Genomic DNA, 111,128 nt, shown 5'->3' on the forward strand with positions numbered 1-111,128 from the left:
TGGGCTTGCCATCGGGGAAATTCTGGGCGTGGGCCGTGCCGAGGGTGGCAGCGGCGGCGACGGCGATGGCCGCCAGGGCGAGGATCTTCTTCATGCGGTCTCCGGGGAGTGTTCAACCAACCGTAACAAATCGAGACGCGAGTTTATCGGCTGGCCAAAGCCCTACGAATAGCAATTGCCCCTAGCACGTCGTCCTACAGCGCCCTTTGCGCGGCATCTGCTCAGAAAGTCACGCCCAGCAGATCGTCCAGCTCACGGTAGTCCGGCAGGCGCGTGTCGATGGCCTTGCCCTCGCGAACGACCGTGCGGTCGAACTGGTGGCGGGACAGCATCTCCGAATAGCTGCGCGCCTTGAGAACGATGAAATCGGCGCCGGCGCCCGGGCGCAGCACGCCGCGGTCGATGCCCATGATGGCCGCGGGTGTCTCGGTGGCGGCGCGGATCCAGTCCGAGTGCGGATGGTCCAGGTGCAGGATCTTCACCGCCTGGGTGTAGGTGTCCAGCATGTCGTGGTCGCCATAGGCGTAGAAGGGGTCGCGGCAGTTGTCGCCGGCCACCGCCACGCGCAGGCCGCGCGCCTTCATCTCATGCAGCACCGTCACGCCGCGCCAGCGCGGGGTGCGGCCTTCCTGGCTGCGGTCCTGCAGGTACATGTTGACGGTGGGCAGGCTCACGATGTCGATGCCGGCCTCCTTGCAGGCGCCGAGCGCCTCCTCGATGTACTCGTCGGTCTGCAGCGCCAGGGCGGTGACGTGCCCGCACAGGATGCGGCCCTTGAACCGGCTCGCGAGGGCACCGCGCGCCACGTGGATCAGCGAGCGGGCGCGCGGGTCGGTGGATTCGTCCACGTGCAGGTCCAGGTCCAGGCCGCGCTCGGTGGCCAGTTGGAAGATGCGCGACAGCGCCTCCTCGATCATCGGCGGCGTCGGCTCCGCCGGAAAGCGCTGCGACTTGGTCACGCAGCCCAGCCGGCCGCCGCTGTCGGCCACGATGTCGGCCAGCTGACGGCCCTCGTCCGTGAGGAAGACGTCCACCGGCGCGATGGAGGAAGCCTGCAGCTCGACGCGCCCGGCCCAGCGCTCGCGCATCTCGCGGAACACCGGGAAGGAGATCGCGGCCTGCGGCGCCAGCGAATCCAGGTGCGTGCGGATCGCGACCACGCCCTTGGCGTAGGCGGTCTTCAGGCCGAACTCCATGCGGCGGCGCACGTCCTCGGCATGCCAGTGGGCGCTGCGGTCGCGCGCCGTGGCCATCGAGGCGCCCGCGCCGTCCCCGGTCGGGTTGGCCTGGCGTGGCCAGATGTGGCCCTTGTCCAGGTGCGTGTGCAGGTCGACCATGCCGGGCAGCACCATCGAGGCGTCCATGTCGGGGCCCAGTTCGATGGGCAGCGTGCCGCCGGGCACGATGGCCTCGATGCGGCCGCGGTCGACGAGCAGGTCGATGGCCACCACGCCGTCCCTGCCGGGCGGCAGAGGGGTGCCGGCCTGCACCAGGCAGTCGGGCGCGCGCAGGTTGCGAAGGGCGTAGCGATCGTGTTCGGGGGGCTGGAAGAAGGCGTGGGTCATTCGTGGATCCGTGGTCTGGCTGCGGGCACGGCTCGATGCCCTTGGAGGCTTGTCGACGCAAGGAGCATGCCGCGCCGCAGCATGGGCGCGGGCCGGGCCGGGGCGTCCCGGGCTTGCGATGGCCGGGCGGCGGGAGGATAGTGGCGCCATCGAGAGCCCGCCAGACGGGCAAAAGGAGACGCCCATGCCAAGCCGATCGAGCGGCCTCGCGGCCGAAACGGAGAAGGTGCGTACCTTGGCGCTGGTCGGCCCGTCCGCGGGCGGCAAGACCACGCTGGCCGAGGCGCTGCTGCAGGCGGCGGGCGCCATCGGCGCCGCGGGCAGCGTGGAGCGCGGCAGCACCGTGAGCGACCACGACCCCATCGAGAAGCGCATGCAGCATTCGCTCAGCGCCTCGGTCATGCACATGGTGCACGACGGCACCCGCATCCATTTCATCGACACGCCCGGCAGCGCCGACTTCCTCGGCCACAGCCTCCCCGCGCTGGAAGCGGTGGAGACCGCGGCGGTGGTCATCAACGCCTCCACCGGCATCGAGCCGATGGCCGTCCGCATGATGGAGTACGCGGCGCAGCGACAGCTGGACCGGCTCATCATCGTCAACAAGATCGATGCGCAGGGCGTGCAGCTCGCGCGGCTCATGGACGAGATCAAGGCCACCTTCGGGCGCGAGTGCCTGCCGCTGAACCTGCCGGCGGAGGGCGGCGCGAAGGTGGTCGACTGCTTCTTCAACCGCGAGGGCGAGTCGGACCTGGGCGCCGTCGATGCGGCGCACCGCGCGCTGGTGGAGCAGGTGGTGGAGGTGGATGCCGCCTTCGTCGACCGCTACCTCAACGAGGGAGACGTGGATGCGTCCGAGTTGCATGCGCCGGTGGAGCAGGCGCTGCGCGAGGCGCACCTCATCCCCGTGTGCTTCGTCTCCGCGCGCACCGGCGCCGGCATCGCCGAACTGCTGGACATCATCGTCAAGCTGCTGCCCGACCCGACCGAGGCCAACCCGCCCCAGTTCCTGCGCGGCGAGGGCGAGAGCGCGCGTGAGCTGGCGGTGTCGCCCGACCCCGGCAAGCATGCGCTGGCCCATGTGTTCAAGGTGACGGTGGACCCCTACGTGGGCAAGCTGGGCGTGTTCCGCGTTCACCAGGGCACGCTGGCGCGCGATGGCCAGCTGTGCATCGGCAGCAGCCGCAAGCCCTTCAAGGTGGGCAACCTCTTCCTGCTGCAGGGCAAGGAGCACGTGCCGGTGGCGCGCGCGCTGCCGGGCGACATCGCCGCGGTGGCCAAGGTCGACGAGGTGCACTTCGATGCCGTGCTGCACGACGCGGGCGAGGACGAGCAGGTTCACCTGGCGCCGCTGAAGTTCCCGGTGCCGGTGCATGGCCTGGCCATCGAGCCCAAGCGCCACGGCGACGAGCAGCGCATGTGGGAGATCCTGGGCAAGCTGGTCGACGAGGACCCGTGCCTGCGCCTGGAGCATGCGGCGGTGACCAACGAGACCATCGTCTACGGCCTGGGCGACCTGCATTTGCGCGTGCTGCTGGAGCGGCTGCGAGAGGTCTACAAGTTCGAAGTCAACACCCGGCCGCCGCGCATCGCCTACCGCGAGACGGTGACGGCACCGGCCGAGGGCCACCACCGGCACAAGAAGCAGACCGGCGGCGCCGGCCAGTTCGGCGAGGTGTTCCTGCGCATCGAGCCGCTGGCGCGCGGCTCCGGCTTCGAGTTCGTGGACGAGGTGCGCGGCGGCGCCATCCCCAACAATTTCATTCCCGCGGTGGAGAAGGGCGTGCGCGACGTGCTGGCGCACGGCGCCATCGCCGGCTACCCGGTGGTGGACGTGCGCGTGGTGGTGTACGACGGCAAGCACCACAGCGTGGACAGCAAGGACATCGCCTTCGCCACGGCCGGCCGCAAGGCCTTCGTCGCAGCCATCCAGGCGGCGCGGCCCATCGTACTGGAGCCGGTGGTGCGCATCGACATCGAGGCGCCCGAGCAGTCCATCGGCGACATCACCGGCGACCTGTCGAGCCGGCGCGGCATGGTCAGCGGCACCGCCGGCGGCGTCGCGGGCACGGGCGTGATCCGCGGGCAGGCGCCGCTGTCGGAGCTGTCGGGCTACCAGTCCAGGCTCAACGCGATGACCAGCGGGCAGGGCCGCTACACCATGGAGCTGTCGCATTACGAGGCGGTGCCGCCGACGGTGCAGCAGACCCTGGTGGGGCAGCACAAGCAGCGCGACGACGACTGAGCATGCCGGTGTGGCCGCCGGCAGGGCCGCTCAGCGCGCCTTCGTCGGCGCCTTCCTGGTCGAAGCCTTCTTCGTCGGGGCCTTCTTCGTGGCTGCCTTCTTCGCCACGGCCTTCTTCGCAGCCGACTCCCTTGCCGTGGTCTTCCTGGCGGCCTTCTTCTGCGGCGCGGGCGTCCGCAGCACCGCCTCCCACGCCAGCCGTGCCCAGCGGGCGGCTTCCCCGCGGTCCTCGTAGATCTCGGGCGGGGCCTCGAGGTAGGAGGTGGGCATCATCCTGCCCTGGCGCATGTACTCGAAGGGCGCGAGCCGCTTCGCGTCGAACTCCGCGCGGTTGTCCTCATCGGTCTTGAGGTAGAGCCGCCCCTGCGTGACCAGTGCGAACATCCGGCCATCGTGGTAGATGCCCCAGCCGCCGAACATGCGTCTGGCAATCACGTGGCCGAAGCGCTCGAACACTTCCGGCAGTTCCTCCACCAGGCCGCGGCTGGGGTCGGGGCGCAGGTTGCCCGCCCGGCCGCTCACCGCTTGGTCGCCCGGGTCATGAGGTAGTGCTGGCGCACCAGGTTGTCCTCGAAGTAGCGGGCGAGGAAGCCGTCGAGCTCGGCCCGGAAGGCCGCCAGCTTCTGCGGCTCGGACTGCAGCGCGGCCACCAGCTTCACCACCGGGCCCAGCGTTTCCTCGATGCCCTTGCGGTAGTGCTGCGGGCTGAGTGTCGGGTAGACCATGACGTCGCGCTCGAACTGGATGTCGGTCACCGCATCGCCCAGGCGCTGTCGCACCACGTTCGGGTCGCCCCACTGCGGCGGCGGCGCGGCGCCGGGTGGTGGCGGCACGTGCTTGCCGACCAGCGCGAACATCTGGCCCACGAAGTGTTCCGGCGGCCAGGTCGAGAAGGCGATGGTGCCGCCCGGCTTGAGCACGCGCAGCATCTGCGCGACGGCCACCTCGGGCCTCGGCGCGAACATGTGGCCGAACTGGCTGGTCACCACGTCGAAGGCGGCGTCCTCGTAGGGCAGGGCCTCGATGTCGCCTTCGCGGAAATCGATGTCCACCTGCGCCAGCTCGGCGTGCTTCCTGCCGTGCGCGATGAGCACCGGCGAGAGGTCCAGCGCGCTCACCGTCGCGCCCGCGCGCGCGGCCGTGATCGCCGCGACGCCGGTGCCGCAGCCCACGTCGAGCACGCGCTGGCCCGGCCGCACGCGCGCGTGCCGGATCAGCCGCGCAGCCGGCATGGTGGTGACCGCCTCCAGCGGTGCGAACAGGGCCCAGCCTTCGCGCTGGGCGGACTTGAGCTGGACAAAGGGATCGTCGGACATGGCCTGCCCTCCTTGCGCTGCACGGACGTGTAGACGGCGATTCAAGGCCGCGCCGGGCCGGCTGTCAAGGCTCGCTGCCTTCCTTGAGCGGGAAACCGGCCTCGCGCCAGGCCTTCATGCCGCCGTCCAGCGCCACCGCATGCGCAAAGCCCAGCTCGCGCAGCGTGGCGGCCGCCAGCGTGGAGATGTAGCCCAGCTCGCAGCAGGCCAGGATGCGGCGCGTGGGGTCGGGCAGGTCGGAATTCACGCGCAGCTCCAGCTGGCCGCGCGGCAGCAGGCGCGCGCCCGGCACGTGGCCTTTCTCGTAGGCGTCGCGCTCGCGCACGTCGAGCACGATCAGGTCGTCCTCCTGCGCTTCCACCCGCGACTTCAGCTCGGCCAGCGACATGAAAGGCACCGTGGCGGTGGCCCGCGCCAGCAGCGAGGCCACCGTCCTGCCGCCGCTCATGTTGGTTCGAAGCGCCTCGGTGATGTGCGTGGGCATCGTGAGGTTGAGGTGGTTCATCATCTCGACGAACTCGGCGCGCTCGCGCTTCTGCAGCCGCGGGTTGCTGGCCAGTTCCTCGCCGATGGTGGAGTGGCTGCGGCCCTTGTAGTCGTGCGCGGGGTAAACCTTGAGGGCCGGGTCCAGCTTGAGCAGCTTGTTGAACAGGCTGTCGTGGAGCTGTTCCGGATCGCCGCTGGGCAGGTCGGTGCGGCCGGTGCCGCCGATGAGCAGGGTGTCGCCGGTGAACACCCGGTCTTCCACCTGCAGGCACATCGAGTCGCCCGTGTGGCCCGGCGTGTGCAGCGCCGCCAGGCGCAGCTTGCCCAGCACCAGCATCTCGCCGTCGGCCAGGCGCATGTCCACGAAGGGCGCGGGGCTCCTGCGGTGCATGATCACCGGCACCTGGAGCTGGCGTGCCAGCTCCTTGGTGGCGGAGAAATGATCGGCATGCGTGTGCGTGTCGATCAGGTAGCGGATGCGCACGCCGTTCTTGCCGGCGAGCGCGAGGTAGTGGTCGATCTGGCTCAGCGCCGGGTCGATGAGCGCGGCCACGCAGGTCTCTGCGCAGCCCACGAGGTAGGACTGGCAGCCGCCGGTCGCGATCTGTTCGAAGACCATGGTGGCCACCCTGCCGTTCACGTCAGCCCGGCTGCTTCACCACGCGCAGGTAGGGCTTGGGCGCCTTCCAGCCTTCTGGGAAGAGCTTCTTCGCATCCTCGTCCGACACCGAGCCGGCGATGATCACGTCGTCGCCCTGCTTCCAGTTCGCCGGCGTGGCCACCTTGTGCTTGGCGGTGAGCTGCATGGAGTCGAGCACGCGAAGGATCTCGTCGAAGTTGCGGCCGGTGGTCATCGGGTAGGTCAGCATCAGCTTGATCTTCTTGTCCGGGCCGACGACGAAGACCGAACGCACCGTGGCATTGGTGGCGGCGGTGCGGCCGTCGGAAGAGCCGGGTTCCTCGGCGGGCAGCATGTTGTAGAGCTTGGCCACGGCCAGGTCGGTGTCCCCGATCATCGGGTACTTCGGCAGGTGGCCCTGCGTTTCCTCGATGTCCTTGGCCCACTTCTCGTGCGCGTCCACCGGGTCGACCGACAGGCCGATCAGCTTCGCGTTGCGCTTGGTGAACTCGTGCTCGATACCTGCCATGTAACCCAGCTCGGTGGTGCACACCGGCGTGAAGTCCTTGGGGTGCGAGAACAGGACCGCCCACTTGTCGCCGATCCAGTCGTGGAACTTGATCGGGCCCTGGGTGGTGTTGGCCGTGAAATCGGGTGCGGTGTCGTTGATGCGCAGAGACATGGCGCTGGCTCCTGAATTGCCGTTATTTGCTTAGAACCTGCAGTGATGTTTCCCTTGGGATTTTCATGCTGCAGGGCCAATGCGAAGTACACCATTTTCCTGATGCATGTGACAAGTGCAGGGCTTGCGCTTGCATATGCGAGGCCGGCCGCGAGCGCTGTGCCGCAGCGCGATCGCGAGGGGGACCCGAGCGCGACTCAGTCGTCCCTGCCCTTGCCGCGTCCGGTGAGGAAGTCGAGCGTCGCCTGCCAGGTGGTGGGCGAATTCAGGATGCCCAGGTGCGAGGACTGCAGGATGGGGTCGTAGGCACCCTGGCCGGTGAGCACGATCTCGCGCGCGCCGCGCAGGCTCGCGCTCCTCGAGAAATCGGTCGGCTTGCCGAAGGAGTCCACCGCGGGCACGGGCGCCACCACGCCGTCCTGCACCGGGAAGTAGACGAAGCTTGCATCGCCGTTACGGATCACCAGCGTGCGCGGCACCTCGTCCTCGTCGCGGCCCTTGCGGCCGTTGAGCAGGCGCAGGAAGGGCGTGTCGGGCGAACCCAGCTCCAGGCACACCTCGCTGGTGGGCGTGAAGCCGCCGGCGGCCGGTGCCTGCCAGTAATTGGCTGCGCCCGGCGAGCAGTTGATGATGCCGTGGTTGGGTCCGTCGATGGCGACGAAGCGGCGCACCACATCCGATGCCTCGTCCTGCCGCATCCACTCGCGCGCCAGGGTCACGCCCAGGCTGTGGCCGACGATGTCCACGCGCTTGGCGCCGGTGAAATTTAGCACGGAGCGGATGAAGCGCCGCAGGTCAGGCACGTTGGCCGCGTTGGTGTGGGCGATGCTCGAACGCCGCGTCTGGTCCGCGCCCAGGTCGCACTGGTCGCCCTGGTAGCCCACGCCCCACAGCTCGCTGGGGCTGTAGCCGTTGTCGGCGAGGAACTGCGCGAGGGCCTGCACGCGGCCATACGGGTTGCAGGCGGTGGGGAAGGGCGTGTCGTTGTTGCCGTGGATGAAGATGACCGGCGTGCGGGTCACCGGGCCGGCCGCGCCGAAGCCGATCAGCGGCCGCGCGAGCGAGGTGTCCTCGATCGATGGAAAGCCGGGCGGCAGCGTGTTGCCCACCTGGCCGGCGGCCTGCGCGCCGGTGCTGAGGGCAGAGGCGGCCACCAGGGCAGCGAGAGCGGCGGCGTTGCGGATCCGGGGCGAGATCATCGGCGACTCCTTCTTTCGGGCGCCGCGATGATGCCGATACATGCCGAGGCTGACAAGGAGGAGACGGGGGTTGCGCAGCCTTGCCTGGCCGGTCGCCACGCCCGCGACGCGTCGGCTTCTGCACGAAAAGGTGCAGAGATCACGGCACCGATGTGTCTTTTCACACCCGGAGCCACCCCTTGCGCCGCTAGCATTTCCTGCATGGATCACAGGCCCATGTTCGACGCGGAAGTGCTTCGGCTCTTCGAGTGGCTCAAGCACTTCGAAGCCGGGGTTCCCCTGCTGGATGGCGGGGGGCAACGCTATGCCTGCGGCCTGATGGAGACGCGCGTTCGCTACTCGTGGTTCAAGGCATCGACCGCCGGCCTGCCCTCGCTGTGCCTGTCCGAGCTGGATCTCGCGCAGCCGCAGCGCGGCTTCGAATTCCTGGCGCAGGTGGCGAGGCACTTCGCCGGCGTCTCCCATGATCTCCAGGCCCAGGTGCTCTACGTGGAGCAGCCCAAGGGCGCGGTGCTGTGCAACTGGCTCGCCGACAACGGCTTCAGCCTGTGCGCGGCGCCCGGAGAAGAGCGCCAGTCCTGGTACCTGCGGTGGCCCCGGGCACCGGAGCGGCGCCACTGGTCGGTGGACGTTGCGGGCTCCGCAATGCCCTCGGTTCGCGACGTGCTGATGGGCCAGCATCACCGCAGCCGTCGCGCATCGCCCGCAGGCACGACGCGCTGAATCGCGCGCCCCGGGCGGGCTGCTTCTAAGCCAGCGGCAGGCTCACCCGCACGCGCAGCCCTCCGCCCTCGTGCGGCAACAGATCCAGCCGGCCGCCATGGCCGCGCGCGATGCGGTCGACGATCGCCAGGCCCAGCCCAGATCCCGAAACCCCCGAGCGCGATTCGCCGCCCGCGCGCCTGAAGGGCTGCTTGAGAACTTCCACCTGGTCGGGCGCCACGCCCTGGCCGCGGTCGGTCACCTCGATCCACACCATGGCCTGCTCCCTGTCCTGGCCGGTGCGCAGGCCCACCGGAGGTTTGCCGTGGCGGAAGGCGTTCTCCACCAGGTTGTCCAGCACGCGGCGCAGCGCTTGGGCGCGCACCTTCACCGGCGGCAAGGAGGGCGCCGTCTCCAGCGCCAGCGTGCGGCCGTGGTCGATGTTGGCCGCCTGCACCTGCGCCGCCAGCGCGTTCAGGTCCATCGGCACGCGCGGCTCGTCGGTCTCGCCGCGGGCGAAGTCGACGAATTGCTGCACGATCGCATCCAGCTCCTCGATGCTGCGGGCCATGCTGGCCGTGAGTTCCGGCTCGCTGCTGCCGCCCAGGATCTCCACGCCCAGGCGCAGCTTGGTCAGCGGCGTGCGCAGGTCGTGCGAGATGCCGGCCAGCAGCAGCGCGCGCTCGCGCTCGGTCCGGTCCAGGCTGGCCACCAGCTGGTTGAAGCTGTGGCTGACGGTGGCGATCTCGGTGGGTCCGTCCTCTGGCAGCGGCGCCGGCGGCTGGCCGGCGGCCAGCGTGCGGGCCGCGCCCACCACCCGGACCAGCGGTCGGTTCAATCGCCACTGGAACCACAGCGCGCCGGCAATGGCCAGCAGCACCACGCACAGGGTCATCATCAGCCAGGTGCCGGCGAAGTCGCGCTCGGGCAGCACGCCCGGCAGCAGCACCGTCTGCTCGCCGCCGGCCAGCTTTTTCATGCGCAGCGCCAGGCTGCCGCCGTCCTCGTGGCGCCAGCTGACTTCCACGTCCTGGCCTGCGAGGCGCTGCGACACCGCGTCGACGAAGCCGCGCTGGAAGGCGGTGAGCTCGGTTTGCATCAGCACCGGCGCCGCCGCGGGCGCCTGGCCGGCGCGCTGGCGAGCCTGTTCGTTGAAGGCCTGCACGTAGGCCTGCTGCTGTGCCGGCGGCAGGGCCTCGAGCCCGTGGTGGATGGAGGCGATGCTGCGCGCCACGCTCTCGGCCAGCTGCGCCAGGCGCGGGCGCACCACCAGGTGCTCCAGCAGCAGCGCACTGCCCAGCTGGCTGAGCACGATGAGCAGCACGATCAGGAGCGCGTTGCGCCCGAACAGGCTGCGCGGGAGCCAGCTCATTCCGGTTCGGGCACGAAGACGTAGCCCACGCCCCACACGGTGCGGATGTGCCGGGGCTGCGAGGGGTCGGCCTCGATCAACTTGCGCAGGCGCATCACCTGCACGTCGATGCTGCGGTCGGTGGCCTCGTGGTCGCGCCCGTGCGCCAGCTCGATCAGGCGGTCGCGGCCCAGCGGGCGGTTGGGGTGCTGGGCAAAGGCGGTCAGCAGGCTGAATTCGCCGGTCGTCACCGACAGTTCGGCGCCGGCCTTGCTCAGCGTGCGCCGGCCCAGGTCGAGCACGAAGTCGGCGAAGCGGATCTCGCCGTCGCCCGGCAGCGGGCCGGTGTGGGCGCCCAGCATGCGCTGGCGCCGCACCAAGGCCTGGATGCGCGCGAGCAGCTCGCGCGGGTTGAAGGGCTTGGGCAGGTAGTCGTCGGCGCCCATCTCCAGGCCGATGATGCGGTCCAGCGGGTCGCCGCGGGCGGTGAGCATCAGGATGGGGATGGTCTCGCCCTGCGCGCGCAGGCGCCGGCAGGCGGCCAGGCCGTCCTCGCCCGGCATCATCACGTCCAGCACCAGCACGTCGAAGCGCTCGCGCGAGAGCAGCTTGTCCAGCGGCGCCGCACTCTCGACCGTGCGCACGGCGTAGCCCTGGTCGCCCAGGTAGCGCTGCAGCAGCGCCCGGATGTCGGCTTCGTCATCCGCAATCAGGATCCTGGCCAGCGGCTCGGTCATGGCGGGCAATGGTAGCGGCGCCCCGGCGCCAGCGGGGATTCCGGAACCTATGACAAACGATGACAGGCGCCCTGGGGCGCTGTCATGGATCGTCATGAACGGCCGGTTTCCCGCAACGGTTGGCTCACACCTGGGGAAGACAGTAGAGGCACTTCTTCAACAGACCTGTCCCAACCCCCAAGGAGCCTTCCATGACCCGCCTGAACACCACCGTCCGCAACGCCGTCCGCGCCACCCTCGCCGCCGTCCTGGTGGCCGGCGCCGCCCTCTCGGCCAACGCCCAGCCCATGGGTGGCAACCACATCGAGGAAGCGCTGACCGTGATGCACCAGCGCTTCGACAGCGCCGATTCCAACCACGACGGCCGCATCTCCCGCGAGGACGCCCGTGACCGCATGCCCTTCGTCTACCGCAACTTCGACGCCATCGACACCGCCCGCAAGGGCTACGTGACCATGGCCCAGATCGAGGCCTATGCCGCCCGCCAGGGCATGGCCCGCCGCGGTGGCGGCATGCGTTGAGCCCCTGACCGCCCGAACGACCACCACGAAATCCAGAAAAGGAGATCACCATGTTCGCTGATGCCATGCAAAGCGCCTTCGGCCAGGACTACCTGGAATGGCTGGGCTTGCTCGCGCTGATCGTCTTCAGCGCCGCCACCGCCGAGGGCCTGATCAAGACCTGCCTGCGCCGCGACAGCTACGACTGGCGCGCCTACTTCGCCTCGATGGCCGACATGGTGGGCCGCAAGCTGGTCGGCCTGCTGGGCCTGTCGCTGGCCACCCCGGTGTTCGCGCTGGCCTATGCGCATCGGCTCACCACCATCGAGCTGTCCGCGCCGCTTGCCTTCCTGGTGCTCTTCGTGGGCCTGGAGTTCTGCTACTACTGGTACCACCGGGTGTCGCACAAGTCGCGCTGGTTCTGGGCCACACACGCGGTGCACCACTCGCCCAACGAGCTGACCCTGGCCACCGCGCTGCGCCTGGGCTGGACCGGCAAGCTGACGGGTGCCACGCTGTTCTACACGCCGCTGGTGTGGCTCGGTTTTTCGCCCACCGCCGTGCTGGCCGCGCTGAGCGCCAACCTGCTCTACCAGTTCTGGCTGCATGCGCCCTACATCCCCAGGCTCGGGCCGCTCGAATGGATCCTGAACACGCCCACCCACCACAAGGTGCACCATGCGTCGAACGAGGAGTACCTGGACTGCAACTACGGCGGCGTGCTGATCATCTTCGACCGCATGTTCGGCACCTTCGTGGACCTGCGTGACGACATCGAGATCCGCTATGGCCTGACCACGCCGCTGGTGACGAACAACCCGGTGCTGATCTCGGTGCACGAATGGATCAACCTGGGCCGCGACGTGAAGGCCGCCGGCAGCTTGAAGGAGCGCCTGGAGATCGTCTTCGGCCCGCCCGGGGGCAAGCCCAAGCCGGTGGCGGTGGCCGCGGCGGGCCGACCGGTGGCTGCAGTTGCTGCAGAGATCGGAGGGCCGGCGCACTGAGGTCGCTTCGACGAACCTCGAACCAGGCCCCGGGCATTGCACGACGCGTGCATGCCCGGGGCCTTCGGCGTTGTCGCTCGGCATGCCACGGCGACAATGGGCACAGCTTCACCGTGGATGCACCAATGAACGACGACTTCGAGGAACGGATCCGCTCGGGCCAGGCGCTGAGCGAATCGATGGGCAACTTCCATGTCACCGGCTGGGACCCCGAGCGCAAGACGGTGGACGCCGCTTTCACCATCCGGCGCGAGTACTGCCACACCAACGGCACCATTGCCCAGGGCGGCTTCATCACGGCCTGGCTGGACGCGGCCATGGCCCATGCCGTGATGCACGACACCGGCCACAAGCAGACCGTCTTCAGCCTGGAGATCAAGGTCAGCTTCTACGAGAAGGTGGGCCCCGGCGAAGGCCGGGCGGTGGCCAGGGTCGTGCGGCGCGGCAAGCGCGTCGCCTTCATGCAGGCCACGCTCTACAACCCTGAGGGCAAGCTGGCGGCCGAGGCTTCGTCCACCGGCGTGCTGGCCGAGCTTTAGCAAAAGAGGGCGCCTGTCGATGCGGCTGGATGAAGGCGTTGCAAGACTGCTCTGGCGCGCGCTGGCGCTGGTCTTTCTCGCGCTGGGCGTGATCGGCGCATTTCTTCCGGTGCTGCCGACGGTGCCTTTCCTGATCGCCGCCGCGTGGGCAGGCGGACGTGGCTGGCCGGCGCTGGAGCGCTGGCTGCTGGACCACCCGCGCTACGGACCGTACATCAGGAACTGGCGGCAGTCGGGCGCCGTCCCGCGCCGCGCCAAGTGGGCCGCGACCGTGATGATGGCGATCAGTGCGCTGCTGCTGATGCTGGGCACGCAGGCGCCGATGGGCGTGAAGGTGGGCGTGCCGCTGGTGATGGGCGCGACCGCGGTCTGGCTGTGGCGCAGGCCCGAGCCTTGATGGCGGCTAGTCGTGGTGGCCGGCCGGCTGGGGCAGGGCGTCCATCGCCATGCCGAACACGCGCAGTGGCCGGCCGAGGCTGGTTCGCCACTGGCATTGCACCACCTGCGCTTCCTCCAGCACCTCCAGCACGCGGTACACGCCGCTGAGCTTGATCGGATTGCCGCGCCCCGCCAGGGTCTGGTGGATCTCGCTGACCGGCAGGGCCTGGCCTTTCATCTCGTGAAGCACCTGCAGCACCGCGGTGTGCGCCGCGCCGATGCGCCGGCCGCTGTCAGGGCCCAGCCGCATGCGGAGCATCTGCGCCAGCTCGTTGGCCGTCGGGTCGCTGGAGGAGGAGTCCGTCATGTGTTCGTTTCGCGGCCCGGCTCGCCGGATGGCGGAGCGGAAATCGGCAGCAGTAGGACTTGAGAATACTACTGACACGAACACCTGGGCACCGGGAAAGACACGGCATCGTTCCGCGAGCGAGGCGGCGCCCGCTCGCGATTCGTCGATTCGGTTGGCCAGCGCCCGCCAAGCAGGCAGGATCAGCCTACCGGCCGGGCGTCTCGGCCTTGGAGCTGCGGATGCCGGCGATCTGGCCGCGCACGACCTTCCAGAAGTTCTTGCCGTCGTCCAGCAGCCGCCAGGCATTGGAGCGGTGGGCCAGCACGCCCACTTCCGGGAGCGCTTCGCGCAGGTTCTTCAGGCCCAGCAGCTTGGTGTACTTGCGCACCGTCGCCGGGCTGTGGATCAGGAAGAGCACGCGCCAGCCGTAGTGCCGGCCGATGAGCAGCATGCCGATGGCGCTCTCCAGATCATTCAGCTCCCCCTGGAAGCCGTCGATGGCGCGGTCCACCACCGTCATGATCTGATCATCGGACATTGCCACGGGCGAGTTTCCTGAGCCACAAAGAAGGTGGCAATGTTAACGCTGCGCAAACGCGCAAACGCGCCAGCGGGCGACGGCGCTCAGGCCTTGCCTCCACCGGCGTCGTCCGCCTTCTTGCATCCGCTGAGCATGGCCGCCACCAGGTTCTCGCGATGCCGCCAGCTGGTGAAGGCCACGCCGGCCAGGTGCAGGGCGGCCAGTGCCACCACGGTCCATGCCGAGGCGCGGTGTGCGATCTCCACCCAGGCCATGCCCCAGAAGTGGTCGGTGGTGTAGAGGATGCCGGTGATGCACACGAAGGCCACGCACACGAGCAGCGCCACCACCATCCATCCGCCCAGCGGGTTGTGGCCCAGGTAGCGGCGCTCGCGGCCCCGCAGGAGGTCGCACGTGTAGCCCAGCACCGTGCGGGCACCCGCGACGAAGCCACTGAAGCGCGCATAACGGCTGCCGACGAAGCCCCAGGCGCCGCGCGAAGCGACGATGGCCAGCGCCGCCCAGCCGAAGGCGATGTGCAGCGACAGCCGCGCCTCGCCGGCCCACCAGCACAGGGCGATCGAGGCGACCAGCGACCAGTGCAGCGCACGCTGCAGCAGGTCCCACACCTTCACCCGGACCGTTGCGGTACCGCGCTCGAACGTCATTCCGGCTGCTTGACCTCGCCGATCTTCTCGAAGGTCTTGGGGTTGAAGAAAGCCTCGGTGCGCTTGCCGCCGGCGTCGAAGCCGTAGACCTCGTAGCAGCCATTGAAGTTCTTGACCTGGCGGACCTTCCAGCCTTCGGCGACGAGCTTCTTCTGCAGTTCCATCTGCGGCTTCATCTCTTCCTTGGGAACGGGCTCGCAGCGCACGGCGTCGTGGTCCACGTACTGCGCGGACGCCGGCGCGGCCGCGGCCAGCAAGAGGGCGGCCAGGGGTGCCAGGGGGAGGATGGATCGTTGAATCATGTGAGTGCCTCTCTTTGTCGAAGAGGAAGCGCTGCGCCGGCGGCTCAGACGTCGAGCCACATGCGCAGCAGGTTGTGGTAGGTGCTGGTGAGGCCGATCACGCCCGGATCGGTCTCGCCGAATTGGCTGCGCAGGTGGCGCAGGTGGTTGTCCATGTCGAAGAGCAGGCGGCGCTGCTCGTCGCTGCGGACCATGCTCTGGATCCAGAAGTAGCTGGCCAGGCGCGCGCCTCGCGTGACCGGCTCCACGCGGTGCACGCTGGTGCCCGGGTACAGCACCAGGTCGCCGGCGGCGAACTTGATGCGGTGCTCGCCGTAGGTGTCCTCGATCACCAGCTCGCCGCCGTCGTATTCGGAAGGCTCGCTGAGAAAGAGGGTGCACGACACGTCGGTGCGCACGCGGCCGGCGCCGTTGCGCAGGTAGCGCACGGCACTGTCCACGTGGTTCCCGAAGGCGTTGGCTGCACCGCCGTAGCGGTTGAACAGCGGTGGCGAGATCTGCTTGGGCAGCGCTGCCGAGAAGAAGGTCTGGTGACGCTCCAGCCCGCGCAGCAGCAGTTGCTGCGCGGCCCGGGTCTCGTCGCAGTCCTCGCGAAGCTGCTCGTTGTTCTTGGCCTGGGCCGACTGCGAGCCGGCGGTGAGCCGGCCGTCTTCCCACGGCGCCTTGGCCAGGATGGCGCGGGCCTGGGCCACCTCCTGCGGCGTCAGCACGCCTTGAACATGCAGCAGCATCGCGAACTCCTTCTGTCTTGCCGATTCAACGAATCAGAAGCGTACCCCGACGGTCGCCATGTACGTGCGCTGCTGGCCCGCGATCACGAAGCCCGGGTACAGCTGGTCGCCGTAGAGCTTGTTGGTGAAGTTGCTCACGTTCAACTGCGCGAACACGTCCGGGGTGAACTTGTATTCGAGCATCGCGTCGCCCACCACGTAGCCAGGCACGTAGGCCGTGGTCGAGGCCGCACCCGTGGTGCCCTGCAGCGGACGGTTCTCCGAGGCGCCGCGGATGCCGCCGGCCACGCGCAGCTTCTGCGTGGCCTGGTAGCTCACCCACAGTGCGCCGCTGTTCTTGGGCACCAGGCCCACGGGCGAGCCGACGATGTTGGCGTTCACGCTGCCGGCCTTGTCGATCTTCGCATCGGGGATGTAGGCGTACGACAGGTACACCTCCCACTGCGGCGTCAGGCGCCCCACCACCTCGAGCTCCAGGCCCTGCGAGTGGCGCTTGCCCGACAGCAGGTAGGCGTCGCCGGCGAAGTCGGAGTCGGTGGTGCGCTCGTTGTACTTCTCGGTGCGGAAGATCGCCGCACGGGTGGACAGCTTGCCGTCCAGCCAGTCGAGCTTGCCGCCCACTTCGATGTTGCGGCTCTTCTCCGGCGGCGTGTTGGCGTTCTGCGGCGTCACGTACTGGTAGGTGTCGGCCGCGGTGTTGAACGAGGTGCCGTACGAGAAGTAGTAGGACTGCGCGGCCGTGGGCTGGTAGAGCACGCCGGCGCGGTAGCTGGGCGGCTGCTCCGACAGCTTGGAGCTCACCGTCGCGCTGGGGTTGGTCGTGTTGGTGTTGGCATAGCTGATCTGCGAGAAGTCGCCGCGCATGCTGTCCCAGCGCAGGCCGCCCAGCAGCTTCCAGTGCTCGGCGACCTGCACCAGGTCCTGCACGTAGGCGCCGAAGTTGCTGGCGGAGTATTCCTGCGTCTTGCGGTAGGTCGGGCTGACGGCCAGGTTGGGCAGGCCGTTCGGGTTGGCCACCGTGGTGGTGCCCTTGTAGAAGTTGGTCCCCACCGTGCCCCACGCGCCGAAGCGGTCGGCCGATTCGCGCGAGGCGTCGACGCCCGCCAGGATCTCGTGCTTGTAGCCACCCCAGTTGAAGGTGTTGCTGTAGTCGCTCTGCAGGTAGGTGCCCTTGTAGTGGTCCTTGCGCGGCGCGAGGCCGATGCCGTAGACATAGGTGCTGGGCGCCAGGTTGGAAGCGTTCACCGCTCCCGCCGCCGCGCACGAGGCCGCGCCCGTGGCGCTGAACGAGGGAAAGCGGTTGCAGAAGGCCGCCGTGGTGCCCCATTGCGAGCGGTCGAAGGTGCCGCTGCGCGCCTGCGTCTTGATTTGGCCGCCGTCGTCGAAGGTGTGGAGCCACGAGCCGTTGACGTAGGCCGCCTCGCCCTTGAGGTAGTCGCTGGGGCTGCCGTAGTAGGCGCCGGGCTGCAGCGCCGGGATGGTGCTTTGCGCGATGCCGTTGTTGAAGGTGCCGTTGGCCAGGTAGCGCGTGCCGGCCATGGGCACGTTGTCCACGTTCAGGTAGAAGGCACCGACGCTGAATTCGTCGCGCGAGCCGATGCCCCAGCTGTATTGCGGCGCGATGCCGTACTTGTCGATCTTGGCGCCGTCGTTGTCGGCCTTGTTCCACATGGCGTTCAGGCGGAAGGCGGAGTCTTCGCCCAGGCGCTTGTTCATGTCGGCCGTGGCGCGGTAGAAGCCGTCGCTGCCCACGGTGCCCACCAGGTCGTTCTGGTCGGCCAGCAGGGGCTTCTTGGTCACCTGGTTGATCACGCCGCCGGTGGAGCCGCGGCCGAAGAGCATGGAGGCCGAGCCGCGCAGCACCTCGATGCGGTCCAGGTTGAAGGTGTCGCGGTCGTACTGCGAGGGGTCGCGCATGCCGTCGATCAGCAGGTCGCCCACCGTGGCCACGGGGAAGCCGCGCAGGCGGATGTCCTGGTCGGTGCCGTTCTCTGTCGCCGCGAAGGTGATGCCGGCCGAATAGTGCAGCGCCTCCTTCAGGGTGTTGAGCTTGGCGTCATCCATCAGCTTCTCGGTGATGACGTTGATCGAGTTGGGCACGTCGCGGATGTCCTGGTTGCCCTTGGCGACGCCGGTCTTGGTCGTCTGCAGCTGGTCCCTGCCCTGGATGTCGGCCTCGCCCGTCACCGTGATCGGGCTGAGCGTTCCGCTGGCCTGCGGCGCCGCGGCCGGCTGCGCGGGCGACTGGGCCCAGCTGCTGACCGAGGCGGCCAGCATCAGCGCCCCCAGCGGGAAGGCGCCGGCCTCGCTGGCAATGCAGGGACGTGGAGAAGACAGGCGCGCAGCATGCTGCACCGCCTTGCGACGAGTAGGTCTAGCCAAGATGGCCTCCAGTGAGGGCTGCCCGAGGGGCAGCGATGTGAAGGCTGGCTATCCCGAAGAACGGAGTTGGCTCGCCGAAATGAGAATAATTCCGAAGTATATCGACTGGTTACAAAAGTAGAGCTTCACATCCCCACCCTCTGGGGCCTGATTTCAGGAGCGGGCACTGGATATCCGCTCGGCGGGACGTAGACTGTGGCGTCCTACCAACTGACAAAGACAATGTCACACCAAGCTGCATCTGGCACTGTCCCGCCACGAAGCCCGCCTTCATCAAGGTCGGCGCAGCGCTCCCTTGCGGATGGGCGCCATCGCCAGTCCCCGCCGACGAACGAGGCCTTGATCGAGCGGATCCAGCGAGGCCTGGGCCCGGCGGTGTCGCGGCGCGTCGGCCCGCAGCACGCGGCGGTGCTGGCCACCATGCTCGAGATGGGCAACCCGGCGCCGGAGGTGCGAGACATCTACCGCGCCATGCTCGAATCCGGCCGGGACATGGTCATGGCCCGCCTGTATCGCGTGCTGCGCGTGCTGGAAGAGGCCGAGGTGGTCCGGCGCGACTGGAATGCCTACGGCGGCCGGGTGCGCGGCGCCTACCGCGTGCAGGGCCGCGATGGCGAGCCGGGCGACGACGCTGCCGCCTGCGCGCAATGCGGCGGCGCCCATGCAGCGGACGCGCCGCACTTCCAGCGCGGCGGCCGCCCCGGCGGCGTGGCCATCACCTTGGCCGACAAGTCATGAGGACGCGGCGCACAGGGTAAGCTTTGCCCTGGCGCTGCCCCTGTCTCCCAACCGCAGCCGCGGCGCCACCCGGCCCTGCCTTGCAGGGCTTTCCTTTGCGTGATCCAACATGTTCGAGGCCTTTGTCGTCATCGCCCGCGAGGCGGGCGAGTTGCTCCTGATCCTGCTGGCCCTGTCGCATGCCGCCCGCCGCGGTGGCCGGCCGGCGCTCATGCGGTGGGCGGGCGCGGGCGTGCTGGCCGGATTCGCGGGCGCCTGGGCCATCGTGGCCGCCCTGCCGCCCTCGGGCATGAACGAGTGGCTGGACATCGCCCTGACCTTCGGCTTCGGTCTGTCGCTGGCGCTGGTGTCCTGCGGCACCATGGCTTCGCTGGCGGGCGTGGGCGAGCGCGCGACCGAGTTGCTGGACACCTGGGCGGCGCACCCCGCCGCGGGTGTCGCCGTGTTCGCGTTCGGCGCCTTCAGTGCGCTGCGCGAGGCGCTGGAGGCGTTGATCCTCATCCGCTTCATCTCCGCGCAGGAGCCTGCGCACGACGTGGCCCTGGGCATCGTGCTCGGCCTGGTCGCCTGCGGCCTGCTGGCACTGGCGTGGCGCGCGTTGGCCGCCCATCGAGGCACGCGCTGGACCTTCCGGCTCTCCGCCGTGATCCTCTTCGTGCTGGGCGCGCAGATGGTGATCGAGGCCGTGGTCGAAACCCTGGTGCGCGGCGTGGGCGGCCAGATGCTCGTGCGCCTGGGCTATGCGATGCTGCCCTACCTGGAAAACGGCGAGCGCTACTGGATGCTGTGCGCCGGGCTGGCGCTCATTCCGCTGGCCCTGTGGACGCGGGTATGGTGGCGCCGCGCCGGCACCTGATCGCAGAAGGAAACACGAACATGACCGCAGAGTACGCCAACGAAGACCTGACGCGCGCGCAGGTCGATGCCGACAAGGGCACCACGGTGCTGGAGTTCGGCGCCACCTGGTGCCCCATCTGCCAGGGGGCGCAGCCACTCATCGACCAGGCCCTGCAGGGCCGCCCGTGGAAGCACCTGCAGATCGACGACGGGCCGGGGCGACCTCTGGGCCGCTCTTTCCAGGTCAAGCTCTGGCCCACGCTGGTGTTCCTGCATGACGGCAAGGTGCTCGCGCGCGTGGTGCGGCCCCAGACGGCGCAGGACCTGGCGGACGCTTTGGCCAAGACCGAGGAATCGGCGGCGGGTTAGCCGACCGCCCTCGGTTCAGGCGAACGCGATCGCGCAGCCGGCTTTCTGCAGTTCGTCCAGGCCGGGCTGCCGGCGCGCGCCGCCGTCGGTAACCACGGTATCGATGGCCGCCAGGCTCGCGTAGGCGATGCGGCTGCGCTGGCCGATCTTGCTGTGGTCGGCCAGGATCACGCAGCGCCGGGCGCTGGCCACCATGGCACGCGCCACCTCCGCCTCGCTGCGCTCGAAGCTGCTGGCGCCATGCGAGGCGCAGATGCCCACTGGCGAGAGCAATGCCACGTCGGCGCTGTAGCGCTGGATCTCGGCAATCGTCAGATCGCCGGAGGTGGCCGGCGCCTCGGTGAGCAGCCGTCCCCCCAGCAGGATCACTTCGTTGGCCTTGCGAAAGTGCTCGTCCCTGTTGAGTGTGCGCGCCACGTCCAGGCCGTTGGTGATCACGGTGAGGCCGGCGAGGGCGCTCAATTCCTCGGCCAGTTGCGCGGTGGTGGTGCCGGCATCGATCAGCAGCGTCTGCCCGGGCGAGAGCAGGCGCACGGCCGCGCGCGCGATGGCTTTCTTCTCCCTGGCGCGGCTGGCCTGGCGAACCGCCAGCGGCGCCTCGCCGCCGATGTCCAGGGCCACGCCGCCACCGTGCACGCGGCGCAGCGCGCCCTCGGTTTCCAGCTCCTGCAGGTCGCGCCGGATGGTCTCGCGCGAGACGAGCAGGTCGCGCACCAGGCGCTCGGTGCTCACTTCGCCATGGGCCGTCAGCAGGGCCTTGATGCGATGGAAGCGAGCTTCTTGAAGCATGGGTCGTCCGGGTGGGAAACGAAGCGGGGCGCACGCGGCGCCCCGGGTTCAGGAAGCGGGGCGCCGCGGATCGTAGCAGCGCCCCGGTGCCTCAGAGATCGCCCAGGCCCATGGCCGGGTCGCTCACCGAGTGCGCGCCCGTTTCCACGCGGCCGGCGAAGCGGCGGTAGTAGGACGGATCGGCACTGCTGGTGACGGCGAAGTCGTACCAGCGGCCGCTGCCCTTCAGGTCCCAGTGCTGCTCGGCCGAGCTGCCCGCCGCCACGGTTGCGGTCCACGGGCCGTCCTCGCGGTAGGCCTTGGCGCGGATGACGAAGTTGCCGTTGCCGGAGCCGCCGTTGAGCATCTTCAGGAAGACGTTGCCGTTGGCCACGTCATAGCACACGCGCACCTCCGGGTTCGGCGCGCCGCCCGCGCGCAGGCGGTTGAGGTCGCCGCGGAAGTGGCGGTGGTAGCCGTTGGGGCCCAGCACCCACAGGTCGTACAGGCCGGCGTTGTCGGTCATGGCGGCCCAGCTGTCTTCCAGCAGGCGGTCGGGCTGCACCATGTAGCGGCGCGGCGGGCGGTCCAGGTGCAGCTTGTCGTAGACGTGGAACACGGCGGCCTGCTTGCCGGTGTTGGAGAAGATCAGGCGCACCGTGCCCGCAGTGGCGTCGGCGCGCGCACTGGTGTGCAGCTCGTAGGGCAGGGCGCGCGAGGGCCGCGTGCCGATCGACTGCACCGGCAGTTGCGGGTTGGTCGGGGGCACGATCTGCGCCAGCGCCTGCTGGGCGGCGCGCAGCTGGTCGGCCGCGGTCTTGCTGGTGCGCCCGCCCAGCGTGGGCAGCGCCTCGCTGTTGGGCGTGGCGAAGTTGAAGGCGCTGGTCAGGTCGCCGCACACCGCGCGGCGGTAGGGGCTGATGTTGGACTCCACCACGCCGAAGCGCTGCTCCAGGAAGCGCAGCACCGAGGTGTGGTCGAAGACCTGAGAGTTGACCCAGCCGCCGCGGCTCCAGGGCGAGATCACGTACATGGGCACGCGAACGCCGGGGCCGTAGACCTTGCCGTCGGCCACCGGCTGGCCGGTGGAGGCGGCTGCGTGGGTGTAGCGCTCGAAGGCCACGTCGGCTTCCGGCAGCGTGGTCTTGCCGGCCACCGCCGGGTTGCCGCTGCCGTCGGTGTAGGTCGAGGGCGCGCAAGGCGAGGGCACGTGGTCGAAGTAGCCGTCGTTCTCGTCGAAGTTCACGATCAGCACCGTCTTGCTCCACACCTCCGGCACGGCGGTGAGCGCATCCAGCACTTCCTGGATGTACCAGCCGCCCTGCACCGGGCTCGACGGGCCGGGGTGCTCCGAGTACGTGGAGGGCGCAACGATCCACGACACCTGCGGCAGCTTGCCGGCGAGGATGTCCTGAGGCCGGAGACACCTTGGTCGAATCGTGGGAGACGGGCTTGCCCGAGACCTCGTTGGCCAGGCGGTACTGCTTGAAGCCGGCCAGCGGGTTGTCGGTGTAGTTCTCCGGCATGTTCTGGTAGACGATCCAGCTCACCTTGGCTTCTTCCAGCCGCTCCGGATAGGTCTTCCACTCGTAGCCCTGGGTGGAGGCGCCGATAGCGTCCCACACGTTCACCACCGAGGCCACGTTCGCGCCGGTGGGGCCGTTGGTGCCGGTCCAGTGGAACATGCGGTTGGAGTTGGTGCCCGTGTGCATCGCGCAGTGGTAGGCGTCGCAGATGGTGAAGGCATTGGCCAGCGCGAACTGGTAGGGCAGCTCCGCTTCCTTGAAATGGCCCATCGACGCGTTGGTCTTGTAGCGCGGCCATTCGCACATGCGGCCGGCGTCCCAGGCGTTCTGCCCGTCGCCCCACGAATGCGGCGTGCCGCTCACGCGCTGCGCGTTGCCCTTGCTGCTGTCCAGGTGGTAGGGCAGCACCGGCTTGCCGTTGGCATCGGACTGCTGCCACACCGACAGGCCCTTGGGTAGCGGGATGGTGAAGCGGTCGCCGAAGCCGCGCACGCCCATCAGCGTGCCGAAGTAATGGTCGAAGGAGCGGTTCTCCTGCATCAGGATCACCACGTGCTCGACGTCCTGGATGGTGCCGGTCTTGTTGTTGGCCGGGATGGCCAACGCGCGGCGGATGCTGGGCGGGAAGGCGGCCAGCGTGGCCGCGGCGACACCGGCGTTGGCCGATGCGCGGAGGAACTTGCGACGGGAGTTCATGCGTTCTTGTGTGGGTGTTGTGGGTTCGGATGAATCAGGGCGCGCAGCGCAACTGGGGCGGCGTGCCGGCGTTGTCGGTGGGCGGCGTCGTGCCGCCGTCGCCGCCGTTGCCGGTGGCCGGTGGGGTGCTGCCGCCAGGCGTGGAGGACGAGGAGCCGCCGCCGCAGGCCGCGAGCGCGAGGCAGGTGGCGGCCAGCACGAGGCCGAGCCGCAGGGAAGGAAGGAGTTGCTTCATGGTGGTGTGGGTGTGGTGCTGCTTCTTTGCGGGAATGCAGGATGCGAACTCCCCCGCCCGCCGCGGCCATGGGGCCGCGCGGTTCGAAGTCGTCGTACTCCTGCGGGAGTTGGGGGGTCAGTGCGCCAGCGTGGACAGCGGCTGGCCCGACTTGAAGAGGGTCGCGATCTCGTCGGCCGTGAGGGCGCGCTTCCAGATGGCGAAGTCGTCGAAGTCCATCGCGCCGCGCGGCGAGGCGGCATTGCGCTGGTAGTACAGGCCCGTGCCGTCCTCGTTCAGCCCGATGCCGTTGCCCAGGCCGCCCAGCTTGGCCACCAGTGCCGAGGTGATGGCGGTGCTGCCGGCCTGCGTGCCCAGCGCCGGATCGATCACGTAGCCGGACATCTTGAGGCTGGCCTTGTCGATGACCACTGCCACGTAGGCCCACTGGCCGGCGCTCAGCTTGTAGCCGTTGCTGTCGGCCCGCGCGCTGCCGGTGCCGACGTTGAAGCGGATCTCGCAGCTGCCGAACAGGCCGATGGCCAGGCCGGCCGCGCTGCCGCTGTCGTAGTTCTTGTTGGCGACCACCGAGGCGCCGTTGCTCACGCCCTGGCTGCAGGTGGCGTCGGTGCGCATCCAGAAGCCGATGGTGTAGGCCGTGACCGAGGCGTCGGTGGCCACGTCGCTGGCCTGCAGCAGGCGGTAGCCGGCCAGGCCGCTGGCGTTCTTCACGTTGGCGTCCACGCGCAGGGCCTTGGCCTTGTAGGCGGGCTTGAAGGGGTCGTCGGACACCAGCGATCCGCCGTCGGCGTCGGCGGCCCAGGACGCCATGGTCGATGCCGCCATCGCGTCGGTGGGCGCGAGGGCACCGAAGGGGTAGTACAGCGCCAGGCCCTGGGCCAGCGTGGGCGCCAGCACCACCGGCTTCACGTAGTTGATGGATGCGTCCAGGCCGGTCGCAGAGTCGCCGGCCACCACCGTGTAGCGATAGCGGTGGACGCCGTCCGCCGGTGCCACGATGGCATCGTTGTAGCCCGTGCTGCCGGCGGCCAGCGTGGCCACCAGCGTGCCGTCGCGCAGCACCTGCACCGGCACGTCGGTGTTGCCGGCCAGCGTCCAGGACAGCACCAGGCTGGCCTTGTCCGAGCCCGTGGCGGCGCGCAACTGGCGCACTGCAGTCGTGGCTTGCAGCGCGATGCCGTCGAAGCCGCGCTGCGCGGCCGCGGGCAGCAGGCCCAGGTGCGCGAGCGCGGTGGGCGCCAGGTCGGCCGCGGAGGCGCCCTGCATCAGCGTGGCCAGGTCGGCGGGCGCGACCGTGCCCACGCCGGGCAGCAAGGCCAGTGACTTGTTGCTGGCGATGACGACGGTCTTGTCCTGCAGCGACTGCGCGCCGGTGGCACTGCCGAAGGCATCGAGGCCGTGGTCGCTGGCGAGCAGCACCAGCCAGTCTTCCTTCGGGTCCTGCGCCTGGCGGCGCGCGATGGTGTCGAGCAGGCGCTGCACGCCGGCAGCGGTGCTGCCGACGCTGGCGCGGTAGGCGCTGCTGCCCAGCCCATCGAGGGCCGCCTGCGCGGGCGCCGCGTACTCGGCCACCAGCAGGTCGCTGCCGGCGGCGATGAGGCGGGCGGCATGCGTGGTCACGCAGTTGTCGTCGGCCGCGCAGTCGACGAAGTCGTCGATGCCCGCCGCCACCGGCGCGTCATTGCCCAGGCTTGCCGCTGTGAGGCTGCTGGCCACCACGCTGGTGCGGTACGCATAGGGCTGCGTGCGCTGCCGGGCCTGGGCCAGCAGCGTGGGCGTGCGCGCGATGTCGATGTGCTGGCCGCCGCCGTCGTACTTCACGCCGTGGCGCGCCCAGGTGCCGGTGAGCAGCGTGGCCCACGCCGGGCCGGTGGTGGTGGGCTGCTCGCTGGGCGTGCCGCCGACGCCGCCGGTCCAGGCCGGCGCCGCCTTCAGGCTGGCCAGCGCGCCGCCGGCGTGGAGGCCCTGCAGCGCTGCGTAGGTGAGGCCGTCGACCTGGATCATCAGCACCTTCGGCCCGCTGTGGCCTGCGTTGACCGGGTCGCTCGAAGGCCCATCGGAGCCGCCGCCGCTTGCGAGCGGCGGCGTACTGGTGGAAGAGGGGCTGGTGCTGTCGCCGCCCCCGCCGCATGCGGCCAGGGACGACAACACGACGATGCTTGCGATCGCCGCTTTCAGCCGGTGCGGCTGCACGCGCAGGTGAATCCAGGGTGAGTGATGTGGCATGGCATTTCCGGAGGGGATGCCGCGGCGGGCCGCGGCGCGATGTTGTCGATGCGTTGCCGGGACCCGCCATGCGCGAGGAAAGGCAACAAATGACTCAAAAGCACAATATGCCAAGCAGAAATGTCAGGTCCGTGAATGAGCGAGCGCGCGCCGACCTCGCATCCGCCGGTGCGGTCCGAAGAGATGGGCGGTCCGGCGGGCGCCGGCTTCAGTCCGCCGGCCGCTTGATGACGAAGCCGCGCTCCACGTCGCCATCGAAGCCGAGCTTCTCGTAGACCCGATGGGCCTGAGGTCGCAACGCGCCCGAGAGCAGGACCACCTTGCAGCAACCCAGTTGCCATGCCTGCTCGAGCGCGAAGCGAAGGCAGGCCTCGGCCAAGCCGCGGCGCCGCAGGTCCGCAGCCGTGACCACATGTTCGATGAAGCCGATGGGACGGCCGCCGCTGGCGAGGTTGGCGATCAGCGCCAGCATGCAGGTTGCGCCGATCCGCCCTTCGGACTCGCCTACGACAACCAATGACTGCGCGCCGTCGCTGATGCGGGCCCAGAGCCGGGCGGCATTCTCGCGCGCGAGCGGCGGGTCGTGCGGCCGCAGTTCGCGGTACAGCGCGAGGACGGCGTCCATGTCCGCCTCGCCGGCCTTGCGAGTGATCATCAGCGTGTCTCCGGGCGATGCCGGCCCGCCCGTGCGAATGCGGGCAGCGCCGATCGGCCAGTGGCGACTTTATCGATCCTGCCGTGAAGGCGCGCTTTTCCTGCGCGACGGAATCCAGTAGGCGAGCGTGCCCGCCGCCACCAGCGCAATCAGCCCCGTGGTGGCGATGCCCGCGGCCAGCGAAAGGCTCGCCGCGAGAAAGGACAGCAGCGCCGGCCCGCCGGAGGAGCCGATATCCGACAGCAGTCGCCACACGCCCAGGAAGTGCGCGCGCCCGTGCCGCGGCGAATGGTCGGCGCCCAGCGTCATGATCATTCCGGAGCCGATGCCGTTGCCGAAGCCGATGGCCAGCGCGGCGATCAGCAGGGTGGCGAAGCCCGTGCTCAGCGGCAGCAGCAGCAGCGCCACGCCCATGATGATCATCGAGGGCACCGCCACCCAGCGCCTGCCGTTGCGGTCCATGACCTTGCCCGCGGGGTAGAACACCAGCATGTCGATGCCGCCGGCCAGGCCGTAGATCAGCGAGGCCACCGCCGGTGCCAGGGCCAGGTGCTCGGCCCACAACGGGATGACGGCCTGGCGCGAGGCGCGCACCGCGCTGACCAGCAGCACGCCGATGCCCAGGGTGAGGAACACCCGCCGGTGGTCGCGCAAGGTCGACAGGATGGTGGTCGGCTCTGGCTGGACCTTCCCCTCGGGCAGCGGCGGGGCGACCAGGTCCGGGATGCTCGCGCCCACGGCGGCAGCGCCCAGCACGGCCACAAGCCCCACGACGTAGGCGGCGCCCAGGCCGAAGGCGTGCACCGCGGCGGCCGATAGAAAAGGGCCGGCGAACATCCCGATGCGCATCACCCCGCCCAGCGTCGAGAGGGCTCGTGCGCGGTAGACGATCGGAACGGCTTCCGTCATGTAGCTCTGGCGCGCCAGGTTGTAGACGGCCTGGGACATGCCCACGATGAAGCATCCCGCGGCGAACAGCCCCAGATGCGAAGTGCCCACGCACAGCGCCATGCCGATTGCGCTCCAGATTCCCGCGGCAACGATTGCCCAGCGCTCGCCCCAGCGGATCGTGATCATGGAGGCGGGGATGTTGTTGAGCAGCGAGCCCATGCTGATGAGCGCCACGATCAGTGCCGCCATCGGCACTGACGCGCCCAGGTCGCGCGCCGTCAGCGGAATGATGGGGAGGATGGCGCCCTCACCCAGGCCGAACAGCAGCGACGGGCCGAAGGCAGGGACGGCGATCTTGCGAAGGGAGAACTCGGAGCTCGGCGAGGCGGCGGTGGGTGGCGCGGAGGGGGGCGGCATGCAGGCAGGGCGGGGCTCGGATCGGGGCCCGGCCCGGCGGGAGGGCAGGCGGGCCGCCATTGTCCCGCCGCTGCGCCAAGCCTGCAGCGCTGGGGGCTCTTCGCGGCGATCGAGGCGAGGGCCAGCCCACCGCAAGGCGTGGACAGCGTTCCCACGCCGATTGTCCGCGTGGCCCTACAGGTGGCCCCTATCGCCGTCGCGAGGCGCGCCGCAGAATGAATCGAACGAGGCGCCTGCCGGCGACCTGGGCCTGGCACCAACCCGCGTGCACGACGGGCGCGGGGCGCTGCTTCTTCTCAACCCCCTCATCCATCCACAGGAGCTCACACATGGGCACGTCCACCTACTCTTCGGCCAACGACACCGTGACCCGCCCCGCCCATCAACCGCGGGATTGGGTTCGCCAGGCGATCACCTGCGACGATCGCCGCCCGAGCATGCCCCACGAGCACCTGGCCACCCTGGCCGCCGGCGTCGGTCTTCTCTTCTGTGCGCTGACAGTGCCACGTCGCGCCGTGGCCGTCGTGCATGCTGCATTGGGCGGCGCGCTGCTGTTGCGCGCGGCCTCGGGCCGCGACGGCCTGCGCAAGTGGAGCGGTTCGGCCGGCGCGCGTCCGCCGGTCGATCCGACGTCGGACACGGCGGTCACGCCGGCGCAAGCGGATTTCGATCCCGGTGGTGTCTGAAGTCCTGCAACGGCCAGGGCCATTGGACCCCAAAGAGCGCACCTTCTTCTTATTTCTCGGTGCGATGCGAGCCGATACCTCGCAATATTCGTCCGAAGCTGCAATTCCGCACTGGGCGAAGTGCACTGTGCGCGGCATCATCGTGATCTGGATCGGGCCAGCGCTGGCCCGTCATGGATGCCGCCCACCGATGACCCCCATACTGCGTACCTGGACCTTCTGGATTCACACCCATCTGCGCGAGGAATGCCGCGTGCACCTGGAGGCGACCAAGCTGCCGGAGTTGCGGGCGCAGCCCGGCAACAGCCGAGCGGCCGCAGTGTTCCGGGAACTGGAGGACGGCACGACCGAAGTTGTCGTGATGTCGGTCTGGGATTCGATGGCCAGCATCGAAGCCTTCACGGGCAAGGCACCGCTGACGCCCACCATCGATCCCCAAGACCGCCCCAAGCTCTTCGACCACGAGCCACAGGTGCGGCACTACCCCATGCGTACCTTGGACGACGTGCCGGCGGATTTGTTGCGCGAAATCAGTCCCTGAGCGGCCGGCCGAAGTCTCTTCTCGTTCTTGTCTTCCTATTGCCCGTAGAGCGTTCTTCTAGAGCGCGCCGCACAGCGCCACCGCATAGGTGGCATCGCCCCGCGTGTCGAATCCCTGCTTGGCCGGAAGGCGCAGGTCGAACACGCCGCCGGGAGAAGCGCCGCGGTCGGCCGTGTTGGTGAAGCGGCGCACCACGCCCTTGAGCGCAGCGTCCACCGTCTGCTGGGCAGTACGGCGGCGCACCACGATTTCGCGGATGCGGTTGCGGTCATGGCGCACCAGCGCCTGGTGGTCGCCTTCCACCACGCACAGCGTGCCTTCCTCGAACTTCAGCACGCTCTGAAAGCGTTTCCACACGGAAGCCACGGAAGGCTTGATGGCGCTGAGTTCGCAGTCGCACTGGCGGGCGAAGTCCGACAGCTCGGCGTGCAGCGCGGACGAGATGCAGGACACCAGTTGGCCGCCGTCTGCCGACGGATCGCCGAAGAAGAAGGACACGGCGCGCGAGTCGGTGCCGTAGACCTGCTCGTAGTGCGCCCGCGCGTAGGCGGTACGGCTGTCGGGGTCGACCCACTCGGGCGACCAGGGCAGGACAAAGTACTGGGCTTCGGAGGGGCCGACGATCCAGACCAGGGAGCGTTGCCCGGGCGTTTCCCGGATCCAGCGCTGGAGCGCCGCCATGGCCGCAGGGCGCTCGCCGTTGAAGAACTGGAAGCTGGCCTTGCGCGTGACCGTCGCACGACCCCAGGTGCGCTGCACCTCGCAGGCGATCAGTGCGCCTGGCGCGAGGTGCACCCGGATTTCGGCGCCGCTGAGGAGTTTTGGAAGTCCCATGCGCACATTGAACCCGGAAACGGCGCAGAAGAAAGCTCACAGAAATGATAGGTCCGCGACAGGCCGCGGCAGTGCAAGCTAATTGAGGAGGCCTGAAAGCAGGGCCTGCACCACCGCTGCCGTTTTGTTGGCGGCCCCCATTTTCTGAACCACGTTCTTGATGTGAAAGTTCACCGTCGGTACCGAAATCGACAGGATCGCACCGATGTCGGCGGCGGTCTTGCCGTCCGCGGTCCACTTCAGGACCTCGATCTCGCGCGGCGTCAGCGGCGACTCGGGCACGACCGCGTAGCGCGGCTTCATGAAGCGCGACAGCGCCAGGTGCGCCGCCTGCACCAGCCAGCGCATCTCGCTTTCCTTGGCCGCAAGCTCCTGCACATTGAGGATTTCGGTCGAGCGCGACAGTGTCAGCATCCCGCCAACGCCGAAACCGTCCAGGCTGGACTGGGCCCAGCCGAAGCGAAGGCCGTGGTCGCGCGCCTCCTCCCACAGGTTGCGGGCGGAAGCAAAGACCTCGTCCGTCCATACCAGCGGCTCCTGGCTGAGCCGGCCGTGGCGCACGCTGGGGTCGATGTTCAGGTAGCCGGCCTGGAGGTAGCGGGCCTGCCAGTCGACGGGATAGTTGTTGAGGGTGATGACCTTGGGGTTGGACACCGGAACCGCCAGCCGCAGGCCGTAGGCGCAGTGTTCGAAACCGAGCCGGCGCGCTTCCGCTTCCAGGGCGTCGAAGACGGCCTGCTCGCTGGGCGCCCGGTCGAGGGCGGTCAGCAGGTTTTCAGCGGATGGCTGCATGGCGGACCCGCCACGGGGCGGGTGACGTCAAGCGCTCATGGTCGGACATGGAAGGCTCAGCGTGGCGCCGCCATGGATGGCGAACGTTTGAATCCCTGAACCTTCAATTTACATGAATCGAGACAGTCTGACTGTGGTGGCAATGCCCATGGGTGGCCGCGAAAAGTGTGAATCGCGTGAGGATTTCTGCAGAAGTCGCGCCTGCCTTCGCACCAGCGCTTGATGCGGGCGCCAGCCGGCATCAAGCTGAAGCAATAGCGTTGAACGAGCGCCGCGTCTGTTGGTGCTCACATACCGTCGAATGGAGAGTTGAACATGAGAACAATTTCGTCAGATGGCTACCTGCGGCTGAAGACCCGGGAGCTGGACTGCATCCCGCTGAAGCACCTGATTTCCAACGTCGACGACGAGGAAATCAGCCAGGCGCCCAGTTGCGCCGTCACCACAACCTTGTCCGGCTACACGGAATGGGTCAGCCCGATCGAGCCCACCCTCAGCATCGGCTGGGACTGGGAGTGGCGGGGCCTGGCCGGGAAGTCGGCCGGCGTGGTCCGCCTGGGCCTGCCGCGCACCAACATCCTCGTGGTTTCCGATGCCTGCGTGCCGCTTCCGTGGGAAGACAGCCTGCAGGTGCTGGCCGGCTTCATCGACGCCATCGACTGGCAGCGCGCCGCCCTGGATGCAGCTTTCCGCTCGGGTAACGATGTGACCTACAAGAACTGATAGTTTCGCCGGCGCGGCCTGGGCGATGAAATGTCCCGATACAACTCGGGATTTAATCAAATGGAAGTACTTGCCGGCCGCCCCCACGAACTCTCCCCTCAGCTGCTCGAAAGCGTCGAGCGCTACCGCTACAAGGTCTTCGTCGAAATGCTCGGCTGGGAGCTGGATACGCCCCCCGGCCTCGAGCGCGACCAGTTCGATCATGCGGGCACCCTGTACCTGGCCGCGCGAGACGAGCAGCAGAACGTGGTGGGCACCGCCCGCCTGCTGCCGACCACCAGCCCCTACCTGCTGGGCGATGTCTTCCCGCAGCTGATGGGCGGCGCCGAGCCTCCCAAGGACCCCGTGGTGTGGGAGCTGTCGCGCTTCGCTGCGGTCGACTTCACGGTGCCCAATGGCGGCGCGCTGGGCCAGTTCTCGTCGCCGGTGGCCGTGGGCCTGCTGGAGAAATCCATCGAGCTGGCGGCCGCGCAGGGCGCGCAGCGCCTGATCACCGTGTCGCCGCTGGGCATCGAGCGCCTGCTGCGCCGCGAGGGCTTCCGCGCGCACCGCGCCGCGCCGCCGCAGATCATCGACGGGCATCCGATCTTCGCCTGCTGGATCGAGGTGACGCCGCGCACGGTGCCCGCACCGCGCAGCCAGACCACGCACTGAGTGCATGCGGGCCAGCCGCACTGCCCGCTGACCGGGGCGCACGGCGCAAGGAACAGCGGCCCTGCAAGAGGGCCGCTTCCGCTTTCTAGCGCGCCACGGCCGCGAGTGCGGCGTTGAGCGTGGCGCTCGGGCGCATCACCGCGTCGGTCTTGGCGGTGTCGGGCAGGTAGTAGCCACCGATCTCGGCGGCCTTGCCCTGCACGGCGGCCAGCTCGTCGACGATCTTCTGCTCGTTGCTGGACAGCGCGGTGGCCAGCGGCTTGAACTGGGCCGCCAGGTCCTTGTCCTCGGTCTGCTCGGCCAGTGCCTGCGCCCAGTACATCGCCAGGTAGAAGTGGCTGCCGCGGTTGTCGAGCTGGCCGGTCTTGGGGCTCGGGCCCTTGTTGTTGTCCAGCAGCTTGCCGGTGGCGGCGTCCAGCGTCTTGGCCAGCACCTTGGCCTTGGGGTTGTTGTTCTTGATGCCCAGGTCTTCCAGGCTGACGGCCAACGCGAGGAATTCGCCCAGCGAATCCCAGCGCAGGTGGTTCTCTTCCACCAGCTGTTGCACATGCTTGGGCGCGGAGCCGCCGGCGCCCGTTTCGTACATGCCGCCGCCGGCCATCAGCGGCACGATCGACAGCATCTTGGCCGAGGTGCCCAGCTCCATGATCGGGAACAGGTCGGTCAGGTAGTCGCGCAGGATGTTGCCGGTGGCGCTGATGGTGTCCTGGCCGCGGATCACGCGCTCCAGCGTGTAGCGCATGGCACGCACCTGGCTCATGATCTGGATGTCCAGGCCGGTGGTGTCGTGCTCGTGCAGGTACATCCGCACCTTGGTGATGAGCTGCGCTTCGTGCGGGCGGTAGGCGTCCAGCCAGAAGACCACCGGCATGCCCGAGTTGCGCGCACGCGTGACGGCCAGCTTGACCCAGTCGCGCACGGCGGCGTCCTTGGTCTGGCACATGCGCCAGATGTCGCCCTTCTCCACGTCCTGGCTCATCAGCACTTCGCCGGTGTTCAGGTCGGTGATGTTGGCCACGCCGTCTTCGGGGATCTCGAAGGTCTTGTCGTGCGAGCCGTATTCCTCGGCCTGCTGCGCCATCAGGCCCACGTTGGGCACGGTGCCCATGGTCTTGGGGTCGAAGGCGCCGTGCCACTTGCAGAAGTTGATGATCTCCTGGTAGATGCGGGCGAAGGTCGACTCGGGCATCACGGCCTTGACGTCCTTCAGGCGGCCGTCGGCGCCGTACATCTTGCCGCCGTTGCGGATCATCGCCGGCATGGAGGCGTCGACGATCACGTCGTTGGGCGAATGGAAGTTGGTGATGCCCTTGGCCGAGTCCACCATGGCCAGCTCGGGGCGGTGTTCGTGGCAGGCGTGCAGGTCGCGCTTGATCTCGTCCTGCGTGCTCTGGGGCAGTGTGGCGATCTTGTTGTACAGGTCGACCATGCCGTTGTTGACGTTCACGCCCAGCTCGTCGAAGAGCTTGGCGTGCTTCTCGAAGGCCTCGCGGTAGAAGATGCGCACGCAGTGGCCGAACACGATGGGGTGCGACACCTTCATCATGGTGGCCTTCACGTGCAGCGAGAACATCACGCCGGTCTTGCGAGCGTCCTCGATCTGCTGCTCGTAGAAGGCCAGCAGTTCCTTCTTGCTCATGAACATCGAGTCGATCACCTCGCGGTCCAGCAGCGAGACCTTGGGCTTGAGCACGATGGCCTTGCCGCTCTTGGTGATCAGCTCCATCTTCACGTCGCGGGCCTTGTCCAGGGTGATGGACTTCTCGCCGTGATAGAAGTCGCCGTGGTGCATGTGCGACACGTGCGAGCGCGAGGCCTGGCTCCAGTCGGCCATGCTGTGCGGGTGCTTGCGGGCGAATTCCTTCACCGCCTTGGGTGCGCGCCGGTCGGAGTTGCCTTCACGCAGCACCGGGTTGACGGCGCTGCCGATGCACTTGTTGTAGCGGGCGCGGATGTCCTTTTCCTCGTCCGTCTTCGGGCTCTCGGGGTAGTCGGGGATCTTGTAGCCCTTGCCCTGCAGCTCCTGGATGGCCGCCTTGAGCTGTGCGACCGAGGCGCTGATGTTGGGCAGCTTGATGATGTTGGCGTCCGCCCGCAGCGTGAGCTTGCCCAGCTCGGTCAGGTTGTCCGGCACGCGCTGGGCCTCGGTCAGCGCATCCGGAAACTGTCCCAGGATGCGGCTGGCCACCGAGATGTCGCTGGTCGTCACCGAGATGCCCGCGGGCGCCGCGAAGGCCTGGATGATGGGCAGCAGCGAAGCGGTCGCCAGGCGGGGAGCCTCGTCGGTGAGGGTATAGATGATCTGGGGGGTTCCGGCGGTCATAGCAGTCTTGCGAAGAGGTGGAAACAACGCCATTCCGCCCGTCGCCATGGCCGGCGGAAATCGCGAACTGCCGAACTTTAGCAAGTTGGCGCGGGCTTGCCCCCATCCGGCCCCTTAAACCCTCAACTGGCGCAGGCTGGCGGGCCGTGCGCAACGGCGCTTACTTGTAGCTGCGCGCGTCTTCGATCACCTTGCCGTCATTGGGCAGGATGCCTTCGCCGACGATGCGCACGTCCCCGCGCAGCTTGGTCACCTCGCGGATCGCCTCGGATGCGCGCTCGGCCAGCCCTTCGGGCGCTTGCGCACATTCCAGGTGCAGGGTCATGCGGTCGTCGGCCATCTCGCCCTCCACCACCAGCCGGGCGCGCAGCACCTCGGGGAAGCGCCGGACGATGGCGGCCACCTGGCCGGGGTGCACGAACATGCCGCGCACCTTGGTGGTCTGGTCCGCGCGCCCCATCCAGCCCTTGATGCGCTGGTTGGTGCGGCCGGTGGGGCAGTGGCCGGGCAGCAGCGCCGACAGGTCGCCGGTGCCGAAGCGCACCAGCGGGTAGTCCATGTTGAAGGTGGTCACCACCACCTCGCCCACTTCGCCGGCGGGCACCGGGTCGCCGGTGCCCGGACGCACGATCTCCAGCAGCACGCCTTCGTCCAGCACCAGGCCTTCGCGCGCGGTGGTCTCGTAGGCGATCAGGCCCAGGTCGGCAGTGGCATAGCACTGCAGTGCCTGCATGCCGCGCTGGGCGAACCATTCCACCAGGCTGGGCGGGCAGGCCTCGCCGGAAACCAGCGCCTTGGTCATGGAGGACAGGGCGAGCTGCTTCTCCGCCGCCTTCTCCATCAGGATCTTGAGGAAGCTGGGGGTGCCCGCGTAGCCCTCGGGCTTCAGGTCGGCGATGGCCTCCACCTGCTGCTCGGTCTGGCCGGTGCCTCCGGGGAACACCGTGCAGCCCAGCGCGTGGGCACCGGTCTCCATGATCGAGCCGGCTGGGGTCATGTGGTAGCTGAAGCTGTTGTGGATCAGCTCGCCTGCGCGAAAGCCTGCGGCATGCAGGGCGCGGGCGGTGCGCCAGTAATCGGGCGTCGCGCCCTCTGGCTCGTAGATGGTGCCGGGGCTGGCGAACACGCGCCGCATCAGCGGGCCGCGGCCGATGGCGGCGAAACCGCCGAAGGCGTCGGCCGCGCGCGACTTCTGCTGCAGCGCCAGCAGTTCGCTCTTGCGCGTGACCGGCAGGCGGGCCAGGGCATCGCGCGAAGTCACCTGCGCGGCGTCGACCTCGGCCAGGATCCTTCCCAGCGCGTCGGAGGCTTTCTGCACGTGCGCGATCTGCCGGGGCAGGCGTTCCATCAGGCGGCGCTCGCGCTCCTGCGGTTCGCGCGTCTCGAGGGCGTCGTAGTGGGGGTTGCTCATCATCCCTAGCCTTCCGATGTCCGGGTGCTCATGCCAGCCAGCGCTTGCGGCGCTTGTAGCTCTTCACGTCGCGGAAGCTCTTGCGGTCCGCGCCGCCCATGCCCAGGTAGAACTCCTTGACGTCCTCGTTCTCGCGCAGGCTGGCGGCTTCGCCGTCCATGACCACGCGGCCGTTCTCCAGGATGTAGCCGTAGTCGGCGTAGCGCAGCGCCATGTTGGTGTTCTGCTCGGCCAGCAGGAAGGTGACGCGCTCCTTCTCGTTGAGGTCCTTCACGATGCCGAAGACCTCTTCCACGATCTGCGGCGCCAGGCCCATGGACGGCTCGTCCAGCAGCACCACGCTCGGGTTGGCCATGAGCGCGCGGCCGATGGCGCACATCTGCTGCTCGCCGCCGGAGGTGTAGGCCGCCTGCGAGCCGCGCCGGGTCTTCAGCCGCGGGAAGTAGGCGTAGACCTTCTCCAGCGTCTCGGCCACCTTCGCCTTGCCGTCGTCGCGGGTGTAGGCCCCGGTCAACAGGTTCTCCTCGATGGTGAGGTGGGCGAAGCAGTGCCGGCCTTCCATCACCTGCACCAGCCCGCGCTTGACCAGGGCGGCCGGCGACAGCGCCTCGATGCGTTCGCCACGCAATTCGATGGTGCCCTTGGTCACCGCGCCGCGCTCGCCGGCCAGCAGGTTCGACACCGCGCGCAGCGTGGTGGTCTTGCCCGCCCCGTTGCCCCCGAGCAGCGCCACGATGCCGCTTTCCGGCACCTGCAGCGACACGCCCTTGAGCACCAGGATCACGTGGTTGTAGATGACCTCGATGCCGTTGACGTCGAGAAGGATCTTGCGTTCGTTCATATCGTCTCTAGTACATGTGGAAGCGAAGCACGCCGCGCTTCCAGATGCCGGCTCGCAGGAACCGGAGCCCTCCCGCCGGCGGAGGGTAGGAGGGGGTTGCTGTCAGTCCGGCAACGCTTGCTGCAGCGCCGTCCAGGCACTGCGCTCGATCGCAGCCGTCATGCGCCGCAGTCGGTCGCGTCGCGGCGGGTCAGCTTCTTGTCGGCGACGTACTTGTCGGCCGAGGTCTTGACCATCGGCTTGATGATCTGCTCGTCGGCCTGGTACCAGTCGGACATGCCGCCCCACTGGCTGCCGTCCCAGGTGTAGACGCGCGCCCAGCTCGAGCCCATGTGGTCCTGGCAGGATGTGCTGATGGGGCGCAGCACGCCCGAGAAGCCCAGCGAGTCCAGCTTCTTCTGGTCCAGCGCCAGGTTCTCCAGGCCCCAGCGCACCTGCTCGCCGGTCATGACCTTGCCCTTGCCGAAGCGCTCCTGTGCGCGGCGCACCGCTTCCACGCCCAGCATCTGGATGATCACGCCGCGCGTGTACAGCACCGAGCCCACCTCGTCCTTCGGACCGGTGCCCTGGCCCTTCTCATGCACCTGCTTGAGGATGTCCTGGATCACCTTGGGCTGCGTGCCCGAGGTGTTCAGCGCCAGCGCGTTGTAGCCCTTGGCATTGGCGCCCACGTCCTTCACGTCGGGCTCGGCGCCGGCCCACCACACGCCGTACATCTTCTCGCGCGGGTAGCCGGTGGCCACGGCTTCCTTCAGCGCGGTGGAGTTCATCACGCCCCAGCCCCACAGCAGCACGTAGTCGGGCCGCTGCTGGCGCACCTGCAGCCAGGCCGACTTCTGCTCCACGCCCGGCGCGGTCACCGGAATGAGCGAGAGCTCGAAGCCGCTGAGCTTGGCGCGCTCCTGCAGCAGCGGGATCGGCTCCTTGCCGAAGGGCGAGTCGTGGTAGACCAGCGCGATCTTCTTGCCCTTGAGCTTGTCCAGCCCGCCTTCCTTCTTGGCGATGTGCTGGATCAGGATGTCGGCCGCCGTCCAGTAGCTGCCCATCAGCGGGAAGTTCCACTTGAAGGCCGAGCCGTCCTGCGAGGCGGCCAGGCCGTAGCCCAGCGTGAGCAGCGGGATCTTGTCGGCCGGAGCCTTGTCGGTGAGCGCGAAGGTGATGCCCGTGGCCTGCGGATCGATCAGCGTGGCGCCCTTGCCCTTGAGGCGCTCATAGCACTCCACGCCCTTGTCGGTGGCATAGCCGGTCTCGCACTCTTCATACGAGATCTTCACGCCGTTGATGCCGCCCTGCGCGTTGACCAGCTTGATGTAGTCCTGCTTGCCATTGGCCCACGGCGTGCCGTTGGGCGCGTAGGGGCCGGTGCGGTAGACCAGCAGCGGGAAGAACTGCTCCTTGGCAGCCTGTGCCATGGCCGGCGCGGCGCCCAACAGGGCAGACACCGCGGCCAGGGCCAGCGCGATCGACTTCAGCTTCATCTTTGTCTCCTTTGGTATGGCACTCGGGGTGCGGTCTTGCTAACGACTGGGTGAATCAATGGGGGAAGGGCCACAGGCGCAGCTTCTCCTTGCCCGTGGACCACAGGCGCGCGAGACCATGCGGCTCGACGATGAGGAAGAAGACGATCAGCGCGCCGAAGATCATGAATTCCAGGTGCGAGGCCAGCGCCGTCGAGATGGAGAAGCCGAACCAGCCCGGCAGCTGGTTGAGGAAGAGCGGCAGCAGCACGATGAAGGCGGCGCCGAAGAAGCTGCCCATGATCGAGCCCAGCCCGCCGATGATCACCATGAACAGCAGCTGGAAGGAGCGGTCGATGTTGAAGGCCGCCGGCTCCCACGCACCCAGGTGGACGAAGCCCCACAGCGCGCCCGCCACGCCCACGATGAAGCTGCTCACCGCAAATGCCGTGAGCTTGGCGTACACCGGGCGGATGCCGATCACCGCGGCCGCCACGTCCATGTCGCGCATGGCCATCCACTCGCGGCCGATGGCGCTGCGCACCAGGTTCTTGGCCAGGAGCGCGAACACCACCACGAAGGCCAGGCACAGCACGTATTTCTCGATGGCCGACTCGATGGGAATGCCCAGCACGTTGAGCCCCGCCACGCTCACCGATCCGGACGCCGAGTTGTTGGTGAACCAGTTGATGCGAAGAAAAGCCCAGTCGGTGAAGAACTGCGCCGCCAGCGTGGCCACCGCCAGGTACAGCCCCTTGATGCGCAGCGAAGGGATGCCGAAGAGCACGCCCACGCCGGTGGCGCACAGCCCGCCCAGCAGCAGCGAGGCGATCAGCGGCATGCCCGGGATGCGCACGTGGAAGTTATAGGCCGCGTACGCGCCCACCGCCATGAAGGCGCCCGTGCCCAGCGAGATCTGCCCGCAGTAGCCCACCAGGATGTTCAGGCCCAGGGCGGCCAGCGAGAGGATCAGGAAGGGGGTGAGGATGGCGCGCAGCCAGTAGTCGGACACCGCCATCGGCACCACGACGAAGGCGATGACCAGCAGCGCGAGGATGGCGACGCGGTCCTGCAGGATCGGGAAGATCTGCTGGTCGGCGCGGTAGCTGGACTTGAACTGGCCGTTTTCTCTATAAAGCATGTCAAACCCGATCGATGATCTTCTCGCCGAACAAGCCTTGCGGGCGCACCAGCAGGAACCCGAGCGCCAGCACATAGGCGAACCAGATCTCGATGCCGCCGCCCAGCAGCGGCCCGAGGTAGATCTCCGACAGCTTCTCGCCCACGCCGATCAGGAGGCCGCCGATGATGGCGCCGGGAATCGAGGTCAGCCCGCCCAGGATCACCACCGGCAGCGCCTTCAGCGCCACCAGCGACAGCGAGAACTGCACGCCCAGCTTGGAGCCCCAGATGATCCCCGCCACCAGTGCCGAGAAGCCCGCCACCGACCACACGATCACCCAGATGCGCGAGAGCGGGATGCCGATGGACTGCGCTGCCTGGTGGTCGTCCGCCACCGCGCGCAGGGCCCGGCCCGTGGCCGTCTTCTGGAAGAACAGGGCCAGCAGCACCACCAGCAGCGCGGCGATGCCGGCCGCCACCAGGTCTTCCTGGCTGATCAGCAGGCCGCCCTCGAAGACCTTGTCGAACACCAGCAGCGGTTCCTTGGGCATGCCGACGTCGATCTTGTAGATGTCGTTGCCGAACAGCGTCTGGCCCAGGCCGTCGAGGAAGTAGGCGATGCCCAGCGTGGCCATGAGCAGCGTCACGCCTTCCTGGTTGACCAGCTTGCGCAGCGCCAGCCGCTCGATCAGCCAGGCCACCACGACCATCACCCCCATGGCCGCGATGAAGGCCAGCAGGTTGGCCAGTACCAGGCTCTGGAAGCCGAACCACAGCGGGAACCATTCGGCGAAACGCGCCATGGCCAGCGCCGCGAACAGCACCATCGCCCCCTGCGCGAAGTTGAAGACGCCCGAGGCCTTGTAGATCAGCACGAAGCCGATGGCGATGAGCGAATACAGCATGCCCACCATCAGGCCGCCGAAGAGAGTCTCGAGGAAAAAGCCCATGTTCTTGTCCGCCCTGTGTGCTCAGTGCTCGACACCGAGGTACGCGCGGATCACGTCCTCGTTGCCGCGCACTTCATCCGGCGTGCCGTCGCCGATCTTCTTGCCGTAGTCCAGCACCACCACGCGGTCGCTGATGTCCATCACCACGCCCATGTCGTGCTCGATCAGCACGATGGTGGTGCCGAACTCGTCGTTCACGTCCAGGATGAAGCGGCTCATGTCCTGCTTCTCCTCCACGTTCATGCCGGCCATGGGCTCGTCCAGCAGCAGCACCTGCGGCTCCATGGCCAGCGCCCGGCCCAGGTCCACGCGCTTCTGCAGGCCGTAGGGCAGGCGGCCCACCGGCGTCTTGCGGTGTGCCTGGATCTCCAGGAAGTCGACGATGTGCTCGACGAACTCGCGGTGCCGCAGCTCCTCGCGCTCGGCGGGGCCGATGCGAAGCGCCTGCGCCAGCAGGCCGCTCTTCATCTTGAGGTTGCGCCCCGTCATGATGTTGTCCAGCACGCTCATGCCCTTGAACAGGGCCAGGTTCTGGAAGGTGCGGGCCACGCCCATCTCGGCCACCTGGCGCGAGTTCATGTGCTTGAAGGTCTTGCCGCGGAAGGTGATGGAGCCCTGCTGCGGCGTGTACACGCCGTTGATGCAGTTGAGCATGGAGCTCTTGCCCGCGCCGTTGGGGCCGATGATGGCGCGCACCTCGTGCTCGCGCACGTTGAAGCTGATGTCGGTGAGCGCCTTCACGCCGCCGAAGGACAGCGAGATGTTCTGCACGTCCAGGATCACCTCGCCGATGCGGCGGCGCGCGGCCGGCACCGGCGCCGTGTCGGCCAGCAGGGCGCTGTCTTCGATGCGTGCGTTCATGCTGCGGCCCTCACCGGTGGGAAGCGCCTGGCTTCGACGATCTTCAGGGTGGCGCTCACCGCGCCGCTGCGGCCGTCCTCGAACTTGACCTGGGTCTCGATGAACTGCTCGGTCTTGCCGCCATACAGCGCATCGACCAGCACTGCGTATTTCTCGGCGACGAAGCCGCGCCGCACCTTGCGTGTGCGGGTCAGCTCGTCGTCGTCGGGGTCCAGTTCCTTGTGCAGCACCAGGAAGCGGGCGATCTGCGTGTCCGCCATGCCTTCCTCGGCCGCCAGGTCGGCATTGACCTTTCCGATGCACTCGGCCACCAGCGCCAGCACCTCGGGCTTGCCGGCCAGGTCCACATAGCCGCCGTAGGGCAGGGCGTGGCGCTCGGCCCAGTTGCCCACGGCCTCGTAGTCGATGTTGATGGCGGCGCAGACCTCGTCGCGCGCGTTGCCGAAGCACACCGCCTCCTTGATCTGCGGGAAGAACTTGAGCTTGTTCTCGATGTAGTTGGGCGCGAACATCGCGCCGCCCTTCATGCGGCCCACGTCCTTGGCGCGGTCGATGATGCGCAGGTGGCCCTCGCTGTCGAGCACGCCGGCGTCGCCGGTGTGGAAGTAGCCATCGGCATCCAGCACCTCCGCGGTGGCTTCGGGGCGCTTGTAGTATTCCTTGAGCACCGACACGCCACGCACCAGCACCTCGCCGTTGTCGGCGATCTTCAGCTCCATGCCCGGTGCGGCGGTGCCCACGCTGGTGAGCTTGACCCGGCCGTCCTGCTGCAGGCACACATAGGCGCAGGTCTCGGTCTGGCCGTAGAACTGCTTGAGGTTCACGCCGATGGAGCGGTAGAAGCGGAACAGGTCCGGCCCGATCGCGGCGCCCGCCGTGTAGGCCACGCGGATGCGGCTCATGCCCAGCACGTTGCGCAGCGGCCCGTAGATCAGCAGGTCGCCCAGCTTGTAGAGGAAGCGGTCCTTCGCCGATACCGGCGCGCCGCCCAGGATGTCCGCGCCCACGCGCTGCGCCAGCGCCATGCACTTCGCGTACAGCCAGCGCTTGGGCGCGGCCGCGTCCTCCATGCGGATCGACACGGCCGTCAGCAGGCCTTCGAAGGTGCGCGGCGGGCCGAAGTAGTAGCTGGGCCCGATCTCGCGCATGTCGTTCATCACCGTCTCGGCCGACTCGGGGCAGTTGAGCGTGAAGCCCGCCACCAGCCACTGCGCGACCGAGAACAGGTGGTCGCCCACCCAGGCCATGGGCAGGTAGCTCATGATGTCGTCGCCCGGGCCCAGCTTGTCGGTCTCCACGCCGCCGCGGCCGGCCGCGATGAAGCCCGCGTGCGTCTGGCACACGCCCTTGGGCCGGCCGGTGGTGCCGGAGGTGTAGAGGATCACCGCCACGTCGGTCGGCTGCACGCTCTGCACGCCAGCGTCGAAGTGGCCAGGGTTCTTCGCATCGAACTCGCGGCCCAGCTGGCGCAGCGCGTCGAAGCTCAGGAGGCCCGGCTGGTCGTAGTTGCGCAGGCCGCGCGGGTCCTCGTAGATGATGTGCCGGATCTGCGGGCGGCTCTCGCGGCATTCCAGCAGCTTGTCGACCTGCTCCTGGTCCTCGGCGATGACGAACTCGATGTTCGCGTCGTCCAGCATGAAGACCATCTCGGCCGCCACCGCGTCCTGGTAGAGCGGCACCGGCACGCCGCGCAGGCTCTGCGCCGCGGCCATCGCCAGGTACAGGTGCGGCCGGTTGGCGCCCACGATGGCCAGGTTGTCCAGCGGCTGGAAGCCCAGGCTGGCCAGGCCGCAGGCGATCTCGCGCACTTCGCGCGCGCAGTCCTGCCAGCGCCAGGTCTGCCAGATGCCCAAGTCCTTCTCGCGCATCGCAGGCGCATCGGGCCGCTCTGCCGCGTGCTGCAGAAGCAGCCGCGGGAAGGTGTCGGTGGGGTGTGTCTGCGTGTTCAAGATGGCGCGAATGTAGGCCCGCGCTTTGACGCTCCGCTGTCGTTCCAACGACAATCCTAGGGACACTACTCCCCGGAGTTTCCCGATGCAGTCCAGCGTTGCGGCAGTTCCCATCCCGGCCTTCCCGCGCGATGGCGGTCCGGCCAAGAGCCACCAGGGCGGCACCTCGCTGCGCGAGCGCGTGCGGCCGGCCTCGCGCGTCGAGCTCGACAGCGTGCCCTGGCTGCGCGCGCTGGCACCGGCCGAGCGCGACCGGGCCCAGTCCGTCATCGTGGTGGGCGACGCCGAGCCGGGCGACCTGGTGTGCCGCGTGGGCCGCCCGCCCACCTACTGGTTCGGCGTGATCGAGGGCCTGCTCAAGATGAGCAAGGACCGCGCGGACGGCAGCTCCATGACCTACAGCGGCTTGCCCTCGGGCGGCTGGTTCGGCGAGGGCACGGCCATGAAGCGCGAGCCCTACCGCTACGACATCCAGGCGCTGCGGCGCAGCGTGGTGGCAGGCCTGCCCGTGGACGACTTCCACTGGCTGCTGGACCACTCCATCGGCTTCAACCGCTTCGTGATGAATCAGCTCAACGAGCGGCTGGCCCAGTTCATCGCCGCGCGCGAGAACGACCGCCTGAACAACCCCGACGCCCGGGTGGCGCGCAACCTGGCGCAGCTGTTCAACCCGGTGCTCTTCCCCGGCGTGGGCGAGCTGCTGCGCATCACCCAGCAGGAGCTGGCCTACCTGGTGGGCCTGTCGCGCCAGCGCGTGAACGAGGCGCTGCGCACGCTGCAGGCGCGCGGCGCCATCGTGGTGGAGTACGGCGGCGTGCGCGTGCTCGACATGGAAGCGCTTCGCAGCGGCGGGGTTGTCGAGCGATGACAAAGCCGGGCTGCCCGCGCATGATGCGAGCTCTTGCCTTCAGACAAGGAGAAGAAGCCGTGACGATGAAGCCCGACACCCCGCGTTCTCTTGTGCTTGCCGCGGCCCTGGTGGCCGCCGCGCCGCTGGCCGGCGCCGCCGGCTTCTCGCTCGGCAGCCCGACCATCAAGCCCGGCAGCACCCTGACCGAAGCGCAGGTGTTCAACGGCTTTGGCTGCAGCGGCAAGAACATCTCGCCGGCCCTGAAATGGAGCGGCGCGCCCAAGGACACCAAGAGCTTTGCCCTCACCGTGTACGACCCCGATGCGCCCACCGGCTCCGGCTGGTGGCATTGGGTCATTTACAACATCCCGGCCAGCGCCACCGAGATCCCCGAGGGAGCCGGAACGGCCGACGGCAAGGGCCTGCCGGCCGGCAGCCAGCAGGGCCGCACCGACTTCGGCGTGCCCGGCTTCGGCGGCGCCTGCCCGCCGCCGGGCGACAAGCCGCACCGCTACATCTTCACGGTGTACGCGCTCAAGACCGACAAGCTGGACATCCCCGAGGGCGGCACCGCCGCACTGGTGGGCTACATGATCAACGCCAACAAGCTCGCATCGGCTTCCTTCACCGCGAAGTACGGGCGCAAGAAATAAGCACGGGCATCTTCTGCTGCGAGGAGTGAATGGGCTGGCTCGAAAACCTGATCAACACCGCACTGGTCACGATCGCCGAATCGCTGTCGACCTCCGAAGGGATCATTGCGGCGGTGTCGGTGACCATCGCCGGCGGGCTGGTGGTGGCCAGCAGCTTCGTCAAGACCATGATCCCGCTGCGGATGCTGGCGGTCGCCAGCAACGTGGGCTTCATGGTCTACGGGGCCCTGCATCCTTCGCTGACCATGCTGATGCTGCACGCCACGCTGCTGCCCATCAACATCTTCCGCACGGCCCAGATGGTCTGGATGACGCGGAAAGTGCGAGAGGCCGCCAGCACCGCCGACCTCTCGGGCGTCTGGCTGCGGCCCTACATGCGCAGCCGCCGGCATCGGGCCGGGCACGTGCTGTTCCGCAAGGGTGATCCGGCCGACCACCTGTTCTTCCTGGCCGCCGGCAAGATCGAGTTCATCGAGATCGGGCAGGTGATGGAGGCGGGCCGGCTGTTCGGCGAGATCGCCTTCTTCGCGCCCGACAAGTGCCGCTCGCTCACGGCCCGCTGCGTCACCGCCTGCCAGGTGCTGCGCATCGACGAGAACACCTTCAGGCAGCTGTATTTCCAGAACCCGGCCTTCGGCTTCGAGGTGGTCTCGCTCATCGCCGGGCGGCTGATGGCCGACCGGCAGCGGCTGGAAGCACTGGTCGCTGCGGGGCAGGCGCCGCCGCAGCCGGTGGACCAAGCGGCCGCCTGAGCCGGGGCCCCAACGCCTAGTGCAGGCGCATGGCGCGCGCCGCCTCGAGGATCACTTCCTCCGAGGGCAGCTTGCCGATGCCCGCAAGCCCTTCCTTCTGGCACTCGATCTCCACCCAGCGCACGATGCCGTCGCGGTCGATCATGTACAGGGCCTTGAGCTGCGGCCACTGCCGGTCGATGTCGGCCTGGTCGTTGGGCGTGCCGGTATAGCCGTCCTCGACAGTGAGCTTCACCGACAGGTCCTGCACCGACATCGGCGCAGGAAGGTCGCCGAAGGGGTTCACGCGCACCTCGCCAAGGGCCTGCAGCATCTCGGGCGTGGGCTCCGGCTTGGGCACGCGGAAGGCCCGGTGGATGCTCAGCGCCGGGTCGGACGCCAGGCGCAGCCGCGTGGGCCTGAACTTGAAATACACCCGGGCATGCTCCGGGTCGGTGGCCACCACCGCCAGGCTTTGCACGCCCAGGGCCTTGAGCTTGTCTTCCATCGCGCCCAGCTCCACCAGCTGGCGGCGGCAGAAGGGGCACCACAGGCCCACCATGAGCGCCAGGAAGAGGTTGCTCTTGCCGCGGTAGTCGCTCAGCTGCACAGGCCCGTTGCCGTCCACGGCGGGCAGGGCGAACTGGGGTGCGGGCTCGCCCGGCGCCACGGGCATTTCCATCATCGATGCGGAACTCATGTCGACTCTCCTTGCGCGCTTTTGTCAGCAAAGGAAGGGAAGCACCATCAGGGCGTCGGGCTCGAGGCCGGCGCCTTCGCACAGCGCCTGGGCCTTGGCCAGCCAGACCTCGGCCTCTCCAGGTCGCCCGGCGTCCAGGTAGAGCGTAGCCAAACCGTCGTAGCAAGGGAAGAGCAACTGCGGCTCGGCCACCTGCTCGGCCAGTTGCAGCGCCTCCTGGTAGGCGGCCAGGGCACGGGGATGGTCGCCGTGGCACTGGTGGATCTGGCCCAGGACGATCAGCGGCACCGCCAGGTGGTCGACCAGGCCGAGCCGCCGATCCAGTTGCACGGCGGTCTGCGCCGCCGCGATGCCCTCGGCCTCGCAGCGGTTGGTGAGCGCGCAGTAGGCCACCGCGAGGTTGGCATACAGGCGCGATTGGAAGGCCAGGTCGCCAACCTTGCGCGCCGTCTCCAGCCCGCGCAGGCAGGTCTCGATGCTGCGCTGCGGATCCAGGGTGGCGTAGAGCACCCCCAGGTTGGTATAGCCGCGGCAGGCGGCCTGCAGCAGGTCCAGCGCCTCGGCCTGGGCGACGCTGTGCTCGATCTCCTTCACCGCCTCCTCGGGCCGGCCCAGGCGGGCCAGCGCGACGCCCAGCGTGTTGCTGGCCTCGGCGCGCACGATGGTGGCGGCGCGGGCGCGCTCGGCATCGTGCTCGCCATCGGCCGGCGCCATGGGCACTTCGTCCAGCGCACGCCGCGCCCAGGCCAGCGCGCCCGCGCTGTCGCCGGCGCGGAAGGCCAGGCGGCCCAGCTCCTGGAACAGGTGGGCGCGCTCGATGGCGTCGCCCTGCTCGCCCAGCTGCGCCAGGCCTTCGTTGAAGCAAGTGGCGGCACGCTCGCGGTCGCCGGCTTCCCAGTGCAGGCCGCCGATCTTGCGCAGCACGCGGGCCGCGCGCACCGGCTCCGCGCCTTGCCGCGACAGCGACTCACGGATGGTCTCGTAATGCTTCAGGGCCTCCTCGCGCTGGCCGGCCAGGGCCTGCATGTCGGCCAGGCGCTCGTGCGCATCGAGTTGCAGGTGCGCTGCGGCTTCATCGGCCGTGCTGTCCGCCTCGTCCAGCGTGCGCATCGCGCGGCTGTAGTGGCGCATGGCGTCCTCGTTGGCATACACGCCGCGCGCCCAGTCGCCGGCGGCAAGCAGGTAGCGCGCGCCGCGCAGCTTGTCGGGCGACAGGCTCCAGTGGTGCCCCAGCGCTTCCAGCTCGACCAGGCGGCGCGGGGCCAGGCCGTCGCGATCGGGGCCGCCCTGTGCCTCGCGGACTTCCAGCGCACGGCCGACGCGCGCATGCAGTTCGCTGCGCCGCGCGAGCAGCAGGTTCTGGTAGGCCACCTCGTGCAGCAGCGCGTGGGTGAAGCGCCAGCGCGCCTCGCCATGGGGACGCAGCAGCTCGGCGGCGGCCAGGCGCTGGAGCGCTGCGTCGGTGGCCGCCGCCGGGGCGCCGGCAATGCTGCGCAGCAACCCGGCATCGAAGTCGGCGCCCAGCACCGCGGCTTCCTGCAGGGTGCGGCGCTCGTCCGCGCCCAGGCGGTCGATGCGCGAGAGAAGCAAGCCATACAGCGTGGGCGGCACGTCGGGTGTGCCGTCGTCGGCAGCCGTAAAGCGCCACTGGCCACCCTGCTGCAGAAGCTGGCCGGCGCCCGCCAGGCTGCGCACGATCTCCTCGACGAACAGCGGGTTGCCGCCCGCGCGCGCCGTCACCAGTTGGCGCACCGGCGCCAGGCCGGCATCGCCGGTGGCGCCCAGCAGCTGGTCCACCAGCGCCTGCGTGTCCGCGGCGCCCAGCGGCTCCAGCGCGACCAGGAACTGCCCGGCCTGCGCCGCGTGCAGCGCGCGGGCGTCGGGGCGCTGGCACAGCATCAGCATCAGGGGACGGTCGGCCAGCTGGTCCAGCACCTCGACCAGCAGGTCGATGGAGGCGGTGTCGGCCCAGTGCACGTCGTCGAGCACGATCATCAACGGCTGCGTCGCCAGGCGCCGCTCCAGCAGGGCGCGTGCGGCCAGCACGATCTGGCGCTGCAGCTGCTCGGGCTCGATGTCGCCGGGCCGCGGGGCCGCATCCTCCTGCATGCCCAGCAGGTAGTTGAGCACCCGCGAGACGGCGTCGGCCTCGCTGGCGTCCGCGCCCAGGGCACGCAGGCCCTCCTGCAGCTTGTGCTGCGCCACCGCCAGCGAATCGCTTTGCTCGACCCGGTAGGCGTCGCGGAACAACGCGCCGAAGGCGCCGTAGGTGGGCTCGCCGAGGGACGAACAGCTGGCCCGCCGCACGCTGGTGGCCGCCAGTTCATCGGCGCGCTGGGACTGCAGGCGCGCGAAGAATTCGGCCAGCAGCCGCGACTTGCCGGCGCCGGCTTCGCCCGTCACGCACACCAGCTGGCCCCGGCCGGCCTGCGCGGCGTCGAAGGCGGCCATGAGCTGCGCCAGCTGCATGTCGCGGCCCACCAGCGGCGCCGCCAGGCCCAGGTCGGCCAGGCCGCGCGGCGAGGCCTGCGCCGCTGCACTGCGCAGCCCCAGTACCTGGAACACGCGCATCGGCTGCGCCTTGCCGCGCAGTGCCAGCTCGGCCGGCGGCGCGAAGTCGAAGCGGTGCTGCGTCAGCGCCTGCGTGGCGGCCGATACCAGCACGCTGCCCGGCTCGGCCGCGTTGAGCAGGCGCGCGGCGGTGTTGACCGTGTCGCCCGTCACCGCATAGGTGCCGCCCGCGCCGCTGCCCAGGCTGCCCGCCACCACGGCGCCGGTGTGCACGCCGATGTGCAGCGTCACCGCCCGCGCCAGCCGGGGCGCCCAGCGGTGGCTCAGCTCGCCGATGCCTGCCAGCATGTCCAGCGCGGCGTCGACGGCGCGCACCGGGTCGTCCTCGTGCGCCCGCGGCGCGCCGAACACCGCCATCACCGCGTCGCCCACGAACTTCTCGACGAAGCCGTCGTAACGGGCCACGCTGGCGGCCATCACCTCGAACAGGGCGTTCTGGAAGGCGCGCAGGGTCTCGGGGTCCAGGCCCTCGGCCAGCGAGGTGAAGCCGGTCAGGTCGGCGAAGAGCACCGTGACCAGGCGGCGGTCGGCGGCCTGCGCGTCGTTGTCGTTGGCGGCCGGCGGGGGCGGCGCGGGGGCCTGCGCGAGGCCGCAGCGGGGGCAGAAGGCGAAGCCGACCTCCAGCGCATGGCCGCAACCGTGGCAGCTGGGGCCCACCTTGTGGCCGCAGCGCTGGCAAAAGGCGGCCCCCGGCAGCAGGACGCCGCCGCAGCCGGAGCAGGACGCGGGCAGGAGGGCCGACATGGTCGGCTGCCATCCTGCGCCAGTTCGGCCTTGGGCGCTACTGGTGGCAACCGGGGCGCTCAGCCCTCGTTCTGGATGGTCTCGCCCTGCAGCTTGCCCATGTCGCGGATGTTTTCCTTGTGCCGGCGCCAGCCGCGCCAGGTGCGCTTCGCGTTGGCCCAGGAGATGGCGTAGTACAGCATCTTGAAGCGGCGCAGCCCGCCCCACATGGGCGTGCTGCCGTAGATGTCGCCGGCCAGCAGCGACATCAGCGCCTCCTTCACCCGCATGAAGTTGTTCGGGTGCATGAACATGTCGCGGATGGTCGGGTTGGTGGCGCGGTAGATGAACCACGAGTACTCGCGCGGGCCCTTGCGCATCATCTGCTCGAACTCGCGCCTGGCCTTCGCATGCTCGGCCGGCCGGTCCAGCGCCGTGGCGACCAGATCGGCGCCGTCGAAGGCGCTGTGCATGGCCAGGTACACGCCCGAGGAGAACATCGGGTCGATGAAGGCGAAGGCATCGCCCAGCATCAGGTAGCGGTCGCCCGTGCAGTGCGTGCCGTTGTAGGAGAAATTGCCCGTGGCATGCACCGCGTCGTCGACCAACTCGGCCGCCTTCAGCCGGTCGGCCAGCTCGGGGCACATGGCGATGGTGTCGAAGAAGAAGTCCTTCAGCGGCTTCTCGCGCTGCTTCAGGTAGTAGGGCCAGCACACCGCGCCCACGCTGGTGGTGCCGTCGGCCAAGGGGATGAACCAGAACCAGCCGTGTGGGAACCAGCAGATGCTGATGTTGCCCTCGCGCTTGCCTTCGAGCCGGCGCACCTTGCGGAAGTGGCCGAAGAGGGCGGTGCTGTTGTGCTCGGGGTTCTTTTCCTTGCTCTTGAGCTTGTTGCCCAGGAAGGTGTCGCGGCCGCTGGCGTCGACCACGAAGCGGGCATGCCAGGTGCGGCGGCTGCCGTCTTCCAGCTGCGCCTGCACAATGGCGCCGCTGTCGTCGAACTGCACGTCGCGCACCTTGCAGCCTTCCAGCGTGCGTGCGCCACGGGTGGCGGCGTTGCGGAACAGCAGCTCGTCGAGCTCGGAGCGGCGCACCTGCCAGGCCGAGGGCATGGTCTTGTCCCAGGCGTCGGCGAACTCGACATAGCTGCGGTGCGCGTGCTCGATGGAGACGAACTCGATGCCCCACTTCTTCATGCCGATGGCATCGACCTGGTCGTGCACGCCCAGGCGGCGGAACAGGTCGACGTTGGCCGGGAGCAGCGATTCGCCGATGTGGAAGCGAGGGTGGTGCTCCTTCTCGACCAGCACCACGTCGCGGCCCTGCTGCGCCAGGAGGGCCGCGATGGTGGAGCCGGCCGGGCCGCCGCCGATGACGAAGACGTCGCAGCCTTCGATGGTCGGGACTTCGGGAATGGCGGAGGCAGTCGATGTGTCTGGCATGGGTGGAAAGCGCCTGCTAACTCTGTGGGAGGGGTACGTAACCCCGCAGGATAGCGCGCGACCACCCGTCGTCCTGTCAGAACTTGGCGCGTGAGCTCAGCTGCAGCTCACGGCCGGGCCGGGGCAGGATCGAGGAGGTGTGTTTCAGCGTTCCAGGAGATTCCGCAAGGGCCGGGGAAAGCCGCCCTTCTTCGACGAGGCGTCGGGCGCCGCGGCGCTGGCGCCCGTGGAGGTCTTCGCGCTGCCGCTGTAGGCCGAATCGCAGGGCCGGGTGTCGGTCACCTTGCCCAGCAGGCGCTCGCCCAGCAGGGTGATGCCGCCAGTGGCCACCGCGGCGCCGATGTTGACCGCCTCGCGCGCCGTGCCGGCCAGGTTCACCTGCACCTGCGGGGCCGCCAGCGGCCCGGCGATCTTCACGATGCCGGCGAAGGCGGTCGGGTCCAGGCCGGTGCCCTTCTTCACCGTGGGCCGCATGCCCAGGTCCACCTGCTCGCTGGCCAGGTCGATCAGGCCGGACATCACCACGCTGACCCGCTCGCCGTCCACCGCGATCGAGCGGTCGATGTCGATGCGGCCCGCCTTCACCGGCAGGCGCGCCGCGGCGCACAGCACCTTGAAGCTGTCGACCTCGCCGCGCAGCGGCGTGAGCGCATGCAGCAGCGCCGTCACGAGTTCGCCCGGCACGCTGTTGCTGCGCCGGATGGCCGAGGAGGCCTCGCCCATGCGCATGCGAAGCTCGCCGTTGAGCGAGGCGGCCAGGCGGTGCGGCGAGTTGCCGCTGGCGGACAGCTTCGCGTCGAACTCGGTGCGGCCGCCGGAGATCACCGCCTCGCGCCGCATCAGCGCCAGCAGCGCGTCCATGGCCACGCCGCGCGCCTTCATCTGCAGGCCGATGCGCGGCGCCGTCTCGCCTTCGGGCTGCGCCCATTGGCCCGAGAGGTTGAAGCTGCCGCGCGCCAGGCCGAAGTCCAGCTGGCCGATCTCCAGGTGGTCCGCCCGGCTGCTACCGCGCGCCTTCACCGCGATCAGCTCCAGGCCATTGGGCAGCACCAATCTTTCGGTGCGCAGGTCGGCCTGGATCGACAGGTGCGGCAGCTTCAGCGCAGGAAAGGGCGTGTCGGAAAACACGCGCGCATCGCCCTTGGTGTCCGGCGCAGACGGTCCGGCGCGCTGGGCCGGGTACAGCCGGGCCAAGTCCAGCCCGTCCGAATGCAGGGCCAGCTGGATGGCAGGCGGCGTGGCGGTGCGGTCCCAGACGATGCCGCCGGCCACCGTCTGACCCTGGCTCTCCAGCTCGAAGTTGTCCACCTGCAGCATGCGCGGGCGCCAGTTCAGCTCGCCATTCAGCTTCGCGGGCACGGGCAGCGGCAGCGCCACGCGCAGCAACTGGCCCAGCGCCTGGGTGGCCTGGATGTCGGCCTGCACTTTCAGCTGTGCCTGGCCCGCCGCCTCGCCCAGACCCACCTGGCCGTCGACGCTGGCGGTGGCGCCTTCCATGCGCAGGTCCAGGTCCAGCGGAATGGCGCGGGCGCCGGAGGTTTCGTCGCGCTGCACGCCCACGCCGCCCTCGGCATGGATCTTCTGCGCGCGCCAGAGGGTGTCGATGGCAATCTGCCAGGCGTCGGGCCCGCGGGCCGGGTCGGGGTGGCGCTCCAGCGCCAGGGACTCGATGTCCAGCGCCTCGGTGTTGCCGCTGCGGCCGCTGCGCCAGCGGAGCTTGGTGTCCCTGGCGGTCAGCCGGGCCAGGGTCACGCGGATCGGGCTGGTGGTGTGGACGGCGGTGGGCGGCGCCTCGGCGGTGCCCGCGCGCTGGAAGCTCCAGTTGCCCTGGCCGTCGGCGTTGGTCTCCAGCAGCAGGTCGGCGCCGGCGATCTCGATGCGGCCGATCTCCACCCGCCGCTCCAGCAGCGGCTCCAGCGCCAGGTCGAAGCGCAGCTCGTGGATGCGCGCCATGTCCGGCTGCGAACCCCAGGGGGCGTTGCCCAGGCGCACGTCCTCGGCGACCAGGGCCAGGCGCGGGTAAAGCGACAGGTGCACCGGTCCCTCGATGGCGAAGTCGCGCCCGGTGGCGGCCTTCACCTCCGCCACGGCGCGCGCCATCACCGCGCCGCGGTCGACGGCCTGCACCAGCAGCCACGTGCCGCCGGCGAGCAACAGAACCAGCAGTGCCACGGCCGCCAGCAGGGCGCGCAGCCATCTTCTTCTCATGGGGGCTCCTCTCGGGAGCCTGGATTTTTACGCTTTCTTTATGCGCCTGCGCTGGGTATCTGCCCTGTTTTTACGCACGAAGGCGAAGACTCCCTCTCCATGCATTCGCTTGAATCGAGGAGCTCTTGATATGGACATCGTTTGGATCGCCGCCCTGGCCCTGTTCTGGGTGGCGTTGATCGTGGGCGTGGACGGCCTGCTGCGGCTGGTGCGCGCCAAGAAGGAGGGCCGGCCATGATCGGCATGGAAGTCCTGTACGGGCTGGGCGGGCTGATCGCCGTGCTGCTGCTGGCCTACCTGGTGTTCGCGCTGATCTGCGCCGAGGAGTTCTGAAAATGACTTCCTCTGCCTGGACCCTTCTGCTGGTCTTTCTCGCGCTGTTGGGCCTCCTGGCCTGGCCGCTGGGCCGTGCGCTGGCCGCGCTGTGCGAAGGCCGCGTGGCGGGCTGGATGCGGCTCGTCGAGGCGCCCCTCTTCCGCCTGGCCGGCGTGCGCGCCGACGACACCATGCACTGGCGCGGCTACGCGCTGGCGCTGGTGGCCTTCAATGCGCTGGGCGCCTTCTTCGTCTACGGCCTGCAGCGGCTGCAAGGCTTGCTGCCCTTCAACGCGGCGGGCCTGGGCGCGGTCTCGCCCGACTCGGCCTTCAACACCGCCGTGAGCTTCGTCACCAACACCAACTGGCAGGGCTACGTGGGCGAGGCCACCATGAGCCACCTCACGCAGATGCTCGGGCTGGCGGGCCAGAACTTCCTCTCGGCCGCCACCGGCATCGCGGTGGCCTTCGCGCTGGCGCGCGGCTTCGCAGCGCGCGGCGCCGAGGGGCCGGCGCGCGGCCACATCGGCAACTTCTGGATGGACGTCACGCGCATCACGCTGTGGCTGCTGCTGCCGCTTTCCTTCGTGCTGGCGCTCTTCTTCGTGAGCCAGGGCGTGATCCAGAACTTCTCGCCCAACCTGGACCTGGGCACGGTGGAGGGCGCACGCCAGTCCATCGCCATGGGCCCGGTGGCCTCGCAGGAAGCCATCAAGATGCTGGGCACCAACGGCGGCGGCTTCTTCAACGCCAACTCGGCCCATCCCTTCGAGAACCCGACGGCGCTGGCCAACCTGGTGCAGATGCTGGCGATCTTCCTGATTCCGGCTGCGCTGTGCTTCGCCTTCGGCCGCGTGGTGGGTGACCGCCGCCAGGGCTGGGCGATCCTGGCCGCGATGACGGTGATGTTCGTGCTGGCGGTGGTCGCGCTGATCCCGGCCGAGCATGCGGGCAACCCGGCGCTGGCGCAGCTGGGCGTGGCGCCCGGCGCGGCCAACATGGAAGGCAAGGAAGTGCGCTTTGGCATCGATGCCTCGGCCCTCTTCGCCGCCGTGACCACGGCCGCTTCCTGCGGCGCGGTCAACGGCATGCACGACTCCTTCACGCCGCTGGGCGGCATGGTGCCGCTGGTGCTGATGCAACTGGGCGAGGTGGTGTTCGGCGGCGTGGGCGCCGGGCTGTACGGCATGCTGATCTTCGCCATCCTGGCGGTGTTCATCGCCGGCCTGATGATCGGCCGCACGCCCGAATACCTGGGCAAGAAGATCGAGGTGCAGGAGATGAAGCTCATGTCCATCGCGATCCTAGTCACGCCGCTGCTGGTGCTGCTGGGCACGGCGGTGGCGGTGATCGCCGAGCCGGGCAAGGCCGGCATCGCCAACCCGGGCGCGCACGGCTTCTCCGAGATCCTCTATGCGCTGAGTTCGGCCGGCAACAACAACGGCAGCGCCTTCGCCGGCCTGTCGGCCAACACGCCCTTCTACAACGCGCTGCTGGCGCTGGTCATGTGGCTGGGCCGCTTCGGCGTGATCCTGCCGGTGCTGGCCGTGGCCGGTGCGGTGGCCGCGAAGAAGCGGCTGCCCGAGAGCGCCGGCACCCTGCCCACGCACGGGCCGCTGTTCGTCGTCCTGCTCATTGGCACGGTGCTGCTGGTGGGCCTGCTCAACTACGTTCCGGCGCTGGCCCTGGGCCCCGTCGTCGAACACCTGATGCTCTGGAAGAACTGAGCCATGACTTCGATTGCCAACGACAAGACCCTTTCGCTGCTGGACCCGGCCCTGGTGCTGCCGGCCCTGCGCGCTTCCTTCGCCAAGCTGAGCCCCCGGGTGCAGTGGCGCAACCCGGTGATGTTCGTGGTCTACATCGGCTCGATCATGACCACGGTGCTGTGGGGGCACTCGCTGCGCTTTCCCGGCGACAGCGCCATGCCCTCGTCCTTCGTCGGCGCGGTGGCGCTGTGGCTGTGGTTCACGGTGCTCTTCGCCAACTTCGCCGAGGCCCTGGCGGAAGGGCGCAGCAAGGCGCAGGCCGCGTCGCTGCGCGGCATGCGCAAGGACACCTGGGCCAAGAAGCTGGCCGAGCCGAGGCATGGCGCTGCGTTCTCGCCTGCCCGGGCCCTCGAGCTTCGCCGGGGCGACGTCGTCCTGGTCGAAGCCGGAGACTTCATCCCGCTGGACGGCGAGGTCATCGAAGGCGTGGCCTCGGTGGACGAGAGCGCCATCACCGGCGAATCGGCGCCGGTGGTGCGCGAATCGGGCGGCGACTTCTCGGCCGTGACCGGCGGCACCCGCGTGCTGTCCGACTGGCTGGTGGTGCGCATCGCGGTGAACCCGGGCGAGTCCTTCCTGGACCGCATGATCGGCATGGTGGAAAGCGCGAAGCGGCAGAAGACGCCCAACGAAATTGCGCTGACCATCCTGCTGGTGGCGCTGACCATCGTGTTCCTGGTGGTCACCGTCACGCTGCTGCCCTTCTCCATCTTCAGCGTGCAGGCGGCGGGCACGGGCACGGTGGTGTCGCTCACCGCGCTGGTGGCGCTGCTGGTGTGCCTGATCCCCACCACCATCGGCGGCCTGCTGTCGGCCGTGGGCGTGGCCGGCATGAGCCGCATGATGCAGGCCAACGTCATCGCCACCTCCGGCCGCGCGGTGGAGGCGGCCGGCGACATCGACGTGCTGCTGCTGGACAAGACCGGCACCATCACCCACGGCAACCGCCAGGCCAGCGCCTGGTTCACCGCGCCGGGCGTGTCGCGCAGCCGGCTGGCGCGCGCCGCGCTGCTGGCCTCGCTGGCCGACGAGACGCCGGAAGGCCGCAGCATCGTGGAGCTGGCGCGCCAGGAAGGCATCGACGCCTCGCCGGTGGCGGATGCGCGTTTCGTGCCCTTCACCGCGCAGACGCGCATGAGCGGCGTCGATCTGCCCGCCGGTGTCGACACGCACGAGGCCGGCCCGACTCCGCTGCGCAAGGGCGCGGTGGACGCTGTGCGCCGGCATGTGGAAGCGCAGCACGGCCTGATGCCGCCCGAGCTCGCGCGCACGGCCGAAGACATCGCCCGCCGCGGCAGCACGCCGCTGGCGGTGGCGCAGGGCTCGCGCGTGCTGGGCATCGTCGAGCTCAAGGACATCGTCAAGGCCGGCATCGGCGAGCGCTTCGCGCAGCTGCGCCGCATGGGCATCCGCACGGTGATGATCACCGGCGACAACAAGCTCACCGCGGCGGCCATCGCGGCCGAGGCCGGCGTCGACGACTTCCTGGCCGAGGCCACGCCCGAGGACAAGCTGGCGCTGATCCGCAAGTACCAGGCCGACGGCCGCCTCGTGGCCATGACCGGCGACGGCACCAACGACGCGCCGGCTCTCGCGCAGGCCGACGTGGCGGTGGCCATGGGCAGCGGCACGCAGGCGGCCAAGGAGGCCGGCAACATGGTGGACCTGGACTCCAACCCGACCAAGCTGCTGGAGGTGGTGGAGACCGGCAAGGCCCTGCTGATGACGCGCGGCTCGCTCACCACCTTCTCCATTGCCAACGACGTGGCGAAGTACTTCGCCATCATCCCGGCGATTTTCGTGTCGACCTATCCGCAGCTGGCGGCGCTCAACGTGATGCGGCTGGAAAGCCCCTCGTCGGCCATCCTGTCGGCGGTGATCTTCAACGCGCTGATCATCGTCGCGCTGATCCCGCTGGCGCTCAAGGGCGTGCGCTACCGCCCGGTCGGCGCCGCCGCGCTGCTGCGCCGCAACCTGGCCATCTACGGCCTGGGCGGGCTGCTGGTGCCATTCGTGGGCATCAAGCTGATCGACATGCTGCTGGCCGCTGCCGGCCTGGCCTGATTGGGAACATCCTCATGAACAACATCCTTCGTCCCGCGCTGGTGCTCTTCGTGCTGCTCAGCGCGATCACCGGCATCGTCTATCCGCTCGCCGTCACGGGGGTGGCGCAGTCCGCCTTCGCCGAAAAGGCCAACGGCAGCCTGCTTCGCAACACTGAAGGCCAGGCGGTGGGCTCCGTGCTCATCGGCCAGGCCTTCGCCGATCCGAAGAACTTCTGGGGCCGGCCCTCGGCCACCGCCGACAAGCCCTACAACGGCCTGGCCTCGGGCGGTTCCAACCTGGGCCCGCTGAACCCGGCCCTGCGCGACGCCGTGGCGCAGCGCGTGGCGGCGCTGCGCGAAGCCGATCCGGCCAGCCGCGAGGTGCCCGTCCCCATCGACCTGGTCACGGCCTCGGGCAGCGGGCTGGACCCGCACATCTCGCCCGAGGCGGCGCGTTATCAGTTGCCGCGCGTGGCGAAGGCGCGCGGCCTGCAGCCGCAGGTGCTGGAAGCACTCATCGACCAGCACACCGACTGGCCCTGGCTGGGCTTCCTCGGCGAGCCGCGGGTGAACGTGCTGGAACTCAACCTGGCCTTGAACGGCCCGCCCATGCCTTAACCTCGCGAGCCTGATGCCCGAACTCGCCCGACCGGACCCCGACGAGCTGCTTGCGCACATCCGCGCGCAGGAGGCCCAGGCACGGCGCGGCAAGCTGCGCATCTACTTCGGCGCCAACGCCGGCGTCGGCAAGACCTGGGCCATGCTCAGCGCCGCGCAGCGCGAGCGGCAGGCCGGCCGCGACGTTGTCATCGGCGTGGTCGAGACGCATGGCCGCGCCGACACCGCCGCGCTGCTGGCCGGCCTGGAGCAGTTGCCGCGGCGCGCCATGCCCTACCGCGGCCGCGAGCTGCCCGAGTTCGACCTGGACGCCGCCCTGGCGCGCAGGCCGGCCGTGATCCTGGTCGACGAACTGGCGCATTCCAACGTGGAAGGCTCGCGCCACGCCAAGCGCTGGCAGGACATCGAGGAGCTGCGCGCCGCCGGCATCGAGGTGTGGAGCGCCCTGAACGTGCAGCACCTGGAAAGCCTCAACGGCACGGTGGGCGCGATCACCGGCGTGCGGGTGCACGAGACGGTGCCCGACGCGGTGCTGGACCAGGCCGAAGAGGTGGTGCTGGTCGATGCCACGCCGGACGAGCTCACGGCGCGGCTGGCGGCGGGCAAGGTCTACCTGCCGCAGCAGGCGCAGCGTGCGGCGCAGAACTTCTTCCGCAAGGGCAACCTCATCGCGCTGCGGGAGATCGCGCTGCGACGCACCGCCGAGCATGTGGAGGACGACGTGCGCGGCTGGCGGGTGGAGCAGTCCAGCCACCATGTCGCGACGGGGCCGATGGCGGCCTGGCACACCTCCGGCGCCATCCTGGCCTGCGTGGGCCCGCATGCCGATGCGGCGCAGACGGTGCGCACGGCCGCGCGCCTGGCCGGCCAGCTCAGCGTGAACTGGCACGCGGCCTATGTGGAGACGCCCGCGCTGCAGCGGCTGGCGGCGACCGGGCGCGACCGCATCCTGGCGGTGCTGGCGCTGGCCGAGGAGCTGGGTGCGTCGACCGCGGTGCTCACCGGCGACGCGGTGGCGCCGGTGCTCGCTGCGCAGGCGCAGCGCCTGAACTGCGCCACCGTGGTGCTGGGCCGCCCGCGCGAGCGGCAGGGCTGGGCGCGCTGGTGGCCACGTACGGCTCCGGGCATCGCGCGTCAGCTGGCGCAGCTGTCGCCCACGCTGGACATCGTGAGCGCCGGCGTGGCGGACAGCTCGCGCCGCCTGCCGCGCCAGGTGCTGGGCACGCGCGGCGAGGAAGACACCGACACGCCGCGCGCACGCTGGCCCGGCTATGCCTGGGCCGCCGCCACCAGCGTCTTCGTCACATTGCTGGCGATGCCGCTGGTGCATCTGCTGGAGGGCGCCAACATCGTGATGCTCTTCCTGCTGGGCGTGATCGGCATCGCGCTGCGCTTCGGCCGGGGGCCGGCGGCCTTCGCCGCGCTGCTCAACGTGGCGGCCTTCGACTATTTCTTCGTCGACCCGCGACTGTCCTTCGGCGTGAGCGACTGGCAGTACCTGCTCACCTTCGCGGTGATGAGCGCCGTGGGCCTGATCATCGGCCAGCTCACCGCGGGCCTGCGCTTCGCGGCCGGCGTGTCGGCCAGCCGCGAGCGGCGCGCGCAGTCGCTCTTCGAGCTCAGCCGGGAGCTGTCTGCGGCGCTGCAGTCGCAGCAGGTGGTGGCCATCGGCGAGACCGCGGTGCAGCGGCATTTCGGCGGCCCGGCGCTGGTGCTCGCCACGGACGAGGACGATCGGCTCCTGATGCCCAGCACGGCGCCGGCCGGCTTCGATGCCGGCGTGGCCGACTGGGCCTTCCGCCACGGCCAGCCGGCCGGCCTGGCCACCGCCACGCTGTCGGCGCAGAGCTGGCACTACGTGCCGCTGAAGGCGCCGATGCGGGTGCGTGGCGTGCTGGCGCTGCAGCCGGCACGGGCGCGCTGGCTGCTCATCCCCGAGCAGTCGCAACAGCTGGACACGCTGGCGCGGCAGATCGCCATCGCCCTGGAGCGAGTGCACTACGTGGACGTGGCGCAGCGCGCGGTGGTGGAGATCGAGTCGGAGCGACTGCGCAACGCGCTGCTGGGTGCCATCTCGCACGACGTGCGCACGCCGCTCACTGCGCTGATCGCGCTGGCCGAGTCGCTGCGCGAGTTGCCCGAGGGCCCGCAGGCGCAGGCGGCGCGGGCCATCGTGGCGCAGGCGCACGAACTCAATGCGCTGGTGGGCAACCTGCTGGACATGGCGCGGCTGGAAAGCGGCGCCGCCGGCGGAGCGGTGAACTTGCGGCGCGACTGGCAGAGCGTGGAGGAGACGGTGGGCGCCGCCATCCGCGCCGCGCGCTCGGCGCTGGGCGCCGTGCCGGTGCGCACCGAGCTGCCATCCGACCTGCCGCTGGTGGAATTCGACGCGGTGCTGATCGAGCGGGTGCTGGTCAACCTGCTGGAGAACGCGGCCAAGTACGGCGCGGCGCCCATCGTGGTGTCGGCCGTTGGCGCCGAGGGCACGCTGCTGCTTCGCGTGCGCGACCACGGGCCCGGCTTGCCGGCGCGGCTCAAGGGCCGCGAGCAGGCGCTGTTCGACAAGTTCACGCGCGGCCAGGCCGAGTCGGCCACGCCGGGCGTGGGCCTTGGCCTGGCGATCTGCAAGGCGATCGTGAACGCGCACGGCGGCAGCATCGACGCTGCCAACGCGGACGGCGGCGGGGCAGAATTCAGCGTCACGCTGCCGCGCCGACCGCCTCCGCCGGAGCCGCCGCTGGCCGAATCTTCCGAACCGCCACCATGAGCCAAGCCCAAGCCACCGCCGTCGTCATCGAGGACGAGCCCCAGATCCGCCGCTTCGTGCGTGGCGCGCTGGAGGACGAGGGCTGGCTGGTGCACGAGGCCGCCACCCTGCGCGACGGCCTGGCCGCCGCCGGCACGCGGCAGCCCGACCTGATCGTGCTGGACCTGGGCCTGCCCGACGGCGACGGCCTGAACCTGATCCGCGACGTGCGCGGCTGGTCCTCGGTGCCGATCATCGTGCTCTCGGCGCGCGCGCAAGAGGAAGACAAGATCGATGCGCTGGATGCCGGCGCCGACGACTACCTCACCAAGCCCTTTGGCACCGGCGAGCTGCTGGCCCGCGTGCGCGCCAACCTGCGCCGGCCGCGCGCCGCCGCTGGCGCGGAGGAGGCTGCGGCGCCCTTCCGCTTCGGCGAGGTGGAGGTCGACCGCAACGCGCGCCTGGTGCGGCGCGCCGGCGCGGAGGTGCATCTCACGCCCACCGAATACCGCCTGCTGTCGGTGCTGGTGAGCAATGCCGGCCGCGTGCTCACGCAGCGCCAGCTGCTGCGCGAGGTGTGGGGGCCTTCGCACTCCGGCCAGAGCCACTACCTGCGCATCTACATGGGCCACCTGCGGCAGAAGCTGGAGGCCGATCCGGCGCAGCCGCGGCACCTGCTGACCGAGACGGCGGTGGGTTACCGGCTGGTGCCCTGAAGCCAAATGCGGCGCTGAGCGAAAATCCCCTGATGCCCGACGCCGCCGCAGAACCCGTCCGTCTCAACAAGCGCATGGCCGAACTCGGCCTGTGCTCGCGCCGCGAGGCCGACGAGTGGATCGAGCGCGGCTGGGTACGCGTGAACGGCGAGCCGGCCGCCATGGGCGTGAAGGTGCTGCCGCAGGACCGCATCGAGGTCGACCCCAAGGCGCGCGGCCAGCAGGCGCAGCAGGTGACCATCCTGCTGCACAAGCCGGTGGGCTACGTGAGCGCGCAGGCCGAGGACGGCCACGAACCGGCCGTGAGCCTGATCGGCCCGCGCACCCACTGGAAAGGCGACGGCAGCGGCATCCGCTTCGCGCCGGCGCAGCTGCGCGGCCTCGCACCCGCCGGGCGGCTGGACATCGATTCGGTGGGCCTCCTGGTGCTGACGCAGGACGGGCGCATCGCCCGCCAGCTCATCGGCGAGGACTCGGGCATGGAGAAGGAATACCTGGTGCGCGTGGCCTACGGCGCCGTCAACACCAATCCCCAGGCCACTTTTCCGGCCGAGCAGCTGGCCAGGCTGCGCCACGGCCTGAGCCTGGACGGGCAGGCGCTCAAGCGGGCGCAGGTGGATTGGCAGAACCCCGAGCAGCTGCGCTTCGTGCTCACCGAGGGCAAGAAGCGGCAGATCCGCCGCATGTGCGAACTTGTGGGCCTCAAAGTGGTCGGACTCAAGCGCATCCGCATCGGGCGCGTGGTGCTGGGCCACCTGCCGCAGGGGCAGTGGCGCTACCTCGCGCCCAACGAGCGTTTCTGATGCGCCACAGGCTCATCGCCTGCTAAGAATGCGGCGCTAGGCTGGAGCGCGGCCGCGCAGGACATCGCGGCGAGAAAAGGACGACACACATGCGCGTGCTGGTGGCGGAAGACGACGAGATGATCGGCCAGGGCCTGGTGCAGGCGCTCGAAGGCGCGGGCTGGTCGGCCGACTGGGTGCGCACCGGCACGCTGGCCCAGAGCGCCATGGCCGACGGCGGCTACACCTGCGTGCTGCTCGACCTGGGCCTGCCCGCGCAGGACGGCACCGAGGTGCTGCGGCGTGCGCGCCAGGGCGGCGACACCACGCCGGTGATCGTGCTCACCGCCCGCGATGGCGTGGACGACCGGGTGCAGGGCCTGGACCTGGGCGCCGACGACTACCTGCGCAAGCCCTTCGAGTTCCGCGAGCTCATGGCGCGCATGCGCGCGGTGGTGCGCCGGCGCGACGGCAGCGCCCACTCGATCATCGGCACGACGAAAGTGCAACTGGACCTGAGCACGCGCGAGGTCTTCCTCGACGGCCGGCGCGAGGCCCTCACCGCGCGCGAGTTCGCCCTGCTGCATGCGCTGCTGGAGCGCCCCGGCGCCATCCTCTCGCGCGAGCAGCTGGAGAACCGCATCTACGGCTGGGGCGAGGAAGTCACCAGCAACGCCATCGACGTGTTGATCCACGGCATGCGCCGCAAGCTGGGGCCCGAGGTCATCCGCAACGTGCGCGGGCTCGGGTGGCGCGTGATGCAGGCATGAGCGCAGCGCCGGGCCGCCCCAGGCAAGCTCGCACCGCAGTGCGAAGCACGAAGGCAATCCATTGACCCCCACCCGACCGCACTCGCTGCGCCGCCAGCTGTGGTGGTGGCTGGTGGGGCTGTACCTGGCGGCCACGGCGCTCACGGCGCTGTTCTCCTACCAGGCCTTCGGCCGGCTCATCAACACTTTCATGGACGAGCAGATGCGCATCGTCGCCGACTCCTACGCCGGCGGCGTGCAGTCGCGCACGCTGCAGCCGCTGGCCAGCGAGAAGGCCCTGCGCGCGGGGGCCTTCGTGGTGCAGATCTGGAGCGCCGACGGCGCCATGCTGCTGGCCAGTTCCTGGCCCGCGCTGGGCCTGCCCCTGCAGACGCAGGCGGGCTTCGACACGGTCGAATGGGAGGCAGATGGCGACGACCGCTGGCGCGTCTACACCGTGCTGCCCGATCCGCAGTCGCCCGCGGCCGACCGGCCGCGCGTGCAGGTGGTGCAGAGCGCCTCCTTCCGCCAGCAGCGCGCCACGCGGCGGGCCTGGCTGGAGAGCTTGCCCATCGTGCTGCTGCTGCCGGTGTCGCTGCTGGTGCTGTGGCTGATCGTGGCGGCCGGCTCGCGTTCGCTGCGCCAGGTGGCGCGCGAGGTGGCGGCCCAGGACGAGCGCAACCCCGCCGAGCTGCCGGTGGCGCGCGTGCCCGAGGAGATCGGCCCGCTGGTGCTGGCCTTCAACAGCCTGCTGGCGCGGCTGCGCAATGCGCTGGCCACGCAGCGCCGATTCGTGCAGGACGCGGCCCACGAACTGCGCACGCCCATCACCGCCATCGGCCTGCAGGTGGAGAACCTGCGCGGCCTGATCCCGCCCGGCGAGGCGGCCGAGCGCTTCGAGCAGCTGGAAGCCGGCGTGACGCGAGCGCGCCACCTGTCCGAGCAGCTGCTGCGCCTGTCGCGCCAGGACGTGCCGGCGGCCGCGGACAGCGCCGACGCGGACCTGGCCGCCGTGCTGCGCGAGAGCGTGGGCCAGCTGATGCCGCTGGCCGACCGGCGCCGCATCGACGTGGGCTTCGAGGGCAAGGGCGCGCCGCGCGTGGCCGTGCCGGCGGCCGAGCTGCGCAGCATCTTCGACAACCTGATCGACAACGCCATCCGCTACGCGCCCGAGGGCAGCGCGGTGGACGTGCGCTTGCAGGGCGGTGCGGCCGGTGGGCCGGTGGTGGTGGAGGTGCTCGACAGCGGGCCGGGCATTCCGCCGGAGTTCATCGGGCGCGTGTTCGACCGCTTCTTCCGCGTGCCCGGCGCGCCGGCCGGCGGCAGCGGGCTGGGGCTGGCCATCGCGCAGGGCGTGGGGCGTCGGCATGGCCTGCGCATCGAGCTGCGCAACCGCGAGGACACGCGCGGCCTGCTGGCGCGCGTGACGCTGGGTCCGGTGCCGGGCAGCGCCTGAGCCTTGCTGCTCATTCCCGGCTCATTTTTCGCTCACGCTGGGCTCAGTCTGCCTGCCTAGAGTGGTTGCAAGGCCTCGATGGCTGCGCGCGCCCGAAGCGCGCGCACCCGGGGGGCCTTGATTCATCCACCGTACCACTCGAGGAGACCATCATGCGCACCACCCACAAGCTCATCGCCATCAGCGTCTTCGGCAGCCTGGCCGCGCTCGGCAGCACCGGCGCCCTGGCGCAGCAGACCAGCGACGGCGGGGACTACCGTCCGATGACGCTCAATTCGCCCGACAAGCCCGAAGTGCAGCAGGGCGCGCTCGCCGCGGCCCGTGCGCATGGCGGCGCCGGCTCGGAAGGCACCGGCTCGTCGACCGCGCCCACGCCCACCAGCGCCAGCAGCAGCTCGGCCGACGCCGACCAGGGCGCGCTGGCAGCCGCGCGCGCACATGGCGGTGCCGGCTCGGAAGGCATCGGCAGCTCGACGGCGCCGACCATGCCCAACTCGGGCAGCTGATTCCGATCGCTTGATGTTCCTGGGACGGGCCGTCGGCGGCGGCCCCGATCAGCCGCCCTGCGCAGGGGCCGGCTGCGCGGCGGCAGGGTCCTGCTGCGGCATCTCGATGATCGCGCCTGGCACCACTACGGTGGCTTCGCCGATGCGATCGAAGCGGTAGTCATGCCCATTGAGCCGGACCGTCTTCATGTTGGTCCAGACGCGGTACTCATGGCCGTCGCCCACCGGCTTCGATTCCAGGATCCTGAACTGCGGACGCACGGTGATCGAGATCGAAAAACTGCTGGAGGCTCCCCGGCTGCCGGGGAAGGACTGCGTTGCGCCCTGAAGCGGCAACAGGAGGCCTGTGGCGATCGCCACATGCACCCAGGGGTGGCTGACTGACACGCTCCCGAACATGGGCTCTCCCCCGTCCCGGCACTCGCCCGCGTCGCTAGGCGCGGCTTCAAGGCCAGAATCGGATGTTCCTTTCTTGGAGCCGGAATACACCGTTTCCTTACGCTTGGTAGCAATTGGGGGTTCCATGATCTGTCCATGATCGCGGCTGCCGCGAGGCCTGGATGGCGCGAGCAAGGCCGTGTTCGGCGCGTTGTTGGGCCCATGGAGACGGGCACCTGACTGCTAGCGTCGCGCCGCCGCAGAATCGCGTGCATGAGCATCCCGGTATTGCGCACGGCGCGCCTCCTCCTTCGTGGGTGGGAAGAGGAGGACCTGGCCGATTTCGCGGCCCTTAATTCGGATCCGCGCGTGATGGCACTGCTGTCCGGCCGCTTGTCGCGTAGCGAGAGCGACGCGCTGGTGCAGCGCATGCGTTCGCGCTTGGAGGCGTCGGGCTTTGGCTGGTGGGCCGTCGAGGCGCCTGGCCGGGCGAGACTGGTGGGCGCGGTCGGCATCCTGGCGCCGCGCTTTTCGGCGCACTTCACCCCTTGCGTGGAGATCGGCTGGCGCCTCGCCGCCCAGCATTGGGGCCAGGGCTATGCGACGGAGGCCGCTCGAGCAGCACTGCGTTTCGGATTCGAGAGCCTGGGGCTCGATGAGATCGTGGCCTTCACCGTGCCGCACAACCTGCGCTCACGCGCGGTGATGGAGCGGCTGGGCATGACGCGAAGGGACGCCGACGACTTCGATCATCCACTGTTCGAGCAGGCGCATCCGCTGTCGCGTCACGTGCTCTATCGATTGCGCCGCGATGCGTGGCGCGAGAGGCCTCAGTAGGTCACGCTGACGGTGACCGTGTCCTTGTAGTTGTCGGGCCGCACGTTCGGAATGTTGGGCACGCGGCCGTACACCGGAATCGGCTGGGCCAGGCCGTTGCCGGTGCCCGTGAGGCTGTTGGCGGTCTGGTTGCCCCACTGCTGGCTGCGCGCGGCATCGCGGTAGAGCTGGTAGGGCACCGTGTCCGTGTTGCCGGCGATCGTGCCCTTCATGGCGGAACTCCCGGTGGTGCTGTTGTTCGACGGGATCAGCAGCACGCGGTAGGCGGTCGGCCTCGAGCAGGTCACGTAGACGTTGGTCTGTGCGTTGATGCCGGTCGCGGAGGGAATGCCGTCGACCGAGCCGAAGTCCAGCGGGTCTGCCGTCACCAGGCAGCTCTTGACGACATTCGCAGATACCGCAAAGCCGAAGGTGCCGCCGTCCGTGGTGGCCGAACTGCAGTCTCCGATCCCGCTACTCGAGGTCGATGACGCCGTGTAGCGGAAGGCCGTGTGGTTGCCGGTGAAGCCGCTCGTGTAGGTGCCGTTGGGCAGCGCCGCCTGGCCGGAGCCGATCAAGCCGCGCATGTCGAAGCTGCCGGTCGTCACGCTGGGGGTCGAACTGCTGACACGTGTCGGCATCGTCACCACGACGTCGTATGCATCGGGGATGGGTTGCGTGGTCGATCCCCAGATGATTCCCGTGGCGCCCTGATAGAACTGCACGTTCATCTCGTTGGGGGTGCTCGCGGAGTCGCGAAGGATGCGCGGGTTCCAGTGGCCGCCGCCCGACGCGATGGAGGCCGAGCCGTCGCCGATGTTGAAGCACAGGCGCATGTAGCGGGTGCCGCCGCTCTGGTCGTTGCTGCAGGTATACGTGAGCGTGGAGGTGGCGCTCAGGGTGCCGCCACTCACCAGGTCGACGTCGCCAAAGTTCAAGGCGGTCATGTTCGCAGTGCAGCTGGGCGCAGCAGAGGCTTCGCGTGCCGGCAGCGCCCAGGTCGCCGCGCACAGGACCAGGCCGAAGAGCAGGCGCCACCACCGGCGCATATCGGTCGTCATCATCGCGAACTCTCCTTGACGCATTTCAGCGGGCCGATCTGCGGAATGCCGTTGCCGCTCTTTCGGAAATCGAAGCGCGTCACGCAGACGCCCGTCGGCGTCCTCACTTCGAGCGTGTTGTGCTCTTCGAGCGTATCCAGATAGGCGGCGCCGTCATAGCCCACCAGTGCCATGCCGCCCTTGCCGTTGGCCCGGACGCTGGAGCCCAGTGGCAGGAACTCGCCCTTCTCGTCCACCAGGATCAGCGCGGCCGCCTGCACCGGACGGATGCCGAACTCGACCAGCGTCCCGGCGCGGTCGGTGGGCGTGGCCACGGTCCTGACCCGGTCCACGCGCACGTCGGCGGGCAGTTGCATCGGGTCGATCGAGAGCTGGTTCACCTGGTAGGACTGCAGCGGCGTCACCAGCAGCATGCCCTTGGCGTCCGTGCTGCCCATCAGGCGGTTCTCCAGCTTGACCGGCACGTTCGGCATGCCGTCGGTGGACACCACGGCGAAGCCGTCGTCCAGGCGGCGCGCGGCGAAGGGCTGGCCGCCCATGAACACGAGCGAACCGGTGGCGCCGGCGTAGGCATAGCGGCTGCTGCCGAAGGCGTTGACGCCAGCCAGTGCCCGGCCATAGCGGCCCAGGTAGTTCACTTCGGCCGCACCGCCGTTGATGTCGGCGTCGCCGGTCTGGGCCCCGGCGCGCCAGCCCCAGCCGCCTTCGTTCGGCGCGGAATGCTGGGCGTCGGCCGTGTAGATGGTGCGCCGGTCGTCGCGCTGCACGCCGGCATTGGTCGAGATGTTGCCGTCCAGGTACCAGCTGATGCCCACGAACACGCTGCTGTTGCGGTTGTCGTTCAGGTCGCGATTGAAGCTGACATTGAGCGATCCGCGCTGGCCGATGGAGCGCGACCAGTAGGCCGTGGCATAGCGGGTGGCCACTTCGTTGGGGTAACGCAGGTACAGGTAGCTCAGGCCGAAGCTGCCCAGCAGGTCGGTGCCATAGCCCACCGAGGCGCGGCCGCTGCGGTCGGGCACCGGCGCGCCATAGAGCGAGGCCACGTCGCGGTAGCTGTCGTTGGTGCGGGTGCCTTCCAGCTGGAAGTTGAAGCGCTGGTCGCGCCAGGAGTAGCCCATGTTGAACAGGGAGCCCTGGCGGCTGTCGTAACTGCTTTGCGCGGCGCCAGCCGTCACGATGCCCAACTGGTTGCCCAGCATGTAGACCGCGCTGCCGCCGGCGTTGACCAGGCCGCGCGTGCTCTCGGCGTGAGTCTCCACGGTGAGAGTGTTGGTCAGGCCGTAGCGCCAGGTGCCGCTGGCGGCGGGGTCGCTGCCGTAGTCGTTGGACTTGTAGCCGTAGTTCTCGCGCACCGCGCCGATGTCCACCGACCAGTCCGACAAGCCCTGCTGCAGCATGCGCTGCTGCACGTCGTAGAGCGAGTAATCCAGGGTGGTGGAGCGGCCGAAGGCATCCGTCAGCACCACCTGCGCATTGCCGGCGCCGCCGATGCCCGGCACGGTGTTGAGTTGAAAGGGACCGGAGGGCAGCTGGCCGGTGTACTGCTTCATGCCGTTGACGAACACCTCCACCTGCGAGGGCAGGGCGGCCGAGCCGAGGAAGGCCGGGATGGGCGTGGTGGTGCGGTAGGGCTGCAGCGCGAAATTGCGCGACAGCTGCACGCCGCCGATGAGGGTAGAGCGCGACCAGGCCAGCGCGGCGGTGTTGGTGTCGCCCACCCGCAGCGTCACCATGTCGTCGGGGAAAGAGCGGCTCCAGGTGGTGTCCAGGCGCACCGAATGCTGCGACCACGGCAGGTCCTGCCCCTGCGTGCCCTGGGTGAGGAAGGTGCTGCTGAAGACCTGCTTGCCGGTGAACGCACGCAGTTCGGTGAACGCGTTCATGCTGGACGAGTTGCGCTCGCCCTTGGTGCCGTACAGGTCGTAGTTGAGCAGCAGGCCCGGCGAGGCATTGGCGTCGGGCACCGGGATCTCGTTGGTGTTGACCACCGTGCGGTCCTGGCGCAGCACTTCGGCGCTGGCGGTGATCTCGACCGTCTGCCGTTGCGCGCTGTAGCGGACGTCCACGCCGCGCAGGCTGTTCAGGCGCACCGGGTCGGAGCTGCCGGGCGGCAGCACGAAGCCCAGGTCGCGCAGGGTTGCCGCGTCGGCCCACAGTTCGCCGTCGCGCAGGCCGAACTGGACCAGGCCCCTGGCATTGCCGTTGAGCGTCAGGTCCAGGATCAGCTCCGAGCCGCGCGCGCCGGCCAGGCGCTGCAGGTCGGCCTGGGCCAGCATCACCGGTCCCGAGGTCGAGTCCGGCCCGGCCGCCGCCCCGTGCGAGGGAGAGGCCAGAGCGAACAGGAGGAGGGGAACGATGTGGTCAGCGCGCGGGCTCGATCGGCGGAATGTTCTGCTGCGTCGCGCTGCCATTGATCAGTGTGTCCAGGGTTCCGCCGCTGGTGAAGGTCGCCGGCGGTGGCTTGACCGCCCAGCGCATCTGCGCACCGGGCAGGACGTAGCCGAGCAGGCCCGGGTGCACCGGGGTGCGCTTGCCGCGGCTGTCGGAGAAGCTGAGGTCGGCCACCTGGGCGTGGGTGCCGCCGGTGTTGCTCACTTCAAGGACCGCCTGCTGTCCGTTCTGGCGCACCTTCCAGCTCAGCTGGGGCGGGCTGTCGGCGACCGGCCCCATGAAGACGGGGACCGAATAGCGCAGGACGAACTGCACGCCCTTCTTGGGGCCGGAATCGGGCAGCGGCAATTCGTCGATGACCACCCGGTAGGCGGCTTCGGCGTCTGCAGGCGGCGGACCGGTGCGGATCACTCGGATCAGCTGCCGGTCGGCGGCGGCCAACTGGATCATGGGCGGGCTGACCAGCACTTCGCGCGTCGGGACCTCCTGATCCTCGCCGTTCTGCTGCGTCCATCGATACACGCGCACCTGCGCACTGATCGGCCCGTCCCCCGTGTTGCTCAACCAGAGGCCGTCGGCGTTCTGCTTCGCCTCGAGAGTGAGGGACGTGGGAGCGACCTGCAGTCCACTTGCGCCGGCCAGGACATGGAACACCAGGCCCAGGGCGAGCAGCGCAAGCGGTTTAAGTCGCATCACAGTCCTTCGGTCGATCCCGATCAGTAGCGAACGTTGACCGTCACCGTGTCCTTGTAGGAGTCGGGGGTGAAGTTCGTGCTCGGGACCGTAGCGTACACAGGAATCGACTGGGCGAGGCCGGTGCCCGTGCCGCTCACGCCATTGCCCACGGTGGCGCCGTTGGTGTTGGTGTTACCCCACTCGACGCCCGTGGCGCTGACCTTGCGCAGTTGGTAGGGCACTTTGTCGGTGTTACCGGTGACAGGGGCCACGTTCTGCGCCGACATCAAGCCGGCACCGGTCGTGTCGTTGTTGGTCGGGGTCAGGCCGATGGTGTAGGCGGTGCCCTTGGAGCAGGTCACCGAGATGCTGTTGGTGGCGTTCAGGTTGGCCGTCGGGTTTGCGTCCTGGTTGCCGAAGCTGATGTCGGAACCGGCACCGGCGGTCACGGCGCAGGCCTTCACAACCGTCAGCTTGACGTCGAAGGTGGCGGTCGCCGGGTTCGGGGCGGCGAAGGCGGCAGCGGTCAGGACGGCGGCGGCGGAGGCGATCAGGAGCTTCTTCATGATGATGGTTACTCGCAACGAATTTGTTAAAAAGTGATACCAAAGCACACACAGGACAGACGAAGTGTAGGTGGCCTCCTACCCATCTGTAGGTAGCTTTGGACGAAACGAATACCAAACGTTAAATCCCACACGTTCCGGGAAACAACACGTCGTCTTCGTCTCCGGGACGCCGTCTCATCAATGTGAGGTAGTTCACGGCAGCGCCGGCCCCTCTCAAAAAAGCGTTGAAAATGTCGCGCTCGCCACCAACTCGGTGACACCGCGCGCAGGCCCCCTTCGAGGAATAACCCTGCGTGACGGTAGGAAATAAAGTTTTCAAGCCATGACCAACGCCACCAGCAAACTCCCTTTCCAGGCAGAAGTTGCCCAACTCCTGCACCTCGTCACCCATGCGCTGTACTCGAACAAGGAAATCTTCCTGCGCGAGTTGATCTCGAATGCCTCCGACGCCTGCGACAAGCTGCGCTTCGAAGCCATCAACGACAGCGCCCTGTACGAAGACCAGCCCGATCTGTCCGTGCGTGTTTCCTTCGACGAGAAGGCCCGCACGCTCACCATCCGCGACAACGGCATCGGCATGTCGCGCCAGGAGGCCATCGACCACCTGGGCACCATCGCCAAGAGCGGCACGAAGGAGTTCATGGGCCGCCTGACCGGCGACCAGAAGGCCGACGCGCAGCTCATCGGCCAGTTCGGCGTGGGCTTCTACTCGGGCTTCATCGTGGCCGACAGGATCACCGTCGAGTCGCGCCGCGCCGGCCTGCCGGCCGGGCAAGGCGTGCGCTGGGTCAGCACCGGCGCCGGCGACTTCGAGGTCGAGGACATCGACCGCGCCGAGCGCGGCACCAGCGTGATCCTGCACCTGCGCGAGGACGCCGAGGAATACCTCAACGCCTGGAAGCTCAAGTCGGTCATCGGCAAGTACTCCGACCACATCTCCCTGCCCATCCTGATGGAGAAGGAAGAGTGGAAGGACGGCGAGCTCATCACCCCCGGCGACGAAGCCGGCGGCCGCGAGCCGGGCGGCATGGTCAAGACCGGCGAATGGGAGGCGGTGAACAAGGCCAGCGCCCTGTGGACGCGCGCCAAGAAGGACATCACGCCCGAGCAGTACGTCGAGTTCTACAAGACCGTCTCGCACGACTTCGAGGCGCCCCTGGCCTGGAGCCACAACCGCGTGGAAGGCAGCACCGAGTACACGCAGCTGCTCTACATCCCCGCCAAGGCGCCCATGGACCTGTGGAACCGCGAGCGCGCCTCGGGCGTGAAGCTGTACGTCAAGCGCGTGTTCATCATGGACGACGCCGAGGCGCTGCTGCCCGGCTACCTGCGCTTCGTCAAGGGCGTGATCGACTCGGCCGACCTGCCGCTGAACGTGAGCCGCGAGCTCCTGCAGGAAAGCCGCGACGTGAAGGCCATCCGCGAAGGCAGCACCAAGCGCGTGCTGTCGATGCTGGAAGACCTGGCCCGCCAGGAGAAGGAAGGCGAGACCGAGGAGGACAAGGCCAAGTTCGGCAAGTTCTACGCCGAGTTCGGCGCGGTGCTCAAGGAAGGCCTGGGCGAGGACTTCGGCAACCGCGAGCGCCTGGCCAGGCTGCTGCGCTTCGCCTCCAGCACCACCGACTCGGTGACCGTGAGCCTGGCCGACTACAAGGCGCGCATGAAGGAAGGCCAGGAGGCCATCTACTACATCACCGCCGACACCCTGGCTGCCGCCAAGAACAGCCCGCAGCTGGAGATCTTCCGCAAGAAGGGCCTCGAGGTGCTGCTGATGAGCGACCGCGTGGACGAGTGGGCGCTGAACTACCTGAACGAGTTCGACGGCACGCCGATGCAGAGCGTGGCCAAGGGCTCGGTGGACCTGGGTAGCCTGCAGGACGAGGCCGAGAAGAAGGCGGCCGAGGAAGCGGCCGAGTCCTTCAAGCCCCTGCTGGAGAAGCTGAAGGAAGCGTTGAAGGACAAGGCCGAGGACGTACGCGTCACCACGCGCCTGGTCGACTCGCCCGCCTGCCTGGTGGTGCAGGACGGCGGCATGAGCACGCAGCTCGCGCGCATGCTCAAGCAGGCCGGCCAACCCGTGCCCGAGATGAAGCCGGTGCTGGAAGTGAACGCCGAGCACCCGCTGGTCAAGAAGCTGGATGGCTCCGCCCATTTCGACGACCTGGCCAACATCCTTTTCGACCAGGCACTGCTGGCCGAGGGCGGCCTGCCGGCCGACCCGGCGGCCTACGTGCGCCGCGTGAACGCGCTGCTGGCCTGATCCGCCAGGCGCTGAAGTAGAGAGCGGGCTTCGGCCCGCTTTTTCATGGGCTCTTGCGTTCCACCAGCTTGAAGGTGCCGGTGGCGAGCGAGAGCAGTTCGCCGCTCTCGCTGCGCGCTTCGCCGCGCACGAAGCACAGGGAACGTCCGCGCCGCTCGCAGAAGGTGGTGGCGATCACGTCGCCGTCGCTTGGCGCCACGAAGTGCAGCGTCATGTCCACCGTCACCACGCCGAAGCTGGTGGGCGCATGCGAGCGCGCCGCGCAGGCCAGGGCGCAATCGAGCAGAACGGCCAGCGCGCCGCCATGCACTTCGCCGCGGCTGTTGCTGTGCGCGCGGTTGCGCGGCATGCGCACGCGCGCTCGGTCCTCGCCAATGGTTTCGCCCTTCAGGCCGAAGACTTCCACCATGGGCATGGCGAGGCCGAAGAGCTGGTCGGGGCGGTCGTTGAGATCTGTGCTGTCCATGGGGCCGGCACCTTAGCACGCGACCCGGGCGCGCCCGGCGTCAGTGGCGCTTGAAATACTGCACTTCGCGCTCGTGCTTCTCGGCTGCTTCGCGCGTGCCGAAGGTGCCGAGGTTGCGGCGCTTGCCGGTGCGCGGGTCGAGCTTGCGGGAGTAGAGACGGTATTCGCCGGAGGCGAGCTTGCGGATCATGGCGGGGCTCCTTCCAAGGGATGGCCAGGAACCCAATCTAGGCCGACGTGAAGCCCGTGCCTGTCGGACGGATGCCGCGCCGCCTGTGGGCGGGCGCTTCAGGCGTACAGCGGCTCCTCGGCCATCGCCTCGCACTGGTCCTGCAGCATCTGGATCTGGCCTTTCCAGTAGTCGCTCGAGCCGAACCAGGGGAAGTTGATCGGGAAGATCGGGTCTTCCCAGCGCCGCGCCAGCCACGCGCTGTAGTGGATCAGGCGCAGGGTGCGCAGCGGCTCGATCAGCGCGAGTTCGCGCCGGTCGAATTGGCGGAACTGCTCGTAGCCGTCGAGCAGGCCCGAGAGCTGCGCCGTGCGCTGCGCACGCTCGCCGGAAAGCAGCATCCACAGGTCCTGCACCGCGAAGCCGGTGCGCGCGTCGTCCAGGTCGACGAAGTGCGGACCTCCGCCGGGACGGTCGGTCGGCGTCCAGAGGATGTTGCCGGGGTGGCAGTCGCCATGCAGGCGCAACTGGCGCAGCTCGCCGAGCTTGTCCGCGTCGCCGCTGAGCGCGGTGGCGGCGATCATCTCCAGCGCCTCGTTGCAGGCGATCTCCCAACCGCGCTGCACATCCAGCGGTACCTTGTCGTTGCGCAGCAGCCAGTCGCGCGAGGCAATGCCGAATCCCTGCAGGTCCAGCACGGGCCGCTCGATGAAGGGCCGCGCCGCGCCCACGGCGTGGATGCGCGCGAGAAAGCGGCCGATCCACTCCAGCACCTCGAAGTCGTCCAGCTCGGGCGGGCGGCCGCCGCGGTAGGGGCTCACGCTGAAGTCGAAGCCGGCGTGGTGGTGCAGCGTGGCGCCGTTCAGTTCCATCGGGGCCACGGCAGGCACTTCGCCCTCTGCCAGTTCGCGCGAGAAGGCGTGCTCTTCCAGGATCTGCTCCTTGCTCCAGCGGCCCGGCCGGTAGAACTTGGCCACCACCACCTGCCGGTCTTCCAGGTGGATCTGGTAGACGCGGTTCTCGTACGAGCTCAGCGCCTGCAGGCGCCCGTCGCCGTACAGGCCCAGGGGGGCCAGTGCATCCAGCACCACGTCGGGCGTGAGCGTTTCGTAAGGGTGCGCCAAAACGGCGCCGGAAGAAGTCATGGGGCGATTGTCGCCCCGCGCCGGGCGCCCGATCAGCCTGTTGCGCGCATCGACAGGATGTGTCCGGTGCGCGGTTCGCTGCGGTTGGCCAGCAGTTCCTGGTACGCCGCCTGCACGGCGGGAACGCCCTGTTGGCGCGACACGACCAGCCAGGGTGCTGCCGGGTCGGTCGCCTTGGTGCACACGGCCTTCCACGCCGCCAGCAGGCGCTCGGCGAAGCCGGCGGCGCCCCAGTCCTCGTGGCGCTTCTTGATCTGCGCCGGCGCGAAGAAGAAGACGGGGCGCGGGCCCGGCAGGTCCTTGGCGCTGCCGCGCGCATCCACGTGCGTGCTGCCGATGGCCAGCGAGTGGCGCAGGCCGCCAAAGTGGGTGTGGATGCCGCGCCGCACGTCGGCATTGCCGGAGAAGTCCACGTACACGCAGGCGGTGTCGCCCGGCAGCGTGGCGATCTCCTCGTAGGCCAGCACGCGCGTGTAGCAGCCCAGGCTTTCGCAGAAGGCCTTGTTGCCCTTGGAGGTGAGGCCGATCACCTGCAGGCCCGGCCGCTGGGAGAGCTGGAAGGCGGTGCCGTAGGCGGTCTTGGCCGAAGCGCTGGACAGGATCACCGTGTCGGCACCGTAGAAATCGTTGTCTGCCAGGAAGTCGTCGATCAGCCAGGAAGTGGTGAACAGCGGGCGCAGCAGCGCCTGGATGTCTTCGCTGTCCCGCGTGTAGAAGGGGTCGGCCGTCACCCGCGTATAGCGGTTGTAGACCGGGTGCAGCTCCTTGCGGTGCGGCGCGGCGTCGACCAGGCCGTCGGGCCGCAGCCGGTCGGGCTGCAGAACCGCCTGGTCGGCCAGCGGCCAGTAGCCGTACAGGCGCTCGCCGACGGCCACGCCGGGGTGCAGGCTCTGCGCCACGGTGCCGAAGCCCCACACCGGCACGATGCCCCAGCCATCCTCGCCGCTGGGAAAGAAGCCCCAGTAGTACATGTCCTCGCCAAAGGCGGCATAGGTGATGTTGTTGGTGGTGAGCGAGAAGGAATCGATGCGCACGCGGACCTGGCCGGCGGCCAGCGGTGCGTCCTCGCGTTGCTCGATGCGGGTGGTGGCCAGCGCGTCCTTGCGGGTCAGCAGGGTGGTGGTGCTCATGAAAAAAGCTCCTTCGCAAAAACCTGATGCAGGCTTGCGAAGGAGCTTAGCGCGATGCCGTGCGCCGACGGATGACCGCGGTGTGTCCGGCGTCGCCTGGGCGACGCGACGGCTTCAGCCGAAGGCCAGCACCAGTGCCAGCGCGATGGCTGCCGGCAGGGCCTGCACGAAGAGGATCTTGCGCGCGGCGGTCAGCCCGCCATACACCCCGGCCACGATCACGCAGGCCAGGAAGAAGATCATGAAGGTGCGGTCCTGCGTGGCCAGCCCCCAGAAGAGGCCGGCCGCCAGGAAGCCGTTGTACAGCCCCTGGTTGGCGGCCAGCACCTTGGTGGCGTCGGCCATCTGCTGTGTCTGGCCGAAGGCCTTCAGCCCGGCCGGCTTGTCCCACAGGAACATCTCCAGCACCAGGATGTAGACATGCTCTATCGCGATGAGGAACACCGCGATGTGGGCAATGAGCCGGGCCATGCCAGCCGCTTAGGCGATCGACAGTTCGACGTCGATGTTGCCGCGCGTGGCGTTGGAGTAGGGGCAGACCTGGTGGGCGGTGTCCACCAGCTTCTGCTTCTGCTCGGCGTCCAGGCCCGGCAGCGTGATGGCCAGCTTGACCGCGATGCCATAGGCGGCGCCGCCGTTCGTCGGGCCCAGCGAAACGCTGGAGTCGATGGCCACGTCCTCGGGCACCTTCACGCCGATCTTGGGACCCACGGCCTTCATCGCGCCGATGAAGCAGGCGGCGTAGCCCACGGCGAAGAGTTGCTCGGGGTTGGTGCCGGGCTTGCCGGAACCGGGCGAGCTCAGCTTGACGTCGATGGCGCCGTCGCTGGACTTGCCGGCGCCGTCGCGGCCACCCACGGTGTGGGCCTGGGCGGTGTAGAGAACCTTGTCGAGTTTGGTGGTCATGGTGAGCTTTCTTCGGTTGGGTTGATGGAGGGGAACGGAAAACGATGAATCAGGCGGCCTTGATGCGCTCGCGCAGCTGCTGCACCTGGCGGGTGAGCGAGACCAGCTCGTCCAGCGAGCACTGGCTGGCATCCAGCAGGCAGGCCGGCACCTTGGCGGCACGCGCCTTCAGGCGGCGGCCCGCGGCGGTGAGGCTGATGTGCACCCGGCGCTCGTCCTTCACGTCGCGGATGCGGCTGACGTAGCCGGAGGCTTCCAGGCGCTTGAGCAAAGGAGTGAGGGTGCCGGAATCGAGCGAGAGGCGCTGGCCCAGCTCGGAGACCATGAGGCCGTCCTGTTCCCACAGGGCCAGCATGACCAGGTACTGCGGGTAGGTGAGCTCCAGCTGTTCCAGCAAAGGCTTGTAGAGCCGCGTCATGGCCAGCGAGGCGGAATAGATGGCAAAGCACAGCTGGTTGTCGAGCAGGAGCATCTGGTCGACACTGGCGCTGGACGAGGGCTTTGCGGTAGGCATGGGCTGGATTGTAGCGAGCAATTAAATTGCGTGCAAAGTAATTGTGTAAGCAAACCCTGCACTAGGCAGGGTTGAAGGGCGTTTCGACAGCGCTTCGAGGGCGCGAGGGCTTGGTGCCCTTTGAAAGGCCCGGGCTCAGCGCCCGGTAAAGCGTGAGGGCCGTCGCTCGATGAAGGAGCGCACGCCTTCGGCCGCGTCCTCGCTGTTGGACAGGCGCTTCTGCGTCTCGATGAATTCGGCCATGGCCGCCATCGGCCCGCTCTCGATGGCCTTGAGCACGTTCTGGCGCGTGGCCACCACCGCCAGCGGCGCCTGCGCGGCGATGCGATCGGCAATGCGCAGGGCCTCGTCCAGCTCCTCGCCGGCGGGCTTCACGCGCTGCACGAAGTTCAGGCGCAGCGCCTCGGCACTGTCGAACTCGTCGGCCGTGAGCAGGTGCAGCATCGCGTTGCCCAGGCCCGCGCGCTCGGCCATGCGCAGCGTGGCGCCGCCGGTGGCCATGATGCCGCGCTGCACCTCCAGCTGCGAGAAGCGGCAGTTGTCCGCCGCCACCACGATGTCCGCGCCCAGCATCAGCTCGATGCCGACCGTGAAGCAGATGCCCTTCACGGCAGCCACCATCGGCTTGGTGCGCCGACGGTAGCCCGGCATGCCCAGGTCGTGCGGCTCCACTAGGCCGAAGGGCACGGCCTTCTCGCCGCGCTTCATGTACTCGGCGATGGCCGGCAGGTCCAGGCCCGCGGTGAAGTGGTCGCCGAAGGCATGCAGCACGCCCACCCGCAGCTCCGGGTCGTCGTCCAGCCGCGTATAGGCCTCGGCCAGCTGGCGAAACATGGGCGCGGTCCAGCCGTTGCGCTTGGCCGGGCGGTTGATGCCGATCAGCAGCACGTGGCCGCGCACTTCGGTGTCGATGCAGCCTTCGGCCGGCGGGGTGGTGGGCGTGACGCTCATGCTGCCTTGTCTCCTGTTGTTCGTCGCCGTGCGCGGCGGATCAGTATTTGTAGACGCCCTGGCTGGTCTTGCGGCCCAGCTGGCCCGCGGCCACCATTTCCTTGAGCAGCGGGCAGGGGCGGTACTTGGAATCGCCGAACTCCTCCAGGTACACCTCCATCACCGCCAGGCACACGTCCAGGCCGATCATGTCGGCCAGCGCCAGCGGGCCGATCGGCTGGTTGCAGCCCAGCTTCATGCCGGCGTCGATGTCCTCGGCGGTGGCCACGCCCTCGGCCAGCACGAAGAAGGCCTCGTTGATCATCGGCACCAGGATGCGGTTGACCACGAAGCCCGGCGCGTTCTTCACCGTGATGGGCGACTTGCCCAGACGCTCGGACAGCGCTTTCACCGCATCGTGCGTCGCGTCGCTGGTCAGGTAGCCGCGGATGATCTCCACCAGCGCCATCATCGGCACCGGGTTGAAGAAGTGCATGCCGATGAAGCGGTCGGGGCGCGAGGTGGCGGCCGCCAGCTTGGTGATGGAGATGGACGAGGTGTTGGAGGCGATGATCACCTCCGGCGCCAGCAGAGCGTCGATCTGCTTCAAGATCTTCAGCTTGAGCTCGTGGTTCTCGGTGGCCGCCTCGATGACCAGCTGGGCTTCCTTCAGGTCGTCGTAGTTGGTGCTGCCCTTGATGAGGGCCATGGCGGTGGCCTTCTGCTCGGCCGTCAGCTTTTCCTTCTTGATCAGGCGGTCGAGGCTGCCCGACACCGTCGCTACGCCCTTGTCGACCGCGCCCTGCGAGATGTCCACCATGACGGCGCGGATGCCCGCCACCGCGCAGGCCTGCGCGATGCCGTTGCCCATGGTGCCTGCGCCGATGATGCCGACGGTCTGGATGCTCATGTGAATTACTCCTGGAAACAATGGTGAAACGACAAAAAGGGTGGCCTTCGCGGCCGAAATACCCAACATTGTCGCGAAGAAAAAGCCAATCTTGCAGCCGCTTGCCATGAACAAGCGTTGGATCTGGCAAAGTGACGGCGCAGGATTCACCTGCAGCAGGGAGTGAATAAAACATGAAACCGACCATGAGTCGGGCCGTCTGGCATCGCCGGGCCCGTCAATCCACCGCTCACATTACTTTTCAGACCGCCCGCCTTGGATCGGATGGTGTTCGATGAGTAGCCTCGGGTGGATTCGCAGAGGCGACGAGGCAGCGTGCGGCGCTGTTGTAGACGAGGGGCTTGCGAACTTCGTCAGCCATGGCGTCGAGGTCAGCTACCAGGGGGCTCGCATGAGGTGTCCAAGACACTGTGTCATCGCCGAGGGCCTTGAGCAGTGCACGCTTCCCAATGGCCGAAAGAGACCCCACCACGGCCACAGGACCAGCGGCGGATGCCCGCTTATTTCGACATGCAATGGTGTCGACGGCTGGGGCGGCAACGGAAACCTGGCGCCGGCAAGCTTCTTCCAGAACGCCGATGGCCAATGGATCGAGGTAGCTGCGCCAGGGCCTGCCCAGGCTGTGCTAGATGAGATGCCGCGCCTTGTAGGTCAATCTATGGAAGGCGTGCCCTATTTCATCAAGACGGCCGACGGCAGAACGTTCGCTGGAAAGACTCAAGCAGGGGGTCTGCTGCCTCGCATCGAGTCGCCTCACGATTTCGAGGTCTACTGGGTGACGAGGCCTTGGCGCAAGCAGGGAGCTCGGCGCATTGACCAAGAAGCTGGCAATGCAAGCCGTGGTGCCGACGAACGCGGTGAAGGATTCTGTTTGCCGCATCAATGTGGAGGAGGTGACCTTTGCACAGTTGTGGGATGCCTACGTCACGGGGAATCCATTTCGTGACGCGAAGACGGGTGAGGTTCCACTGGGCTACGGCAATCAGTGCGCCATCCGGATGAGCGCCACGCTTCACAAGTTAGGTGTGGAGATGAAGTCCTACACGCCGACCCACGTCACCGTGAAGCCGGGCAACGTCTTCGGCAGGATTCTGCTCAATGGCAAGTACACGGCGACGCGCGCTGATCAGATGGGCTCATGGCTCAGCAAGCAGCCGTTCTGCGGCTTGCCGCCCCGGCCGGAAAACATCACGGGCAAGGATTGGGAGTCCAAGGTCAAGGGCAGGACTGGAATCATCATGTTCGACGGGTATTGGATTCGGGCCGGCGAGTCTGCGGCCGATGCGAGCGGAGGACACATCGACCTTTGGAATGGCTCTCGGATGACCCTAAGTCCAGCGTCCATCGGCCGGTGGTTGGGCATGAGTCGATTCGTCCCAGAATTGCCGATGGGTTGGTCAGATCTTGCGGAATCGAAGGTCATCCTTTTCTGGGAGGTCAAGTGATTCGAAGGCTCTCGATTGCGGGACTCTTTCTCCTGCTAGGCTTTCCCAGTCTTCTGGTATTCGAACAGCTTTACGGTTGGTTTTGCAATACGTTTTCAGTTCTTTGCGCTCGCTACAAGGGCCCCTGCCCAGACCTCGACAGCTGTGACGCCGACTTCCTGCGAAGTCTGGCGATCGGAGCCTTCTATTTGGGCCCTTCCGCTGTGTTCGCCGCGACGGCTTTCTTGTGTGCGCATCGCCCGCGCAGAATGATTCAATGGGCTTCACTTGTCGTGGTCCTCGTGCTGGGTCATTCCGTGGTCGCATCGCTACTTATTCAACTTGGCATTCGCATCTCCTAGTCGCAAAGCGTTCGTGCGCCCCCAGGCAATCTCTCCGCATACCACGGCGACGCGCGACCAGCTTATTCCGACCACCGAGAATCGAAGCTGATTCCTTTCTTTGAGGTTAAGTAGAGCATGCGTAGGGCCTTCATATTCGTTCTCTGGCTCTTGTTCGGCACTTGTTCGACTTGGTGCCTCATGCTCTTGAAGTCGCGTTCAACACGAACGTATGCCGTGAATCCTGCCCCGCTCAACTGAAGGCTGTCTCCTTGGGGGTCTACGCCGCGATGCCAGTCGCATGGGGAATCTTCTTGATGCGGCTGCCCGGCCTGCCACTGGCAAGAGGCATCTTCCCCTTGGTTGCGCTGTTGGGTTTCCCTAGTCTGGTGATAGTCGAGCAGTTGTGCCGTTTTGCGGCGAACTCGAAAACCATCCTCTTTTGGGAGATGAAACGATTCGTCGGCTCGCGGTAGCAACCGCCTTCGCTTTACTCGGCATTCCTAGCTTGCTAGTGCTTCATCACCTTTACGGCTGGCTTTGCACAACTTTTACGAACACCTGCGCTCCATATCGCGGTCCATGTCCGAGCTGGACGCCTGTGCTTACGACTTGGGCCATAGTCTCATGATTGGCATGTTCATTCTTGGCCCTCTCACAGTCTTCGGACTGGTCGCCTTCGCTCTTCAATCCGCCCTCGTGGTCCAGTTTGATGGGGTCTGCTGACCATCGGGCTCGTCCTTGTGCATTCCTTGGTCGCGATCTCCTTCATTCAGCTTCGAAATCGCCTGCTTTAGGCAAACAACAGTCTTGCAGCTTGCGACCTTTCGGCTCGATGCCGAAGCCGGAAGAGATCGCTGAATGGGCCCGGGAAAAAGTCAAAGGTCGCACCTGGATCAACGGCGTCTATTGAGGGCTCGGCCATTTCTCGAGGGATCCGCAGAACGTCGTAAAGTCGCCGGCATGACCACCCTCGGCACCCCCCTCTCTCCCTCGGCAACCCGCGTCATGCTCCTGGGCTCCGGCGAACTCGGCAAGGAAGTGCTGATCGCCCTTCAGCGCCTGGGCGTGGAGACCATCGCGGTCGACCGCTACGAGAACGCCCCCGGCCAGCAGGTGGCACACCACGCTCGCACCATCACCATGAGCGACCCCGAGCAGCTCAAGGCCCTGATCGAAGCCGAGAAGCCGATGCTGGTCGTGCCCGAGATCGAGGCCATCGCGACGCCCATGCTGCAGCAGCTGGAAGACGCCGGCGTGGTGCGCGTCATTCCTACCGCGCGCGCCGCGCGCCTCACCATGGACCGAGAGGGCATCCGCCGTCTCGCCGCCGAGACACTGGGCCTGGCCACCAGCCCGTACAAGTTCTGCGACTCGCTGGAAGAGCTGCAGGCCGCCATCGATGGCGGAATCGGCTATCCCTGCGTGGTGAAGCCGGTGATGAGCAGCTCCGGCAAGGGCCAGAGCAAGATCGACGGCCCCGACGACGTCAAGAAGGCCTGGGACTACGCCATGGCCGGCGGCCGCGTGAGCCATGGCCGCGTGATCGTCGAGGGCTTCATCGACTTCGACTACGAGATCACCCTGCTCACCGTGCGTGCCCTGGGCGAGGACGGCCAGGTGCAGACGCACTTCTGCGAGCCCATCGGCCACCTGCAGGTCAGCGGCGACTACGTCGAGAGCTGGCAGCCGCATCCCATGGCCCCGGCCGCGCTGCAGAAGGCGCAGGCCATCGCGCAAGCCGTGACGGCCGACCTGGGCGGCCAGGGCCTGTTCGGCGTGGAGCTCTTCGTCAAGGGCGAGCAGGTGTGGTTCAGCGAAGTGAGCCCGCGTCCGCACGACACCGGCATGGTCACCATGGCCACCCAGTGGCTCAACGAATTCGAGCTGCACGCCCGCGCCATCCTCGGCCTGCCGGTGGACACCAGCCTCAAGAGCCCCGGCGCGAGCGCGGTGGTCTATGGCGGCGTGGATGCCCAGGGCATCGTCTTCGATGGCGTGGAGCAGGCGCTGCAGGTGCCCGGCGTGGACGTGCGCCTGTTCGGCAAGCCCGAGAGCTTCGTCAAGCGCCGCATGGGCGTGGCGCTGGCGCATGCGGCGGACATCGACGCCGCGCGCAACCGGGCGCGGCAGGCGGCCAGCCGCATCAAGCCGCGCACCGCCTGAGCCTCCATGCGGCGCGCCTTGCGGTTCATCGCTGCGCTGCTGCTGGGCGTCCTGGTGCTGGCGCTCGCCTTTGCGCTGGTGCAGCTCCACAGGCATCCGCCGCTCGAGCCCTATGCCGGCCTGACCCTGCCCGAGGCGGGCGCGGCGCCCGGCGCCGTGCGGGTTCGATTCGGCGGCGTGGCCACGCTGCTCTTCGACGACGGCGAGACCGCCTGGATGACCGACGGCTTCTTCTCGCGCCCCGGCTTCTGGACCACCCTGGCCATGCCCATCGGCCCCGACGCCGCGCGCATCGACGATGCGCTGCGCCGCATGGGCGTGACGCGCCTCGCGGCCGTCGTGCCGGTGCATTCGCACTACGACCACGCCATGGATTCACCGGTGGTGGCCAAGCGCACCGGCGCGAAGCTGATCGGCTCCGCGTCCACCTTGCACATCGGCGGCGGCCTGGGTCTTTCGCCAGAACAGATGCAAGAGGTCTCGCCCGGCCAGACGGTGCGGCTGGGCCGGTTCACGCTGCGCTTCATCGCCGGCCGCCACAGCCCCACGCCCTACAGCGACGGCCACTCGGTGGAGAACATCGAGGCCGACCTGGTGCCGCCGCGGCGCGTGTCGGCCTGGCGCGAGGGGCAGGTGTGGTCGCTGCACGTCAGCCACGACGGCGGCGGCAGCTGGCTGGTGCAGGGCAGCGCCGGCTTCGTCCCCGGCGCCCTGGCAGGCCTGCACGCGGACACCGTGTTCCTGGGCACCGGCACCCTGGGCCGCAAGGACGAGGCCTATCGCAGCGCCTACTGGAAGGAGACCGTGCAGGCCGTGGGCGCGAAGCAGGTGGTGCCCATCCACTGGGACGACTTCTGGCGCCCGCTGGACGAACCGCTGCTGGCCATGCCCTACCTCTTCGACGATTTCGGCGCGGCCATGCTGGACCTGCAGGCGCGCGCGGTGGCCAGCGGCGTGCGGGTGCGCATGCCGCCGCTGTTCGTGCCTTTCGCGCCCACTGCGCCTTCCGCGCCCTAGCCACTTTCCGCAAGCCCGCGCCGCGCGCTCGCCCTAGGCTAGTGCGATGAGCGAGCCAGCCCCTTCGAACAGCAGCAAGACCGTGCGCATCGGCGGCGCCTCCGGCTTCTGGGGCGACAGCAGCGAAGGCCCGCGCCAGCTGGTGCGCCACGGCCAGATCGACTACCTGGTCTTCGACTACCTGGCCGAGACCACCATGGCCGTGCTGGCCGCCGCACGCCTGCGCAAGCCCGAGATGGGCTATGCCACCGACTTCGTCGACATCGCCATGCGCGACGTGCTCGCCGACGCACTGGCCAAGGGCATTCGCATCGTCAGCAACGCGGGCGGCATTCATCCCGAGGGCTGCGCGCAGGCGCTGCGCGCACTGGCCGCCGAACTGGGCGTGGCGGTGCGCGTCGCCGTGGTGACCGGCGACGATGTCAGCGCCCAGCTGCCCGCACTGCGCGCCGCCGGCGTGTGCGACCTGGGCAGCGGCGAGCCCTTGCCCGAGCGCATGGTCAGCGCCAACGCCTACCTGGGCGCCATCGCCGTGCGCGATGCGCTCGCGGCCGGCGCGCAGGTGGTGATCACCGGCCGCTGCGTGGACAGCGCCGTCACGCTGGGTCCGCTGATGCACGAGTTCGGCTGGGCAGAGGACGACTGGGACCGCCTGGCCGGCGGCAGCCTGGCCGGCCACATCATCGAATGCGGTTGCCAGGCCACCGGCGGGCTGCACACCGACTGGGACAGCATCCCCGGCTGGGACGACATCGGCTACCCCATCGCGCTGTGTCGGCAAGACGGCAGCTTCTCGATCACCAAGCCTCCCGGCACCGGTGGCCGTGTGCTTCGTGCTGCGGTGGCCGAGCAGATGCTCTACGAGATCGGCGACCCGGCCAGCTACCTGCTGCCGGACGTGGCCTGCGACTTCCGCGAGGTGCGCGTCGAGCAGGAAGCCGAGGACCTCGTGCGCGTGCACGGCGCCCGCGGCCGCGCGCCGGGGCCGCACTACAAGGTGTCGGCCACCGCGCAGGACGGCTGGCGCTGCGCCGGCAGCCTGGTCATCGTCGGCTTCGACGCGGCGGCCAAGGCGCGCCGCACGGCCGAGGCGATCCTTGCGCGCACGCGGCGCATCTTTGCCCGGAAGGGGCTGGCGGACTACCGCGCCACTCATGTCGAAGTGATTGGCACCGAGGTGCTGTACGGCCCGCGCTCCGCCACGGCCGGCTCGCGCGAAGTGATGATGCGTTTGGTGGTGGACCATGCCTCGCGCCAGGCGCTGGAGATCTTCGCTCGCGAGGTGGCGCCCGCCGGCACCTCGTGGGCGCCGGGCACCACCGGGCCGGGCGCGGGGCGTCCCGGCGTGTCGCCGCTGGTCAAGCCCTTTGCCTTCTTCATCGACAAGCGTGCAGTGCAGGTGCAGGTGGCACTCGATGGCGAGGCGCCGCTTCCGATCGCCGTCCCATCGGGCACCTCGCTGGTGCCCGCTTCATCCTTGCCGCCACCGCTGCCGATCCAATGGCCGGCCAACGAGCCGATGCGCGAAGTGCGCCTCGTCGACCTCGCCTGGGGCCGCAGCGGAGACAAGGGCGACATCGCCAACATCGGCCTGGTCGCGCGGCGCGCCGAATGGCTGCCGCTGCTTTGGCAGCTGCTCACGCCCGAGGCGGTCGGGCAGTGGCTGTCGCACCTGGTCAAGGGCCCGGTGGAGCGCTTCCACCTGCCAGGCATCGCCGGTATCAACTTCATGCTGCACCAGGCGCTGGCCGGCGGCGGGCCGCGCTCGCCTCGGCTGGACCCGCTGGGCAAGGGCATGGCACAGCTGCTGCTCGACATGCCGCTGAATGTCCCCGCGGCGCTGCTGGGTGAACTAGGGAAAGTCCCCGCGAAGTGATGCGCGCCTCCGCCGCTACCATGCCGCCAACGCGAAGCGCCAATGACCCGTGCACGGGCGCGCCGACTTCGCAACCCACAGGAGACAGCATGCGGGAAGAGGGCATGGCGCCGCCGTCCGTCAAGGCCGGCGACCGCCTGATGTGGCTGACGACGCAACGTGTTTTCTACGCGGGCCTCCTGGGCCCCGTGGGCGCGCGCGCTTTGGGTGGCTGGGGCGTGTACGTCTCGACCTCCTCGGCCGACCCGATCCGCGTGTGCATCGGCGGCGGCGCCTGGCAAAGCGGCGAGCTGCTGGTGGTGCCGCCGCAGGTGCCGCACCGCGTGGAAAGCGCCAAGCCCCTGGTGCTCAACCTCCTGATCGAAACCGAGTCGGTCGACCCCGACCGCCTGCCCGACTTCTTGAAGCAGTGCGGCCGGGTCGACGCGCCCGAGTTCGTCGCGCGCGTGCGGGCCATGCATGCGCGGCTGCTGGCCGCCTCGGGGCGCGAGTCCTTCGATGGCTTCGATTTCGACCTGCTCTTCTTCGGCCAGCCGCTGCCCGCGCGCACGCTGGACGCGCGCATCGCCCGTGTGATCGAGCGCATCAACGCGGACCCGGCGCAGAGCGCCTCGGCGCAGGAATGCGCCGGCTGGGTTCACCTGTCCTTCTCGCGCTTCCTGCATCTGTTCAAGGACGAAGTGGGCCTGCCCTTTCGCAGCTTCCGCGCCTGGAAGCGGGCGCGCAGCCTGCTGCGCCATGTGCGCCAGTCCAGCACGCTCACCGACATCGCGCTTGATGCCGGCTACCCCGACGCCACCCATTTCAGCCATTCGATCCGCCAGGTCTACGGCCTGCGGCCCAGCGAGATCCTCGCCGGCTCGCGTCGCCTGGCGCTCCACGACGACGAAGCTGCCGGCAGCGCACGCGCCATCCGCCACTAGAAGACACAAGGTGTGAAAGAACCCGGCATGCGAGCTCCTTCCACTGACTGCTTCTTCTAAGGGCCAGGCATTTGCAAGTCCTCCAGCTTCTGCTGTCCGGCATCGCGCAAGGCTGCATCTACGGCCTGATCGCGCTGGGCTTCGTGCTCATCTACAAGGCCACCGAGACCGTGAGCTTCGCCCAGGGCGAGCTGATGATGCTGGGCGCCTTCTGCGCGCTGGCCGCCATGACCTTCTTCGGCTTGCCGTTCTGGCTGGCCGCGTTGCTCGCGGTGCTGGTGATGGCGCTGCTGGGCGTGCTGCTGGAACTGGTGGTGATCCGGCCGGTGCTGGGCCAGCCGCAGTTCGCCATCGTGATGCTCACCATCGGCATCGGCTACGTGATGCGCGGCGTGATCACCATGGTGCCGGGCATCGGAACCGAGACGCACACCCTGCCCGTGCCCTACAAGGACGAGGTGTGGAAGCTCGGCGCGCTGGTGCTCAATGTGGAGCAGGTGGTGATCGTGGTGGCCACGGCCATCCTCTGCGGCCTGCTCTTCGTGCTGTTCCGCTACAGCAAGCTGGGCATCGCGATGCAGGCCTCGTCGCAGAACCAGCTGGCCGCCTACTACATGGGCATCCCGGTCAAGCGCCTCAACAGCCTGGTGTGGGGCCTGGCCGCCGCGGTCGCGGCCATCGCCGGCATGCTGCTGGCGCCCATCACCTTCGTGCACGCCAACATGGGCTTCATCGGGCTCAAGGCCTTCCCGGCCGCGGTGGTGGGCGGCTTCGGCAGCCTGCCCGGCGCCATCGTGGGCGGGCTGGTGATCGGCGTGGTGGAGTCCATGGCCGGCTTCTACCTGCCCGACGGCTTCAAGGACACCGCCCCCTACATCGTGGTGCTCGTCATGCTGATGGTGAAGCCCAACGGCCTGTTCGGCGAGAAGCTGCGCAAGAAGGTCTGACGCCCCACCATGCGATTCATCTTCAAGACCACCTACGCGCAGGACATCGAGCTGGCCAAGCATGGCGGCCAACGCTTCTGGTATGGCCTCTTGTGCGCGCTGCTGCTGCTCGCGCCCTGGCTCATCGACGAATACTGGCTGGCGCAGCTGACCTTCGTGCTGATCTACGGCATCGTGGGGCTGGGGCTGATGCTGCTGGCCGGCTTCACCGGGCAGTTCTCCATCGGCCATGCGGCTTTCCTCGGCACGGGCGCCTACACGCAGGCGGTGCTCTCCAACATGGGCCTGCCTTTTCCGATCGCGATGGTGGGTGCCGCGGCGCTGTCGGCGGCGGTGGGCGTGCTGGTGGCGCTGCCGGCGCTGCGCCTCAAGGGCATCTACCTGGGCATCGCCACGCTGTCCTTCGGCTTCATCGTGGAAGAGGTGTTCGCGCGCTGGGAGAAGGTCACCGGCGGCAATGCCGGCCTGCACGTGAAGCCGGCGCAGGTCTTCGGCTGGGAGCTGGGCAGCGGCAACGGCTTCTATTTCGTGTGCCTGGTGCTGGCGGTGCTGTGCACCCTGGCCATCCTGAACCTGCTGCGCTCGCCCACCGGCAGGGCCTTCGTCGCCATCCGCGACTCCGAGATCTCGGCGCAGAGCATGGGCATCCACCTGGCGCGCTACAAGACGATGTCCTTCGCGATCTCGGCCGCGCTGGCCGGCCTGGGCGGGGCGCTGTATGCGCACAAGCTGAGCTTCATCTCGCCGGACCAGTTCAACATCCTGCAGTCCATCGACCTGCTGCTGCTGGTGGTGATCGGCGGGCTGGGCTCGGTGCACGGCGCCTTCCTGGGCGCGATCTTCCTCATCTCGATGCCGCAGCTCATCTCCATGTCCAAGGACTGGCTGCCCCCGGTGATCGGCCAGGCGCCCGGCCTGCAGGGCCTGGTGTACGGGCTGGTGCTGATCGCGTTCGTGCTCTTCGAGCCGCTGGGCATCTACGGGCGCTGGCTGAAGGTGCGCACCTGGCTTCAGCTCTTTCCCTTCTACCGGCGCGGCCTGTTCAAGCGCCAGAAGTCCTTCACCAAGTCGGACCGGCTGAGATGAGCGACGAAGTCCTTCTTTCAGCCCAGGACCTGAGCGTGCGCTTCGGCGGCGTGCTGGCCGTGAACAAGGTCAGCTTCGACGTGCGGCGCGGCGAGGTTTTCACGCTCATCGGGCCCAACGGCGCGGGCAAGACGACGGTGTTCAATCTCATCAGCCGCATCTACAACCCGACCACCGGCAGCATCACCTGGCACGGCGGGCCGCAGCCCATCGCCCTGACTCAGCTGGCGCCGCACTCGATCGCGGCGCTGGGCATTGCGCGCACTTTCCAGAACATCGAGCTGTTCGAGCACGCGACGGTGCTGCACAACCTGCTGATCGGGCGGCACGTGCACCGGCAGACGGGGTTGTGGAGCGAGATCTTCTTCACCGGCGCCACGCGGCGCGCCGAGATCGCGGCGCGCGAGAAGGCGGAGCAGGTGATCGACCTGCTGGACCTGCAGCATCACCGCGACTCGATGGTGGCCGGCCTGCCCTATGGCGTGCGCAAGGTGGTGGAGCTGGCGCGCGCGCTTTGCACCGAGCCCAAGCTGCTGCTGCTCGATGAACCCTCGTCGGGCCTCAACGTGGAGGAGACGGCCGACATGGCCTTCTGGATCCAGGATATCCAGCACGAGCTGGGCATCTCGGTGCTGATGGTGGAGCACGACATGTCGCTGGTGTCGCGCGTGTCGGACCGGGTGCTGGCGATGAACCAGGGCGAGGTGCTGGCCACCGGCACGCCGCGCGAGGTGCAGTCGGATGCCAAGGTGGTGGAGGCGTACCTGGGCACGGTGGATGACGTGAGCAACCTGCGCAGGGCAGCATGAGTGAAGCCATCCTCCAGCTGCAGAACGTCGAAAGCGCCTACGGCCCCATCAAGGCCATCCGCGGCGTCAGCCTGAAGGTGCGCCCCGGCGAGATCGCCACCGTGCTGGGCTCCAACGGCGCCGGCAAGACCACCATCCTCAAGACCATCTCCGGCATCATCGACCCGCGCAAGGGCAGCGTGGAGTTCAAGGGCCGCAGCATCACTGCCAAGGACCCGTCCTTCATCGTGCAGCAGGGCCTGTCCCACGTGCCCGAGGGGCGCGAGGTGTTTCCGCTGCTGTCGGTGCGCGACAACCTGCTGATGGGCGCCTACACGCGCAGCAACCGCGACGAGGTTGGGCGCGACATGGAGACCGTGTTCGCCTACTTCCCCATCCTGCGCGAGCGGGCCGGGCAGGAAGCCGGGCTGCTCTCGGGCGGGCAGCAGCAGATGCTGGCCATCTCGCGCGCCATCATGGCCGCGCCGCAGCTCATCCTGCTGGACGAGCCCAGCCTGGGCCTGTCGCCCAAGCTCACCAAGGAGATCTTCGAGATCGTGGTGCGCATCAACCGCGAGCGCGGCACCACCATCCTGCTGGTCGAGCAGAACGCCAACATGGCGCTCAATGCCTCCGACTACGGCTACGTGCTGGAGAACGGCCGCATCGTGCTGGAAGACAGCTGCGATCGCCTGCGCGAGAAGGAGGACATCAAGGAGTTCTACCTCGGCATGAAGGACGAAGGCGTGCGCGGAGAGCGGCGCTGGAAGAAGAAGAAAACCTGGCGCTGAAGGCCGCAGCAAGGAGGAACGACACCATGAAAGGCCTGTGGGACACCCAGCACATCCAGCCGCGCACCGACGTCGGGCTGGCCGGCGAGACCATTCCCGCAATGTTCTGGAACGGCGTGAACCAGCGTGGCGAGCAGGTGTGGATGCGGCAGAAGAAGCTGGGCATCTGGCGCGCCTGGACCTGGAAGCAGACCGGCGAGGCCGTTCGCGAGATCGGCGGCGGCCTGCTGGCCCTGGGCTTGGCGCGCGGCGACTGCGTGTCCATCCTGTCGAACACGGTGGTCGAATGGGTGCTGGCCGACCTGGCGGTGCTCAGTTGCGCGGGCGTGTCCAACGGCATCTACCCCACCGACGCTTCTTCGCAGGTGCACTACCTGTGCGAGGACTCGCAGTCGCGGGTGCTCTTCGTGGAAGACGACGAGCAGCTCGACAAGGCGCTGGAAGTGCGCGCGCGGCTGCCATTGCTGCGCAAGATCGTGGTCTTCGACATGGAGGGGCTGCGCGGCTTCCAGGACCCGGACGTGATGAGCCTCGCTGCGCTGCGAGGGCTCGGCCGCGAATACCTGGCCGCTCATCCGAACGAGATCGAAGAGCGTGTCGCGCAATGCCGGGCCGAGGACCTGGCCATCCTGGTCTACACCTCGGGCACCACCGGCAAGCCCAAGGGCGCCATGCACAGCCATGCGGGGCTGGTGTTCACCGTGCGCGGCTACAACACGCTGGTCGCCCAGGACGAGCGCGACGAGCGCATGTGCTTCCTGCCGCTGTGCCACATCGCCGAGCGCATGGGAGGCGAGTACTTTGCGCTCTACACCGGCTCCATCCTCAACTTCGTCGAAAACCCCGAGACGGTGCCCGAGAACGTGCGCGAGATCGCGCCCACCGTGTTCACTGCCGTGCCGCGGGTGTGGGAGAAGTTCTACTCGGGCGTGATGATCTCGTTGAAGGAAGCCAGCAAGGTCCAGCAGGCCGCCTACGCCTGGAGCATCGGCGTTGGCGAGCAGATCGCCACCCGGGTGATGGCCGGCGAAAGCGTCGGCGCGGGCCTGCGATTCAAGTTCCGCGTGGCGCGGGCGCTGGCGCTGGACAACGTGCGCAAGCTCATCGGCATCCACCGCGCGCGTTTCCTCGTGACGGGGGCGGCGCCGATCTCGCCGGAACTGGTCAAGTGGTACTTGTCGCTGGGCGTGCCCATGCTGGAGGTCTGGGGCATGACCGAGACCTGCGGCGCCGCCACCGGCATGCCGGTGCAGCGCATCAAGCCCGGCTCCATCGGCCAGGCGGCCGGCTACAACGAAGTGCGCATCGACGAGGCCACCGGCGAGATCCTGGTGCGCGGGCCCAACGTGTTCATGGGCTACCTGCACCTGCCCGAGAAGACGGCCGAGACCATCGACGCCGAGGGCTGGCTGCACACCGGCGACGTGGGCGGCATCGACGATGAGGGTTTCCTGCGTATCACCGACCGCATGAAAGACATCATCATCACCGCGGGCGGAAAGAACATCACCCCCAGCGAGCTGGAGAACGAACTCAAGTTCAGCCCTTACGTCACCGATGCGGTGGTCATCGGCGACAAGCGCCCGTACCTCACGGTCATCATCATGATCGACCAGGAGAACGTCGAGAAATACGCGCAGGACCACGACGTGCCCTTCAGCAACTACGAGAGCCTCACCCGCGCCCAGGAGGTGCAGGACCTGATCCAGGGCGAGGTCGACCGTGTCAATGCCAAGTTCGCACGTGTGGAGCATATCAAGAAGTTCTTCCTGCTCGAGACCCAGCTGAGCGCCGAGGACGAGGAGCTCACACCCACCATGAAGCTCAAGCGCCAGCTGGTGCAGACCAAGTACGCGCCGCGCATCGAGGCGATGTACGCCGCCTGAGCTGCGCCACCCCTTTCATCTGTTCAACGGCAACCATCCATCCAGCAACGAGGAGACACGCATGACGAAGAAGATGAAGCTCAACAACCTCTGGGTGCTCGCGCTCGCCGCCGCGGCGGTGGCGGGCGCTGGCTCGGCCTTCGCGCAGCAGGGCGTGAGCAAGGACGAGATCCGCGTCGGCACCATCCAGGACCTGTCGGGTCCGCTGGCCGGCTTCGGCAAGCAGTCGCGCAACGGCATGCAGCTGGCGGTGGACGAGATCAACGAGCAGGGCGGCATCAACGGCCGCAAGCTCAAGCTCTACGTGGAAGACTCGGGCTACGACCCCAAGAAGGCGGTGCTGGCGGCGCAGAAGCTGGTCAACCAGGACAAGATCTTCATCATGGCCGGCCACATCGGCACGGCGCAGAACATGGCGGCCATGCCGGTCCAGTTCGAGAAGAACGTGATCAACTTCTTCCCCATCACCGCCGCGCGCGAGATGTACGAGCCTTTCCACAAGCTCAAGTACTCCTTCGCCGCCACCTACTACGACCAGATCCGCCTGGCCCTGCCCAAGATGGTGAAGGACAAGAGCGCCAAGCGCGTGTGCGCCATCTACCAGGACGACGAGTTCGGCCTCGAAGTGCTGCGTGGCGCCGAGGCCGGCATGAAGACCACCGGCATGGAGCTGGTGGAGAAGACCTCGTACAAGCGCGGTGCCACCGACTTCAGCTCTCAGGTCGCGAAGATGAAGGCAGCCAACTGCGACATGGTGGTGCTGGGCACCATCATCCGCGAGACCATCGGCACGGTGGGCGAGGCCCGCAAGACCGGCTTCAACCCGACCTTCCTGGGTTCCAGCGCGGCCTACACCGACCTCATCCACAAGCTGGGCGGCAAGGCCATGGACGGCGTGTACGCCACCATGACGGTGCAGAACCCCTACACCGACGAGCAGTCGCAGCCCATCCGCTTCTGGGCCAACAAGTACAAGACCAAGTTCAACGAAGACCCGACGGTGTTCTCGGTATACGGCTATTCGATCATCCAGTCCTTCGCGGCGGCGGCGCAGAAGGCCGGCGCCAACCTCGGCACCGACAGCTTCATCAAGGTGATGGACAGCATGACCTACGAGCCCGACATGTTCGGCAGCGCCAAGGCCACCTACTCCCCCACCAAGCGCCTGGGAAGCGACCTGTCGCGTCTCTCGCAGATCCAGGACGGCAAGTGGAAGGTGGTGTCGGACTACGTGGCACCATGAGGGCTCCTCCCAGTCGTTGAAGCAGGAGCATTGCCATGGCCCGCCTGTCCGCCGATGAAGTCCGCCAGTACGAATCGGAGGGCTGGGTCATCCCGCAGTTCCGCCTGCCGCCCGCGCGCGTCGCATCGATGCGCGCGGCGCTGGATGCGCTCATCGCCGACAACCCCGGCGTGCGGCCCGAGAAACTGGTCTCGGCGCACATCGAGGGCGACAACGGCGAGGGCGTGAAGGGCAGCGCGCAGTTCCTCGAACTGGCGCGCGACCCGGAGATCGTCGAGCTGGTCTCGGGCGTCATCGGCGAGGACGTGATCCTCTGGGGGTGCCACGTGTTCTGCAAGCCGCCCGCCGAAGGCTTCGAGACGCCCTGGCACCAGGACGGCCACTACTGGCCCATCCGCCCGCTGGCCAACTGCACCGTGTGGGTGGCGCTGGAGGAGTCGACGACAGAGAACGGCTGCCTGCGCGTCATCCCGCGCTCGCACGTGGGCCAGGTGCTGCACCCGCATCTGCATGAGCACCGCACCGACCTCACGCTGAACCAGCGCATGGCCGACGGCACCTTCGACGAGGCGCAGGCGGTGGACCTGGAACTGCAGCCGGGCCAGATGTCGCTGCACGACGTCTACATGATCCATGGCGCGGCTGCCAACACTTCGGCCAAGCGCCGCACCGGCGTGGCGCTGCGCTACATGCCGGCCACCTCGGTGTTCGAGCGCGACCTGCGGCCCTCCGACGGCAAGACCGGCGTGGCCGTCAATTTCGCGCAGCGTCCGCTGTGGCTGCTGCGCGGGGTGGACCGCAGCGGGCGCAACGATTTTCAGGTGGGGCACCGCGCTCGGGGCTAGTCGCGCCTCCTGGTCCCGGTCAGGATCGATGGTCGAAGAAGACACCTACGCACAGGGCCGCGCCAACGACGTACAGCAACCAGGTCTGCGGGATTGCGTAGGGATAGAGCATCAGGGCAACGCCAAGCCATTTGCTTCGCACACGGCCGGCCCGCTTTCCATGGCGATAGACCGCAATGCCAATGAGGCCGAACAGGACGGCGCCAATGATGTAGGCCGGGCTCGGGAGCGAGATTCCGAGCGACTGCAGTGTCTGCAAGCTGTCCATGGAGGGTTTGGCCAAGAAGGGAGGAGTGGCTCTTTGAGCGCCGGCAGCTCATGGGGTTCAGATTCAATGCCGTTCGGGCAATCAGGCGAAGGATGCGAACTCATGGCTCGACCGTGAAGTACAGGCCAGCAAAGCAAGGGAAACTCCGTTGCGCATGGCCCGGGAGATAAAAGGCCCGCTCGAACACGGCCCATTCGTCTCTCAGGACGTAGCCCTGCGCCAATATGGACTCGACGAAACGCGCGCGGTTGAAGATGTGCACAGGCGCGAAGCAGGAATCGCCGAGGTTTTGAGCCGTGACGAAATCCTCGCCGTCATACAGCGGCAACTTGTTGAGGAGAATGTGCCTGGGCTGCCTTCGAGCCTGGCGAAGCAGATCCGCAAAGGGGGGGTCTCCAGATACTGGAGGGACCCGGCTGCGATCCAGATGTCCGCCTCCGTGCGAGATACCGTCTCCGGCAGGTCGGTGGAAAAGCTCAACGCCCGGGCCGCTTGCGCTTCTGCCAAGCGTCGCCCGACACGAACTACCTCCGGGACTTCCACAACGGACCACCGCAGGTCTTCCGGCATCTGCAGCCATTGCCGATAAGCGTAGTGGTGGACGCCGACAGACCCGCCAATGTCGAGAATACTGCTCGAGCCTGATCCGAAGGCAGAAGACAGCCACCACAGAACTGGATAGTCGTACGTGAAGATTTTCCTGGTCCGTACCGAAACGTATTCCGCTGTCAAGGCCTCTTCATCAAACTCACGCGAGGGCGGCAAGAAATGTCGAGCCTCGGCAAACGATGCGAATGTGCCGAAGTAGGAAGCAAAACCTTGCCGGGACAAGAACTGCCTTTGTCGCCATTGCATGAGCGATGGCCGTGTGAGGGGGCCTTCTAGAAAATTCCGGACAAGCTGTGTCGGGCTGGAGTTGGCCATGAGCCGCTTTCTCCTCTTGAAGCAAAGATGGACAAGCCAGTTCACCGAAGGAAGCGAGCTCGTGCTCGCCTCGAATCGCTTCGTGCCGGACGATGCAAGGCAATGCACTGAGCCGGTCGATGCTTCGGTTGCGGGAGCGCACTGCCGCTTGGCAGGTTGACGATTCGAGTCAACTGCAGGCGCGACGGGCGCGAAGACGATGCGCGTCTGCCGCCCAAACCAGCAAGCTCAGGCGTCGTGCGCACCGGCCGCGCTTGCCCCAGGGCGAAGGGGCGCAGCGCGTCCAGAGCTCAGGGGTGCAGTTTCATGGCTGCACTTCAGGCAGCGGATTTTGGAGGGCGCCTCAAGCGAGGCAGAAGCGGCTCAGGGGCGGGCCGCTGTTCGGCGTCGCGCGGAGCCGAAGAGAGAGAAACGAAGTACCTGAGGGGATTCAAAGAGAAGTCGGCCACGGCGCCGGTGGCCCCGTCCATGGCGACGTGCTTGACCGATTCTCCCGATTCGTCGACCGAGATCGAGCCATCCTCGTGGTGGTGGTGGGCCTTTTTCTGAGCGTGCAGGGCCAGGTGTGAGGTCGTCTCTGCCCGCCAAGCGTCGGAAGGCATCTGCCCAGCCAAGGCGTACGGCCTGCACAGGGCGCTCAAGAGGATCAGCAAGAAGACAATCTGCCGAAGCATGCTGGAACTGTAGTCAGCAAGCATGGGTTTCGCAACGGGATTCGCGCCAATGCCGGGGGAGCGCCAGGCACCGCGGCATTCTCCCCCGGCACCCATCAGTCGGCCTCCTGGATTGCTGTAACGACGAACACGCCGTTGACTTTTTCCGCAGTGAACTGGACCTTGTCGCCCTCCTTGAGGCCTCCAAGCAACGTCGGGTCGGCCGCCTTGAACACCATCGTCATTGCCGGCATGTCGAGGTTGAGCAGGGGGCCGTGGCGAAGGGTTACCTTGCCTTGTTCCCTGTCGACTTTTCGGACTTCGCCTTGGCTTTGCGGCGCTGCGCTCGCCGTCGTGTGATGGCTTGCATGGTCGGCGCTCGACTGCGGGGCGGTCTGTGCATGCGCCCCTAGAGCGGTGGCCAGCGCCGCGGCAGCGAGGACGTGACTGAACTTCATCCTGTCTCCTGCAGGACGTGGGGTGTCGGGCGTCATTTGACAGTCACCTTGCCCACCATGCCGGCCTCGAAATGGCCAGGAACGAGGCAGGCAAACTGGAATTCGCCGGCCTTGGTGAACTGCCAGACGACTTCCCCGCGGCCGCCCGGCTTCACGTGTGCCATGTAGGGCGCGTCGTGCTCCATCCCGGGGAATTTCCTCATCATGTCGGCATGCTTGCTCAACTCATCCGGAGTGCCGATAACGATTTCGTGAAGCAAGCGCCCCCTGTTGGTGGCCACGATCTTCACGGTTTCGCCGCGCTTGACTGTGATTGCCGAAGGCGAGAAACGCATCGTGTCGGCCAAGTCGACACCCATGGTCCGAGTGGCCTTGGCCGGGTCGCCCTCGCGGCCGAACGCGGTATCCTGGACTTTGCTCGCGTCGAAGGTTCGAGCGGCGGCCGGGTGGTCTTCGTTTCCATGTGCGAACGCGCCGGACACGCTCACGAAAGTGGTGATTGCCATGAAGGCAGCCTTGATGTTCATTGAGTTGCCTCTGGTCAGTGGTTGTGGCCGCCAGCTGGCTTGCGCACGTTGATGGTGTTGCCGTCGGCGCTGGGCGACGGCGCTCGGGAAGGTTGTTGGACCGGGCCCGTGTATTCGCGGGCAACGGTTCCCTGCGCGTGCTTGTACCAACCGGGGTCCCTGTAGTCGCCCGGCTTCACGTTGTCACGCACCTTCACCACGCTGAACATCCCGCCCATCTCGATCGGGCCAAAAGGCCCGGTGCCGCTCATCATCGGCAGGGTGTTGTCGGGAAGTGGCATCTCCATCGAACCCATGTCGGCCATGCCCTTGTCGCCCATGACCATGTAGTCCGGCACGAGGTTCGCGATGCGTTCGGCGATCCCGCGGAGGTTCACGCCAATCATGTTGGGCACGTCGTGACCCATTGCATTCATCGTGTGATGGGACTTGTGGCAATGGATGGCCCAGTCGCCGGCCAGCGCATCGAACTCGAAGGCGCGCATCTGCCCGACCGCGATGTCGGTCGTCACTTCCGGCCAGCGGGCAGGTGGAGGTACCCAGCCGCCGTCGGTGCCGGTCACCACGAAGTGCGGGCCATGCATGTGGATCGGATGATTCGTCATCGTCAGGTTCCCGACCCGGACGCGCACCCTGTCGCCGGTTCGGCACACGAGTGGGTCGATGCCTGGGAACACGCGGCTGTTCCACGTCCACATGTTGAAGTCCGTCATCTCCGCGGTTCGCGGCGTCGCGCTTCCGGGTTCGATGTCGTAGGAAGAGAGAAGAAAGACGAAGTCGCGGTCGACCTTCATCTGGCTCGGGTCCTTCGGATGAATGATGAACATGCCCATCATTCCCATCGCCATCTGGGTCATCTCGTCCGCGTGAGGGTGGTACATGTGCGTGCCGGAGCGCAGCAAGGTGAATTCGTACACAAAGGTCTTGCCCGGCGGAATGTGGGGTTGCGTGAGACCTCCGACTCCGTCCATGCCGGATGGCAGCAGGATGCCGTGCCAGTGCACCGTCGTGTGCTCTGGCAGCTTGTTGGTCACGAAGATGCGGACCCGGTCTCCTTCGACCGCCTCGATGGTCGGGCCGGGGCTTGAGCCGTTGTAGCCCCAGAGGTTTGCCTTCATCCCGGGAGCGAACTCCCGGACAACCGGCTCTGCAATCAGGTGGAACTCCTTGACGCCGCTGTTCATGCGCCAGGGCAGGGACCAACCGTTGAGCGTCGCCACTGGGTTGTAGGGACGGCCCGTGCTGGGAACGAGCGGCTTTTGCATCGTCGGCGAGGTCTGGTACACCGCCTCGGGCAGCGACGCGGCGCCCACGCGGCTCACCGCGGCAGCACCAAGAGCAGCAGCACTTGCTGCACGAAAGAAATCTCTGCGATTGGACATGTGGGTTCTTCTCAATGGGCGGCCGCCTGCGCGGCTGCGCCAGCTGATGGCGGTAGGGACGCGCCGCCAGCGCCCGGAGAGCGACCCGTCAGGGCCGTCTGCAGGTTCGTCTCGGCGACCCAGAAGTCACGCAATGCCTGCACGTATTCGGTGACGCTGCGCACCTGCTCGCGCGAATCGGCCAGCAACTCGAAGACACCGATGAGCATCCCGTTGTAGCGCAGCAGGTTTTCCTCGGAGATGCGCTTGCGCAGCGGAACGACTTCGTCTCGATAGTGCCTGGCCAGGTCGTAGGCCGTTCTGTAGTCGGAATAGGACTCGCGGACTTCCGACCTGGCGTTGAGGGCGACCTCTGCCGTCCGGTGCACGGACTGCATGTAGGTGGCTTCTGCGCGGGCGGTGCGCGCTGCGCCGAAGTCGAACAGGGGCAATTCAAGTTCCAGCTCATAGCCGTTGGCTCGAGGGTTGCCTGTTTCGCTCTTGTTCTGATACCCGATCTCCAGCGTGTTGAAGAGACGGGTCGTGTTCGTGAGACCCAGTGACCTGGCCGTTGCCTCCGTCGACCGCTTGGCCATCAGGACGTCGAGCCGCTTTTCCATCGCGGTCTGTTCGGCGTCCTGGGGTTCGGTGGGGGTCTTGGGAAGGTCGGGGAGGCGCTCGGGCAGCCTGAAGTCCAGTTGTGCGCCTGAAAGGCCCAGAAGGCGGGTCAGCTTCTCGCGCTCCGATACAGCCTGTCGCTGGGCACGGGAAAGGCCGGAAGTCGCCTCCGAATAGAAGGCCTGCTCCCGCATCTGGGCAAGCCTGTTGAAGTTTCCGGCCTGGACCATCCGCTTGGCCAGTTCATTGGAAGCATCCGCCGTCTCCTTGACCCGACCGAAGTACTTGACCAGTTCTTGCGCCGCCAGCGCATTGAAGTAAGCCCGTCGCGTCTGCGAAGCGATGCCGACGGCGTCATACGCCGCTTGATACTGGGCTCGCTCGAAGTTGCGCTGCTGGATTTCCGTCGCCAGTGGCATGGTGAGCAGCCCCAGGACATCGAACATGATGGCGCGGTCGATCTCGACGAAGCCTCCCCCGGCAAGACGTCCAAAGCTGAAGACCGGGTTGCGCAGGCGACCGGCCTGCACCAGGTCTGCTTCGGCAACGCCGAGCTGGCGCAGGCTGGCCTGCAAGCCGCGGTTGTTCAGCAGCGCAAGCTCGACCGCCGCGTCCGGCGTCAAGGGTTGCTGCAGGATTTCGTCGACTCTTGCCCTTGCGGTGTCGACGTCCTGCTTCGTTCCTTGGGCAACGACGCTTAGGCCGGTACGTTCCCTGGTGAGCTCGCTGACCCTGTCCATGCCGCCGTCCGGAGAGAAGGATGCGCAGCCGGCGAGGATCAGTACGGCTGCCGCAGCAGCTGTCAATCGAATCATGGCTTGCCCCCATGCACGGGGCGATCCTGATGGCCTGCTGGCGAGGGCGATCGCGTGGTCAGACTTCCAGGTGCCGAAGTTGTTTCCGACAAGCCATGGTGAGCATGCACGCCGGGACCTGTCTGGCGGAGCAGGTCGTCATTCAACTGTCGCCAGTTGCCTGGCTTGATGTCTTGCCAGGGCTTGTAGTCCGAGAAGGCGGACTGGTAGCGCAGCGCCGCATCGGGCATCTTCGCGTCGGCCGGGTCAGGCTGCTGCGCGAACGCAAGCAGCGGCAGGCCCAGCGCCAGCGGCGCCGTCAGCCTGGAAAAGGGGTTGTTCATTGTTCGAAACCATCTGAATCATCGGCAGGCACAGCCATGGCCGGAGACGCTCGCGACGTCCGCGCGAGCGGACGTACGAGCCCCGTCAGGCCTCTCGCGGAGGCCTCAATGGGTCAGATGGTTCGTGGGGGACGCTCTTGACCATCCGACAGGAAAGTCGGAGTTGGTGCGGCAAGAGCGGGAAAGGAAGCTGAAACCAATTCGTCGGGCGCCTGCACGCCGGCGGATGCACTCGGCAAGGTCGGGCTTCCACAGGACGCGGAGCACATGTTGCACTTGTCCGGACTCGACGGACCCTGCGGATGGCCATGGCCCGGTCCGCCGTCTTCCACGTGTTGTGTGTGGTCGTGGGCCTGGGCATCGTGTCCGGCGTGCGAGGCGGTGCCGGCGTGAGGCTCTTGCGCTGAGACGAGGTGCCCGCCGTGGCTCGGCGTGCCCGTCGGCCCGCAAACCATCGCAGCCGCCATCGCACCCCGTGCGGGAAGCAGCACGGCGAGCAGCAACAGGAGGCAGATGCGAAGCACTTTCACGGATGTCGAGTCAACGTAGACGAGCCAGATCAAGGGGTGGATCGGCATCCTAAACCTTGTCACTGTGGCAAGGTCAAGAAGAGATTTGCGTGGCGATCGACGCTACTTGGTGCCGGTGCCGAAGCCCGGGTGGCCGGCCACCAGCCGCTCGAACACATCCGCCCCGCCCATCTGGCCGCCCTTGAGCATCAGCTCAAGCCCGTCGAGCCGCGCATCGTCGCTGTGCAGCCGGCACAGCGGAACGCCGGGTGCGAGCAGGCCCTGGTAGGCCAGGGCCCAGGCATCGAGGGCGCGCACCGCCAGGCTGGAGGTGTCGCCGCCGGCGATGCCGACCCGGCGCACCTGCGGGGCCAGGCGCAGCGCTTCCTGCAGCAGCCGTCCGCCCGCCTCGGCCAGCGCGCCTGAATGCAGCTCGACGCGCGCGCCATCGGCCGCGACCGTGCAGGCCAGGGTGTGCCGGCCGGCCCGCAGCGTCGACGCGATCTGCCGCGCGGCGTCTGCGAGATAGCCGCCATCCCCGGCGGACAGGCGTTCGGCGGAAAGTCGAAGCACCTCGAAGGACCGCGCCGCAGCGACCTGGGCCGCCGTCACGGGCGACAGGCTGCCGGCCAGCACGAGCACGGGCCCTTCCGCGGCGGCGATGCCTGCGGGCTGCGGCGCAGGCTCCGGATGGATCGCGTGCGCCACCGCTTCCACCACGCTGCTCGGCCCCACTGCCAGCGCGGGTTGTCGTTGCGCCTGCGCCCACAACTGCCCGCCCAGCAAGGGCAGGTGCGCAGGCTCGGCCACGTCCCACAGCAGCGCGCCGTCGTGCTTCGCAGCGCGAAGGGACAGCGCCTCTTCGCCTTCGGCGTAGGCGGTCCACGGCACGAGCGCGATGCCCTCCAGCCCTTGCCGCGCCAGGTGCAGGCGCAGGTCGGCCTCGTTCATCGGCGTGACCGGATGCCGGCTCATGGTCGGATGCCGGTCGATGCGGAACACCTCGCCCTGCGTACCGGCTGCGGCGAACAGGTTGCCGAACAGGCAGTAGCGGCCCAGGTTGGGCTGGCCGCCGACGATGAAAAGCCGTGGCGTGCCGAGCGCCGGCGCCAGCGTGCGCACCGCCTCGCCGATGCTGCCCACCTGCGGCGCGCTGTCGAAGGTGGAGCAGGTCTTGTAGTGCAGCACGCGCGGCTTCAGCGCGCGCGCCAGTGCCGCCACCGGGGCCAGCTCCTTGCGCATCGCTTCCGGCGCCATCGAGCGCGCGGCACCGGCGATGCCGATGCAATCCAAAGGGCCGGCGGCTTCGAAGCGCTTCGCATCCGGCGTGCCCAGGAAGAGCAGGGTGCGCAACCCGGCGCGCGCCGCTGTGCCCAGCGCATCGGTCGCGCCGGTGAAGTCGTCGCCGTAGAAGAGCAGGGCGGGCGGTGTCATCTGCCGCCGAAGAAGCGCAGGGCCGCGGCCAGTTCGGGCGCATCGCGCGCCGCATCCTGCAGCGAGGTGCCCGCGCGCACCGCCGACCAGGCCTGCCGCAGGCTGGTCACGCCCGCTGCGGCACCGCCCGGGTGCGCCAGGATGCCGCCCCCGGCCATGAACAGCAGGTCGTCGCGGCCGATGGCCTGCCAGGTCGCGGGCACGGTGCCGGCCCACTGGCCGGAAGAGAAGGCAGGCAGCACCGCATCGTCCACGTTGCCCGTCAGTGGCGCGTAGCAGGCGCGTGCCGAAGCCACCACCTCCTCGTCGTCCTGCGCGAACTTGCCCTGCAGGCCGTGCACGTGCATGTGGTCCACGCCGGCCAGCCGCCACAGCGCCTGGTAGGCGTCGAAGCCCATGCCCAGCAGCGGATGGCGCGACATCGCGCCGTAGCCGTTGCGGTGGCCGTGCAGCGCCAGCGGCGTGCGGCGGCGCAGGGTCTGCACGGCGGAGAAGCCGCACCAGTTCAGGCTCACCATCACGCAGCTGCCGCCTTCGCGCTCCACCAGTTCGGCATGGCGCAGCATGGCCTCGGTCTCGTCGCTGATGTTGAAGGCCACCATGACATGCTTGCCGGTGCGCTCCTGGTGGGCGCGCACGGCGGCCATCACGGCGGGCACGCGCTCGGCGAGCGGAGCATGGTCGGGGTTGGCGCAGACCTCGTCGTCCTTGATGAAGTCCACGCCCGCGGCGCACAGGCGCGCGACCAGCGCGGCCGTGTCCTGCGCCGACATGCCGACGTTGGGCTTGAGGATGGTGCCCACCATGGCGCCCTGCGCCACGCCCGTCAGGCGCCGCGTGCCGGCGATGCCCTGCACCGGGAACTCGAAGCGCGCGCGGTAGGCCGCCGACACCTCCATGCTTTCCAGGCGCAGGCCGGTGACCTCGCCCAGGTCGTACAGGTTGCCGGCCACCGTCGCGGCCAGCGTGGGCAGGTTGGTGCCGATGTTCTCCACCGGGTAGGCGATGCGCACCCTGAAGCGGCGGTACGGGCCCTTCAAGCCCTTGCGCTGCAGCCATGCATTGGGCAGCGCGGGCTCTTCCACGCTTTCCAGCGGCTCGATGGCCTCGACCACCGCGCGGGCGCGTTCACGCAATGCATCGGTCTCGCCCTCGACGCGGGTGAAGGTGCCGCAGGACTGCTCGCCGGCCATCACCTCCGCCACGTCGGCGGGGGCCAGCGGCGTCTCGACCACGTAGGTGGCGCGCACGCGCTCGCGGCTCATAGCGTGTCCAGGTCGGGGAAGGGCCGCACCGGCTCGCGGCCGTCCCAGCCCTCGGCCGCCTCGCGGATCAGGCGGAAGAGCTTGCCCTTGGGCCCGGCCACTTCCGACAACTCGATGGTCGCACCGGGGTGGTAGCCGGCCTTGGCGTCGTGGTCCTCAAAGTAGACGAAGCGCCCGCGCTCGCCCACTTCACCGGCCATGCACACCTTGAAGCCGGCGGCTTCGGCACGCTTCAGGTCCTCGTCGAAGTGCTCGGTCCAGTAGGCGAAGTGCTGCGCGCCCACGTGGCCGGCCTGCTGGAAGTCGCGGTACATCGAGGGCACGTCGTTGCGCGTCTGCAGAAGTTCCACCTGCAGGCCGCCGGCGTTGGCCAGCGCCACCGAGTTGTGCGGCTCGTATCGCTCGCCGCGGTAGCTGTAGTTGTGGATCGGCACGCGCGGGTTGTAGAACCAGGGGCCCACGCCCAGCACGCGCGACCAGTAGTCCATGGCCGCCTCGATGTCGGGAACGAGATAGGCCACCTGGCGGATCTCGCCAAAGAATCTGCTCATTTGAGAATTGCCTTGAAGGGCCCCGCCGCGCGGGCGGGGCGTTGAGAAAGAAACGGGTTACTTGCTCAGGAAGCCGGTGGAGAACCACGGCACCGCCGCCACCAGCACCAGCCCGACCATCAGCGCCACCAGGTAGCCCCAGATCGGCCGCATGCCTTCCACCGGGTCCACCTTGCCGATGGCGCAGGCCGCGTAGTAGCCCACGCCGAAGGGCGGCGCGAACAGGCCCAGGCCCATCGACAGCACCACCACCATCGCGTAATGCACTTCGTGCACGCCGACGGCACGGGCAATGGGGAACATCAGCGGTCCGAACAGCACGATGGCTGGAATGCCTTCCAGCACGCTGCCCAGCACGATGAAGGCGACGACCGAGATCGCGATGAAGCCGGCCTTGCCGCCGGGCATCGCTTCCATGGCGGAGGCCAGGTCCTGCGCGAAGCCCGATTGCGTGAGGCCCCAGGCCATGCCGGTGGCCGCGCCGATGATGAAGATGATCGCGCCCGACAGCGCGGCCGTCTCGATCAGCATCGGCAACAAGCGCTTGAAATCGAACTGCCGGTAGAGGAACAGGCCGGCCAGCACCGAGTAGGCGATGCCGATGGTCGACACCTCGGTCGCAGTCGCCACGCCTTCCACCACCGCCGCGCGGATCACGAAGGGCAGGGCGACGGCCGGCAGCGCGTAGACGAAGGCCTTGCCGATCGCACGGCCGCTGGCGCGCTCCACGCCCGAGAGGTCCTCATTCCGGTAGCGCCAGTGCACGACAGCGCACAGCGCCGCGCCCAGCACCAGCCCCGGCACCAGGCCGCCGGTGAACAGGGCGGCGATCGACACGCCGGTCACCGAGCCGATGGTGATCAGCACGATGGACGGCGGAATGGTCTCGGTCTGCGCGCCGGTCGTCGACAGAAGCGCCACCAGGTCGCCCGGCTTGGCACCGCGCTTCTTCATCTCGGGGAACAGCACCGGCGCGATGGCCGCCATGTCCGCCGCCTTGGAGCCCGAGATGCCCGACACCAGGTACATGCCGCCGATCAGCACGTAGCTCAGGCCGCCGCGCACATGCCCAAGCAGGCTTGCGAGAAACTGCACCATGGCCTTGGCCATGCCCGTCATCTCGATCAGCAGGCCCAGGAAGACGAAGAGCGGAATCGCCAGCAGGATCAGGTGCGACATGCCTTCGTCCATGCGGCCCACCAGCACCAGCATCGGCGTCTTCGTCGTCAGCGCGAGAAAGCCGAAGGTGGCCAGCGCGAAGGAAAACGCGATCGGCACGCCCGCGAACACGCAGGCCCCCACCACGCCGCCGAAGAAGATCAGCAGGTTGAGCTTGCCCAGCGGCATCAGTACCGGTGCCATCCACCAGAAGATCGCGCACAGCACGCACACGAGCGCGAGCGCACCGAGCGTGCGTGCGGGCGTGCTCACGCGCAAGAGACGCAGCACGCTCACCAGCACCATCAGTGCCACGCCCACCGGCAGGGCCGAGGCGCGCCAGGCGTTGCTGATCTCCAGCGCCGGCGTGACCACGATGGCCTCTTCCGACGCGTAGTCGAAGGCCGGGTGCGCGATGAGCAGCAGGAAGGCCAGGGACGCCGCCAGCGCCAGCACGTCGAGGAAGGCGCGCACGCCCGGCGAGGCCTTGGCCACGAAGGCCGTCATGCGCATGTGCTCGCCGCGGCGCAGGGCCACCACCGCGCCCAGCATCGACATCCACAGGAACATGATGCCGGCCAGCTCGTCCGACCACACCAGTGGCGAGTGGAAGACATAGCGGGACACCACGCCCGCCAGCAGCACCACGATGTTGGCCAGCACCAGCCCGGCTGCCGGGATCTCGGTCAGCCGGCCCAGCCAGCGGTCCAGCGCATCGACGCCGGCGCGCCAGCCGGTGGCCGCCGCCGTCGGCTGAGCGCTCGCGCCATGCATGCCCATGGTCGGGGCTGCGTTCACTTCAGGACACCTTGCCGGCCGTGGCTTCGAGCAGGCTCCAGGCCTCGGCGCCGAACTTGTTCTTCCACTCGGCGTAGAAGCCGGACTTCTGCAGCTGCGCGCGGAAGCTGTCGGGCGCTGCGGTGTTGAAGGCCATGCCCTTGGCCGCCAGGTCCGCCTGCAGCGACTCGTTGAGCTTGCGCAGGTCTTCCCGCTGCTGCAGGCCGCCCTCGTTGAAGGCGCGCGACACGATGGTCTTCAGGTCGTCGGGCAGGCCCTTCCATGCGCGGCCGTTGACCACCAGGTGGTAGCCGTCCCAGCTGTGGTTGGTGACCGAGCAGAACTTCTGCACCTCGTAGAGCTTGGCCGTCTGCACGATGGCCAGCGGGTTCTCCTGCGCGTCCACCACCTTGGTCTGCAGGGCCGAGTACACCTCGGAGAACTGCAGGCTGGTGGGCGAGGCGCCCAGCGACTTGAACATGGAGATGCCCATGGGGCTCACCGGCACGCGGATCTTCAGGCCCTCCAGGTCGGCGGCGGTCTTGATCGCCTTGGTGCTGGTGGTGGTCTGGCGGAAGCCGTTGTCCCACATCTTGTCGAAGGTGTAGAGGCCGACCTTGGCGAAGGAGGCGCGGATCGCGTCGCCCAGCTTGCCATCCACCGCGCCCCACACCTGCTCGTAGTTGGAGAAGGCGAAGCCCACCGCCGTGATGGCGCTGATGGGCGCCAGGGTGGCGATCACCATGGTGCCGGGGTTGAAGATCTCCAGGCCGCCGCTGCGCACCTGCGCCAGCATGTCGGTGTCGCCGCCCAGCTGGTTGTTGGGGAAGACCTTGATCTCCATGCGCCCGTTGCTTTCCTTGGCGATGCGGGCCGCCACCTCGTTGGCGCGCACGTTCAGCGGATGGGTCACCGGCAGGTTGTTGCCGAACTTGAAGCTGAACTCCGGCGCGGCATGCGCCAGGCGCGGCAGGGCGCTGACCAGGCCGGCGGCCGGCAGCGCGGAAAAGCTGCGCAGCAGGCTGCGGCGGCTGAAAAGAGGCGATTGGCTCATGTCTTGTCTCCTGTCTTTTGTCGTCGTTGAAGTCGTCTGGCCGTCGATGAAGAGGCCGGCGCGTGTTGTTGTGTGCCGATGGTCTGCGCCGCCCGGGAAAGATAGGGCGGCCGCACATCGGGCGCAAACGGCAAGTCTGATGGGTTTTGATGGACCCTGCAGAAAGGCGCTCAGTTGCAGCGCACGTGCATGCCGCCGTCCACCAGCAGCTCCACGCCGTTGACGTAGCGCGCCTCGTCCGAGGCCAGGAACACCGCCGCGTTGGCCACGTCCCAGCCGTCGCCCATGCGCCCGGTGGGCGAGAGCTTGTGGCGCGCGGCCACCATCTCCTCGGTGCTCGGGTAGAAGCCCGAGATCTGCTTGTAGATGTGGGGCGTGTCCATCACGCCCGGCAGGATGCAGTTGGCGCGGATGCCCTTGGCCGCGTACTGCAGTGCCACGCTCTGGGTGAGCGAGTTCACCGCGCCCTTGGAGGCGGCATAGGCGCAGTAGGCGTAGCCCGTCCACCGCACGCCGCCCAGCGCGCCGATGTTGACGATGGCGCCGCGGCCCTGCGCCTCCATCAGCGGCAGCACCGCCTTGCAGGTGAGGAACATGCTCTTCACGTTCACCGTCATCACGCGGTCCCAGGTCTCCTCGCTGGTTTCCACCGGGCCGCCCTGGGAGGTGATGCCGACGTTGTTGTGCAGGATGTCGACCTGGCCGTAGCTCTCCAGCGCCACCGCCACCGCGTGCTGCACCTGCTCGTAGGCCGTCACGTCCGCCGCCACCGCCTGGGAGGCGAAGCCTTCGCCGCGGATCAGCTCGCAGGTGGCCTGGGCCAGCGCCGCATCGCGATCCACGGCCACAACCTTCGCGCCGTGGCGCGCATAGGCCACGGCGGCCGCCTTGCCGTTGCCCCAGCCCTCGCCGGCCGCGCCTGCGCCGAACACGAGGGCCACGCGGCCCTTCAATCTTTCGCTCGTCGTCCTGGTCTCCATCGATGCTCCTGATGCGTCCTAAGTTGCCGCGGCATGGCTTGCCGCGGACAGGGTGCTTACGTTAGGCTCGCGGCCCGTCGGCACCAAGCCGGCAGCCTGATGGTTTTTGATGGAATGATGGAGACAGACCTGCAATGACGCGCAGCCTTCCGGGCGTGGCCGACGTGGCCCGCCTCGCCGGCGTGTCCACCGCCACGGTGGACCGCGTGCTGCACCGCCGCCCCGGCGTGCGGCAGGCCACGGTGCAGCGCGTGGTGCAGGCCGCGGCCGAACTGGACTATCTCCCGCGCCAGGAGCTGCATGCCGCGCTCGCGCCCGAGCCCATGCAGCTGCTCTTCGTGCTGCCCGACCGCAGCAGCCGCTTCCTGCGCATGCTGGGCGAATGGGTGGGCTACTCGCAAGAGCACTGGGCGCCCTTCAACGTCAACTGCAAGACCGCCTTCATCCAGAGCTTCGACCCCGAGGCGCTGGCCGCCCTGCTGCGCCGACGCGGCCAGCGGGTGGACGGCGTGGCCTTCATGGCGCTGGAGCATCCGCTGGTGCGCGAGGCGGTGGACCGCCTCGCCGAGCAGGGCGTGCCCTCGATCACGCTGGTGTCGGACCTCTCGCATTCGCAGCGCGTGGCCTACGTGGGCCTGGACAACCGCGCCGCAGGCCGCACCGCGGCCTACCTCATCGGCCGCTTCCTCGGCCCGGCGCGGCGCGCCAAGGTGGCGATGATCGCGGGGTCCCTGAGCTACCGCGCCCACGAGGAGCGCGAGGCCGGCTTCATGCAACTGCTGGCCGAGCAGTACCCGCAGCTGCAGGTGCTGGACCTGCGCGAGGGCTACGACGACGAGCGCACCAACTACCGCCAGACCCGCGCCATGCTGGAGCAGCACACCGACCTGGCCGCCATCTACAACATCGGCGGCGGGGCGGAAGGCGTGGGCCGGGCGTTGAAGGAAAGCGGGCTGGAACACCGCGTGGTGTTCATCGGACACGGCCTCACGCCCGACACGCGGGCCCTGCTCATCGACGGCACCATGGACGCGGTCATCAACCAGAGCCCGCAGAGTGCCATCCTCACCTGCGTGCGCATCTTCACCAATCTGCGCGACCGGCGCGACATGATGTCGGGCGTGGAAGCCACGCGCAGCCAGGTCATCTTCAGGGAAAACCTGCCCTAGCTGCGGCTCAAGGGCGTTGCGGGAAGCGCGAATTCCGCGGGTGATCCCTGAGTGCCCCGGCCCCGGCTTGCCTTAGCCTGTGGGCATCGAGAACAAAACGCGAGAGACAAGAATGCATAGTGCGATTGCAGTTCTGGCCGTGGGTCTGGTTCTGGCCTGCGTGGGTTCGCTGGCGTATGTGGTGCGCCAGCACAAGGTGCAGCAAGCGGCGCTTGCGAAGGAAGACGGGCAGGCGCCCGGTCGATAGGCCCTTCGCGCCTTCTCTCTCGTCCCGGCCCGCCGCGATCTGGCGGGCTTTGCTTTTGCGCGCGTCGCGCGTGCGCTCACTCCGCGACCATGTCGAGGTCCTTCGCCATCTTGCCGAGACGCGCGGTCTCGCTGTCGACGAAGGCGTTGAACTGCACGCGGTTGCCCACCATCGGCTCGGAGTTGCGGGCCGCCATGTTGGCGCGCTCGCCGGGCGTCGTGACAAAGGCCTGAACCGCGGCGTTGATCCGGTCGAGCACCGCGGGCGGCGTTCCCTTGGGTGCGAACAAGCCCAGCCAGTGCGTCATGCGGATGGCGGGGAAGCCCGCCTCCGCCGTGGTCGGTACGTCGGGCAGCTGCGCCATGCGCTTGTCGGAGGCCACCGCCAGCATCCTCAGCTTGCCGGCCTTGCCCAGGTTCACCAGCGCCACGCTGGGCACGTCCGACAGCACCTGCACCTGGTGCGAACTGAGCGCCAGGCTGGTCTCGCCGCTGCCCTTGTACTGGACGAATGTGAAGGGCACGCCCAGCGCGGCCTTCATCATCTCGCCCGAGAAGTGGCCGGTGCTGCCCACGCCGGTGGTGCCGAAGAAGATGCCCTTGGGATCGGCCTTGGCGTGTGCCTGCAGCTCGGCCAGCGTCTTCACGCCGATGTCGGGGTCGGCCACGATCAGCGAGGGTGAGAAGGACACGCCGCTGACCGGCACCAGCTCGCTGGCTGCATAGGGCAGCTTGCGGTGGATCAGCGGATTGATGAGCGTGCCGTTGGCGCCGGCCAGCAGCGTGTAGCCGTCGGCGGGCGACTTGGCCACCAGGTCCGCGCCGATCACGCCGCCGGCGCCGGGCTTGTTGTCCACCACCACCGGCTGGCCCAGCGCCTTGGACAGGCCCTCGGCGATGGCGCGTGCGCTCTCGTCGCCCGCGCCGCCGGGCGCGTAGGGCGCCACGATGCGGATGGGCTTGGCGGGCCACGCACCCTGCGCGAAGGCCGCGTTGCCCAGGGCAAGGCCGACGACGGCGGCGATGGCGAGGTGTTGGATGGCTGGCATGGTCTTGTCTCCGGGTCTCGTTCTTGAACTTCAGTCGAAGGCGGGCCGCACCACGGGCGCGAGCAGCGCGATGAGCTCGCGCACGTCCTTCACGTCTTCCAGCCCCAGCGTCATCTCCTCGATGGCGCGCTGGCGCGGCGCGTCGACGAGCCCGTCGGTGAGGCTGCGGAACTTGGCGGCCACGCCGGCCGTGTCCTGCGGCTTCTCGATCACGCGGGAGCTGGCGCGCTCGGCCACGATGCGCTGGCCGTCGGTGAAGGTCACGGCCACGCGGGTCTGGCCGCGCTTCATCATTCCGCCGGCATCGAAGGCCGGGTCATGCCGCACCTCCACCTTGGGCAGCAGCGCCCACACGTCGTCCGCATCGATGCGCGCCGGCGAGAACTGGCGCACCATCGCCGCGCCGTCGATGGCCGCCACCGACAGCGCATAGCCGATGTTCATCTGCGCGCCGATGGGCGTGAGCGGGCGCTCGGGCACCCACCAGCCGTGGTGGAAGACGGCGTGCGACACCTCGCATTCGATCTTCGCGATCTCGGCGGGCACGAGCGCTCTCTTCGCCGCCACGTCGAAGAGAGCGTCCAGCGGCGAGTGGATGCCACCCATGGCCGCGTAGGGCTTGATGACGATGCGCTCCACCTCCCAGCGCTCGCCCAGGCCGCTGGTGATCTGCGAGGCGTCGGGCTCGTGGCCCTCGCCGAAGGTCGAAAGGAAGCCGCCGTAGGGCCGCTCGAACACCCGCTTGATGCCGGTGTAGCCGCCCTCGGCCAGCACCGCTGCGTACAGGCCGTTGCGCGCCGAGAAGCCGTGGTGCATGCGCTTGCACATGGCCTCGTACTGCGCCGCCATCAGCCCGGCCGACTGCGTGCCGGCCAGGCCCAGCGCATCCTCGAAGCGCGCCGGGTCCAGCCCCATCAGCTTGCCCACCGCCGCGGCCGCCGCGTGCGTGCCGAACACCGAGCCCGAATGCCAGCCG

Annotated in this window: 106 protein-coding genes and 2 pseudogenes (1 of these 108 running past the window's edge); 43 read left to right on the forward strand and 65 right to left on the reverse strand. The window is 68.4% G+C overall.

The window, feature by feature from the left end; genetic code table 11:
- Window positions 1–221: 221 nt before the first annotated feature.
- Window positions 222–1,565: a cytosine deaminase gene (locus BM345_RS24865; protein ID WP_093385133.1), complete on the reverse strand. Its 1,344-nt coding sequence runs from the start codon at window positions 1,563–1,565 to the stop codon at window positions 222–224.
- A 184-nt stretch (window positions 1,566–1,749) separates the two neighbouring features.
- On the opposite strand from BM345_RS24865, the gene fusA reads away from it, so the two are divergent.
- A complete protein-coding gene (gene fusA, locus BM345_RS24870) occupies window positions 1,750–3,810 on the forward strand; it encodes an elongation factor G (RefSeq protein ID WP_093385136.1) in 2,061 nt (686 codons plus the stop codon).
- A gap of 30 nt (window positions 3,811–3,840) precedes the next feature.
- Here the strand turns inward: fusA and BM345_RS24875 are convergent, their stop codons facing one another.
- From BM345_RS24875 to BM345_RS24895, 5 genes are all read right to left on the reverse strand, one after another.
- A complete protein-coding gene (locus BM345_RS24875; protein WP_254789990.1) occupies window positions 3,841–4,332 on the reverse strand; it encodes a TfoX/Sxy family protein in 492 nt (163 codons plus the stop codon).
- Window positions 4,329–5,126, reverse strand: coding sequence for a class I SAM-dependent methyltransferase (locus tag BM345_RS24880; RefSeq protein WP_093385138.1), 798 nt, complete (start codon window positions 5,124–5,126; stop codon window positions 4,329–4,331). The genes BM345_RS24875 and BM345_RS24880 overlap by 4 nt, the downstream gene beginning before the upstream one ends.
- A 64-nt stretch (window positions 5,127–5,190) precedes the next feature.
- Complete coding sequence (locus tag BM345_RS24885) at window positions 5,191–6,231, reverse strand: MBL fold metallo-hydrolase (protein ID WP_093385392.1); 1,041 nt, start codon at window positions 6,229–6,231, stop codon at window positions 5,191–5,193.
- Between the two features lie 22 nt (window positions 6,232–6,253).
- The gene (locus BM345_RS24890) at window positions 6,254–6,913 is read right to left on the reverse strand and encodes a peroxiredoxin (RefSeq protein WP_093385141.1); all 660 of its coding nucleotides are present in this window, start codon (window positions 6,911–6,913) and stop codon (window positions 6,254–6,256) included.
- Between the two features lie 197 nt (window positions 6,914–7,110).
- Window positions 7,111–8,112, reverse strand: coding sequence for an alpha/beta hydrolase family protein (locus tag BM345_RS24895; RefSeq protein ID WP_175545139.1), 1,002 nt, complete (start codon window positions 8,110–8,112; stop codon window positions 7,111–7,113).
- Window positions 8,113–8,328: 216 nt separating this feature from the next.
- On the opposite strand from BM345_RS24895, the gene BM345_RS30275 reads away from it, so the two are divergent.
- Entirely contained in the window at window positions 8,329–8,835 is a 507-nt protein-coding gene (locus BM345_RS30275) for a hypothetical protein (protein WP_175545140.1), read from the forward strand.
- A 25-nt stretch (window positions 8,836–8,860) separates the two neighbouring features.
- On the opposite strand, the gene BM345_RS24900 is transcribed toward BM345_RS30275, so the two are convergent.
- Both BM345_RS24900 and ompR read right to left on the reverse strand, forming a co-directional pair.
- Entirely contained in the window at window positions 8,861–10,186 is a 1,326-nt protein-coding gene (locus tag BM345_RS24900; RefSeq protein WP_093385146.1) for an ATP-binding protein, read from the reverse strand.
- A complete protein-coding gene (ompR, locus tag BM345_RS24905) occupies window positions 10,183–10,902 on the reverse strand; it encodes an osmolarity response regulator transcription factor OmpR (protein ID WP_093385148.1) in 720 nt (239 codons plus the stop codon). The genes BM345_RS24900 and ompR overlap by 4 nt, the downstream gene beginning before the upstream one ends.
- Window positions 10,903–11,093: 191 nt before the next feature.
- Here ompR and BM345_RS24910 point away from each other — a divergent pair, with 191 nt between their 5' ends.
- From BM345_RS24910 to BM345_RS24925, 4 genes are all read left to right on the forward strand, one after another.
- The gene (locus BM345_RS24910; protein ID WP_093385153.1) at window positions 11,094–11,423 is read left to right on the forward strand and encodes an EF-hand domain-containing protein; all 330 of its coding nucleotides are present in this window, start codon (window positions 11,094–11,096) and stop codon (window positions 11,421–11,423) included.
- Window positions 11,424–11,473: 50 nt separating this feature from the next.
- Window positions 11,474–12,406, forward strand: a complete 933-nt coding sequence (locus BM345_RS24915) for a sterol desaturase family protein (protein WP_093385156.1) — start codon at window positions 11,474–11,476, stop codon at window positions 12,404–12,406.
- 125 nt (window positions 12,407–12,531) lie between these two features.
- The gene (locus BM345_RS30280) at window positions 12,532–12,945 is read left to right on the forward strand and encodes a PaaI family thioesterase (RefSeq protein ID WP_175545141.1); all 414 of its coding nucleotides are present in this window, start codon (window positions 12,532–12,534) and stop codon (window positions 12,943–12,945) included.
- A gap of 19 nt (window positions 12,946–12,964) precedes the next feature.
- On the forward strand, window positions 12,965–13,342 hold the full coding sequence (locus tag BM345_RS24925) for a YbaN family protein (protein ID WP_093385161.1): 378 nt from the start codon (window positions 12,965–12,967) through the stop codon (window positions 13,340–13,342).
- Window positions 13,343–13,348: 6 nt separating this feature from the next.
- Here the strand turns inward: BM345_RS24925 and BM345_RS30285 are convergent, their stop codons facing one another.
- The 6 genes from BM345_RS30285 to BM345_RS24955 all read right to left on the reverse strand — a co-directional run bounded on the left by BM345_RS30285 (window position 13,349) and on the right by BM345_RS24955 (window position 18,275).
- Window positions 13,349–13,690, reverse strand: a complete 342-nt coding sequence (locus BM345_RS30285) for a transcriptional repressor (protein WP_093385164.1) — start codon at window positions 13,688–13,690, stop codon at window positions 13,349–13,351.
- A gap of 187 nt (window positions 13,691–13,877) precedes the next feature.
- Window positions 13,878–14,210, reverse strand: coding sequence for a hypothetical protein (locus BM345_RS24935; protein ID WP_093385166.1), 333 nt, complete (start codon window positions 14,208–14,210; stop codon window positions 13,878–13,880).
- An 86-nt stretch (window positions 14,211–14,296) separates the two neighbouring features.
- On the reverse strand, window positions 14,297–14,860 hold the full coding sequence (locus BM345_RS24940) for a cytochrome b/b6 domain-containing protein (RefSeq protein WP_093385168.1): 564 nt from the start codon (window positions 14,858–14,860) through the stop codon (window positions 14,297–14,299).
- On the reverse strand, window positions 14,857–15,162 hold the full coding sequence (locus BM345_RS24945; protein WP_093385171.1) for a PepSY domain-containing protein: 306 nt from the start codon (window positions 15,160–15,162) through the stop codon (window positions 14,857–14,859). Before BM345_RS24945 ends, BM345_RS24940 begins: the two co-directional genes overlap by 4 nt.
- Before the next feature lie 44 nt (window positions 15,163–15,206).
- Window positions 15,207–15,893: a Fe2+-dependent dioxygenase gene (locus BM345_RS24950; RefSeq protein WP_093385173.1), complete on the reverse strand. Its 687-nt coding sequence runs from the start codon at window positions 15,891–15,893 to the stop codon at window positions 15,207–15,209.
- Between the two features lie 33 nt (window positions 15,894–15,926).
- Window positions 15,927–18,275: a TonB-dependent receptor gene (locus BM345_RS24955; RefSeq protein ID WP_254789992.1), complete on the reverse strand. Its 2,349-nt coding sequence runs from the start codon at window positions 18,273–18,275 to the stop codon at window positions 15,927–15,929.
- A 339-nt stretch (window positions 18,276–18,614) separates the two neighbouring features.
- Here BM345_RS24955 and BM345_RS24960 point away from each other — a divergent pair, with 339 nt between their 5' ends.
- The 3 genes from BM345_RS24960 to BM345_RS24970 all read left to right on the forward strand — a co-directional run bounded on the left by BM345_RS24960 (window position 18,615) and on the right by BM345_RS24970 (window position 20,219).
- Window positions 18,615–19,013 carry a transcriptional repressor gene (locus BM345_RS24960; protein WP_175545142.1) on the forward strand — a complete coding sequence of 133 codons (399 nt, stop codon included), beginning with the start codon at window positions 18,615–18,617 and terminating at the stop codon, window positions 19,011–19,013.
- A 109-nt stretch (window positions 19,014–19,122) separates the two neighbouring features.
- Window positions 19,123–19,869, forward strand: coding sequence for a hypothetical protein (locus tag BM345_RS24965; protein WP_093385178.1), 747 nt, complete (start codon window positions 19,123–19,125; stop codon window positions 19,867–19,869).
- Between the two features lie 20 nt (window positions 19,870–19,889).
- A complete protein-coding gene (locus BM345_RS24970; RefSeq protein WP_093385398.1) occupies window positions 19,890–20,219 on the forward strand; it encodes a thioredoxin family protein in 330 nt (109 codons plus the stop codon).
- A gap of 15 nt (window positions 20,220–20,234) precedes the next feature.
- Here BM345_RS24970 and BM345_RS24975 read toward each other — a convergent pair whose 3' ends face one another.
- The 6 genes and pseudogenes from BM345_RS24975 to BM345_RS25000 all read right to left on the reverse strand — a co-directional run bounded on the left by BM345_RS24975 (window position 20,235) and on the right by BM345_RS25000 (window position 27,633).
- A complete protein-coding gene (locus BM345_RS24975) occupies window positions 20,235–21,008 on the reverse strand; it encodes a DeoR/GlpR family DNA-binding transcription regulator (protein WP_093385182.1) in 774 nt (257 codons plus the stop codon).
- Window positions 21,009–21,099: 91 nt separating this feature from the next.
- Window positions 21,100–23,209: pseudogene (locus BM345_RS24980) on the reverse strand (phosphocholine-specific phospholipase C).
- 34 nt (window positions 23,210–23,243) lie between these two features.
- The gene (locus BM345_RS24985) at window positions 23,244–23,444 is read right to left on the reverse strand and encodes a hypothetical protein (RefSeq protein ID WP_093385184.1); all 201 of its coding nucleotides are present in this window, start codon (window positions 23,442–23,444) and stop codon (window positions 23,244–23,246) included.
- A 117-nt stretch (window positions 23,445–23,561) separates the two neighbouring features.
- The gene (locus tag BM345_RS24990; protein WP_254789994.1) at window positions 23,562–25,670 is read right to left on the reverse strand and encodes a LamG domain-containing protein; all 2,109 of its coding nucleotides are present in this window, start codon (window positions 25,668–25,670) and stop codon (window positions 23,562–23,564) included.
- Between the two features lie 208 nt (window positions 25,671–25,878).
- Entirely contained in the window at window positions 25,879–26,295 is a 417-nt protein-coding gene (locus BM345_RS24995; protein ID WP_254789997.1) for a GNAT family N-acetyltransferase, read from the reverse strand.
- 99 nt (window positions 26,296–26,394) lie between these two features.
- Window positions 26,395–27,633, reverse strand: a complete 1,239-nt coding sequence (locus tag BM345_RS25000; protein WP_093385189.1) for an MFS transporter — start codon at window positions 27,631–27,633, stop codon at window positions 26,395–26,397.
- Window positions 27,634–27,962: 329 nt separating this feature from the next.
- Here BM345_RS25000 and BM345_RS30290 point away from each other — a divergent pair, with 329 nt between their 5' ends.
- Both BM345_RS30290 and BM345_RS29875 read left to right on the forward strand, forming a co-directional pair.
- On the forward strand, window positions 27,963–28,319 hold the full coding sequence (locus tag BM345_RS30290; RefSeq protein WP_093385192.1) for a hypothetical protein: 357 nt from the start codon (window positions 27,963–27,965) through the stop codon (window positions 28,317–28,319).
- Window positions 28,312–28,860: an antibiotic biosynthesis monooxygenase gene (locus BM345_RS29875; RefSeq protein ID WP_175545143.1), complete on the forward strand. Its 549-nt coding sequence runs from the start codon at window positions 28,312–28,314 to the stop codon at window positions 28,858–28,860. Before BM345_RS30290 ends, BM345_RS29875 begins: the two co-directional genes overlap by 8 nt.
- 57 nt (window positions 28,861–28,917) lie before the next feature.
- On the opposite strand, the gene BM345_RS25015 is transcribed toward BM345_RS29875, so the two are convergent.
- Window positions 28,918–29,694, reverse strand: coding sequence for a hypothetical protein (locus BM345_RS25015; protein ID WP_139237607.1), 777 nt, complete (start codon window positions 29,692–29,694; stop codon window positions 28,918–28,920).
- Window positions 29,695–29,772: 78 nt separating this feature from the next.
- On the reverse strand, window positions 29,773–30,486 hold the full coding sequence (locus BM345_RS25020; protein ID WP_093385200.1) for an autoinducer binding domain-containing protein: 714 nt from the start codon (window positions 30,484–30,486) through the stop codon (window positions 29,773–29,775).
- Between the two features lie 315 nt (window positions 30,487–30,801).
- Between BM345_RS25020 and BM345_RS25025 the strand changes: the two genes are divergently transcribed.
- Window positions 30,802–31,209, forward strand: a complete 408-nt coding sequence (locus BM345_RS25025; protein WP_093385201.1) for a DUF4902 domain-containing protein — start codon at window positions 30,802–30,804, stop codon at window positions 31,207–31,209.
- A 60-nt stretch (window positions 31,210–31,269) separates the two neighbouring features.
- Window positions 31,270–31,863, forward strand: coding sequence for an acyl-homoserine-lactone synthase (locus tag BM345_RS25030; protein WP_093385204.1), 594 nt, complete (start codon window positions 31,270–31,272; stop codon window positions 31,861–31,863).
- An 85-nt stretch (window positions 31,864–31,948) separates the two neighbouring features.
- On the opposite strand, the gene BM345_RS25035 is transcribed toward BM345_RS25030, so the two are convergent.
- The 8 genes from BM345_RS25035 to BM345_RS25070 all read right to left on the reverse strand — a co-directional run bounded on the left by BM345_RS25035 (window position 31,949) and on the right by BM345_RS25070 (window position 42,777).
- On the reverse strand, window positions 31,949–34,186 hold the full coding sequence (locus tag BM345_RS25035) for an NADP-dependent isocitrate dehydrogenase (RefSeq protein WP_093385207.1): 2,238 nt from the start codon (window positions 34,184–34,186) through the stop codon (window positions 31,949–31,951).
- A 160-nt stretch (window positions 34,187–34,346) separates the two neighbouring features.
- Window positions 34,347–35,597: a phenylacetate--CoA ligase family protein gene (locus BM345_RS25040; protein WP_093385403.1), complete on the reverse strand. Its 1,251-nt coding sequence runs from the start codon at window positions 35,595–35,597 to the stop codon at window positions 34,347–34,349.
- Window positions 35,598–35,625: 28 nt separating this feature from the next.
- Window positions 35,626–36,438: an ABC transporter ATP-binding protein gene (locus BM345_RS25045; protein ID WP_093385209.1), complete on the reverse strand. Its 813-nt coding sequence runs from the start codon at window positions 36,436–36,438 to the stop codon at window positions 35,626–35,628.
- Between the two features lie 158 nt (window positions 36,439–36,596).
- The gene (locus BM345_RS25050; protein ID WP_093385212.1) at window positions 36,597–37,916 is read right to left on the reverse strand and encodes an ABC transporter substrate-binding protein; all 1,320 of its coding nucleotides are present in this window, start codon (window positions 37,914–37,916) and stop codon (window positions 36,597–36,599) included.
- Between the two features lie 55 nt (window positions 37,917–37,971).
- On the reverse strand, window positions 37,972–39,036 hold the full coding sequence (locus BM345_RS25055; protein ID WP_093385214.1) for a branched-chain amino acid ABC transporter permease: 1,065 nt from the start codon (window positions 39,034–39,036) through the stop codon (window positions 37,972–37,974).
- 1 nt (window position 39,037) lies between these two features.
- Window positions 39,038–39,967, reverse strand: coding sequence for a branched-chain amino acid ABC transporter permease (locus BM345_RS25060; RefSeq protein ID WP_093385217.1), 930 nt, complete (start codon window positions 39,965–39,967; stop codon window positions 39,038–39,040).
- A 21-nt stretch (window positions 39,968–39,988) separates the two neighbouring features.
- Window positions 39,989–40,828 carry an ABC transporter ATP-binding protein gene (locus BM345_RS25065; RefSeq protein ID WP_254789999.1) on the reverse strand — a complete coding sequence of 280 codons (840 nt, stop codon included), beginning with the start codon at window positions 40,826–40,828 and terminating at the stop codon, window positions 39,989–39,991.
- Window positions 40,825–42,777 carry an AMP-dependent synthetase/ligase gene (locus BM345_RS25070; protein WP_254790001.1) on the reverse strand — a complete coding sequence of 651 codons (1,953 nt, stop codon included), beginning with the start codon at window positions 42,775–42,777 and terminating at the stop codon, window positions 40,825–40,827. The genes BM345_RS25065 and BM345_RS25070 overlap by 4 nt, the downstream gene beginning before the upstream one ends.
- Window positions 42,778–42,862: 85 nt before the next feature.
- Between BM345_RS25070 and BM345_RS25075 the strand changes: the two genes are divergently transcribed.
- The 3 genes from BM345_RS25075 (at window position 42,863) to BM345_RS25085 (ending at window position 45,032) form a co-directional block, all read left to right on the forward strand.
- A complete protein-coding gene (locus BM345_RS25075; RefSeq protein ID WP_093385222.1) occupies window positions 42,863–43,645 on the forward strand; it encodes a Crp/Fnr family transcriptional regulator in 783 nt (260 codons plus the stop codon).
- 65 nt (window positions 43,646–43,710) lie between these two features.
- Window positions 43,711–44,280 carry a YbhB/YbcL family Raf kinase inhibitor-like protein gene (locus tag BM345_RS25080; RefSeq protein WP_093385224.1) on the forward strand — a complete coding sequence of 190 codons (570 nt, stop codon included), beginning with the start codon at window positions 43,711–43,713 and terminating at the stop codon, window positions 44,278–44,280.
- A 29-nt stretch (window positions 44,281–44,309) separates the two neighbouring features.
- Window positions 44,310–45,032, forward strand: a complete 723-nt coding sequence (locus BM345_RS25085) for a Crp/Fnr family transcriptional regulator (protein WP_093385227.1) — start codon at window positions 44,310–44,312, stop codon at window positions 45,030–45,032.
- Window positions 45,033–45,048: 16 nt separating this feature from the next.
- Here BM345_RS25085 and BM345_RS25090 read toward each other — a convergent pair whose 3' ends face one another.
- The 4 genes from BM345_RS25090 to BM345_RS25105 form a co-directional block, all read right to left on the reverse strand.
- Window positions 45,049–45,711: a peroxiredoxin family protein gene (locus BM345_RS25090; protein WP_217654032.1), complete on the reverse strand. Its 663-nt coding sequence runs from the start codon at window positions 45,709–45,711 to the stop codon at window positions 45,049–45,051.
- A 24-nt stretch (window positions 45,712–45,735) separates the two neighbouring features.
- Window positions 45,736–49,026: an adenylate/guanylate cyclase domain-containing protein gene (locus BM345_RS25095; RefSeq protein WP_093385232.1), complete on the reverse strand. Its 3,291-nt coding sequence runs from the start codon at window positions 49,024–49,026 to the stop codon at window positions 45,736–45,738.
- A 59-nt stretch (window positions 49,027–49,085) separates the two neighbouring features.
- Window positions 49,086–50,447 (reverse strand): NAD(P)/FAD-dependent oxidoreductase, encoded by a 1,362-nt coding sequence (locus tag BM345_RS25100; protein ID WP_093385234.1) that lies wholly within the window; start codon window positions 50,445–50,447, stop codon window positions 49,086–49,088.
- A 144-nt stretch (window positions 50,448–50,591) separates the two neighbouring features.
- On the reverse strand, window positions 50,592–52,655 hold the full coding sequence (locus BM345_RS25105) for an AsmA family protein (RefSeq protein ID WP_093385237.1): 2,064 nt from the start codon (window positions 52,653–52,655) through the stop codon (window positions 50,592–50,594).
- 234 nt (window positions 52,656–52,889) lie between these two features.
- On the opposite strand from BM345_RS25105, the gene kdpF reads away from it, so the two are divergent.
- From kdpF to BM345_RS25155, 10 genes are all read left to right on the forward strand, one after another.
- Window positions 52,890–52,988, forward strand: a complete 99-nt coding sequence (kdpF, locus tag BM345_RS25110) for a K(+)-transporting ATPase subunit F (RefSeq protein WP_068642048.1) — start codon at window positions 52,890–52,892, stop codon at window positions 52,986–52,988.
- A 2-nt stretch (window positions 52,989–52,990) separates the two neighbouring features.
- Window positions 52,991–54,697 carry a potassium-transporting ATPase subunit KdpA gene (kdpA, locus tag BM345_RS25115; RefSeq protein WP_093385239.1) on the forward strand — a complete coding sequence of 569 codons (1,707 nt, stop codon included), beginning with the start codon at window positions 52,991–52,993 and terminating at the stop codon, window positions 54,695–54,697.
- Window positions 54,698–54,700: 3 nt separating this feature from the next.
- Complete coding sequence (gene kdpB, locus BM345_RS25120; protein ID WP_093385242.1) at window positions 54,701–56,803, forward strand: potassium-transporting ATPase subunit KdpB; 2,103 nt, start codon at window positions 54,701–54,703, stop codon at window positions 56,801–56,803.
- Between the two features lie 14 nt (window positions 56,804–56,817).
- Window positions 56,818–57,402, forward strand: coding sequence for a potassium-transporting ATPase subunit KdpC (gene kdpC, locus BM345_RS25125; RefSeq protein WP_093385244.1), 585 nt, complete (start codon window positions 56,818–56,820; stop codon window positions 57,400–57,402).
- 13 nt (window positions 57,403–57,415) lie between these two features.
- Window positions 57,416–60,169: a DUF4118 domain-containing protein gene (locus BM345_RS25130; protein WP_093385246.1), complete on the forward strand. Its 2,754-nt coding sequence runs from the start codon at window positions 57,416–57,418 to the stop codon at window positions 60,167–60,169.
- Window positions 60,166–60,864, forward strand: a complete 699-nt coding sequence (kdpE, locus tag BM345_RS25135; protein ID WP_093385248.1) for a two-component system response regulator KdpE — start codon at window positions 60,166–60,168, stop codon at window positions 60,862–60,864. Before BM345_RS25130 ends, kdpE begins: the two co-directional genes overlap by 4 nt.
- Before the next feature lie 32 nt (window positions 60,865–60,896).
- Window positions 60,897–61,667 (forward strand): pseudouridine synthase, encoded by a 771-nt coding sequence (locus BM345_RS25140; protein WP_093385251.1) that lies wholly within the window; start codon window positions 60,897–60,899, stop codon window positions 61,665–61,667.
- 89 nt (window positions 61,668–61,756) lie between these two features.
- A complete protein-coding gene (locus tag BM345_RS25145; RefSeq protein WP_093385253.1) occupies window positions 61,757–62,416 on the forward strand; it encodes a response regulator in 660 nt (219 codons plus the stop codon).
- Between the two features lie 61 nt (window positions 62,417–62,477).
- The gene (locus BM345_RS25150) at window positions 62,478–63,851 is read left to right on the forward strand and encodes a sensor histidine kinase (protein WP_093385256.1); all 1,374 of its coding nucleotides are present in this window, start codon (window positions 62,478–62,480) and stop codon (window positions 63,849–63,851) included.
- A 152-nt stretch (window positions 63,852–64,003) separates the two neighbouring features.
- Window positions 64,004–64,357 carry a hypothetical protein gene (locus tag BM345_RS25155; RefSeq protein WP_093385258.1) on the forward strand — a complete coding sequence of 118 codons (354 nt, stop codon included), beginning with the start codon at window positions 64,004–64,006 and terminating at the stop codon, window positions 64,355–64,357.
- A 48-nt stretch (window positions 64,358–64,405) separates the two neighbouring features.
- On the opposite strand, the gene BM345_RS25160 is transcribed toward BM345_RS25155, so the two are convergent.
- Window positions 64,406–64,882 (reverse strand): hypothetical protein, encoded by a 477-nt coding sequence (locus tag BM345_RS25160; protein WP_139237608.1) that lies wholly within the window; start codon window positions 64,880–64,882, stop codon window positions 64,406–64,408.
- A gap of 126 nt (window positions 64,883–65,008) precedes the next feature.
- Here BM345_RS25160 and BM345_RS25165 point away from each other — a divergent pair, with 126 nt between their 5' ends.
- Window positions 65,009–65,572 carry a GNAT family N-acetyltransferase gene (locus BM345_RS25165; RefSeq protein WP_093385263.1) on the forward strand — a complete coding sequence of 188 codons (564 nt, stop codon included), beginning with the start codon at window positions 65,009–65,011 and terminating at the stop codon, window positions 65,570–65,572.
- On the opposite strand, the gene BM345_RS25170 is transcribed toward BM345_RS25165, so the two are convergent.
- The 4 genes from BM345_RS25170 to BM345_RS25185 form a co-directional block, all read right to left on the reverse strand.
- Window positions 65,566–66,615, reverse strand: a complete 1,050-nt coding sequence (locus BM345_RS25170) for a Csu type fimbrial protein (RefSeq protein WP_175545144.1) — start codon at window positions 66,613–66,615, stop codon at window positions 65,566–65,568. The genes BM345_RS25165 and BM345_RS25170 overlap by 7 nt on opposite strands.
- The gene (locus tag BM345_RS25175) at window positions 66,612–68,891 is read right to left on the reverse strand and encodes a fimbria/pilus outer membrane usher protein (RefSeq protein WP_254790004.1); all 2,280 of its coding nucleotides are present in this window, start codon (window positions 68,889–68,891) and stop codon (window positions 66,612–66,614) included. Before BM345_RS25175 ends, BM345_RS25170 begins: the two co-directional genes overlap by 4 nt.
- 85 nt (window positions 68,892–68,976) lie before the next feature.
- Window positions 68,977–69,699 carry a fimbrial biogenesis chaperone gene (locus BM345_RS25180; protein WP_093385271.1) on the reverse strand — a complete coding sequence of 241 codons (723 nt, stop codon included), beginning with the start codon at window positions 69,697–69,699 and terminating at the stop codon, window positions 68,977–68,979.
- Window positions 69,700–69,722: 23 nt separating this feature from the next.
- Window positions 69,723–70,247 (reverse strand): Csu type fimbrial protein, encoded by a 525-nt coding sequence (locus tag BM345_RS25185; protein ID WP_093385274.1) that lies wholly within the window; start codon window positions 70,245–70,247, stop codon window positions 69,723–69,725.
- Between the two features lie 325 nt (window positions 70,248–70,572).
- Here BM345_RS25185 and htpG point away from each other — a divergent pair, with 325 nt between their 5' ends.
- The gene (gene htpG, locus BM345_RS25190; protein WP_093385277.1) at window positions 70,573–72,510 is read left to right on the forward strand and encodes a molecular chaperone HtpG; all 1,938 of its coding nucleotides are present in this window, start codon (window positions 70,573–70,575) and stop codon (window positions 72,508–72,510) included.
- Window positions 72,511–72,553: 43 nt separating this feature from the next.
- Here htpG and BM345_RS25195 read toward each other — a convergent pair whose 3' ends face one another.
- The 9 genes from BM345_RS25195 to BM345_RS25235 form a co-directional block, all read right to left on the reverse strand.
- A complete protein-coding gene (locus BM345_RS25195; RefSeq protein ID WP_093385280.1) occupies window positions 72,554–72,976 on the reverse strand; it encodes a PaaI family thioesterase in 423 nt (140 codons plus the stop codon).
- 40 nt (window positions 72,977–73,016) lie between these two features.
- Window positions 73,017–73,166 carry a hypothetical protein gene (locus tag BM345_RS25200; protein ID WP_093385282.1) on the reverse strand — a complete coding sequence of 50 codons (150 nt, stop codon included), beginning with the start codon at window positions 73,164–73,166 and terminating at the stop codon, window positions 73,017–73,019.
- A gap of 98 nt (window positions 73,167–73,264) precedes the next feature.
- Window positions 73,265–74,290: a serine/threonine protein kinase gene (locus BM345_RS25205; RefSeq protein WP_093385285.1), complete on the reverse strand. Its 1,026-nt coding sequence runs from the start codon at window positions 74,288–74,290 to the stop codon at window positions 73,265–73,267.
- Window positions 74,291–74,322: 32 nt separating this feature from the next.
- Entirely contained in the window at window positions 74,323–75,420 is a 1,098-nt protein-coding gene (locus BM345_RS25210; protein WP_093385288.1) for a DUF2855 family protein, read from the reverse strand.
- Between the two features lie 114 nt (window positions 75,421–75,534).
- Window positions 75,535–75,891 carry a DUF1304 domain-containing protein gene (locus BM345_RS25215; RefSeq protein WP_093385291.1) on the reverse strand — a complete coding sequence of 119 codons (357 nt, stop codon included), beginning with the start codon at window positions 75,889–75,891 and terminating at the stop codon, window positions 75,535–75,537.
- A gap of 9 nt (window positions 75,892–75,900) precedes the next feature.
- Window positions 75,901–76,326: an organic hydroperoxide resistance protein gene (locus BM345_RS25220; protein ID WP_093385294.1), complete on the reverse strand. Its 426-nt coding sequence runs from the start codon at window positions 76,324–76,326 to the stop codon at window positions 75,901–75,903.
- Between the two features lie 49 nt (window positions 76,327–76,375).
- Complete coding sequence (locus BM345_RS25225) at window positions 76,376–76,840, reverse strand: MarR family winged helix-turn-helix transcriptional regulator (RefSeq protein ID WP_093385296.1); 465 nt, start codon at window positions 76,838–76,840, stop codon at window positions 76,376–76,378.
- Between the two features lie 135 nt (window positions 76,841–76,975).
- The gene (locus BM345_RS25230; protein WP_093385299.1) at window positions 76,976–77,791 is read right to left on the reverse strand and encodes a crotonase/enoyl-CoA hydratase family protein; all 816 of its coding nucleotides are present in this window, start codon (window positions 77,789–77,791) and stop codon (window positions 76,976–76,978) included.
- A gap of 40 nt (window positions 77,792–77,831) precedes the next feature.
- Complete coding sequence (locus tag BM345_RS25235; protein ID WP_093385301.1) at window positions 77,832–78,680, reverse strand: 3-hydroxybutyryl-CoA dehydrogenase; 849 nt, start codon at window positions 78,678–78,680, stop codon at window positions 77,832–77,834.
- An 830-nt stretch (window positions 78,681–79,510) separates the two neighbouring features.
- On the opposite strand from BM345_RS25235, the gene BM345_RS25245 reads away from it, so the two are divergent.
- From BM345_RS25245 to BM345_RS25305, 13 genes are all read left to right on the forward strand, one after another.
- On the forward strand, window positions 79,511–80,125 hold the full coding sequence (locus BM345_RS25245; RefSeq protein WP_093385304.1) for a type VI secretion system amidase effector protein Tae4: 615 nt from the start codon (window positions 79,511–79,513) through the stop codon (window positions 80,123–80,125).
- Window positions 80,126–80,627: 502 nt separating this feature from the next.
- Complete coding sequence (locus BM345_RS25250) at window positions 80,628–80,921, forward strand: hypothetical protein (protein ID WP_139237609.1); 294 nt, start codon at window positions 80,628–80,630, stop codon at window positions 80,919–80,921.
- Window positions 80,922–81,408: 487 nt separating this feature from the next.
- A complete protein-coding gene (purT, locus tag BM345_RS25255) occupies window positions 81,409–82,611 on the forward strand; it encodes a formate-dependent phosphoribosylglycinamide formyltransferase (protein WP_093385309.1) in 1,203 nt (400 codons plus the stop codon).
- A 6-nt stretch (window positions 82,612–82,617) separates the two neighbouring features.
- Entirely contained in the window at window positions 82,618–83,628 is a 1,011-nt protein-coding gene (locus tag BM345_RS25260) for an MBL fold metallo-hydrolase (protein ID WP_139237610.1), read from the forward strand.
- 46 nt (window positions 83,629–83,674) lie between these two features.
- Complete coding sequence (locus tag BM345_RS25265; RefSeq protein WP_093385312.1) at window positions 83,675–85,504, forward strand: acyclic terpene utilization AtuA family protein; 1,830 nt, start codon at window positions 83,675–83,677, stop codon at window positions 85,502–85,504.
- Window positions 85,505–85,593: 89 nt separating this feature from the next.
- Window positions 85,594–86,427: a helix-turn-helix domain-containing protein gene (locus tag BM345_RS25270; RefSeq protein ID WP_093385314.1), complete on the forward strand. Its 834-nt coding sequence runs from the start codon at window positions 85,594–85,596 to the stop codon at window positions 86,425–86,427.
- 71 nt (window positions 86,428–86,498) lie between these two features.
- Complete coding sequence (locus BM345_RS25275; RefSeq protein WP_093385317.1) at window positions 86,499–87,374, forward strand: branched-chain amino acid ABC transporter permease; 876 nt, start codon at window positions 86,499–86,501, stop codon at window positions 87,372–87,374.
- Between the two features lie 9 nt (window positions 87,375–87,383).
- On the forward strand, window positions 87,384–88,460 hold the full coding sequence (locus BM345_RS25280; protein WP_093385319.1) for a branched-chain amino acid ABC transporter permease: 1,077 nt from the start codon (window positions 87,384–87,386) through the stop codon (window positions 88,458–88,460).
- The gene (locus BM345_RS25285; RefSeq protein ID WP_093385322.1) at window positions 88,457–89,269 is read left to right on the forward strand and encodes an ABC transporter ATP-binding protein; all 813 of its coding nucleotides are present in this window, start codon (window positions 88,457–88,459) and stop codon (window positions 89,267–89,269) included. Before BM345_RS25280 ends, BM345_RS25285 begins: the two co-directional genes overlap by 4 nt.
- A complete protein-coding gene (locus BM345_RS25290) occupies window positions 89,266–90,039 on the forward strand; it encodes an ABC transporter ATP-binding protein (RefSeq protein WP_093385324.1) in 774 nt (257 codons plus the stop codon). The genes BM345_RS25285 and BM345_RS25290 overlap by 4 nt, the downstream gene beginning before the upstream one ends.
- A 26-nt stretch (window positions 90,040–90,065) precedes the next feature.
- Window positions 90,066–91,925, forward strand: coding sequence for an AMP-dependent synthetase/ligase (locus tag BM345_RS25295; RefSeq protein ID WP_093385326.1), 1,860 nt, complete (start codon window positions 90,066–90,068; stop codon window positions 91,923–91,925).
- Between the two features lie 73 nt (window positions 91,926–91,998).
- On the forward strand, window positions 91,999–93,168 hold the full coding sequence (locus tag BM345_RS25300) for an ABC transporter substrate-binding protein (protein ID WP_093385410.1): 1,170 nt from the start codon (window positions 91,999–92,001) through the stop codon (window positions 93,166–93,168).
- 35 nt (window positions 93,169–93,203) lie between these two features.
- Window positions 93,204–94,013 carry a phytanoyl-CoA dioxygenase family protein gene (locus BM345_RS25305; RefSeq protein WP_093385328.1) on the forward strand — a complete coding sequence of 270 codons (810 nt, stop codon included), beginning with the start codon at window positions 93,204–93,206 and terminating at the stop codon, window positions 94,011–94,013.
- Between the two features lie 19 nt (window positions 94,014–94,032).
- On the opposite strand, the gene BM345_RS25310 is transcribed toward BM345_RS25305, so the two are convergent.
- The 3 genes and pseudogenes from BM345_RS25310 to BM345_RS30890 all read right to left on the reverse strand — a co-directional run.
- On the reverse strand, window positions 94,033–94,281 hold the full coding sequence (locus BM345_RS25310) for a hypothetical protein (RefSeq protein ID WP_093385331.1): 249 nt from the start codon (window positions 94,279–94,281) through the stop codon (window positions 94,033–94,035).
- Window positions 94,282–94,381: 100 nt separating this feature from the next.
- Window positions 94,382–94,609 (reverse strand): class I SAM-dependent methyltransferase, encoded by a 228-nt coding sequence (locus BM345_RS30685; protein WP_254790006.1) that lies wholly within the window; start codon window positions 94,607–94,609, stop codon window positions 94,382–94,384.
- Between the two features lie 68 nt (window positions 94,610–94,677).
- Window positions 94,678–95,205: pseudogene (locus tag BM345_RS30890) on the reverse strand (methyltransferase, TIGR04325 family); the annotation flags it as partial.
- Here BM345_RS30890 and BM345_RS30295 point away from each other — a divergent pair.
- Window positions 95,204–95,365 (forward strand): hypothetical protein, encoded by a 162-nt coding sequence (locus BM345_RS30295; RefSeq protein ID WP_175545145.1) that lies wholly within the window; start codon window positions 95,204–95,206, stop codon window positions 95,363–95,365. The pseudogene BM345_RS30890 and the gene BM345_RS30295 overlap by 2 nt on opposite strands.
- Window positions 95,366–95,522: 157 nt before the next feature.
- On the opposite strand, the gene BM345_RS25320 is transcribed toward BM345_RS30295, so the two are convergent.
- From BM345_RS25320 to BM345_RS25375, 12 genes are all read right to left on the reverse strand, one after another.
- Complete coding sequence (locus BM345_RS25320) at window positions 95,523–95,903, reverse strand: hypothetical protein (RefSeq protein ID WP_139237611.1); 381 nt, start codon at window positions 95,901–95,903, stop codon at window positions 95,523–95,525.
- Window positions 95,904–95,974: 71 nt separating this feature from the next.
- Window positions 95,975–96,352 carry a copper-binding protein gene (locus BM345_RS25325; protein ID WP_254790008.1) on the reverse strand — a complete coding sequence of 126 codons (378 nt, stop codon included), beginning with the start codon at window positions 96,350–96,352 and terminating at the stop codon, window positions 95,975–95,977.
- Window positions 96,349–96,843, reverse strand: a complete 495-nt coding sequence (locus tag BM345_RS25330; RefSeq protein ID WP_093385341.1) for a cupredoxin domain-containing protein — start codon at window positions 96,841–96,843, stop codon at window positions 96,349–96,351. Before BM345_RS25330 ends, BM345_RS25325 begins: the two co-directional genes overlap by 4 nt.
- 14 nt (window positions 96,844–96,857) lie before the next feature.
- Entirely contained in the window at window positions 96,858–98,225 is a 1,368-nt protein-coding gene (locus BM345_RS25335) for a multicopper oxidase family protein (protein ID WP_093385343.1), read from the reverse strand.
- Between the two features lie 11 nt (window positions 98,226–98,236).
- Complete coding sequence (locus tag BM345_RS25340; RefSeq protein ID WP_093385346.1) at window positions 98,237–99,637, reverse strand: TolC family protein; 1,401 nt, start codon at window positions 99,635–99,637, stop codon at window positions 98,237–98,239.
- A complete protein-coding gene (locus BM345_RS25345; RefSeq protein WP_093385348.1) occupies window positions 99,634–99,960 on the reverse strand; it encodes a hypothetical protein in 327 nt (108 codons plus the stop codon). Before BM345_RS25345 ends, BM345_RS25340 begins: the two co-directional genes overlap by 4 nt.
- A gap of 632 nt (window positions 99,961–100,592) precedes the next feature.
- Complete coding sequence (locus tag BM345_RS25350; protein WP_093385351.1) at window positions 100,593–101,903, reverse strand: four-carbon acid sugar kinase family protein; 1,311 nt, start codon at window positions 101,901–101,903, stop codon at window positions 100,593–100,595.
- Window positions 101,900–103,168: a ribulose-bisphosphate carboxylase large subunit family protein gene (locus tag BM345_RS25355; protein ID WP_093385353.1), complete on the reverse strand. Its 1,269-nt coding sequence runs from the start codon at window positions 103,166–103,168 to the stop codon at window positions 101,900–101,902. The genes BM345_RS25350 and BM345_RS25355 overlap by 4 nt, the downstream gene beginning before the upstream one ends.
- Window positions 103,165–103,719, reverse strand: a complete 555-nt coding sequence (locus BM345_RS25360; protein ID WP_093385356.1) for a VOC family protein — start codon at window positions 103,717–103,719, stop codon at window positions 103,165–103,167. The genes BM345_RS25355 and BM345_RS25360 overlap by 4 nt, the downstream gene beginning before the upstream one ends.
- A 57-nt stretch (window positions 103,720–103,776) precedes the next feature.
- On the reverse strand, window positions 103,777–105,651 hold the full coding sequence (locus BM345_RS25365; RefSeq protein ID WP_093385413.1) for a TRAP transporter large permease: 1,875 nt from the start codon (window positions 105,649–105,651) through the stop codon (window positions 103,777–103,779).
- Between the two features lie 25 nt (window positions 105,652–105,676).
- Window positions 105,677–106,708 carry a TRAP transporter substrate-binding protein gene (locus BM345_RS25370; protein ID WP_093385359.1) on the reverse strand — a complete coding sequence of 344 codons (1,032 nt, stop codon included), beginning with the start codon at window positions 106,706–106,708 and terminating at the stop codon, window positions 105,677–105,679.
- A gap of 170 nt (window positions 106,709–106,878) precedes the next feature.
- On the reverse strand, window positions 106,879–107,688 hold the full coding sequence (locus BM345_RS25375) for an SDR family NAD(P)-dependent oxidoreductase (protein ID WP_093385361.1): 810 nt from the start codon (window positions 107,686–107,688) through the stop codon (window positions 106,879–106,881).
- A gap of 134 nt (window positions 107,689–107,822) precedes the next feature.
- Between BM345_RS25375 and BM345_RS25380 the strand changes: the two genes are divergently transcribed.
- Window positions 107,823–108,857 (forward strand): LacI family DNA-binding transcriptional regulator, encoded by a 1,035-nt coding sequence (locus BM345_RS25380; protein WP_093385364.1) that lies wholly within the window; start codon window positions 107,823–107,825, stop codon window positions 108,855–108,857.
- A gap of 323 nt (window positions 108,858–109,180) precedes the next feature.
- Here BM345_RS25380 and BM345_RS25385 read toward each other — a convergent pair whose 3' ends face one another.
- Together BM345_RS25385 and BM345_RS25390 are read right to left on the reverse strand one after the other, a co-directional pair.
- Window positions 109,181–110,152 carry a Bug family tripartite tricarboxylate transporter substrate binding protein gene (locus BM345_RS25385; RefSeq protein ID WP_093385366.1) on the reverse strand — a complete coding sequence of 324 codons (972 nt, stop codon included), beginning with the start codon at window positions 110,150–110,152 and terminating at the stop codon, window positions 109,181–109,183.
- 30 nt (window positions 110,153–110,182) lie between these two features.
- Window positions 110,183–111,128: the 3' portion of an MmgE/PrpD family protein gene (locus BM345_RS25390; protein ID WP_093385369.1), read on the reverse strand. Its footprint extends 482 nt past the window's final position; the window shows 946 of its 1,428 coding nt (coding positions 483–1,428); the start codon falls outside the window, past its right edge — the gene reads right to left on this strand; it ends in the stop codon at window positions 110,183–110,185.

The organism is Variovorax sp. OV329 (assembly GCF_900114785.1).
Classification (GTDB): Bacteria; Pseudomonadota; Gammaproteobacteria; order Burkholderiales; family Burkholderiaceae_C; genus Variovorax.

Excerpts from the sequence above, each read along its gene's own strand:
- BM345_RS25205 (WP_093385285.1), bottom strand. The coding sequence starts at position 74,290 with ATGACTTCTTCCGGCGCCGTTTTGGCGCACCCTTACGAAACGCTCACG.
- BM345_RS25330 (WP_093385341.1), bottom strand. The coding sequence starts at position 96,843 with ATGAACATCAAGGCTGCCTTCATGGCAATCACCACTTTCGTGAGCGTG.
- BM345_RS25340 (WP_093385346.1), bottom strand. The coding sequence starts at position 99,637 with ATGATTCGATTGACAGCTGCTGCGGCAGCCGTACTGATCCTCGCCGGC.
- BM345_RS25100 (WP_093385234.1), bottom strand. The coding sequence starts at position 50,447 with ATGCCAGACACATCGACTGCCTCCGCCATTCCCGAAGTCCCGACCATC.
- BM345_RS24935 (WP_093385166.1), bottom strand. The coding sequence starts at position 14,210 with ATGTCCGATGATCAGATCATGACGGTGGTGGACCGCGCCATCGACGGC.
- kdpC (WP_093385244.1), top strand. The coding sequence starts at position 56,818 with ATGAACAACATCCTTCGTCCCGCGCTGGTGCTCTTCGTGCTGCTCAGC.
- BM345_RS25020 (WP_093385200.1), bottom strand. The coding sequence starts at position 30,486 with ATGCAGCCATCCGCTGAAAACCTGCTGACCGCCCTCGACCGGGCGCCC.
- BM345_RS24975 (WP_093385182.1), bottom strand. The coding sequence starts at position 21,008 with ATGCTTCAAGAAGCTCGCTTCCATCGCATCAAGGCCCTGCTGACGGCC.
- BM345_RS24950 (WP_093385173.1), bottom strand. The coding sequence starts at position 15,893 with ATGCTGCTGCATGTTCAAGGCGTGCTGACGCCGCAGGAGGTGGCCCAG.
- BM345_RS25105 (WP_093385237.1), bottom strand. The coding sequence starts at position 52,655 with ATGAGAAGAAGATGGCTGCGCGCCCTGCTGGCGGCCGTGGCACTGCTG.
- BM345_RS25235 (WP_093385301.1), bottom strand. The coding sequence starts at position 78,680 with ATGAGCATCCAGACCGTCGGCATCATCGGCGCAGGCACCATGGGCAAC.
- BM345_RS24880 (WP_093385138.1), bottom strand. The coding sequence starts at position 5,126 with ATGTCCGACGATCCCTTTGTCCAGCTCAAGTCCGCCCAGCGCGAAGGC.
- ompR (WP_093385148.1), bottom strand. The coding sequence starts at position 10,902 with ATGACCGAGCCGCTGGCCAGGATCCTGATTGCGGATGACGAAGCCGAC.
- BM345_RS24890 (WP_093385141.1), bottom strand. The coding sequence starts at position 6,913 with ATGTCTCTGCGCATCAACGACACCGCACCCGATTTCACGGCCAACACC.
- fusA (WP_093385136.1), top strand. The coding sequence starts at position 1,750 with ATGCCAAGCCGATCGAGCGGCCTCGCGGCCGAAACGGAGAAGGTGCGT.
- BM345_RS25230 (WP_093385299.1), bottom strand. The coding sequence starts at position 77,791 with ATGAGCGTCACGCCCACCACCCCGCCGGCCGAAGGCTGCATCGACACC.
- BM345_RS25365 (WP_093385413.1), bottom strand. The coding sequence starts at position 105,651 with ATGCATGGCGCGAGCGCTCAGCCGACGGCGGCGGCCACCGGCTGGCGC.
- BM345_RS25375 (WP_093385361.1), bottom strand. The coding sequence starts at position 107,688 with ATGGAGACCAGGACGACGAGCGAAAGATTGAAGGGCCGCGTGGCCCTC.
- BM345_RS25090 (WP_217654032.1), bottom strand. The coding sequence starts at position 45,711 with ATGAGTTCCGCATCGATGATGGAAATGCCCGTGGCGCCGGGCGAGCCC.
- BM345_RS25350 (WP_093385351.1), bottom strand. The coding sequence starts at position 101,903 with ATGACACCGCCCGCCCTGCTCTTCTACGGCGACGACTTCACCGGCGCG.
- BM345_RS24945 (WP_093385171.1), bottom strand. The coding sequence starts at position 15,162 with ATGATTCAACGATCCATCCTCCCCCTGGCACCCCTGGCCGCCCTCTTG.
- BM345_RS25035 (WP_093385207.1), bottom strand. The coding sequence starts at position 34,186 with ATGACCGCCGGAACCCCCCAGATCATCTATACCCTCACCGACGAGGCT.
- BM345_RS24970 (WP_093385398.1), top strand. The coding sequence starts at position 19,890 with ATGACCGCAGAGTACGCCAACGAAGACCTGACGCGCGCGCAGGTCGAT.
- BM345_RS24990 (WP_254789994.1), bottom strand. The coding sequence starts at position 25,670 with ATGCCACATCACTCACCCTGGATTCACCTGCGCGTGCAGCCGCACCGG.
- BM345_RS25045 (WP_093385209.1), bottom strand. The coding sequence starts at position 36,438 with ATGAACGAACGCAAGATCCTTCTCGACGTCAACGGCATCGAGGTCATC.
- BM345_RS25195 (WP_093385280.1), bottom strand. The coding sequence starts at position 72,976 with ATGGACAGCACAGATCTCAACGACCGCCCCGACCAGCTCTTCGGCCTC.
- BM345_RS30290 (WP_093385192.1), top strand. The coding sequence starts at position 27,963 with ATGGGCACGTCCACCTACTCTTCGGCCAACGACACCGTGACCCGCCCC.
- BM345_RS25145 (WP_093385253.1), top strand. The coding sequence starts at position 61,757 with ATGCGCGTGCTGGTGGCGGAAGACGACGAGATGATCGGCCAGGGCCTG.
- BM345_RS24885 (WP_093385392.1), bottom strand. The coding sequence starts at position 6,231 with ATGGTCTTCGAACAGATCGCGACCGGCGGCTGCCAGTCCTACCTCGTG.
- BM345_RS25095 (WP_093385232.1), bottom strand. The coding sequence starts at position 49,026 with ATGTCGGCCCTCCTGCCCGCGTCCTGCTCCGGCTGCGGCGGCGTCCTG.
- BM345_RS25345 (WP_093385348.1), bottom strand. The coding sequence starts at position 99,960 with ATGAACAACCCCTTTTCCAGGCTGACGGCGCCGCTGGCGCTGGGCCTG.
- kdpB (WP_093385242.1), top strand. The coding sequence starts at position 54,701 with ATGACTTCGATTGCCAACGACAAGACCCTTTCGCTGCTGGACCCGGCC.
- BM345_RS25245 (WP_093385304.1), top strand. The coding sequence starts at position 79,511 with ATGCAAGCCGTGGTGCCGACGAACGCGGTGAAGGATTCTGTTTGCCGC.
- BM345_RS25030 (WP_093385204.1), top strand. The coding sequence starts at position 31,270 with ATGGAAGTACTTGCCGGCCGCCCCCACGAACTCTCCCCTCAGCTGCTC.
- BM345_RS25015 (WP_139237607.1), bottom strand. The coding sequence starts at position 29,694 with ATGGGACTTCCAAAACTCCTCAGCGGCGCCGAAATCCGGGTGCACCTC.
- BM345_RS25170 (WP_175545144.1), bottom strand. The coding sequence starts at position 66,615 with ATGATGACGACCGATATGCGCCGGTGGTGGCGCCTGCTCTTCGGCCTG.
- BM345_RS25060 (WP_093385217.1), bottom strand. The coding sequence starts at position 39,967 with ATGGGCTTTTTCCTCGAGACTCTCTTCGGCGGCCTGATGGTGGGCATG.
- BM345_RS25270 (WP_093385314.1), top strand. The coding sequence starts at position 85,594 with ATGCGGGAAGAGGGCATGGCGCCGCCGTCCGTCAAGGCCGGCGACCGC.
- purT (WP_093385309.1), top strand. The coding sequence starts at position 81,409 with ATGACCACCCTCGGCACCCCCCTCTCTCCCTCGGCAACCCGCGTCATG.
- BM345_RS25370 (WP_093385359.1), bottom strand. The coding sequence starts at position 106,708 with ATGAGCCAATCGCCTCTTTTCAGCCGCCGCAGCCTGCTGCGCAGCTTT.
- BM345_RS25310 (WP_093385331.1), bottom strand. The coding sequence starts at position 94,281 with ATGGACAGCTTGCAGACACTGCAGTCGCTCGGAATCTCGCTCCCGAGC.
- BM345_RS25300 (WP_093385410.1), top strand. The coding sequence starts at position 91,999 with ATGAAGCTCAACAACCTCTGGGTGCTCGCGCTCGCCGCCGCGGCGGTG.
- BM345_RS30295 (WP_175545145.1), top strand. The coding sequence starts at position 95,204 with ATGAGCCGCTTTCTCCTCTTGAAGCAAAGATGGACAAGCCAGTTCACC.
- BM345_RS25055 (WP_093385214.1), bottom strand. The coding sequence starts at position 39,036 with ATGCTTTATAGAGAAAACGGCCAGTTCAAGTCCAGCTACCGCGCCGAC.
- BM345_RS25380 (WP_093385364.1), top strand. The coding sequence starts at position 107,823 with ATGACGCGCAGCCTTCCGGGCGTGGCCGACGTGGCCCGCCTCGCCGGC.
- kdpA (WP_093385239.1), top strand. The coding sequence starts at position 52,991 with ATGACTTCCTCTGCCTGGACCCTTCTGCTGGTCTTTCTCGCGCTGTTG.
- htpG (WP_093385277.1), top strand. The coding sequence starts at position 70,573 with ATGACCAACGCCACCAGCAAACTCCCTTTCCAGGCAGAAGTTGCCCAA.
- BM345_RS25185 (WP_093385274.1), bottom strand. The coding sequence starts at position 70,247 with ATGAAGAAGCTCCTGATCGCCTCCGCCGCCGCCGTCCTGACCGCTGCC.
- BM345_RS25320 (WP_139237611.1), bottom strand. The coding sequence starts at position 95,903 with ATGCTTGCTGACTACAGTTCCAGCATGCTTCGGCAGATTGTCTTCTTG.
- BM345_RS24965 (WP_093385178.1), top strand. The coding sequence starts at position 19,123 with ATGTTCGAGGCCTTTGTCGTCATCGCCCGCGAGGCGGGCGAGTTGCTC.
- BM345_RS30285 (WP_093385164.1), bottom strand. The coding sequence starts at position 13,690 with ATGACGGACTCCTCCTCCAGCGACCCGACGGCCAACGAGCTGGCGCAG.
- BM345_RS25355 (WP_093385353.1), bottom strand. The coding sequence starts at position 103,168 with ATGAGCCGCGAGCGCGTGCGCGCCACCTACGTGGTCGAGACGCCGCTG.
- BM345_RS25280 (WP_093385319.1), top strand. The coding sequence starts at position 87,384 with ATGCGATTCATCTTCAAGACCACCTACGCGCAGGACATCGAGCTGGCC.
- BM345_RS25165 (WP_093385263.1), top strand. The coding sequence starts at position 65,009 with ATGAGCATCCCGGTATTGCGCACGGCGCGCCTCCTCCTTCGTGGGTGG.
- BM345_RS25385 (WP_093385366.1), bottom strand. The coding sequence starts at position 110,152 with ATGCCAGCCATCCAACACCTCGCCATCGCCGCCGTCGTCGGCCTTGCC.
- BM345_RS25220 (WP_093385294.1), bottom strand. The coding sequence starts at position 76,326 with ATGACCACCAAACTCGACAAGGTTCTCTACACCGCCCAGGCCCACACC.
- BM345_RS25175 (WP_254790004.1), bottom strand. The coding sequence starts at position 68,891 with ATGCTGGCCCAGGCCGACCTGCAGCGCCTGGCCGGCGCGCGCGGCTCG.
- BM345_RS25265 (WP_093385312.1), top strand. The coding sequence starts at position 83,675 with ATGAGCGAGCCAGCCCCTTCGAACAGCAGCAAGACCGTGCGCATCGGC.
- BM345_RS24985 (WP_093385184.1), bottom strand. The coding sequence starts at position 23,444 with ATGAAGCAACTCCTTCCTTCCCTGCGGCTCGGCCTCGTGCTGGCCGCC.
- BM345_RS25000 (WP_093385189.1), bottom strand. The coding sequence starts at position 27,633 with ATGCCGCCCCCCTCCGCGCCACCCACCGCCGCCTCGCCGAGCTCCGAG.
- BM345_RS25065 (WP_254789999.1), bottom strand. The coding sequence starts at position 40,828 with ATGAACGCACGCATCGAAGACAGCGCCCTGCTGGCCGACACGGCGCCG.
- BM345_RS25085 (WP_093385227.1), top strand. The coding sequence starts at position 44,310 with ATGGGCTGGCTCGAAAACCTGATCAACACCGCACTGGTCACGATCGCC.
- BM345_RS25200 (WP_093385282.1), bottom strand. The coding sequence starts at position 73,166 with ATGATCCGCAAGCTCGCCTCCGGCGAATACCGTCTCTACTCCCGCAAG.
- BM345_RS25305 (WP_093385328.1), top strand. The coding sequence starts at position 93,204 with ATGGCCCGCCTGTCCGCCGATGAAGTCCGCCAGTACGAATCGGAGGGC.
- BM345_RS25155 (WP_093385258.1), top strand. The coding sequence starts at position 64,004 with ATGCGCACCACCCACAAGCTCATCGCCATCAGCGTCTTCGGCAGCCTG.
- BM345_RS30275 (WP_175545140.1), top strand. The coding sequence starts at position 8,329 with ATGTTCGACGCGGAAGTGCTTCGGCTCTTCGAGTGGCTCAAGCACTTC.
- BM345_RS25260 (WP_139237610.1), top strand. The coding sequence starts at position 82,618 with ATGCGGCGCGCCTTGCGGTTCATCGCTGCGCTGCTGCTGGGCGTCCTG.
- kdpF (WP_068642048.1), top strand. The coding sequence starts at position 52,890 with ATGATCGGCATGGAAGTCCTGTACGGGCTGGGCGGGCTGATCGCCGTG.
- BM345_RS25325 (WP_254790008.1), bottom strand. The coding sequence starts at position 96,352 with ATGACGCCCGACACCCCACGTCCTGCAGGAGACAGGATGAAGTTCAGT.
- BM345_RS24900 (WP_093385146.1), bottom strand. The coding sequence starts at position 10,186 with ATGAGCTGGCTCCCGCGCAGCCTGTTCGGGCGCAACGCGCTCCTGATC.
- BM345_RS25080 (WP_093385224.1), top strand. The coding sequence starts at position 43,711 with ATGAAGCCCGACACCCCGCGTTCTCTTGTGCTTGCCGCGGCCCTGGTG.
- BM345_RS25025 (WP_093385201.1), top strand. The coding sequence starts at position 30,802 with ATGAGAACAATTTCGTCAGATGGCTACCTGCGGCTGAAGACCCGGGAG.
- BM345_RS25360 (WP_093385356.1), bottom strand. The coding sequence starts at position 103,719 with ATGAGCAGATTCTTTGGCGAGATCCGCCAGGTGGCCTATCTCGTTCCC.
- BM345_RS24925 (WP_093385161.1), top strand. The coding sequence starts at position 12,965 with ATGCGGCTGGATGAAGGCGTTGCAAGACTGCTCTGGCGCGCGCTGGCG.
- BM345_RS24895 (WP_175545139.1), bottom strand. The coding sequence starts at position 8,112 with ATGATCTCGCCCCGGATCCGCAACGCCGCCGCTCTCGCTGCCCTGGTG.
- BM345_RS25210 (WP_093385288.1), bottom strand. The coding sequence starts at position 75,420 with ATGAGCACCACCACCCTGCTGACCCGCAAGGACGCGCTGGCCACCACC.
- BM345_RS24865 (WP_093385133.1), bottom strand. The coding sequence starts at position 1,565 with ATGACCCACGCCTTCTTCCAGCCCCCCGAACACGATCGCTACGCCCTT.
- BM345_RS25285 (WP_093385322.1), top strand. The coding sequence starts at position 88,457 with ATGAGCGACGAAGTCCTTCTTTCAGCCCAGGACCTGAGCGTGCGCTTC.
- BM345_RS25140 (WP_093385251.1), top strand. The coding sequence starts at position 60,897 with ATGCCCGACGCCGCCGCAGAACCCGTCCGTCTCAACAAGCGCATGGCC.
- BM345_RS25335 (WP_093385343.1), bottom strand. The coding sequence starts at position 98,225 with ATGTCCAATCGCAGAGATTTCTTTCGTGCAGCAAGTGCTGCTGCTCTT.
- BM345_RS25290 (WP_093385324.1), top strand. The coding sequence starts at position 89,266 with ATGAGTGAAGCCATCCTCCAGCTGCAGAACGTCGAAAGCGCCTACGGC.
- BM345_RS30280 (WP_175545141.1), top strand. The coding sequence starts at position 12,532 with ATGAACGACGACTTCGAGGAACGGATCCGCTCGGGCCAGGCGCTGAGC.
- BM345_RS24910 (WP_093385153.1), top strand. The coding sequence starts at position 11,094 with ATGACCCGCCTGAACACCACCGTCCGCAACGCCGTCCGCGCCACCCTC.
- BM345_RS25295 (WP_093385326.1), top strand. The coding sequence starts at position 90,066 with ATGAAAGGCCTGTGGGACACCCAGCACATCCAGCCGCGCACCGACGTC.
- BM345_RS25160 (WP_139237608.1), bottom strand. The coding sequence starts at position 64,882 with ATGGAACCCCCAATTGCTACCAAGCGTAAGGAAACGGTGTATTCCGGC.
- BM345_RS25075 (WP_093385222.1), top strand. The coding sequence starts at position 42,863 with ATGCAGTCCAGCGTTGCGGCAGTTCCCATCCCGGCCTTCCCGCGCGAT.
- BM345_RS25215 (WP_093385291.1), bottom strand. The coding sequence starts at position 75,891 with ATGGCCCGGCTCATTGCCCACATCGCGGTGTTCCTCATCGCGATAGAG.
- BM345_RS25040 (WP_093385403.1), bottom strand. The coding sequence starts at position 35,597 with ATGAGCAACCCCCACTACGACGCCCTCGAGACGCGCGAACCGCAGGAG.
- BM345_RS25130 (WP_093385246.1), top strand. The coding sequence starts at position 57,416 with ATGCCCGAACTCGCCCGACCGGACCCCGACGAGCTGCTTGCGCACATC.
- kdpE (WP_093385248.1), top strand. The coding sequence starts at position 60,166 with ATGAGCCAAGCCCAAGCCACCGCCGTCGTCATCGAGGACGAGCCCCAG.
- BM345_RS24995 (WP_254789997.1), bottom strand. The coding sequence starts at position 26,295 with ATGGACGCCGTCCTCGCGCTGTACCGCGAACTGCGGCCGCACGACCCG.
- BM345_RS25180 (WP_093385271.1), bottom strand. The coding sequence starts at position 69,699 with ATGCGACTTAAACCGCTTGCGCTGCTCGCCCTGGGCCTGGTGTTCCAT.
- BM345_RS24940 (WP_093385168.1), bottom strand. The coding sequence starts at position 14,860 with ATGACGTTCGAGCGCGGTACCGCAACGGTCCGGGTGAAGGTGTGGGAC.
- BM345_RS25225 (WP_093385296.1), bottom strand. The coding sequence starts at position 76,840 with ATGCCTACCGCAAAGCCCTCGTCCAGCGCCAGTGTCGACCAGATGCTC.
- BM345_RS25050 (WP_093385212.1), bottom strand. The coding sequence starts at position 37,916 with ATGAAGCTGAAGTCGATCGCGCTGGCCCTGGCCGCGGTGTCTGCCCTG.
- BM345_RS24915 (WP_093385156.1), top strand. The coding sequence starts at position 11,474 with ATGTTCGCTGATGCCATGCAAAGCGCCTTCGGCCAGGACTACCTGGAA.